Genomic DNA, 112,801 nt, shown 5'->3' with positions numbered 1-112,801 from the left:
GTGACAAATGAGACACCCGCACGGGAACACTTGCGGGTCGCCAAACGTCTGGAAGAGTGGAAGCACGAACACGGCGGGGCCGGGAACGAACGTTGCCGGCATCAGTGCCGAAGTGGTCGTAGCTGGATCGATGGCACCGGGCCACCGGTGCCGGGACGGAGGGAGACTCCAATGACTTCACCGACGCTCACCCGCCCCGAACTGACCGCTGCCGACCGATGCGACCGGTGTGGAGCTGCAGCCCAGGTTCGAGCCATTCTCAGCACCGGTGGCGAGTTGCTCTTCTGTGGTCACCACGCCCGCGCACACGAAACGAAGCTCAAGGAAATGTCCGCGGACATTCAGCGGTAGCCCACCAGTCCACGACCACCGGCGGCCGGCTACTCCTCAGGGAGAGAGCCGACCGCCCTTTTTTACGCTTCAAAAACATACAGACAGAATGTATGTTTATTGCCATGACGACCAGCGACCTTCTCGGCGAGGTGCACGAGGCAGACCTCGGCGGCGCCCGCATCCGCTACCGCGACCGCGGCGAAGGCCCTCCCGTGGTCTTCGTGCACGGACTGCTGACCAACGGCCTGCTCTGGCGCAAGGTGGCCCCGGCGGTCGCCGACGCCGGCTTCCGCTGCCTCACGCCGGACTGGCCGCTGGGGTCGCACGAGATCCCGGTCCCGAACGCCGATCTGAGCCCGCCCGGGGTCGCCGCGCTCATCGCGCGGTTCCTCGAAGTGCTCGACCTGGCCGACGTCACCGTGGTCGCGAACGACACCGGCGGCGCGCTCACGCAACTGCTCATGACCACGGACCCGGAACGGGTGGGCCGGGTCGTGCTGACCCCGTCGGACTCCTACGAGCGCTTCCTGCCGCCGCTGTTCGCGGGGCTGAGCCCGCTGGCCCGGATTCCCGGCGGCGTCGGGCTGATGATCCTGGCGCTGCGCTCGCGGTGGCTGCTGAAGACGACGGACTTCCTCTGGCTGGCCAAACACCCGGTCCCGGACCATATCCTCGACGCGTACCTCCTGCCCAGCCGCCGGAGCGCGGAGATCCGCGACGATCTGCGCCGGTTCACCGCGAGCGTCGACAACCGGTACACGCTGACCGCCGCCGAGCGGCTGCCCGCGTTCACCAAGCCGGTGCTGCTGGCCTGGGCGCCCGAAGACCGGCATTTCCCGCTGTGGCTGGGCCGCAAACTCGCCGGGGTCCTGCCGAACGCCGAACTGAAGACGATCGAGGACTCCTACGCCTTCGTGCCGGAGGACCAGCCGGAGCGGCTGAGCGGCATGATGGTGGAATTCCTGCGTGCCCACGCCACGACGTAGCCAGACCGAACGATCGCACTCGACGCGGGCCGCGTTGATCGCGGCGGCGCGGACGCTGTTCGCCGAACAGGGTTACGCCGCCGTGCCCGCCGACGAGATCGTCCAGGCGGCGGGCGTCACCCGCGGCGCGCTGTACCACCACTTCGGGGACAAACAGGGCCTGTTCCGTGCCGTGATCGAGCAGATCGAAACGGAGATCACCGAGGAACTGAAGACCGTCCTGCGCGCCACGGACGACCCGTGGGCGGGGGCGCTCGGCGTGCTGAGCCGGTTCCTGGACCTGTGCCTGCGGCCCGAAGTGGTGCGGATCGCGCTCACGGACGCCGTCTCCGTCCTCGGCTGGCAGGAATGGCGGGAGCTGGAGAGCCGGTACGGGCTGGGCCTGATCACGGAGATCCTGGAGGCCGCCGCGACGGACGGGCTGCTGATCGACGCGCCGATCCCGGAACTGGCGCAGCTGGCGCTGAGCGCCTGCGCGGAGGCGGCGCTGATGATCGCGCACGCCGAAGACCCCGCCGCCGCCAAGGAGAAGTCCCTCGCTGCCCTGGTGGCCCTGCTGTCCGGCCTCGCGCAAGAACGCATTTAGTCCTCTGGATGCGGTCCTTGCGTGTGCAACTACCGCATCCAGAGGACTAAATGCGAGCTAGACGGTGTCCAGGATCATCTCGAAGGCGGCTTCGGCGGCACCCAGCAGCTTCACGTCCGCCCCGAGCGCGGAGCTCACGATCTGCGTCCCGCCCACGGCCCGGCTGACGAGGCTCCGCCGCCGGACCTCGGCCGCCACCGACTTCACGACCGAGTCGGGCAGCACGGTGAGCAGGTCGCCGAGCACGACCAACTGCGGGCCGAGCAGGTTGACCACGTTCACCAGGCCCAGCGTCAGCCATTCCGCGAACTCCGACAGCCGCTCCTCGGCCGCGTGCGGATCCCGGCCCAGTTCGCGCAGTTCGAACAGGATCGCCCCGCGCGGGGTGTCCTCCGGCAGGTCGAGCGCGCGGCACAACGCCGCCTCGCCGACCTCGGTCTCCCAGCAGCCGCTGGATCCGCAGTAGCAGGGACGGCCGCCCGGCCGGATCGCCATGTGCCCGATCTCGCCGACGTAGCCCGCGCCGCCGCGCAGCGACGAACCGTCCGCGATGATCCCTCCCCCGACACCGACGTCGGCGGAGACGTACACGGCGTCGGAAGAGCCCCGCGCGGCGCCGCGCAGGTGTTCGGCGATGGCGCCGAGTTCGGCGTCATTGCCGACCAGGACGGGGATGCGCAGCACACCGCCGAGCCGTTCCCCCAGCGCCACATCCGTCCAGCGCAGGTTGGGCGCTTCGTGGACGTGCCCGTCGGCCCGGCGGACGACGCCGGGCACGGACACCCCCGCGGCGATCGGCTGCACACCGAGGTCGCCCGCCAGCACGGTGGTCGACTCGATCACGTGCGTGATCACCTCGTCGGCTTCCCGCGTCCGGCCGTGGAGGTTCCAGCTGTTGCGCCCGAGGATCTGGCCGCCGAACCCGACCAGCGCGATCGCCACGTGTTCGACCTGGAGGTCGACCGCGAGCACCACCGCCGCGTGCGGCTGCGGCAGGACCAGGAGCGAGGGGCGGCCCGCCCCTCGACCCGGCCTCGGGACCCGCTCCTCGACGACACCCGCTTCCGCGAGGCCGTCGACGAGGGTCTTGATGGTGCTGCGGTTGAGCCCCAGCTCGGTGGCGAGGGTCGCCCTGGTGCTCGGGCCGCTGACGTGCAGCAACCGGAGCAAGGTCGTGCGGTTGTGCCTGCGCACCTCGTCTGGTCGTGCAACGGGTGTGCTGGTCACGGGCTTCATCATTCCATGCGGACTCAGCGCGGCGACGCAGCCGCGCGGCGCCGGGACAGCGCGTCGACCGTGGCCGCGAGAAGCAGCACCAGACCGGTGACGATGTTGACCACCGCCGCCGACTGCTTCAGCAGGCCGAGCGCGTTCTCCACGACCGCCAGCACGAGGCCACCGATCACCGCGTCGACGACCCGGCCCTTGCCGCCGAACAGCGACGTGCCACCGATGACGGCGGCGCCGACCGCGAACAGCAGCGTGTTGAGGCCACCGGCCTGCGGGTCGACCGAACCGACCTTCGACGAGTAGACGATCGCGCCGACCGCCGCCACCGCCGAGCAGATGACGAACACCGAAGCGCGGATCTTCTCGACGTTGATACCGGCGCGGCGAGCCGCCTCGCGGTTGCCGCCGACGGCGTAGATGTGACGGCCGTACTGGGTGCGGTTGAGCACGTACGTGCCGAGCACCAGCAGGCCGAGCACGATCGGCACGACGTACGGGACACCGGAGATGACGATGTTCGGGTTCGGCGCGCGGTTCAGCGTCAGCAGATAGGTCGCGATCGCGGCGACCACGGCGATAGCGCCGACCTTGAACAGCACCATCGGCGTCGGCTGCGTGACCAGGCCGCGTTTGAGCCGCGAGAAGTGCTGTCCCAGTGTCACCGCGGCGAACCCGCCCGCGGCGATCAGGAAGAGGACCCAGCTGCCCACAGTGGACAGATTGCCGTTGGCGACCTTGAACAGCACGTCCGAGGTGCTGATGCCGAGCGTGCCGCCCTCACCGATGAACTGGAGGATGACCCCTTGCCAGGCCAGGAAGAGCGCCAGCGTCACCACGAACGAGGGCATCCCGATCTTGGAGACGAGGAAACCGGTGAGGACACCGATCGCGCCACCGACGCTGATCGCGAGCAGCATCTCGATCCACGGGTTCGCCGCGGTTCCCGAGAGCACGAGCGCGATGGCGAGCACGGCGAATCCGACACCCGCCCAGATCCGCAGGACCACACCGAGCAACGCGGCGATCGCGAGTACCACGAGGAACGCGATGAACACGCCGTTCCCCATGCCGCCCAACAGGTTTCCGTTGCGCACGTAGTGCATCGCCAGCACCGCGGCGGTGACCCCGGACGCGGTGCCCGCGGACAGGTCGATCTCGCCGAGCAGCAGCACGAACACGATGCCCATCGCGATGATCGCCTTGCCTGCGCCTTGGGCCATCAGGTTCGCGATGTTGTTCATCGTCAGGAAGGTGTCCGACAGCGAGGCGAACACGATCACCAGCACGAGCAGGCCGAGCAGCGCCGGGAGCGACCCCAGCTGTCCCGCCTTGAGCCGGGAGAAGTAGTCGCCGACGGCCTCGCGTGTCGACATCGATGTCGTGTCGATGCCGAAGTCCGTGATGGCCGCCGACGGGTTGAGCGCGGCGGCCGTCGGCTTGCCCCCCTCCGGCGAGGCGGGCTTTGCAGGTGTCTCAGTCATTTCCGGTTCTTTCTCGCCTCGGATCAGAGGACGGCGGCTTCGGGGCGGGCAAGGCCGAGGTCGCCGGAGCGACCGGCGGTGATCAGTTCCACGACCTGGCCGTGGGTGACGTCCTTGGTGTGCACCTCGGCGACGAGACGGCCGAGGTAGAGCACCGCGATACGGTCGGCGACCTCGAAGACGTCGGCCATGTTGTGGCTGATCAGCACGACGCCGAGACCTTGTTCGGCGAGGCGGCGGACGAGGTCGAGCACCTGGCGGGTCTGCGCGACACCGAGCGCGGCGGTCGGCTCGTCGAGGAGGACGACCTTCGAGTCCCACAGGACGGATTTGGCGATCGCGACGGTCTGCCGCTGCCCGCCGGAGAGGGCCGAAACGGGCGTACGGACCGATTTCACGGTGCGGACCGACAGCGACGCGAGCGTCTCGCGGGCGGCCTTCTCCATGCTGGCCTCGTCGAGCAGCCATTTGCTGCCGCGTTCGCGGCCGAGGAACATGTTCTGCACGATGTCGAGGTTCTCGGCCAGCGCGAGGTCCTGGTAGACGACCTCGATCCCCAGATCCGCGGCGTCACGCGGGCCGTGGATGTTCACCTGCTTGCCCTGGAACGTCACCGTTCCCGAGTCGTAGCCGTGGATCCCGGCGATCGACTTGACCAAAGTGGACTTGCCGGCACCGTTGTCGCCGACCAGCGCGGTGACCTCGCCGGCGCGCACGTTGAAGTCCACGTCGTGGAGGACGTGGACCGGCCCGAAGCTCTTGTTCAGCTGCTTCAGTTCGAGGATGGGTTCACTCATGGGGGTTCTCCCGGCTGGGTACCGGGCCGGTGCGCGCTGTCGGGAGAACGCACCGGCCCGGTCGTCTGGATTGAACGGGTCAGGAGATACCGAGCTGCGTGCACGCCGCGGCCAGGTCGCCGCCGCAGATCTCGGCCGCCTTGACGTAGCCCTGCGTCACGACCTCCTTGACACCGTCCTTGGTGGTCATCTTCGGCTCGAGGAGCACGGACTTGACCTCGCGGTTGCCCTTCGGGTCCTTCGCCTTGCCGGTGGCCAGCGCGTCGGCACCCGCCTTGTCGCCCTTGGCCAGCAGCACGGCGAGCTTCGCCGCGGCTTCGGCCTCTTCCTTGATCGGCTTGAAGACGGTCATGTACTGGTCACCGCGCAGGATCGCCATGAGGCCGTCCGCGGTGGCGTCCTGGCCGGTGACCGGGACCTTGCCGTTGAGGCCGTTCTTCTTCAGCACGGTGATGACCGCGCCGGCGAGACCGTCGTTCGCGGCGACGACGCCGTCGACCCTGCCCTTGTTGTCGGTCAGGATCTGCTCGAAGGTCTGGCCGCCCTTCTGGTTGTCCCAGTTGTCGATGGCCTGTTCCCGCACGAGCTTCAGGTCGCCGCTGGCGAACTTCGGCTGCAGCACGGACTTCTGGCCGTTGGCGAACAGCGTCGCGTTGTTGTCGGTCGGGGCGCCCTCGATCATGACGACCTCGGCGCCCTTCTTGTCCTTCAGCGCGTCGGCGAGGCCCTGGCCCTGCAGCTGGCCGACCTTCTCGTTGTCGAACGAGACGTAGTAGTCGGAGCTGCCGCCGAGGTTGAGGCGGTCGTAGTCGATCGTCGGGATGCCCGCGGCCTGCGCCTTGCGGGCGACCGCCGCGCCGACCTCGCCGTTGATGGCGGCGATGATCAGGACCTTGACGTTCTGCGCGATCATGCCGTCGGCCAGCGTGGTGAACTTCTGGACGTCGCCCTGGGCGTTCTGGACGTCGGCGTCGAAGCCCGCGTCCTTGAGCGCCTTGGTCAGGAACGGCTTGTCGAAGGACTCCCAGCGCGCCGAAGTGGCGGTCTCCGGCAGGATGACGCCGACCTTGCCGCCGGCGGCGGCGCCGCCCGGGGCGGGGGCGGACTGCGAGGAGTTGCTGCTGCCCGAGTCTGCGGTGTTGGCACCACAGGCGGAGAGCACCAGGCCGGCGCCCACCGTCGCGGCGAGGAGGGTAAGGGTTCTGCTGCGCATCCTCGTTCCTTCCGGATCTTGCTCGCGGGCGGCGATCCTGAGGGACCGGTCGCACCATCGCGCATATGTTGTGGGCGACAACATATGCCGCCGAACGGGTTTCGCGGAAGACGGCTGAATCGATTAAGCCTCATCAAATGGACACGGTTTGGCAACGTGGCCGTAGCAAGACGTACGAAGTCTAGGTGCGCTGACGGTGTGACCGCCACCACTCACTCAGCGTGATCGAGCCTGGCTGTTCGTCGGTCACTACACGCAATGAAGGGGCCTTTCATAGCAAATTCTGCTATGAAAGGCCCCTTCATTGCACGGGGCGGGGCGGTCACCAGGAACGCAGCGTGACGATCCGCTCTTCCAGCTGCTCCACCGAAGCCATCGCGGTCGGCGGCCCGCCGCAGACCCGGCGCAGTTCGTTGTGGATCGCGCCGTGCGGCTTCTTCGTCCGGTGGTGGTGCACGCCCACCAGGGCGTTCAGCTCCTTGCGCAGGCTGCCGAGCCGCTCGCTGACCGACTGCGGCCGCGCGATCGGCGCGGCCTCCTCGGCCTTGGGCTTGCGCCGCTTCTCGTCGGAGAGCTGCTCCTCCTGCCGCTTCCGCAGCAGGGCGCGGACCTGGTCCGGTTCGAGCAGCCCCGGCAGGCCGAGGTACTCCTGCTCCTCGTCGGAACCGGAGAACACCGCGGTGCCGAAGGAGTTGCCGTCGTAGATGACCTGGTCGAGCTCGGCGGAGGCGCCCAGCGAGGTGAACGCCTTCTCCTCCTCGCCCGGCTCGTCCTCGGTGCGGTTGGCCTGGGCCAGGAGCTCGTCGTCCCAGCCCTCCTTCTCACGGTGCGGCTTGCCGAGGACGTGGTCGCGCTGCGCCTCCAGTTCACTGGCCAGTTCCAGCAGCACCGGCACACTCGGCAGGAACACCGAAGCCGTCTCGCCGGGCTTGCGCGAACGCACGTACCGGCCGATGGCCTGCGCGAAGAACAGCGGGGTCGACGCGCTCGTGGCGTAGACGCCGACCGCCAGCCGCGGCACGTCGACGCCTTCGGACACCATCCGGACCGCGACCAGCCAGCGGTCGGTCGAATCGGAGAACTCCTTGATCCGGCCGGACGCCTTGGGGTCGTCGGAGAGGACGACCGTCGGGTTCTGGCCGGAGATGCGCTGCAGGATCTTGGCGTAGGCGCGCGCGGAGTCCTGGTCGGTGGCGATCACCAGACCGCCCGCGTCCGGGATGCCGTTGGCGCGAAGCTGCGTGAGGCGTGTGTCGGCGGCCTGCAGCACCGACGGGATCCACTCGCCCGCCGGGTCGAGCGCCGTGCGCCAGGCCCGCGCGTTCTGCTCCGCGGTCAGCGGCTCGCCGAGCCGCGCGGTGAACTCCTCCCCCGCGCTCGTGCGCCAGGAGGCCTCGCCGGAGTAGGCGAGGAAGACGACCGGCCGCACCACGCCGTCGGCGAGCGCGTCGGCGTAACCGTAGGAGTGGTCGGCCTTGCTGCGCTGGAAACCCGAGCCGTCGGGTTCGTAGGTGACGAACGGGATCGGCGAGTCGTCGCTGCGGAACGGCGTCCCGGTCAGCGCGAGACGGCGGACGGCGGGCGTGAACGCCTCCCGGACCGCGTCACCCCAGGACTTCGCGTCACCACCGTGGTGGATCTCGTCCAGGATGACCAGGGTCTTGCGGTTCTCGGTGCGCACACGGTGCAGCGTCGGATGCGCGGCGACCTGCGCGTAGGTCACCGCTACACCTTGGTAGTCACGCGAGGTGACGCCGGTGCCGTTGCGGAAGTTCGAGTCGATCGCGATACCGGCGGCCGCGGCCGAGGCGGCCCACTGGTGCTTCAGGTGTTCCGTCGGCGCGACGATGGTGATCCGCTCGACGGTCCGGTCGCTCAGCAGCTCGGCGGCGATCCGGAGACCGAACACCGTCTTGCCCGCGCCCGGCGTCGCGACGGCCAGGAAGTCCTGCGGTTTCTTCGTGAGGTACTTCGTCAGCGCACGCCGCTGCCAGGCACGCAGCGGCCGGGCGGTGCTGTCCTTCGCCGCGGGAGGCGCGCCCAGCTCGCCCCGATCGCGTTCAACCGTTTCCGACATGCAGGTTCCCCTCCTCCCTCACCCGAAACGCCTGGTCATCCACCCTGACACAAGCGAAAACCCCCACTTGGGTATCCGGCCGCGACGCCGGCGCCTGAGGTGAGGGCACTCGGGGGAGCCTACCTCGCGGGCCACTGGAACGCCGGAAGCGCCACCCCCGTTGTCGGGTTACTCACCCGAAAACCCAGGGGTGGCGAGCCGAATGGCGCGGCATGGACCATGCTGGACACCGTCAAGGGCGCTCGGCGCCGTCGGAGGAGCTGCATGAGCGAGGAGAACGGCCGTCCGGACACGGCCGCCGAGGTCGCGAAGGGCCGCAGGGGTCCGTTGCGCCTGCTCAGCCGCACGCTCAGCAAGGCGTGGGACGGCAACATCTTCTCCGAGGCCGCCGAAGCCGCGTTCTGGCAGACGCTCTCCCTGCCGCCACTGCTGCTGGGGCTCCTCGGTTGCCTCGGCTTCGTCGGCGACTGGTTCGGCCAGGAGGTCGTGACCGCGGTCCACGATCGGATCATCACCTTCAGCAAGACGATCTTCAGCGACAACGCCGTCCACGACATCATCGAGCCGACGGTCAACAGCATCCTGTTCGTCGGCAAGGGCGAAATCGTCTCCGTCGGCTTCCTGATCTCCCTGTGGGCGGGTTCGTCGGCGATGTCGTCGTTCGTCGACGCCATCACCGTGGCACACGACCAGTACGGCGTCCGCAACGACGTGTGGCAGCGGATCTTCGCGCTGCTGCTGTACCTGGCCGGGCTGGTCATCCTGGTGGTCGGGCTGCCGCTGCTGGCGATCGGGCCGGACCTGCTCCCCCAGTTCTTCCCCACCGACTGGCGCGACACGGTGTCGTACTGGGTCGGCACGCTGTACTACCCGGTGCTGGCCGTGATGATCGTGCTCGCGCTGACGACGCTGTACAAGCTCGCCCTGCCGCGCAGGCTGCCGTGGCACCGGGGGCTGCCGGGCGCGATGCTCGCCATGGTCGTGTTCCTGCTCTCCAGTATCGGGCTGCGGATCTACCTGAACTGGATCACCAAGACCGGCTACACCTACGGCGCGCTCGCCGCGCCGATCGCGTTCCTGTTGCTGATGTTCTTCATCGGGCTCGCGGTGGTCGGCGGCGCGTACTTCAACAGCGCGATCCAGGAACTGTGGCCCGCCAAGGCGACGAAACGGCAGCGCCGGAAATGGCGGCGGCTGGAAATGGAACGCGCGAACGAACGGATCCGCGCCGAAGAGGGCCGCAAACTGTGGGAACGGACGACGGTCCCGCTCCGCCGTCCCCGCCAGAACGGCGATTCCCCGGACAGTGACGCCGAACACGTGCGGGAACAATCGGTGAACGAAGAAACGCAGAGCGAAGCCGATCAGGTGACGGAACGGCGAAATTGAGCGGGACCTCATCCCGAAGTCGTACTCCGATTCCACCCGTGGTGTGAATCCACTCCACCCCCAGCCATGAAAGGCTCGCGGTAACCCGCCCGTCCCGAGCCATTTCCTGGGGGATACCGCCATGTCCACGCTGGCCAGACTCAGCCTGCGCAACCGAAGTCTCATCGGGCTGCTCGCCCTGGTGGTGATCGGCTTCGGCGCCTTCGCCCTGCCACAGCTGAAGCAGCAGCTGTTCCCGTCACTGCAGTTCCCGCAGGCGCAGATCATCACGCCGTACGCGGGCGCGTCACCGGACGCGGTGGACCGTCAGGTCACCGAGCCGCTCGAAGGCGGGCTGCAGGGGTTGAAGGGACTCGAAGAGCTGAGCTCGACGTCGTCGGAGGGGCTGTCGCGGATCACCGCGCAGTTCGAGTTCGGCACGGACATCGACGCGGCGGTCGGGCAGATCCAGCGCGTCGTCGACGGGCTGAAGGCACGGCTGCCGCAGAACAGCGAGCCATCGGTGTCGGCGGGATCCACCGACGATCTCCCGGTCGTGCTGCTCGCCGCCGGGACCACCGGTGACCCGCAGGCGCTCGCGCCCGCGCTGACCGGGGAGGTCGCGCCGGAACTGCGGAAGATCGACGGTGTCCGCGAGGTCGAGGTGACCGGTGCGCGGCAGCCGCGGGTCACCATCGCGCTGGACTACGCGAAACTGGCCGCCGCGGGGGTGGACCCGTCGTCGATCGCCACCACGCTGCAGACCGCCGGTGCGGCCGTCCCGGCCGGGACGCTGACCGAAGGCGACAAGACGCTCACCGTCCAGGTCGGCGGCGGACCGACCACAGTGGACACGATCAAGAACCTTTACCTGACGCCGTCGCAGCCGTCGCGTCCCGGGGCGCCGGCGGGCAAGCCGGTGAAGCTCGGTGATGTCGCGGACGTCCAGGCCGGCTTCGCGCCGCCGACCTCGATCACGCGCACCAACGGCAAGCCGAGCCTCGGGCTCTCGATCACGATGGTGGAGAACGGGAACGCGGTCGCGATCTCGGAATCGGTGCGGGACAGGCTGCCCGAGCTGTCGAAGAAGATCGGCGCCGAGATGAGCGTCGTGTTCGACCAGGGCACCCCGGTCAAGGACGCGATCAGCGGCCTGACCACCGAAGGGCTGCTCGGGCTGGCGTTCGCGGTCGTGGTCATCCTGCTGTTCCTGATGTCGGTGCGCTCCACCCTGGTGACGGCGGTGTCGATCCCGCTTTCGGTGGTCGTGGCGCTGCTGGCGTTGTGGACCGGCGATCTCTCGCTGAACCTGCTCACCCTCGGCGCGCTCACCATCGCCATCGGACGGGTGGTCGACGACTCGATCGTGGTGCTGGAGAACATCAAACGACATCTGGCGTACGGCGAGGAGAAGCAGCGCGCGGTCCTCGACGGCGTGCGCGAGGTCGCGGGCGCGGTGACGTCGTCCACCCTCACCACGGTCGCGGTGTTCCTGCCGATCGCCTTCGTGGGAGGGTTCGTCGGCGAGCTGTTCTCGCCGTTCGCGATCACGGTCACCGTGGCGCTGCTGGCGTCCCTCCTGGTGTCGCTGACGATCGTGCCGGTGCTCGCGTACTGGTTCCTCAAGCCGCCCAAGGCGCCGGCGGACGAACGCGAGGCCGAGCTCACGCGCCAGGCCGCCGAGGACAAGGAACGCCGCGGGCTGCTGCAGCGCGGGTACGTTCCGGTGATCCGGTTCGCCACCAGGCGCCGCGTCACCGTGGTCCTGCTGGCACTGATCATCTTCGGGGGCACGGTCGGGCTGGCCTCGCAGCTGAACACCAACTTCCTCGACCAGTCCGGTTCGACGACGCTGAGCCTTTCGCAGAAGCTCCCGCCCGGCACCAGTTCCGAGGCCAAGGAGAAGGCCGCCGGCGCGGTGGAGCAGGCGCTCGCCGCCGAACCCGCCGTCGAGACCTACCAGGTGAGCATCGGCGGAGGCGGCTTCTTCGGTGGCGGCGGGACGGCGACCAGCATCCAGGTCACCGTCGCCAAGGACACCGACCTCGACGCGCTCTCCGAGCGGTTGCGAGGCAAGCTCGACAAGCCGGAGCTCGGCGAGGTCAAGATCGGTGCGGAGGCGAGCGGGTTCAACTCGGACCAGGTCTCGATCACCGTCACCGCTCCCGACGAGGCCGCCTTGAAACCGGCCGCCGAGCAGGTCCGCCAGGCGCTGTCCGGCGTTCCGGACCTGACCGAGGTGACCAGTGACCTCGCGCAGGGTTCGCCGCGCGTGCAGGTCGAGGTCGACGCCGCCAAGGCCGCCGCGAGCGGGCTTTCGGCGACCACGATCGGCCAGATCGCGAACCAGGCCATCGCCGGCCGCACGGTGACCCAGCTGCCGGTCGACGGTCAGCGCACGGACATCGTGCTGCGAGCGGGCACGGCCCCGGTGTCGGTCGACGCGGTCAAGGCGCTGCCCATCCCGAGCGCGACCGGCGTGGTGCGGCTGGACTCCGTCGCCACCGTGTCCACAGTGGACGGGCCGGCCGCGGTGCACCGCACCTCGGGCGAGCTGAGCACCACGGTCACCGCCAAGAACACCGGCGCGGACCTGGCCGCCACCACGCGGGCCATCCAGTCCGAATTGGACGGACTGACCTTCACCGGCGGCGCGGCGTACAAGCTCGGCGGGGTCAGCGAAGACCAGCAGGAGGCCTTCGGGAACCTGTTCCTCGCGCTGCTGGCCGCGGTCGCGATCGTCTATCTGATCATGGTGGCGACGTTCCGCAGCCTGATCCAGCCGCTGATCCTGCTGGTGTCGATCCCGTTCGCGGCGACCGGCGCGATCGGGCTGCTGCTGGCCACCGGGACCGCGCTGGGGCTGCCCGCGCTGATCGGGATGCTGATGCTCGTCGGCATCGTGGTGACCAACGCGATCGTGCTGATCGACCTGATCAACCAGTACCGGGCTTCGGGGATGAGCGTCGCCGACGCCGTCGTCGAAGGCGGCAGGCGACGGCTGCGGCCGATCCTGATGACCGCGGCGGCGACCATCTTCGCGCTGGTCCCGATGGCGCTCGGGCTGACCGGACAGGGCGGGTTCATCGGGCAGCCGCTGGCGATCGTGGTCATCGGCGGGCTGGTCAGCTCGACCCTGCTGACGCTGATCCTGGTGCCGACGCTGTACACGATGGTCGAGACACGGAAAGAGAAGCGCCGCGCGAAGAAGGACGCCCGGCGGTCCTCGGCACCGGCCACCGAGACGCTGACCCCGGAGCCGGCTTCGTAGACCTGGGGGGTGGGGGGAGGAAGGCACGCCGGGGCCTGGGTGGGCGCCCGGCGTGCCTTTCGCCGCTTCGCACTTAGCCGGCTAAATGCCACCGGTCACGTGCTTGGAGCCGGAACTCGCGTGCTTGGGGACGTGACTCGCGTGCTTGGAGCCGGTACGCGTCCAAGCACGCGAGTTCCGCCTTCAAGCACGCGAGTTCCGGCTCCAAGCACGGGTGTCACGCCTTCCGGAACCGCCACGTCTTGCTGTCGAAGGCCACACACCACGAGGGCGAAAGCATGACGACCCGCAGGGTGCCGTCGGCGGCGACGTCGATGCCCTCGGTCTCGAAGTTCCCGCTGCACATGCTCTTCAGCGGGAGCTGCCCCAGCGACGTGACCCGCCCGGTCACATCCGAACCGGACAGCGCGCCGGAAAGGTCGACCTGCAGCAGCGGCTTCGTGGTCCCGAACAGTGCGCCCTCGGGGTCGTCGGACGCACACAGCAGCCGGGTCGCGGTGACGAAGTCGCAGCCCTGGATGTCCCGCACCGGCTTGTCGAGCCGGATCGCGGACGCGTACGGCAGGTTCGCCGACGGGTTCGTATGCGCGACGCCGGGCATCGGGTGCACGAGGAGCCGGTCCATCGTGCCCCACTCACCGGCCACCATCCAGCGGGCGTCAGGGGTCACGGCGGCGAACGAGTTGTTGTTCGCCTCCCACGACTCCAGCGTGTGCGTGTAGTTCGCCCAGGTCCCGTCGGGCGACTCGACGCGGAAGAGTTTCGCTCCCCTGTCGTCGCGCTGGTACGGCTCGACGTACCAGCCCCGCGCGGAGCCAGGGTCTCCGACGTGGTTCCAGCCCTGGGACGACAGGTTCACGGGAACGGTCGCGATCCCGGTGTAGCGGTAGATCGTCCCGGACGGCCGTTCGATGGTGGCCAGGCCCTGGCCCTCGTCGAGCGGGCGGGCGTTGTCCGAGCCGACAGTGGTCCAGCCTGTGACGGCTTGGGCGGCGGCGGGTGAGAACACCGCGACCAACGCGGCGATGGCGAGCACGATCCCGGTTCTACGCATGAAGGCTCCGTCCCGGCGGGTTTTCGCTGGCGCGTACTGATTACCAGCGAATTCCGGGACGGGCAGCCACCATGTGAAGGATTTTCAGATTTTGTCCGGTTTCGGACACCGGACGGACACTCAGTCGCCCGGCTTGAGACCGTCGTAGATCTTCTTGCAGTCCGGGCAGACCGGCGAACCGGGCTTCGCCGACTTCGTCACCGGGAAGACCTCACCGCACAGCGCCACCACGTGCGTGCCCATGACCGCGCTTTCGGCGATCTTGTTCTTGCGCACGTAGTGGAACATCTTCGGCGAATCGTCGTCGGTGCCGTCGGTGCCCTCGGGACGGGTATCCGGCTTCGGAAGGGTCTGTGTACTCACCCCTCCATAATGCCCCAAATCCTCCTGCGCACACCGACGACCTGGCAGGATCTCGCCCATGTTCCAGAAGGTGCTCGCGACGTTCGGCTCGGGCGGGGCGAAGATCGACGCCCGGTTGCTCGACCGCACGGTCTCCCCCGGCCGCCCGTTGCGCGGCGAGGTCCTGCTGCTCGGCGGCGAAGTCGATCAAGAGATCAACGGCCTCTCAGTGAAGCTGCTCGCCAGGGTCACCCTCCCGGACGAACGCCGCCCCGGCGTCGAGGACCTCGAGTTCGGCACCCAGCAGCTGGCGGGCAACGAGCGGATCGGGCCTGGGCAGCAGGTCCGCATCCCGTTCGAGGTGGCCCTGCCCTGGGAGACACCGATCTCCAGCGTCTTCGGCAAGCCACTGAACGGGATGGCCGTCGGCCTCCAAACCTGCCTCGACATCGCCAACTCCGTGACCGACCCGGTCGACGTCGACGGCGCCGCGATCGAGCCGCTGCCCGCGCAGAAACGGATCTTGGACGCCTTCAGCCGGATCGGCTTCCTCTTCCGCGAGGCCGTGCTGGAACGCGGCCGGATCAACGGCGCCGTCCAGCAGCTCCCGTTCTTCCAGGAGATCCGCTTCACCCCTTCGCCGCGGTTCGCGCCCGTCTTCACCTCGGTGGCGGTGACCTTCCTGTCCTCGCCGTCGGAGACGCAGGTCGTGCTGGAGGTGACCAAACGGGTCCGGGTGTCCAAGAGCGGCGGGTTCGGCGGACGCGGCCAGGAGTTCCTCGGCCTGTTCAAGGTCGACCACGCGGCGCTCGACCGGGTCAACTGGGAGCCACAGCTCGAAGGATGGCTGCACGAGGTGGCCAAGGCGCGCGGGATCTTCGACTGATGGACTGGCCCACCGCGATCACGAGGCTCGGCGGCGATCACCGGATCGCCGCCGTCGCGTGGAACGACCTCGAAACCCGCTACTCCGAACCACATCGCCGATACCACGATCTCCGGCACGTCACGGCCGTCGCCCACGACAGCGGCGACCTCGCCGTCGCCTTCGGCCTGGGCGCCCGCGAACGCGCCCTCGTCGCCATCGCCGCCTGGACGCACGATGTCGTGTACGACGCCCGTCCCGGCGAGGACGAACGGGCGAGCGCGGCCTGGACGCGGGACGAACTCACCAACGCCGGCGTCCCCGAAGCGGATGTCGAGCGCGCCGGAGAGCTGGTCCTGAGCACAATCCATCACGCCGCCCCGGACGACGACCTCCTCGCCACGGCGCTGCTCGACGCCGACCTCGCGATCCTCGGCGCCACACCGGAGCGTTACGAGGAGTACGCGAGCGGTGTCCGAGAGGAGTACTCGATCTACTCCGACGAGGACTGGCGGGCGGGACGCGCGACCGTGCTGGAGAACCTGCTGGCCAGGCCGCGGCTGTATCGCAGCGACATCGCGCGGGCACGCTGGGAGAGCAAGGCGCGCGAGAACCTCGCGAACGAACTGACCCGATGGCGTGACGCGGACCCACATCACCGATGATGTTCGTTCGTGACTCCGCAACTGTCCCTTCACGAAGAGGTCGCCTCCGCCCTCGCCGCCGGTGACCCCGTCGTCGCGCTGGAGAGCACCATCCTCTCCCACGGTCTCCCGCCCGGCCGCAACCTCGACGTCGCCCGGCGGCTGGAGAACATCGTGCGCGACGGCGGCGCCGTCCCCGCGACCATCGCCGTCCTCGACGGCGTCCCGCTGATCGGCCTCACCGGCGAGCAGCTGGAACGCGTCTGCGCGCCCGGCGCGGACCTGGACAAGCTCTCCCTGCGCGACATCGGCCCGGCCGTCGGCCTCGGGCGCTCCGGGGCCACGACGGTCGCGAGCACCGCGGCGCTGGCCGCCGCGGCCGGGATCGGCATGTTCGCCACCGGCGGGCTGGGCGGCGTGCACCAGGGCGCGGCGCAGAGCTGGGACGTCTCGGCGGATCTCGGCGTCCTCGCGAAGGTGCCGACCACGGTCGTCTGCTCCGGGGTGAAGTCGGTGCTCGACATCGCCGCGACACTCGAAGTGCTGGAGACCAACTCCGTACCGGTGCTGGGCTACCGCACCGGCGAGTTCCCCGCGTTCTACCTCCGCTCGTCCGGCTTCGAGGTGCCGTGGCGGGTCGACGACACCGCGCAGGCCGCCTCGGTCATCGCCGCCCACCGGGCGCACGCGGATTCCGGTGTCCTGCTGGCGAACCCGATCCCGGAAGCGTCCGAAATGGACAAGGAACTGCACGACCGGCTGCTCGCCGAAGGGTTGGAACTCCTCAAGTCACGAGGCGTGCACGGCAAGGACGTCACGCCCGTGCTGCTGGAGCACTTCCACACCGCCAGCGAGGGCGTGAGCCTCGACGCGAACGAGGCGCTGGTGCTGTCCAACGCGGAACTGGCCACCGAAGTGGCCGTCGCGCTCGCCGGGAACGCCGCGTGAGCGGCATCGTCGTCGTCGGCGACGTCGGCCTCGACGTGGTCGCGCGGCACGAAGGCCCCATCCCGCACGGCGGCGACATCCGTGCGAAGGTCCACTTCACCAGTGGCGGCGCGGGCGCGAACACCGCGCTGTGGCTGCGGGCCGAGGGCACGGAGACCACGCTGGTCGCGCGGATCGGGGACGATTCCGGCGGCCGCATGGTGAAGAGCGAACTGGAAGCGGCGGGCGTCCGCTGCGAGTTCGCGGTGGACCCCGAGGAACCGACGTTCTGCGTCGTGGTGCTCGTCGACGGCGCCGGTGAGCGGAGCATGCTCGCCGACCGCGCCGCCAACGCGAAGTTCAGCCCCTCAGACATCACCGAGGCGGCCCTGAGCGGGGCGAGCCACCTGCACCTCTCGGGTTACGTCCTGCTGTACCCGTCGTCACGGCCGGCCGCGCTCGCCTCCCTGGCGGCGGCGAAGAAGGCCGGGCTGACGACGTCGGTCGACCCGCAGGCGGCGACGCTGATCACCGATCCCGCGGCCTTCCTCGACGACGTGCGCGGCGTCGACCTGCTGATGCCGAACACCAGCGAACTGGTCGCGCTGACCGGGGCGAGCGATCCCGAGGCGGCGAAGGAACTGCTGGACTACGTCGGCGAGGTCGTGGTCACCGCCGGTCTCGACGGCGCCAGCTGGGTGGACGCGAGCGGCACCATCACCTCGGTGCCGTCCCAGCCCGCGGAGTGCGTCGACTCCACCGGCGCCGGCGACGCGTTCGACGCCGGTGTGCTCGCGGCGTGGCTGCGCGGCGAGTCCACCGTGGAGGTGCTCCGGGCGGGGACGCGGCTGGGTGCCCGCGCGGTCGCGAAGGTCGGGCCGCAGCCGTAGCGAAAAACTGACATGAAAGGCCCCTTCATTGCGAAATTTGCAATGAAGGGGCCTTTCATGTCACGCGGCTGGGAGCGCGAAACGGGTCAGCCGCCGTCGATGACGCGATGGCCGCCGCTTTCGATGCGGGTCGGTTCGGCCTGGTAGCGGTTGACCTTCTCGCTCTTGCGCGGCGGCCGGTCGTTGGCGATCAGGACGGCGACCCAGGGCAGCGGGATCGAGATCGCGATCAGTGCCAGCGCGAGCCACCAGGTCTGGTAGAAGATCCCGGCCAGGATCAGGCACGGGATGCGGAACGACATCATGATGATGTACTTCCGCTTCCGCTTGGCCAGCTGGTCTTCGTAGGACGGGGCGGCTTCGGTGATCAGCACCGGAGCGGGTTCCCTCGGCTCGGGACCGTGGGCGGGCGCGTTCACAGCACCACCTCCGGCTTCCATGCTCCCACTCGCCCGGCTCATCCGACAGCCGGGTGGGTGAGCCGGTGCAGAGCCGCGACCACGAGCGTCTCGACGCCGGCCGAAAGCGTCGGATGCGGGATCGGCGCGAAGAGCGGCGAATGGTTCGACGGGACGTCCTGTTCGAAGCGCCCGGCGGTCATCGCGGCGATCACCTTGCCCTCGTCCAGGCCGCCGACCAGCCAGAACACCGACGGGACGCCGGCCGCGCGGCCGAACTCGCTGAAGTCCTCACTGCCGGTGACCAGCGGCGCGGGCATCACCCGGCTCTCGCCGAAGTGGTCACGGAAGGCGGCGGTGAGCCCCTCGGTGGCCGCGTCGTCGTTCTCGGTGACCGGGAACGCGCCGATCCGCTCGATCTCCGGCGGTTTCGGCGCACCCGCGGTGGCCGCCTCACCTTGGACGATCCGCTCGACCGCCGCGACGACCTTCTCCCGCACGGCCTGGTCGAACGACCGGATGTTGACCTCGAGGACGGCGTGGTCGGCGATGATGTTGTGCGCCGTGCCGACGTGCAGCGACCCGACGGTCACCACCGCCGACTCGGTCGCCGAGATCTCCCGCGACACGATGGTCTGGAGCTTGAGCACCACGGACGCGGCGAGTACCGCGGGGTCCACCGTGGTCTCGGGGCGCGAGCCGTGCCCGCCGCGGCCGTGCAGGGTGATCCGGAGCGCGTCGGTGGCCGCCATGATCACGCCCGGCCTGGTCAGCACCCAGCCCGCCGGACCGGGCACGACGTGCTGGCCGAACACGACGTCGGGTTTGCCGGCGGGCCCGAAGACCCCGTCGCGGACCATGCCGACGGCGCCATCCCCGGCCTCCTCCCCCGGCTGGAACACGACCATCAACGTGCCGGACCAGTGCTCGCGTCCGGCCGCGAGCAGCGAAGCGGCACCGGAGAGCCAGGTGGCGTGCATGTCGTGGCCGCAAGCGTGCATCACCGGGACTTCGCGGCCGTCGGCGTCGACACCGCGCGCGGTGCTCGCGTACGGCAGGCCGGTCTTCTCCTCGACCGGCAGCGCGTCGATGTCGGCGCGCAACATCACCTTCGGGCCGGGGCCGTTGCGCAGCACGCCCAGGACACCGGTGCGCCCGATCCCGGTGTGCACCTCGTAACCGTCGGCCTCCAGGCGCTTCGCCAGTTCGGCGGCGGTGCGGGTTTCGGCGAACGACAGCTCCGGATGCCGGTGGAGGTCGGTGTACAGGTCTTCCAATCCGGGCAGCGCCGCCTGCAGCGGCGCCAGGACACGTTCGAGGCTCACCACGCCATCCTGGCAGTATTACCGAACGTGAGCACACGAGCGGCCCTCCCCGACCTGTCCGACGACGCCTGCGCGAGGCTGCGGGACGCCTTCCGCCGGACGGGGTACGACACCGACGGCGTGGTCGGCGCCCTCGGCTCCGCGCACGCCGCCCTCGGCCGCGGCGAACCGGAACTCGCCTACCGCGCGACCCGCGACGCGGGTGAGCTCGGCACGCTGATCCGCCTTTTCCTGCTGGGGTCGACCGAACCGGCGAAGGACGTCGAGGCCGCTTTCGCGCCACTGTCTCTCGATGACGCGGTCGCCGCCACGCTGCTCGTGCCCGCCTCCGACGGCTACCGGGCCGGACTCGACGTCCGCCCGCACGGCGACGACGAGGGCTCGTGGTGGGTCGTCTCCGACCTCGACGCCGACGTCCTGGGCACGACCGTGCCCGAAGACCACGTGCTCGGCGTCGGGCACGCCTCGCTCAGCCTGATCCGGGCCACCAGCCGCCGCGAGGTCGGCAGCCTGCTCGACGTCGGCACCGGCAACGGTGTCCAGGCGCTGCACGCCACCCGGCACGCGAAGAAGGTCACCGCGACCGACGTCTCGGCCCGCGCGCTGGCACTGGCGGCGGCGACGTTCCGGCTCAACGAACTGGACGTCGAACTCGTCCGTGGCGAATGGTTCGCGCCGGTCGCGCGGCGCCGGTTCGACCAGATCGTGTGCAATCCGCCGTTCGTGGTCGGCCCGCCGCGGGTCGACTACACCTACCGCGACTCCGGGCTCGCGGGTGACGACGCCAGCGCGCTCGTGGTGCGCCAGCTGCCCGGGTTCCTCAACGACGGCGGCACGGGTCAGCTCCTGGCGTCCTGGCTGCACGTGAAGGGTGAGGACTGGGGCGATCGGGTGACCCGCTGGCTGCCCGCCGAGACCGACGCGTGGTTCGTCCAGCGGGACATCGCGGACCCGGGCCTGTACGTCGGCACGTGGCTGCGGGACGCGGGCATCGATCCCCGTTCCCCCGAAGGCCGCGCGAAATCCGGAGCGTGGCTCGACTGGTTCGACGAAAACGACGTCCAGGGGATCGGGTTCGGCTTCGTCACCCTCCGGCGGGCGGACGGCGCGACTCCGACGATCGTGTGCGAAGACCTGCGCCAGGCTTACGACGATCCGCTGGGCGCCGAGGCCGCGAACTGGCTGGATCGGGTGGAATGGCTTCGCGCCAATGGTGATTCGCTCCTCGATGTCCGGTTCCGGGTGCCGGAAACGGTGCTTCTGGAGAGCGTCGCCGAGCCGGGCGAGGAGGGCTGGGCCACGACCGTCCAGCGGCTGCACCGCACCGACGGGCCCGGGTGGTCGCACGAAGTGGACGAACTCGCGACACGGCTGCTCGCGGGCTGCCAGGGCGCGCTTCCCCTGGAGGACCTGATCGTGCTCCTGGCGGCCGCTCAGGGTCTCGAACCGGAGGAGCTGGCCGAAGCCGCGCTGCCCGTCGTCCGGGAACTGGTCCGGCACGGCATGCTCCTCCCCGCCGTCTGATGCGGGCGGTGGTGGCGAGGGTCACGGAAGCGAGCGTGACCGTCGGCGACGAGGTGACCGGCGCCATCGACGAGCCGGGTTTGCTGGTGCTGCTGGGAATCCACGTCGACGACGACGTGTCCAAGGTGGCGACGATGGCCCGCAAACTGCACGAAGCTCGCATACTTCGCGACGAGGAATCCTGCGCCACCACCGGCGCTCCCCTGCTCGTCGTAAGCCAGTTCACTCTTTACGGCGACACCCGCAAAGGCCGCCGTCCGTCCTGGACGGCGGCCGCCCGGCCCGAGGTCGCCGAGCCCCTCGTGACAGCCGTCGTCGACGCGCTGCGCGAACGCGGCGCGCGGGTCGAAACCGGCCGCTTCGGGGCCATGATGGCCGTCCGGAGCGTGAACGACGGTCCGTTCACCGTCCTCCTAGAGGTCTAGACCACGATTCTTTCTCCTCGGCACGAGCATTCTCAGGAAAAGCTCAGGGTTGGTGGAGCAACGCCCCAGGTCAGCCGCCCGTCTCCTCTGTAGCCGCCGGGAACGTTTTCGGACCTCCCGGCGTTGAGCCAAGTGTCCAGCCAAGCTGGGCCGACGAGGAGTAGCCGGTTTTCCACAGGGCCTGCTACGCCGAGACGGACCGGCGGACAACCGCAGCACGTTCAGCCCGTGACCGGGGAGGCAGAATGTCAGTCCAGACTCTCGAACGCGAAGCGCGCGGGATTCGCGAGCGCCGTATCCCGGCGCAATCCACCCAGGAGCCGGTGAGCACGGGGGCGCTCACCGACGCCGACCTCGACGCCCAGAGCCCGGCCGCGGACCTCGTTCGCGTGTACCTCAACGGAATCGGCAAGACGGCACTGCTGTCCGCCGCCGACGAGGTCGAGCTGGCCAAGCGCATCGAAGCGGGCGTGTTCGCCCAGCACATGCTCGACACGGCCGAGGGGCTCACGCCGAAGCGGCGTTCGGAGATGTCCGCTCTCGTGCGTGACGGCCACGTCGCGAAGAACCACCTGCTGGAGGCCAACCTCCGCCTCGTGGTCTCGCTCGCGAAGCGTTACACCGGCCGGGGGATGCCGCTGCTCGACCTGATCCAGGAGGGGAACCTGGGTCTGATCCGCGCGGTGGAGAAGTTCGACTACTCCAAGGGGTTCAAGTTCTCGACCTACGCCACCTGGTGGATCCGCCAGGCCATCACCAGGGGGATGGCCGACCAGGGACGCACCATCCGGCTGCCGGTCCACCTGGTGGAACAGGTGAACAAGCTGGCGCGCATCAAGCGTGACCTGCACCAGCAGCTCGGCCGGGACGCCACCCACGAGGAGCTGGCCGCCGAGTCGGGTATCCCGGCGCACAAGATCTCCGACCTGCTCGACCACTCGCGTGACCCGGTGAGCCTCGACATGCCGGTCGGCACCGAGGAGGACGCCCCGCTCGGTGACTTCATCGAGGACTCGGAGGCGACCGACGCCGAGAGCGCCGTGATCTCCGGTCTGCTCCAGGACGACCTGCGCCGCGTGCTCGCGACGCTGGACGACCGCGAGTCCCAGGTGATCCGCCTGCGCTACGGCCTCGACGACGGCCAGCCGCGCACGCTCGACCAGATCGGCAAGCACTTCGGGCTCTCCCGTGAGCGCGTTCGGCAGATCGAGCGAGAGGTCATGTCGAAGCTGCGTCAGGGTGAGCGGGCGGACCGCCTGCGCGCCTACGCTTCGTAATGCCACAACACCTTTCGGCGCGGAAAAAGCAACACCCGTTCGGCAGCGTTGACTTATGACCTGCGTCACGAGACCGTCGAGCAGGCAATAAGTCTTCGCGGTCGGGCGTTCGCGCCCGGATCGCTTTCCCCGGGAGGTCGGGTCCGTCGGGGTGGGCCCGGCCTCCCGAACTAATTTGTGGGGCCCGGCGACAAAATGCGGAGTGCGAATTGCAGCCGGCCCGGTGGGTCGTGAGTGGGATTTCGTGTTCTCACCGTCCTTGCCACTCACGAGGTCCAGCACCGGCGATGTCACGTGACCGACCGGACGACACGCGTGACTGGATGAACGACACGACCGCGGCCGGGTTCCGCCGAGAGTCGTCCGCCCGAACACGCGTGTCGTCCCTCTAAGCACGCGTGTCGTCCGTCCAGTCACGCGAAACCGCCATCCACGCACCGGCAGTACGTACCTAAGACACCCTCGGCTCGCCGGCGTCGGCGCCCACCGGCAGTGGCCTCGGTTACGTCAGCCGTGGCCTCGCGGACGCCTTGGCCGGGCTTGGGTACCGTGAGCGGGTTCCCGATGCCGGCAAAGGAGCCCGCGCAGTGGCGCCCACCACGTTCCAGTACACCGAAGTCCTTCCGCTCGCCAAGGACACCCACACCGAGTACCGGCTGATCGGCACCGAAGGTGTCGAGGTCGTCGAAGCCGCGGGCCGGAAGTTCCTCAAGGTCGAGCCCGAGGCGCTGACCAAACTCGCCAAGACCGCGATCACCGACATCCAGCATCTGTTGCGCTCGTCACACCTGGCGCAGCTGCGCGCGATCGTCGACGACCCCGAGGCCAGCGGCAACGACCGCTTCGTCGCGATGGACCTGCTGCGCAACGCGGCGATCTCCGCCGGCGGCGTCCTCCCGATGTGCCAGGACACCGGCACCGCGATCGTGATCGGCAAACGCGGCGAGGGCGTGCTCACCGGCGCCGACGACGAGCGTGCGCTGTCGCGCGGTATTTTCGACGCCTATCAGGAGTTGAATCTGCGCTATTCACAGATGGCGCCGGTGAATTTCTGGGATGAGCGCAATACGGGCACCAACTTGCCCGCACAGATCGAGCTCTATCACAAAGATGGCCAAGGCGACCCGAGCTATGAATTCCTGTTCATGGCCAAGGGCGGCGGCAGCGCGAACAAGACGTTCCTCTATCAGGAAACGAAAGCCGTCCTGAACCCGAAGCGGCTCGCGAAGTTCCTCGACGAGAAGCTGCGCAGCCTCGGCACCGCGGCCTGCCCGCCGTACCACCTCGCGATCGTCGTCGGCGGCACGTCGGCGGAGTTCAACCTGAAGGTCGCGAAGCTCGCTTCCGCCCGCTATCTCGACGACCTGCCCACTGAGGGTTCCGAGCTGGGCCACGGTTTCCGCGACGTCGACCTCGAACAGCAGGTGCTGGAGATGACGCGCCAGTTCGGGATCGGCGCGCAGTTCGGCGGAAAGTACTTCTGCCACGACGTCCGGGTGATCCGCCTGCCGCGTCACGGCGCGTCCTGCCCGGTCGGTGTCGCTGTCTCGTGCTCGGCCGACCGTCAGGCGAAGGCGAAGATCACCGCCGACGGCGTGTTCCTGGAGCAGCTGGAGCGCGACCCGGCGCAGTTCCTGCCGGACGTCACCGAGGACGATCTGTCCGACGAGGTGGTGACCGTCGACCTGAACCGGCCGATGGCCGAGATCCGCGCGCAGCTCTCGCAGCTGCCGGTGAAGACCCGCCTGTCGCTGACCGGTCCGCTCGTCGTCGCCCGCGACATCGCGCACGCGAAGATCGCCGAGCGGCTCGACGCGGGTGAAGAGATGCCTCAGTACCTTCGCGACCACCCCGTGTACTACGCGGGCCCGGCGAAGACGCCCGAGGGTTACGCGTCGGGCTCGTTCGGGCCGACCACCGCGGGCCGCATGGACTCCTACGTCGAGCAGTTCCAGGCCGCCGGCGGCTCGCTGGTGATGCTGGCGAAGGGCAACCGGTCCAAGAAGGTGACCGCCGCGTGCAACGAGCACGGCGGGTTCTACCTCGGCTCGATCGGCGGCCCGGCCGCGCGGCTCGCGCAGGACTGCATCAAGAAGGTCGACGTCCTCGAGTACGCCGAGCTGGGGATGGAAGCGGTCTGGAAGATCGAGGTCGAGGACTTCCCCGCGTTCATCGTCATCGACGACAAGGGCAACGACTTCTTCGAGGCCACCTCGGAACCGGTGCTGCAGATCAGCTTCCGCTGACGTCCGTGAAGGCCTCCTTGCCTACCCTGAAGGTAGGGAAGGAGGCCTTCACGGACCTCATGGCACGTCCTGGCGTTATCGCATCTGCTTCAGGACCACGGTCCGCTCCCCCAGCGGCGCCGACAGCGCCACCGAGATCACCGGATGCCGGATGTCCATCGTGCACATCTGGCCGGTCTGGCCCTTCAGTTCGGTCAGGTTGACGGTGACCCTGGTCCCGTCCTGCTGCGCGGCCTCCGCCGTCGCGTGCCCGCAGCCGCCTTCCTGGCCGCGGATGTTCAGGATCGTCCCGCCGTTGCTGGTGTACACCTCGCGCGGGTAGTCCGCGGGCAGCGCCGACGCGTCGAGCTGCTTGTCCGGCAGCTTGGTGCTGCCTTCCGGAACCTCCTGGCGAGGCGCGCCCGGCACACCCGGCTGGCTCCCCGGCGCGGGCGTCGGGGACGAGGACGGCGGCGCGGTCGGCGACGGCGGCACGGTACTCAGGGTTCCGCTCCCGGGTCCGGCCGCGGGTTCCGCTGCCTGGTTCTGCGCCCCGCAAGCGGATACCGCAACGACGATCAGGCCAAGGCCGATGACATTCGTTAAGTACCTCATGTGGCTAGGACGGAACGAGGCCGCGGTGGGGTTGCACATGATCTCAACCCGCTTACAAGACGACGGTCCGGGCCCCGACCGGCTCGGCGAGTTTCACCGGCAGGACGGCGTAGCGGATCACCTGCGGGCACATCTGCCCCGGCTTCCCGTGGTCGATGGTCACGTGGACCACGACCCGCTGCGCGTTCTCTTCGGCGAGGTTCGCCCTCGCCTGGTCGCAGCCGCTCAGTTCGAGGTGCACGTTCAGGCCGCCGTTCTCGGCGCTGACCTGCGCGGGCAGTTCGGTGTCGACCTGGGACGGCGGCAGCATCTTGTCCGAGGGCGGCGGGCCGACGGTCGGCCGTGACATCGGCGGTTTCGCCGCCGGCGGGCTCGCCGGGAGCGAGGTGGGCAGATCCGAAGATGTGGTGACGACCGGAGGGGTGCTCGTGTTCGCCGGCGCTCCGGGGCCGCCCGCGCCGCAGGCCGCCGTCGTCGCGGCGAGCACAAGCCCCGCGCCCAGCGTCTTCGCTGCGTTCATCATGGTGTCAAGACGGAACGAACCTCGCGAACGGTTGCATCACCGCTGGGCCGCGCGGCCCCGGGCCAGCCCGAGCAGCACCACCCCGGCGAGCGTGACGGCCAGCAGCAGCACGGTGCTCGCCGACGCGAGGAACACCTGGCCCCGGTCGGTGAGCGCGAAGATGCTCGCGGGCAGCGTGCGCCAGTCCGGCGGGTACAGCATCATCGTCGCGCCCAGTTCGCCCATCGACATCGCCAGCGCGAGGCTCGCGGACGCCGAGATCGACGGCAGCAGCACCGGCAGCCGCACCCGCAGCAGCACCCGGACCGGCGAGGCGCCGAGGCTCGCGGCGGCCTGTGCCAGCAGCGGATCCATCCGCGCGATCGCGGCGGAGACCGTGCTGTAGGAGAACGGCAGCAGGATCATCACGTGCCCCAGCAGCACGATCCAGCGCGTGCCGTTGAAGGCGAGCGGCGGACGGCTGAACGCGACGAGCAGCGCCAGCCCCAGCACCACCGACGGCACCGCGATCGGCAGGTGGAACAGGGTGTCGACGGCCTTCCGCAGCTTCGGCGGCACCGACTGCGACGCGAGCGCGGCCCACGTGCCGAGCAGTACCGACACCAGCGACGCGATGACACCGGTCTGGATGCTCACGGAGAGGCTCGCGAACGTCTCCCCGGACAGCGCCTGCGCGAAATGCGAGCCGGTGAGCGCCCCCGGCAGCAGTCCTGTCCAGTTCCCGGCGACCGACGCCAGCGCGATCATCAACAGCGGCGCCAGCACGATCGCGGTGAACAACACCGCGAACACCGCCCACAGCAGGACACGGCTACGCCTGGTCCACAGCAGCACGACGGCCTCCCTTCGTCAGTCGCCGGTAGGTTCCGTACAGGGCGAGGGAGAAGACCACGTTGACCACCGCGATGACACAGGCCTGTGGGAAGTCGAAGGTGACGATCCCCTTGCCGTAGACCAGCATCGGCAGCGTCGTGACGTCCTTCGCGCCGAGGAAGAGCACGATGCCGAACTCGTTCATCGCCAGCAGCATGGTCAGGCAGGCGCCGGATGCCAGTGACGGCAAGGCTTCCGGGAGAATGACCTGGCGCAGCACGCGGCCGGGTTTGGCGCCGAGGCTGGCCGCGACCTCCATCTGCGCCGACGAGACCTGGCCGAACGCGGCGAGCGCCGGCCGCATCACGAACGGCGTGTAGAAGGTGATCTCCGCCAGCAGGATCCCGAACGGCGAGTACAGGAACCCGCCCGCGCCCAGGATGCCCGCGCTGCCGTAGATGAAGGTGAACGCGAGCGCGATGAGAAACGACGGGAACGCGAGCACGGTGTCCACCAGCCGCGAAAGCGTTCGCGCGCCGGGGAACGGCACGAAAGCGATCACCAGCGCGAGGAACGTCCCCAGCACCACACAGCCCGCGGTGGCGGCGAGCGCGAGCGCGACGGTCTTCCAGGCGGCGTCCCGGAATTCCGCCGAGCCCAGCACGTCCAGCCAGACCGACAGCCCGACCTCGCCGGTCTTCGACTCCAGTGATTGGAGAACGACCAGTACGAGCGGATAGCCGAAGAACCCGAGCAGGACGAGCACCGGCGGCAGCAGGAGCCAGCCGCGTCCGGGCTGTTTCTCCCGCCGCCGCGCCGGTGCGGCCGTCGCGGCCAGTGCGAGGCCGGTCATCCGACGCCCACCAGCGGGCAACCGTCCGGAATGGACACTCCGACCCGCTCCCCCACACTCGGAAGTCCGTCGATGTCCGGCACTTCGGCGCGGACCTCGTCCCCGTTGTGCGCGAGCTCGAGGTCGAGCCGGAAGCCCGTGCCGCGCCATTGGACACCGCGCAGCACCGCGGGCAGCGCGCCGGGGGCGTCCACCGCGGTGATCCCGATCCGGTGCGGCCGCACGCCGAGCGCGACGGACTGCCCCGTCCGGATCGTGCCTGCCGGATCCGCGGCCAGCTCGCGGTCGCCGAGCCGGACCCTGGTGCCGTCGGGGTGGATCAGCTCGACCGGGATGAGATTGGAAGCGCCGAGGAAGCTCGCGGTGAATTCCGTCGAGGGACGCTGGTAGAGCTCGCGGCTCCGGCCGAGTTCGACCAGCTTCGAGTCGCGCATGACGGCGATCCGGTCGGCCAGCGCCAGTGCCTCGCCCTGGTCGTGGGTGACGTAGATCAGCGTGGTGTCGGGGAGCTCGGCCCGCAGCCGCAGGAGTTCCGCGACCATGTCCTCGCGCAGGGCGGCGTCCAAAGCGGACAGTGGTTCGTCGAGCAGCAGCACACGGGGCCGGATCGCCAGCGCCCGCGCGAGCGCGACCCGCTGCTGCTGCCCGCCCGAAAGCTCACGCGGGTAGCGACGGGCGTACTCGCCCATCCCGACCAGCTCCAGCGCTTCGGCGACCCGGCTCGCCGTCTCGGCGCGAGGCGTTTTCCTCGCCTTGAGGCCGAAAGCGACGTTGGCCTCGACCCGCATGTGCGGGAACAGCGCGTAACTCTGGACGACGACGCCGAGGCCGCGCCTGTGCGGCGGCAGATCGGTGACGTCCTCGCCATCGAGCAGGACCCGGCCGGTGCTCGGCACGACGAAACCCGCGAGTGCCTTCAGGGCCGTCGACTTGCCGGAGCCCGACGGGCCGAGCATCGCCAGCGTCTCCCCTCTAGCCACGGTGAGATCCAGTGGTGAGAGGGCCGTCGTCTGGCCGAAGCGGACGGAAACGCCGCGGAATTCGACCGCCGGGGTCATCGGCCCACGGCCTTCTTGTACGCGGCCAGGTCGGCGTCGAGCTTCGCGAGGACGGCGTCCCAATCCGGCTGCCAGATCTCGACGCCGTCGAGAGCGGCCTTCACCTTGTCCGCCCGCGGGCCGGACGGCGTGACGTCGGTCCGCGACGGGGCACCGAAGGCGTCGACGACCTTGCCCTGCACCTCGGCTGAGAGCAGGAAGTCCAGGAACTTCCTGGCGTTTTCGGCGTGCGGCGCGTTGTTGACCAGGCCCGCGTAGTACGGGAGGGCGAAGGTGGAGCGCTTGCCTTGCGCGTCGGCCGGGAAGAAGACCTCGAAGCCGCCGCTCTTCTCGATCGCGGCCAGGTTCATTTGGACGTCGCCGTTGGCCACCAGGATCTCGGCCTTCGCCACCTTTGGCTGCAGCTTGCCGGTGGAGGACGACGGGCCGACGTTGTTGGCTTCGAGCTTCGCGAGGTAGTCGAGTGCGCCCTGGTCACCGAGTACGTGCTGGAGTTGCAGCAGGACCGCGGTGCCGTCGCCCGCCTCGCCGGGGGTCGAGTACTGGAGCTTGCCTTTGAGCGACGGGGACAGGAGGTCGTCCCAGGTCTTGGGGGAGACCTGCGGGTTGCGGATGAAGCTGAGGTAGTTGTTCATGATCGCGAAGTAGCGGCCCTGGCCGTCCTTCTGCCCGGCGGCGACCTGGTCGATACCGGCGGGGGCCGTGGTGGCGAGCAAGCCCTGTGACGCGGCCCGCTGGATGAACGGCGGGAGCGTGACCAGGATGTCGGCCTGGGTGTTGGCCTTCTCCTTCTCCACCCGCGAGGCGACCTCGCCCGATCCGGCGGTCACCGCCTGGACGGTGATCCCGGTCTTGGCCTTGAACTCCTCGAAGCGCTGGGCGTACCAGTCTTCCAGACCGTCCACTGTGTACAGCGTGACGGTCTGGTCGCCGGAAGCGCCACCGGCGGTTCCGCCACAGGCGCCCAGGGTGAGGGCGAGCAGCCCGGCGAGGGCGGTGGCCGCGAGTTTCTTCATGTCGTCAAAGCTCCTTTTAGGACAGCAGGGCGGGGAGGTCGCGGACGGATTCGAGGACGTGGGTAGCGCCGGCGGCTTCGAGCTCCGGCTTCTTCGCCGATCCGGTGAGCACGCCGGCGACGATCGAGGCGCCGGACCGCAGCCCGGTCTGGACGTCCGAAGCGGTGTCACCGGCGACGGCGATCCTGCGGACGTCGGTGATTTCGAGCCGCAACGCGGCCGCGAGGACCAGGTCGGGGTACGGGCGGCCTCGGACACCCTCGCCCGGGGCCAGCACGGCGTCGGCGAGGCCGTGCCAGCCCAGCGCGTCCAGGATCGCGTTCTGCGTGGCCGGTGCGAAGCCGGTGGTGAGCGCGACCTTCACCCCTTGGGCGCGCAGTTCCTGGATCGTCTGCTCGGCGCCGGGAATCGGCTCGCAGCGGCCGTCGGCGACGAGTTTCTCGTAGGCGTCCTGGAAGGCGATGTTCGCGCGCCGGGCGAGTTCTTCGTCTCCGTCGAGCAGTGCGCGGAAGACGACGATCTTGGACTGCCCCATCGTTTCGACGACGTAGTCGAGCATTCCGGGAAAGAGACTGTCCTCTTCGGACACTCCGGCGGCGGCGATCGCCGCGGTGAAGGCGCGGATCACGAGGCCGTCGTCGACGACGGTGGTCCCGGCCATGTCCAGGACGACGAGTTCGGTGTTCACCAGGACAGCTCCTCTGCGGTGTCTTCGGCGATGGCGGGGGAACAGGTCATCCCCCGGCCGCCCGGTCCGGTGACGAGCCACGCGTTGTCCGCGACGCGGGCGCGATGCACGATCCGGGTGGTGTCGGTGGTCTGGGCGTAGACGCCGGCCCAACGGCGGGCGATGCGCGGGAGCGGCCGTCCGAGCAGCTCGCCGGCGACCTCGGCCAGGTGGTCGTACGGGTCTTCGGTGGTGTCGAACGAGAACGGCTCGTCGTATTCGTGGGTGTCGCCGATGGTCAGCGACCCGTCGAGGCGCTGGACCATGAGCAGCTGCATGGCGTTGGCCGCGGCGATCTCTCCCTGGGGCTGGCTCGCGTTGAGACCGTCGAGGGCCTCGCCGCGGTACGCCGGGTAGTACCGGAAGCTGTCCGCGTCGGCGACCGTGGTGGTGAGGGTTTCCCCGAGCGGCTCGGTCTGCGCCATCTGCAACCGCACCCGGCGGACCGGGGGCTGCCCGGCGAGTTCCTTGACCAGGCCACCGGTCCAGGCGCCGGTGCACAGCACCACGACGTCGCCTTCGTGGGTTTCGCCCGCGTCGTCGACGACGCCGCGATCGGCCAGGTCGCGGATCTCACGGCCGGGCATCCAGGTGTATCGGCCGGATTTCGCCAGCTCGGCGCGCAGGGCGGGCTGGGCGACGCGCGGTTCGACGGCGGCGTCGCGGTCACACCAGAGCGCGCCGAGGAAGTCACCGCGCAGGGCCGGGTTCAGCTCCCTGGTCTCGGCTGCGTCGAGCAGCTTGAAGCCGCGGTCCTCCGTGCTCGCGGCCGAGGCCTCGGCGACGGCGAGTTCGGCCTCCGTGCGGACGACGGTGAGTGAGCCGTTCGGCCGGAAGCCGATCCCTTCGACCCGTTCCCCGATGCGCTCCCACAGCACTCGCGCCCGCGCGGCCGTCTCCAGTTCGGGGCCACTGGCGCGGCCGCCGACCCAGACCAGGCCGAAGTTGCGCACGGACGCGCCCCTGGCCTCGGGTTCCCGTTCGATCTGGACGACGTCGTGGCCGCGTTCGACGGCCTGCCAGGCGTGCTGGGTGCCGAGCACTCCGCCGCCGATGATGAGGATTCGCACACCGCAGACGCTCGCCTGCGCGCACCAACGCTCCGTGACCCCCGCCCTAACCGCAGGTGAAGTGCCTCCGAAATGTGGACCAGACCTGTTATCCTCGCGTTACATTACCTCGCGTTTCGTCCTCTCGATGCGGTCGTTGAATCCGCAAATACCGCGTTCAGAGGACCAAATGCGGCAGGTGGCTACTCCACGCGGCCCAGTCGGGTCTCGAAGGAGAGCCGGTCGCCTCGGAACAGCGACCGGACGCGCTCGAACGGGATCCCGTCGGGCCCCCACGACGTCCGGTGCATCAGCAGCATCGGCAGCGCCGGGTTCGTCCCGATCAGCAGGGCCTCCCGGGGCGTGGCGAGCACGGTCTCGACCCGCTCCTCGGCGCCATCGAAGACGACCCCGAGCCGCTCCCGCAAACAGGCGTAGAGCGACTGTGTGGGATCGAACACATCCATCAGCGTCGGGAATCGCGCGGCGGTGAGATAGGTCGATTCCAGCCCGACCCGCTCGTCGTCGGCGAGCAGCACCCGTTCGATGTGGATGACGTCGTCTTCGGGGTCGATTTCCAGTTCCGAAGCCAGCGACGGGCCCGCTTCCCGGCGTTCCAAAGAGATCAGATTCCGCCCTGGTTGAATGCCCTGCCTCCTGAGTCCTTCGGTGTAACTCACCAAGGCGAGCGGCTGGACGAGCTTGGGGCCCGCGACGTACGTGCCGCTCCCCTGCCGCCTGCTCAGCCGCCCTTCGAGCACGAGTTCACCGACGGCCTGGCGGACCGTCGCGCGGGAAACCTCGAATCGTTCGGACAGTTCCCTTTCGGTGGGAAGTACCGCTCCTTGCCCTAATTCGGAGATCACGTCGAGCAGATCGACTTTGACCGCGTAATAGCGGGGAATGCGGCCGTGCTCGGGAATTCCGTCCCGAACCGGGCCGTCGGCGGGTGGATGAAGTCTTGGCGAACGCGCTTTCACGATCCAGATCCTAGGCCCGTTTCCCCATGCCTGTACTGACCCGAACGAAGTGTTCATGCCACGCTCACACTCGTGGACGAAACGGGCACCTCGTTCGGCGGATCGGGCAGGTGTGACGGAGCGTTCAGCCTTCCGGCGGTTCCGGCGCTCGCCGGTCCAGGAGTAGAGGCGTTGGGCGCTCCGGACCACGCCATTCGTCGGCAGTCAGGCCCGGACGTCCGTTAATCACCACCATCGGCCGAAAGATCCGAAGAAAGTTGGTTGTCCCGGCGTATGCCCACCTGCTGTAGTCAGTTGGCCGCAGTCAGTCTCCCTGCCTCCACTGTGGACAGCCGGAAGGAATGAACCCTTGAACATCAAGCGTCGGTTCAGCCTGCTCAAAAAGACCCTGATCGCCGTCGCGGCGGCCGGAACCCTGGCGGGTCTCGCCACGGCTCCGCAAGCCGCGGCCGCGCAGCCGCCGTCCACCGACGTGGTCGGTGGCACCCGCGCCGCTCAGGGCGAATTTCCTTGGATGGTAAGGCTTTCCATGGGCTGCGGTGGTGCGCTCTACACCCCGCAGATCGTGCTGACGGCCGCGCACTGCGTGTCGCGGACCGGGGCCAACACGGGGATCACCGCCACCCTCGGCGTCGTGGACCTGCAGAGCACGGCGGCCAAGAAGGTCAAGTCGACCTACGTGTACCGGTCGCCGACCTATCCCACCTCCACCGGCGGTGACTGGGCGCTGATCAAGCTCGCCAGCCCGGTCAGCGGCATCCCGACGCTGCCGATCGCCACCACGACCGCCAACAACAGCGGCACGTTCACCGTCGCCGGCTGGGGCGCCGCGACCGAGGGCGGGGCGCAGCAGCGTTACCTCCTCAAGGCCAACGTTCCGTTCGTCTCCGACTCGACCTGCAAGGCGCAGGGCGGCAGCTACGCCGACCTGATCGACAGCGCCGAGATCTGCGCGGGCAACGTCAACTCCGGCGGCGTCGACACCTGCCAGGGTGACTCGGGCGGCCCGATGTTCCGTCGCGACAGCGCCGGTGCCTGGATCCAGGTCGGCATCACCAGCTGGGGCGAGGGTTGCGCGCGGGCGCACGCTCCCGGCGTCTACACCGAGGTGAGCACCTTCGCGACCGCGATCAAGAACGCGGCCGCCGGTCTCTAGTCTCTCGCACGGCATGCCCTGAAGGTCCCCTTCACCACAGCGACGAGGTGAAGGGGACCTTCTCGTTTCAAGGGGCTGCCGTGTCGCGGCGAGGGCAGTTCTCGGCCGCCCTGCCACCGTGTCGCGAAAGCCACTGTGACCCAGCCTCACCTCACCGGCGAAGTCCGTGAAGGCCTCCTTCCCTACCCTGAAGGTAGGCAAGGAGGCCTTCACGGACTTCGCGGCAACCTCAGCGGGTCTTGTCCAAACGCGACAGTGTCTCTTCGTACCCCGACACCAGCTCCGAGATCACGTCGGCGACCGGGCGCACCCGGTCCATCCGCCCGACGATCTGCCCCACCGGCATCGAGACCACGCTCGGATCGGCCGCGTGGTGGATCCGGTTGTGCGCGTGGGAAACGAGCAGGTTCTGCAGCGGCATCGGCAGCGGTTCGGGCGCGTCCGGCGCGGCCCACGCCTCGGTCCACCGCGTCTTGAGCAGCCGCGCCGGTTTACCGGTGTAGATCCGCGTCCGGACGGTGTCGGACGAACCCGCCGCGACCAGCGCGCGCTGCATCGCCTCGGACTCCCCCATGGTCTGGAGGTATTCCTCGGTGGCGAGCCAGAAGGAACCCATCCACACCCCGGACGCGCCCAGCGCGAGCGCCGCCGCGACCTGCCTGCCCGAGCCGATCCCGCCGGCGGCGAGCACCGGGACGCGGTCGCCGACGGCGTCCACCACCTCGGGCAGCAGGACCATCGACGCGATCTCGCCGGTGTGCCCGCCCGCCTCATAGCCTTGCGCCACAACGATGTCGACGCCGTTGTCGACATGCCGCACGGCATGTTCGGCCTTGCCCGCCAAGGCCGCGACCGGCACGCCCTTCGCGTGACACTGCTCGATGACGTCCACCGGCGGCGACCCCAGCGCGTTGGCGATCAGCCGGATGGGGTGTTTCAGCGCGACCTCGACATGGGACCGGGCGACCGAATGCAGCCAGCCCAGCACTCCCGCGCGTTCGTCGGTGTCGTCGGGCAGCGGCGGCACCGCGAGATCGCGCAGCGTCCGCTCCACGAAGTCGCGATGCCCCTGCGGGATGTGTTTCGCGAGATCGATCGACGTCCCTTCGGCCGGGATCTTCGCGGGCATCACGATGTCGACGCCGTAGGGCTTTCCGCCGGTGTTCTCGTCCATCCAGGACAGGACGGCGTCGAGCTCGGCGGCGTCGTTGAACCGCACGCAGCCCAGCACGCCGAGACCACCCGCCCGGCTGATCGCCGCGGCGACGTGCTCGGACGGGGTGAACCCGACGATCGGCAGTTCGATCCCGAGCCGGTCGCACAGAGACGTCCGCATGAAACTCCTTACGCCGGTTGAATGGTGATGGGCTCGTGCTCGGCGGCGTAGCGCTGCGCCCAGGGATAGTCCGGTTTCCCGCTGGGTGACCGCCCGATCTCCTCGGCGAGCCAGAGACTGCGCGGCACCTTGTAGCCGGCGATCTCGGTCCGTACGTGCGCTTCGAGCGCGGCGACGTCGAGATCCTTGCCGGAGCGCGGCTGGATGACCGCGGCCACCCGCTGGCCGAGCCGGTCGTCGGGGATGCCGATGACGAGCGCGTCGAAGACGTCCGGATGCGACTTGAGCGCGCCCTCCACTTCCTCCGGGTACACCTTCTCGCCGCCGGTGTTCACGCACTGCGACCCCCGTCCGAGCAGGGTCACCGTGAGGTCTTCCTCGTAACGCGCGTAGTCACCCGGGACGACGTACCGCTTGCCGTCGACCTCGACGAAGATCTTCTCGGTCTTCGCGGGGTCCTTGTAGTACCCGAGCGGGACGTGCCCGCGCCGGGCGATCAGGCCGATCGCGCCCGGTTTCGGTTCGACGAGCGCGCCGTCGTCGTCCACCAGGATCGCGTCCTTGCCGAAGTTGACCCGAGGACCGGCGGAATGATCGCTGTCCTTGCTGACCATGCCGATGCCGGTGAACCCGCTTTCGGACGAACCGATCGCGTCGGTGATCACCACATGCGGGAGCAGTGACAGGAATTCCTGCTTCACCGACTGGGAGAACAAGGCGGCGTGACTCGACACCGCCACGATCGACGACGCGTCGTAGTCGCCCTCGCGATAGGCGTCGATCAGCGGCCTCGCCATCGCGTCACCGACGATGGTGAGCACCTGGACCTTGTTGTCCTGCACGGCTTTCCAGACCTCGTGCGCGTCGAACCGCGGGACGAACACGACCGGGCTGCCGGTGAACAGCGCGCCGAACGCGGCCCACTGCGCGGCGCCGTGGATCAGCGGCGCGGCCGGGAGCCGGACCAGGCTGCCCGACTTGCCCTGCTCAGCGAGCGTCCACTCGTCCGGGACGTACTCGCCGGTGACAAAGTTGATGCCGCCACCGAGCGCCCGCCAGATGTCCTCGTGGCGCCACAGGACGCCCTTGGGATAGCCGGTGGTGCCGCCGGTGTAGAGGATGTAGATGTCGTCGGCGCTGCGCTCGGCGAAGTCCCGCTCGGGGGAGCCTTCGGCGAGCGCGGCTTCGTAATCCACGCCTCCATAGGACGAGTAGTCGCCGTCGCTTCCGTCGTCGACAACGACAACGTGTTTCAGTTTCGGCGTCTCCGGCAGGACGGCCGCCACCTTGTCCGAATACTGGCGCTCGTGGACCAGCGCCACGAGGTCGGCGTTGTCGAACAGGTACCGCAGTTCGCCGTGGACGTAGCGGTAGTTGACGTTGACCGCGATCGCGCGCAGCTTGTACGCGGCGATCATCGATTCCAGGGCCTCGATCGAGTTCCGGGAATAGACACCGATGTGGGATCCGGGTCCCACGCCGTGTGCGGCGAGATGGTGCGCCAGCCGGTTGGCGCGCTCTTCCAATTCGGCGAAGGTGACCCGCCGATCGCCGCAGACGACCGCGATGCGCTCCGGCACGGCGTCGACGGCGTGCTCGAGTAGATCCGCGATGTTGAGTGCCACTCCCTCAAAGTAGAACATGTTATCGTTCTGGGCAATGGCCGCTCTTTCAGTGAAGTCAGTGGAGGTCCCGGTGGGCGAACCGCACGCGCTGGTGGAAAAGATCGAACACACCCTCGTGGTCACGATGAACCGGCCGGAGGCCCGCAACGCGCTCAGCGGCGAGATGCTCGGGATCATGGTCGAGGCGTGGAACAGGGTCGACGAGGACGACGACATCCGGTGCTGCGTGCTCACCGGCGCGGGTGGCGCGTTCTGCGCGGGCGCGGATCTGAAGTCGATGTCGAAGAACTCGCCGTCGGACTCGTTCGAGAAGGGCACGTTCGATCCCAGCCGGATCGAGGGCCTGCTCAAGGGCCGCCGGCTGACGAAGCCGTTGATCGCCGCCGTCGAAGGCGCCGCGATCGCCGGCGGCACGGAGATCCTGCAAGGTACGGACATCCGCGTCGCGGGTGAGAGCGCGAAGTTCGGTGTGTCCGAGGCGCGGTGGAGCCTGTTCCCGATGGGCGGTTCGGCCGTGCGGCTCCCCCGCCAGATCCCGTACACCGTCGCCGCCGACCTCCTGCTGACCGGACGGCATATCACCGCGGCCGAGGCGCTGGGGATCGGCCTGATCGGCCACGTCGTCCCGGACGGGAAGGCGTTGGACAAGGCACTCGAACTCGCGGGCCTCATCTCCGCGAACGGTCCCTTGGCGGTCCGCGCGATCCTCAAGACCATGCGGGACACCGAAGGCACGCACGAGGAAGAGGCCTTCAAGCTCGACGCCCAGTACGGCATCGAGGTCTTCGCGAGCGAAGACGCGAAGGAAGGCCCCCGCGCCTTCGCCGAGAAGCGCAAGCCCGTCTTTCGGGGCCGCTGACCCCTGCGTTTCGTCCTCTGAATGCGGTAGTTCGTCGGCGAACTACCGCATTCAGAGGACGAAATGCGTCAGGGGACGCGGTGACCGGCCCAGTAGGGGTCGCGGAGCTTGCGCTTGTAGAGCTTTCCGTTCGGGTCGCGCGGGAGTTCGGGCAAGTAGTCGACGGAACGCGGGAGTTTGAACTTCGCGAGACGCGACGCCGCGTACTCGAGGATCTCCGCGGTCAACTCCTCGGAGGGCTCGACACCGTCCGCGGGCTGGACGACGGCCTTGATCGCCTCACCCCAGTCCTCGTGCGGGACGCCGAACACCGCGACGTCGGCAATCTTCGGGTGCATCACCAGTTCGCCCTCGATCTCCGCCGGGTAGATGTTGACCCCGCCCGAGATGATCAGGTCCGCCTTGCGGTCGTGCAGGAAGAGGTAGCCGTCCTCGTCGAGATGCCCGACGTCGCCGAGGGTGAACAGGTCCCCGACCCGCGCCTTGTCCGTCTTGGCCCGGTCCTTGTGGTACTCGAACTTCGAGTCGCCCATCTTCATGTACACCGTGCCGGTCTCGCCGGCGGGCAGTTCCGTGCCCTCGTCGTCGAGGATCTTGATCGTCGAACCCGGCCACGGCAGCCCGACCGAACCCGGCTTCTTGAGCCATTCCTCCCCCGAGATCGCCGTCCCGCCGCCTTCGGTGGCCGCGTAGTACTCGGTGACGACCGGGCCCCACCAGTCGAGCATCCGGCGTTTGACCTCAAGCGGACAGGGCGCGGCGCCGTGGATCATCACGCGCAGCGAACCCAGGTCGTAGGCCGCGCGGACGTCGTCCGGCAGCGCGAGCAGACGGCGGAACTGCGTCGGGACCATGTGGCTGTGCGTGACGCGATGCCGCTCGATCAGCCGCAGCATGTCCTCGGCGTCCCAGCGGTCCATCAGCACCGCGGTATGCCCCAGCTGCAGGGAAATCGCGACGAAGTTCAGTACCGCCGTGTGATAGAGCGGCGACCCGCACAGGTGCACGTGGTCGTCGTGCGGCGCGAGCCCGAAGATACCGAAGAACCACGTCGACGCGCCCGGGACGGAGTCGGGGTCGGCGCCGGTCAGTGGCCGCCGGACACCCTTGGGCCGCCCCGTGGTTCCCGACGTGTAGAGCATCGGCGAGCCCGCCGTGCGCCGCTCCGGACGTCCGTCGCCCTCGCCGGAGCCGAGTTCCTCGATCCGGCGGAAGCCCTCGACGTCGCCGACGGCGAACCGCCCGCGCTCCGGGATGCCCGCCTCGTCCGCGGCCGCGATCGCGACGTCGGCGAAGCGTTCGTGCGCGAGGAAAGCCTTGGCACCGCTGTCAGAGAGGATGTAGGCGACCTCCGGCCCGACAAGATGCCAGTTGACCACCACGATGTACAGGCCGGACTGGATGGCGGCGAAATAGGCCGCGACGAGTTCGTCGCCGTTGGGCTGCAGGACGACGACCACGTCACCGGCTTCGAGCCCGAGGGCTTGCAGCCCCCGCGCGTAAGCGTTCGCTTTCGCGGCGAGCTCTCCGTATCCGATCGAGCGGCCGTCCGGATCGACGAGTGCGACCCGCTCCGGCTCCTGCGCGGCGATGTTCCAGACCCCTAGTGTCCCGGTGGCAGTCGGCATACTCGCAAATCTAGAACGCGTTCCACTCAAGAGCAACCGTCAGCGAGGCCCAGATGAGCCGTCTTGCCGGAAAATCGAGAACGTGTTTCACTCAGAATGTGAGCGCACCTGAACTCCCGCTGTCGGCCCCGCTCAACGTGGGTTTCGACTACACGCGTTCGGTCGGCCCGGTGCTCGGCCGGTTCGTCAACGCCCTGCGCGAGCGCCGAGTCGAAGGCGTCCGGGGCAGCGACGGCCGCGTCCACGTGCCGCCGCTGGAATACGATCCCGTGACCGCCGAGGCGCTGTCCGAATTCGTGCCGGTGGCTTCCGAGGGCGTGATCGTCTCCTGGTCCTGGATCGCCGAACCCGTCGACGGCCAGCCGTTGTCGCGGCCGTTCGCGTGGGCGCTGATCCGGCTCGACGGCGCCGACAGCTCGATCCTGCACGCGGTCGACGCCGGCTCTCCCGCGAGTGTCCACACCGGACAACGGGTCCGGATCCGCTGGGCGGACGAGACCGTCGGCCACATCCGCGACATCGCCTACTTCGTCCCCGCCGACGGCCCCGGCACAGAAGCCACCGAGGCGCCTCCGCCGGTCGCGAAACGCGAAGAGGGCGCGCCGGTCAGCGTGGTGATCACACCGATCCACCTGCGCTACGAACATTCCGCGTCACCGGAGGAAAGCCGGTACCTGCGCGGGCTCGCCGAGGGAAAACTGATCGGCCAGCGCTGCCCGTCCTGCGAGAAGGTCTACATCCCGCCGCGTGGCGCCTGCCCGACCGACGGCATCCCGACCACCGATGAGGTCGAACTGCCCGACACCGGCATCGTCACGACGTTCTGCATCGTGAACGTGCCGTTCCTCGGCCAGAAGATCAAACCGCCCTACGTGGCCGCGTACATCCTGCTCGACGGCGCGGACATCGCGTTCCTGCATCTGGTCCTCGGCTGCGACGCCGCCGACGTCCGGATGGGCATGCGGGTCCGGGCCGCCTGGAAACCGCGGGACGAATGGTGGACGTCGCTGGAGAACATCGGCCATTTCGAGCCGACCGGCGAGCCCGACGCACCGTACGAATCCTTCGCCCACCATCTGTGAGGACCACAGTGCCAGATGTAGCAGTCGTGGGCTTCGCGCAGGCCCCCAACGTCCGCAGCACCCCGGGCACCACCAACGGCGTGGAAATGCTGGTGCCGATCTTCGCCGAGGTCTTCGAGCGGACCGGTCTGTCCAAAGAGGACATCGGGTTCTGGTGCTCGGGTTCGTCGGACTACCTCGCCGGCCGCGCGTTCTCGTTCATCGCCGCGGTCGACGCCATCGGCGCCTTCCCGCCGATCCACGAATCGCACGTCGAGATGGACGCCGCCTGGGCGTTGTACGAGGCTTGGCTGAAGATCCGGATGGGCGAGGTCGACACGGCGCTCGTCTACGGCTTCGGCAAGTCTTCCGCCGGGCAACTGCGCCGGGTGCTGGCCCTGCAAATGGACCCGTACGTCGTCGCGCCGCTCTGGCCGGACTCGGTGAGCGTCGCCGGGATCCAGGCGAGGCTGGGGCTCGAATCCGGCCTTTGGTCCGAAAAGGATCTCGCCGAGGTCGCCGCGCGCAGCCGCGCGGACGCCGCCGGGAACCCGGCCGCGCAGCTCTCCGGAACGGTCGAGGTCGCCGAGCTCCTGGACGCCCCTTACTTCGCGGATCCCTTGCGGGCCCACGACATCGCTCCCATCACCGACGGCGCCGCCGTGCTCGTGCTCGCGTCGGCCGAGCGGGCCGCGGACCTCGTCGACAGCCCGGCGGTGATCACCGGGATCGAACACCGCGTCGACTCCCCCGCGCTCGGCGTCCGAGACCTCACCAAGTCGCCTTCGACGGCGGCCGCCGGGCGGGCGCTCGACCTCGACGGCGTCGAAGTCGCGGAACTGCACGCGCCGTTCACGCATCAGGAACTGATCCTGCGCGACGCGCTGGGCCTCGGCGACCAGGTGCGGATCAACCCCTCCGGCGGCGTCCTGACCGGCAATCCGATGTTCTCGGCGGGGCTGGCGCGGATCGGCGAGGCGGCGAACCGCATCCTCGACGGCAGCGCGCGCAAGACCCTCGCCCACGCGACCAGCGGCCCCGTCCTCCAGCAGAACCTGGTCGCGACCTTGGAGGTCCTTTCGTGAAGCACCTCGCCGCCGTACTGGGAACCGGCCAGACCCACCACAAGGCCAAACGCACCGACGTGTCCATGCCCGGTCTGCTCCGGGAGGCCATCGACCGGGCGATGCTCGACGCCCGGACCGGCTGGGACGACATCGACGCCGTCGTCCTCGGCAAGGCGCCGGATCTGTTCGAGGGCGTGATGATGCCCGAACTGTTCCTCGCCGACGCGCTCGGCGCGACCGGGAAACCGTTGCTGCGCGTGCACACCGCCGGTTCGGTCGGCGGCTCGACCGCGCTCGTCGCGGCGTCGCTCGTGCAGGCAGGCGTGCACAAGCGGGTGCTGACCGTGGCCTTCGAGAAGCAGTCCGAATCGAACGCCATGTGGGGCCTGTCGATCCTGCCGCCGTTCCAGATGCCGGTGGGCGCCGGGGCGGGCGGCTACTTCGCACCGCACGTGCGCTCGTACATCCGGCGGTCCGGCGCGCCCGACCACGTCGGCGCGATCGTCGCGGCCAAGGATCGCCGCAACGGCGCCCTCAATCCGTACGCCCATCTGCGGCAGTCCGACATCACGGTGGAGTCGGTGCAGGCGTCGCAGATGCTGTGGGACCCGATCCGCTACGACGAGACCTGCCCGTCTTCGGACGGCGCCTGCGCGATGGTGATCGGAGACGAAGCCTCGGGCGACGCAGTTCCCGGTGGCGCGGCGTGGATCCACGCGACCGCGATGCGCACCGAGCCGACCACGTTCGCCGGACGGGACCAGGTGAACCCTCAGGCGGGCCGGGACGCCGCCGCCGCGTTGTGGCGGGACGCGGGCATCACCGACCCGCTGTCCGAAGTGGACGCCGCGGAGATCTATGTGCCGTTCTCGTGGTTCGAGCCGATGTGGCTGGAGAACCTGGGGTTCACCGACGAGGGCCAGGGCTGGAAGCTCACCGAAGCCGGCGAAACCGCGCTCGGCGGACGCCTGCCGGTCAACCCTTCGGGCGGCGTGCTCTCGTCGAACCCGATCGGGGCTTCCGGGATGCTCCGGTTCTCCGAAGCGGCCAAGCAGGTGATGGGCCGGGCCGGGGACTACCAGGTCGACGGCGCGCGGATCGCGCTCGGGCACGCGTACGGCGGCGGATCGCAGTTCTTCTCGATGTGGGTGGTGGGATCGGCCAAGCCGAGCTGAGCGGGCTTCAGCCGACCTTGGCTTTCTCGACCTTTCCGCGCTTGGCATACAGGCGGATTCTGTTCGGCCGGTGGTCCAGTGTCACGGCTCCGTGTCCTTCCAGATCCACGACCTGGATCTGGAAGCCGTCGGCCTCGCATTTCGCCCGTGCCTCGTCCACCCGCGTACCCACGAGTTCGGACAGCGCGAACGCCGGTACTCGTTCATCGAACATCCGGAATTCTCCTTCGGTCAGGGGCGCCGGCGCGGCCGGAGGCGCTGCGCGGCCAGGGTCGCGACCACCCCGGTCACCGCGCCCACCAGCACCGGCTTGAGCCCGTGCCGGTCAGGCGCCGCCACCACGGGCCGGACCACGACGGGCGGGGGCGGCCGCACGGGGTCCGGCGGAGCGTCGCGCGCGGTCGCCGTCCAGGCTGTCACGAACACCAGCATCCGGGCCACCAGCGAGATGAAGAAGATCAGACCGATGATGGAGCCGAACGCGACCCCGGTCGGCGAGTTCCCGATCAAGCGCAGGTAGATCCCACCGGCCTGCTTCAGCAGTTCGAAACCCAGTGCCAGCGCGACGGCACCGCGCATCGCGCTACGGACCCCGACCGGTTTCCGCGGCAGCCGGGTGAGCACCCAGAGGAAGACGAGCCAGTTGGCCAGCAGCGCCAACGGAATCGAGATCGCCGACAGCACGTTGTGCCCCCAGGCGGTGTCGTCCACCCCAGCCAGCCCCAGCAGATACCGGCCGAGCGCCGACCCGGAAATGGTGATGGCGAACGAGACCAGCAGCGCGCTGGCGAGGCCGAGCAGCGCGAGCAGGTCCGCGGCGATCGTGCGCAGCAGCGGGAGATCCGACCGGTTCTGACCCCACATCGCGGTCAGCGCGTCGCGTAGCGAGTTCATCCAGTTCCAGCCGGAGTACAACCCGATGATCAGACCGATGACCCCGACGCTGGTGCGCTGCTCCACGAACCCGGTGAGCAGCTCCCCGGCCTTGTCACCGAGTCCCCCGGGCAGGGTGCCGGTGATCGCGCCCAGCATCGACTCGAGCAGCTGCGGCTGGCTCGCCAGCACGAAACCGGCCACCGACACCGCGACCATGAGGATGGGCACCAGCGAGAACAGGCTGAAGTAGGTGATCGACGCGACGTAGTGGTAACCGGCGTACTCGATGTAGCGGTTCACCGCCCGGGCCACGTGGTCCAGCCAGCGGTAGCGGGCACGCAGCCGCTGCCATTTCGTCGGTGCTTGTTTCTCCCTCACACGCCCATGTCTACCTCAGAGCCTGTTGGCGGAGCTGAAGGCTCACCTCAAAAGCGGCCGAACGCGTGAACCCGCCCCGGCCGAAGGCCCCGCTATCGCGGTGGCAGGGCACCCGTTCACCCATCGTGACGTGACCACCCAGCCGTGCCCTGCCGACGTCGATCGCGGACGCGGGTTCACCACCAGACACTCAGCGAGGTCACGGCTCGTGGTCAACACGCGATCAAGCGAGCGCGATCAGCTCCGAGCCGTCGTCCTCCGGCAGCGACGGGCCCGCGGTCGCCAGCACGGTGTTGCCGAGAAAGTCCAGCTCACAGCCGAGGGTGGAGAGGAACGCGGTGTCGGCGGCGTCCCGCCCGGTCGCGATCCGGCACAGGCTCTGCCTCGGCGCGAGGCCGGTGGCGTCGAACACGTACCAGCGGCCGTCGATCGCGGCCTCGAACACTGCGTGGAAGTCCATTGGGGACAGTCCGGGCGCGTAGACCGCCGCGAACCGGGCGGGGATGTCGAGCACGCGGCACAGCGAGATGCAGACGTGCGCGTAGTCGCGGCAAACCCCTTCCCCGGCGAGGTAGGTGTCGACGGCGTCATCGGTCGGCGAGCCAGAACCGACCACATAGGACAGGTGCTCGCGCACATGCCGGACGATCGCCTCCACCTTGGCGCGCGCGCCGGGCAAACCACCGAAGCGGGACAACGCGAGCCCGCCCATCCGGTCCGAGGGGCAGTACCGGCTGGGCCTGGTGTAGCGGATCAGATCGTCTTGGCCGACCGGCTCGGCGTCGGCCGGATCGAGTGCGCGTTCGGCCCGGTATCGCACGACGTGCTCCCCGGACGGCAGGTCGACGACCTGAGCACGGGTCCGGTGTTCGAACGCCACCTGGCGCGGCGGCGCGGGGTAGGCGAACTCCTCCTGAGCGGCCCCGCCCGCGAGCGCGACCACGAACGCGGCGGGGCCGGATTTCGTGACCCGGAAGGACATTTCGACATCGACCTGAACGTGGGGACCCATGGCCCCATGGTGCCCCACGGGGTCGCGTCCGGCCGATCAGGTCAGGCGTAGCGGACCTGGTAGTGCTTGATCCCGTTGAGCCAGCTCGACCGGAGCCGGTCCGGCGGGGAGACTTCGGCGATGTCCGGCATGACATCGGCGATGGCGTTGAAGATCAGGTCGATCTCCAGCCGCGCGAGGTTGGCGCCGATGCAGTAGTGCGAACCCGTGCCGCCGAAGCCGACGTGCGGGTTGTCCTCGCGGAGGATGTCGAACTTCTCCGGCTCGTCGAAATGGTCCGGGTCGAAGTTCGCGGAACTGTAGAACATCCCGACCCGGTCGCCCTTGCGGATGTGCTGCCCGCCGAGTTCGGTGTCCCGGGTCGCGGTGCGCTGGAAGGCGACCACCGGAGTGGCCCAGCGGACGATCTCGTCCGGGGCGGTCTTCGGCCGCTCCTTCTTGTACAGCTCCCATTGATCGGGGTGATCGAGGAACGCCTTCATCCCGTGGGTGATCGCGTTGCGCGTGGTCTCGTTGCCCGCGACGGCGAGCAGGATGACGAAGAACCCGAACTCGTCAGAGGCCAGCGACTCGCCGTCGACGTCGGCCTGTACCAGCTTCGTGACGATGTCGTCCATCGGGCACTTGCGCCGTTCTTCGGCCATGTTCCAGGCGTAACCGACGATCTCCGCGGACGCGGCCAGCGGTTCGACTTCGTACTCGGGGTCGTCGTAGGCGACCATCTGGTTGGACCAGTCGAAGACCTTGAGCCGGTCTTCCTGCGGGATGCCGATCAGTTCGGCGATGGCCTGCAAGGGAAGTTCGCACGCGACGTCGACGACGAAATCGCCGGAGCCCTTCTTCTTTGCCTCGCTGACGATGCGCTCCGCGCGATCACGCAGGGTGTCCTCGAGCTTCGCGATCGACCTCGGCGTGAAGCCCTTCGACACGATCCGCCGCAGCTTCGTGTGCTGCGGGGCGTCCATGTTGAGCAGGACCAGACGGTTGGCTTCGAGACTGTCGTCGGTCATGTTCTCGTCGAACCGGATGATCGCGGTCTTCTCCCGGGAGGAGAACAGCTCGCTGTCCCTCGACACCGCCTTGACGTCTTCGAGCCGGCTGACCACCCAATAGCCGTCGTCGCGGAAGCCCGCGGTGTTGTGCGGCTGCGGGTTCCACCAGACCGGTGCCGTGCGGCGGAGTTCGGCGAACTCCTCCAGAGGCAGCCTGGTGGCGTAAAGATCCGGATCGGTGAAATCGAAACCGGCGGGGATCAGGGGAGCGGCCACGGGCTACCTCCTACGCGGTTCGCCAATGAAACACGTTCTAGAGCCGATTGAAGCATACGGTGTTTACCAAGTGAAGAGTTTCAGTGAAACCTGTTAACTCGGCTGCCGCGGATCGCGCGACCGCAGCATGGAGCAGGAACGGCGACCAGTGATCAAAATCGAGACGATCCTGCGGCGACTTGCCCAAATCAAGAACGTGTTCTACTTTTTGAGGTAGTGAACAGTGTTTCCCAGGAGGCGAACGTGGGTAGTCCGGTGATCGTCGAGGCGGTCCGCACCCCTATCGGCAAGCGCAGGGGTCACCTCGCGGGGCTGCACGCCGCCGAGATCCTCGGCGCGGCACAGCGCGCCCTGCTCGAACGCGCGGGACTGGATCCCGCGCTGGTCGAGCAGGCCATCGGCGGCGCCGTGACCCAGGCCGGCGAGCAGGCGGGCAACGTCACGCGCACCGCGTGGCTGCACGCCGGGCTTCCCGAGACCACGGGCGCGACCACCATCGACGCCCAGTGCGGCTCGGCGCAGCAGGCGACGCACCTGATCGCCGGGCTCATCGCGGCCGGTGCCATCGACGCCGGCGTCTCCTGCGGAGTCGAGGCGATGAGCCGCGTCCCGCTGGGTGCGAACCGCGGCGAGGGCATCGGCACACCCCGTCCGGAGTCGTGGTCGATCGACATGCCCAACCAGTACGACGCGGCCGAGCGGATCGCGGAACGCCGCGGGATCACCCGCCACGACGTCGACCGGTTCGGCACCGAGTCCCAGGCCAAGGCCGCCGCCGCGTGGGCCGCGGGCCATTTCGACCGCGAGGTCGTCGCGGTGAAGGCCCCCGTGCTCGGCGAAGACGGCGCGCCGACCGGCGAGACACGGCTGGTGTCCCGCGACCAAGGACTCCGTGAGACGACCGTCGAAGGCCTCGCCAGGCTCAAGCCCGTCCTCGAAGGCGGCGTGCACACGGCCGGGACTTCGTCGCAGATCTCCGACGGCGCGGCCGCGCTCCTCCTGATGGACTCGGACCGGGCCAAGGCACTGGGCCTCAAGCCGCGAGCGCGGATCGTCTCGCAGGCGTTGGTCGGCGCGGAACCGTACTACCATCTCGACGGCCCTGTGCAGGCGACCGAACGTGTCCTGGCCAAGGCGGGGATGTCGATCGGCGACCTCGACCTCTTCGAAGTCAACGAGGCGTTCGCTTCGGTTGTGTTGTCGTGGCAGCGGGTGCACCGGCCCGACGAGGACAAGGTCAACGTGAACGGTGGCGCGATCGCGCTCGGGCATCCCGTCGGCAGCACCGGCGCCCGCCTGCTGACCACGGCGTTGCACGAACTGGAACGCCGGGACGCGAGCACCGCGCTGGTGACGATGTGCGCCGGCGGCGCGCTTTCCACCGGCACGATCATCGAACGGATCTAGCCCAAGCCGACCTCGACCACCGGACCGTTGTCCGGCCTCGCGAGCCGTTTGCTCCCCTGACCCTCCTTCCAGAAGTCGAAATAGATGGTGTCGCCCTCGACCCAGGTCAGCACCGCCTCGGTGAGGTCGAGCCGGAAGACGTGCGCCTCCCCGTCATCGCCCTGCAGGCGGGCGACCTCCGCCGGATCGGTGATCTCGACGGCCTTTCCCGACACCTTCGCGTCCGCGCCGCCCTCGTCGATCGCCGAGGCGGCGTGGATCGCGAACCTGCCGTCGCGCCGCAGGTCTTTCGCCTTCATCGCGCCGATCAACGAACCGATCAGCAGGTCCCGCTCACGGAAATCGACCTCACTGCCGCTGACCCGGGGCGAGCCGTCCCGCCGGACCGTCGCCAGCACATGCGACTTCGCCGCGGTGAACCGCTCTTTGATCTTCCCCGCCAGCGCGGGTGCCTCTTCACTGAACTGCTGCCACGTCGCCATGCGGAACAGCGTCCCACCGGGGTCCGACACTTTCGAGCGATCAGGGCCGCGGCGCCCCCATCGGGTTCGGCAGCGGAATCGCCCCGGCGTCGAAGATGCGGCGGCTCAGCGGGACGGCGATCCGCACGGTTCCGGCGACCCCGTCCTCGCCGAGTGCTTCGAGCGGGCCGGCGGCGAGACGGTCGGTCTCGTCCTCGATCCGTTGGCGCAGCGCGATTCCCAGGCCGGTGAGCCTCAGATCGCTGTCGAGGATGCCCCGTTCGGACAACCGCGCGACGCTCTCGTCCCACTCGTCGTCGGACCAGCCGCGGTTGATCTGGACGACCTCGCGGGTCACCGCTCCGCTGCCGATATGGGTCAGCGTGGTGTCGAGCCCGCGCAGCCCGGCGGCGACGGCGGAGAGCACATGACCGTCCCCGCGATGCTCGCGCAACACCGTCGCCGCGAGCCACACCCGGCCGGCCGCCGTGGCGGGCCTGGTGACCGAGGACCAGGCGGCGGCAAGCGGCCTGGCCGCGTAGTCGGCACCGGCGACGGCCTTTTCCAGGAGGTCGGCGAGCTCAGCGAAAGGCGCGTCGGCGGGCAAGATCCGGTTCAGGGCTTCCTCGACGGCGTCCATCCGGCTCCGGAGCACGGCCGCGGGCTCCGCGTATTTCCACGCGTCGGGCAAGGACCGCGCGACCATTCTCGGGGCGAACCCGAAGAGCATCGCGGTCGCGGGCGGTTCCGGCAGCGGCCCGAGCGGCGCGACCCGGCCGGCGAAGTAGCCCATCCACCAGCTCGGCAGGCCCACCGCTTTGGCCGCGGCCGCCGTTTCCGGGGCGAAGTAGACGACGGCGTGCAGCGGCTCGACCGCTTCCCAGAGACGGCGCTGAAGTGACTTCACGGCTCCATCTTGCCGTGGCGAAAACCGGATGCGGCCGAGCGCGGCGTGGTGTGTGATCACGGCATGGCGATCACCGTGGAGAAGCCGGGACCCGACGGACTGCCCGAGGCCGTGGACGCGCTGCGGGAGTGGCAAGCCGAGGGCGTGGCCTGGCAGCTGCATCCCGGTGACCTCGGCTGGTTCTGGCGCTCGGGGGCGGAGGCGACGGCCGCGGCGGTCCGGATCTGGCGCCGGGACGGGCGGATTCTCGCCGTCGGGCTCCTGGACGGGGCCGATCTGCTGCGCCTGACGACCGCACCCGGCGTCCGCCGGGACGAAGACCTGGCGCGGCGGATGACCGAAGACATCGTCGCGCCGGAACGCGGTGTGCTGCCGGTGGGGAAGGTGGCCGTCGAGGCCCCGATGGACGCGCTGCTCCAGGACGTCCTGCCCGAGCACGGCTGGCGCGCCGACGAACCGTGGACCCCGCTGCGCCGCGATCTCACCGAACCGGTGAAGGCCCCGGACCTGCGGATCGAGACCATCGGGCCGGACGAGTGCCACGTATGGGCCGACGTGATGCGAGGGGCGTTCGACGGTTCGAAGTTCACCCCCGAGAAGTGGCGCACGATGGCGGCGAGTGCGCCGTACGCCGATGGCCGGTGCCTGGTCGGGTACGACGAGCGGGGCGACGCCGTCGCGGCGGTCGCGGTGTGGTCGGCAGGTCCGGGTAAGCCCGGGATACTCGAGCCGATGGGCGTGCACCGGGACCATCGCGGGCATGGTCATGGCAGGGCGATCACCGTCGCCGCGGCGGCCGCGCTCCGGGAGTTCGGCTCGTCGAGCGCGGGCGTGAACACGCCGAGTTCCAACGTCGCCGCCGTCGCGACGTACGAATCGGGTGGGTTCCAGCGGCTTCCCGAGGTCCGGGACCTGGCACGGGACGCCTCGTGAGTGGCAAGGACGGTTGAGACTGTCCGTGAAGGCCTCCTTGCCTACCCTCAGGGTTGGTAAGGAGGCCTTCACTAACTGCCGACCGGGTCTTAGGCACCAGCGGCGGTTAGAACGGTCTTTACCACTCACGAGACAGGACCGAAACCCTAAGCCCCGTAAACGGGTTCAGGCACCGGAGCCTCCGCCAGCAGCTCCGCCACCACCGGGCCGAGTTCACCCGGCGACCACCGGGAACCCTTGTCCCGTACCGCGCCGTGCCGCCAGCCCTGCGCGATCGAGACGCGTCCGCCGTCGACCTCGAACACCCGGCCGGTGACCCCGGACGATTCCTCGCTGCCGAGCCACACCACCAGCGGCGACACGTTTTCCGGTGCCATGGCGTCGAAACCGTCCTCCGGCGCGGCCATGTCGTCGGCGAAGGCGACTTCGGTCATCCGGGTGCGGGCGGCCGGGGCGATCGCGTTCACGGTGACGCCGTAGCGCGCGAATTCGGTGGCGGCGACCAGCGTGAGCCCCAGGATCCCGGACTTCGCGGCCGCGTAGTTCCCCTGTCCGACGCTGCCGAGCAGACCCGCGCCCGAACTGGTGTTGATCACCCGTGCGGCCCGCGTCCGGCCTGCCTTCGCCTCGGCTCGCCAGTACTCGGCGGCGTGCCGCGTCGGCGCGAAATGCCCTTTCAGGTGGACGCGGATGACCGCGTCCCATTCGTCCTCGCCGAGGTTCACCAGCATCCGGTCGCGCAGGAAACCCGCGTTGTTGACCAGGACGTCCAGCCCGCCGAAGGTTTCGACGGCCGTCCGCACCAGCGCCGCGGCGCCGTCCCACGAGGCGATGTCGTCGGTGTTCGCGACCGCTTTGCCGCCGAGCGCCTCGATCTCGTCGACGACGTCCTGCGCCGGCCCGGCCGATCCTCCGCTTCCGTCGATCCCGGCGCCGAGGTCGTTCACCACCACCCGCGCGCCCTCGGCGGCGAACGCGAGCGCGTGCGCCCGCCCGATGCCACGACCGGCTCCGGTCACCACCACGATCCGGCCGTCGGCGATCCCGCTCACACCGGCTCCTTTCGTTCTTTCACCAGGGAATTGGAAGCGGCGAGGAAGGCAGGCACCTCTCCCCCGCCGTGTACGGTCAGGCAGGCGCCGCTGACGTAGGAAGCCAGCGAAGAAGCAAGGAACACCGCGCAGGAACCGATCTCGTCCGGGTCGGCCAACCGTCCTAACGGGACAGTCGCGCCCACCGCGGCGAGACCCGCCTCGTCGCCGTAGTGCAGATACGAGTGCTCCGTCCGCACCATGCCGACGTCGAGCCCGTTGACCCGCACCTTCGGCGCCCACTCGACGGCGAGCGACGCGGTCAGGTTGTCGAGTCCCGCTTTCGCCGCGCCGTAGGACGCCGTGCCCGGCGACGGTCTCGTCGCGCTGACGCTGCTGATGTTCACGATGACGCCGCCGCTTTCCTGCTGCTGCATGATCGCGTTCGCCGCACGGGCGACATTCAACGGTGCCAGCAGGTTCAGCGCGACGATCTTTTCGTGGAACCGCGGCGACGCGTTCGCCGCCTCGGCGTACGGCGCGCCGCCCGCGTTGTTGACCACGACGTCGAGCCCGCCGTGCCGCCGGACGACCTCTTCGACGAGCGCGTCGACCTCTTTCGGGTCGCGGACGTCGCAGGAGATGAACGTCGACGCCCTGTCCCCGGCGCGGACGGGCCGCTCGGGTTCGGTGCGCGCACAGGTGACCACTTCGGCTCCGGCGCGCAGAAAAGTCCTGGTGACACCGGCGCCGACGCCGCGTACCCCGCCGGTCACCAGCACCACGGCGCCGTCGAGCCGGAGTTCGAGTGCCATGCCGGGCCTCCTTCACGTCGCTGTACCCAGGCCGGACGTCCTGCTAACGTACCAAGCAAGTGCTAGGTTTGGTAGCGGCGAAGGGTGCACGATGGCCATTTCCACCCACTCACCGGAGCCCGGCATCGCCGTGGTCACGGTCGACGCGCCCCCGGTGAACGCGCTGAGCGTGAAGGGATGGTTCGCCCTCGCCTCCGCCGTCACCGACGCCGGACGCGATCCGGCGACCCACGTGGTGGTGCTGCGCGCGGAGGGCCGCGGGTTCAACGCCGGGGTCGACATCAAGGAGATCCAGCGCGACCCGGGGTACGGCGCGCTGATCGGCGCGAACGAGGGCTGCGCGGCGGCGTTCTCCGCCGTGTACGACTGCGCCGTCCCGGTGATCGCCGCGGTGCAGGGCTTCTGCCTCGGCGGCGGGGTCGGCCTGGTCGGCAACGCGGACGTGGTGATCGCCAGTGAGGACGCGACCTTCGGGCTCCCGGAGGTCGATCGCGGCGCGCTGGGCGCGGCGACCCATCTCGCGCGTCTGGTCCCCCAGCATCTGATGCGGGCCTTGTACTACACGGCTTCGACGATCACCGCGGCTCAGTTGCACCACCACGGTTCGGTCTACGCCGTCGTCCCGCGAGAGGAACTCGACGAAACCGCGCTCGGCGTCGCGCGGCAGATCGCGGCGAAGGACACCCGCGTGATCCGCGCCGCGAAACAGGCCATCAACGGCATCGACGTCCAGCCCGTGCACCGCAGCTACCGCTTCGAGCAGGGATTCACCTTCGAACTCAACCTGGCGGGCGTGTCGGACGGCGCGCGCCAGGAGTTCTTGGACGGTAAGGGGAAGTGATGGCCGACAAGCGGATGACGCCGGACGAGATCGCCGCCGAGCTGAAGGACGGCATGACGATCGGGATCGGCGGCTGGGGTTCGCGGCGCAAGCCCATGGCGCTGGTGCGCGCGATCCTGCGTTCTCCGGTCAAGGATCTCACCGTGGTCTCCTACGGCGGCCCGGACGTCGGCCTGCTGGCGTCGGCGGGCAAGATCAAGCATCTCGTCTTCGGCTTCGTCACGCTGGACTCGATCCCCTACGACCCGTGGTTCTCCCGGGCGCGGGAATCCGGGTCGATCACCGTCACGGAATACGACGAAGGCGTTTTCGGCACCGGGCTTTCCGCTGCCGCGCAACGGCTTCCATTCCTTCCGACGCGGGCGGGCCTCGGCTCCGGCGTGATGGATCTGAACCCGTCGTTGCGCACCGTCCGCTCGCCGTACGACGATGCCGAAGAGCTGCTGGCCGTGCCCGCGTTGAGGCTCGATGCGGCCTTCGTCCACCTCAACCGCGCCGACGCCCGGGGCAACGCGCAGTACCTCGGGCCCGATCCGTACTTCGACGAAATGTTCGCCCTCGCCGCCGAAAAATGTTACGTGTCCACGGAAAAGATCGTGGAGACGGCCGAACTCACCGAAGCCGGGCCGGTGCAGAGCCTGCTGCTGAGCCGGATGCTCGTCACCGGGGTGGCCGAGACGCCGAACGGCGCGCATTTCACCACCGCCGTCCCGGACTACGGGCGCGACGAACGTTTCCAGCGTCACTACGCCGAAGCGGCCAAGGATCTCGACACGTGGCCCGAATTCGTCGACAGGTTCCTGTCCGGCGACGAGGCGCACTACCAGAAGGCCGTCGCCGAATTCGGGGAGTCCGCATGAGTGACATCAGTCGTGCCGAAGTGGCCGTCGTGGCCTGTGCTGAACTGTTCCGCAGCGACGGCGAAATCGTGGTGAGCCCCATGGGTTTCATCCCGTCGCTGGGCGCCCGGCTCGCCAGGCTGACGTTCGAGCCGGACATCCTGCTGTCCGACGGCGAGGCGTACCTGATGACCCCGGACGCCGTCGTCGAAGGCTGGCAACCGTTCCGCAAGGTCCTCGACACCGTGGTACCGCGCGGAAAACGGCATGTGGTGATGGGTGCCAACCAGATCGACGGCGAGGGCAACCAGAACATCTCGGTGATCGGCGACCATTCCCAGCCCAAGAAACAACTTCTCGGCGTGCGCGGCGGACCGGGAAACACGGCCAACCACCGGACGAGTTACTGGGTCCCGCGGCACAGCAAGCGGGTCTTCGTCGATCAGGTCGACGTCGTGTCCGGCGTCGGCTACGCCAGGGCACGCGAGGCAGGGCTGCGGCACCACGACGTCCACCGCGTCGTCACCAACCTCGGCGTCCTCGATTTCGGCGGCGAAGACCACGCGCCAAGGCTGCTTTCCGTGCATCCGGGCGTTTCGGTGGACGAGGTCGTCGAGGCGACGTCGTTCCCGCTGATCACCGACGGAGTCACCAAGTCCCGGCTGCCGACCGAGACCGAACTGCTCCTGATCCGCACCAGCCTGGATCCGAAGTCTCTGCGAGACAAGGAAGTTCCGTCATGAAGACGGCACTGACCGAACTGGCCGGGATCCGGCACCCGATCGTGCAGACCGGGATGGGCTGGGTCGCCGGGCCGCGGCTGGTGTCCGCGACGGCGGAAGCGGGCGGCCTCGGCATCCTCGCGTCCGCGACGATGACCTACGACGAACTGGCGGCGGCGATCAAGGAGGTCAAGAGCCGCACGTCCGAACCGTTCGGGGTCAACCTCCGCGCGGACGCCGACGATGCCGCGCGCCGGGTCGAACTGCTCATCAGCGAAGAGGTTCGCGTCGCGTCCTTCGCGCTCGCGCCGAAGAAGGACATGATCGCGCGGCTCAAGGACAACGGCGTCCTCGTCGTGCCTTCGGTCGGCGCGGCCAGGCACGCGGAGAAGGTCGCGGGCTGGGGTGCCGACGCCGTCATCGTGCAGGGTGGTGAGGGCGGCGGGCACACCGGCGGGGTCGCGACGACGCTGCTGCTGCCGTCGGTGCTGGACGCGGTCGATATCCCAGTGGTCGCGGCCGGCGGCTTCTTCGACGGCCGGGGGCTGGCCGCCGCGCTCGCCTACGGGGCGGCTGGGGTCGCCATGGGCACCCGGTTCCTCCTGACGAGGGAAAGCACCGTCCCGGAGGAGATCAAGCAGGCGTACCTCGCCCATGATCTCAACGGCACCGTCGTCACCCGGAAGGTGGACGGGATGCCGCATCGCGTGCTCCGGACGGAACTGGTCGACGCGCTCGAGTCCGCCGGTCCGGTGAGCGGCCTCGCCCGCGCCGCCCGCAACGCCGCGAAGTTCCGGAAGCTGACCGGGCTGTCGTGGCGCTCGCTGGCCACCGAGGGGCTGCGGATGAAACGCGGCGGCGACCGGACCTGGTCGCAGGTCCTGATGGCCGCCAACACGCCGATGCTGTTGCGAGCCGGGCTCGTCGAGGGCGATCGGAGCGCCGGGGTACTGGCGTCCGGGCAGGTCGTCGGCCTGCTCGGCGACCTGCCCGCGGTCGGCGACCTGATCGAGACGATCGTCGCCGACGCAACCGGCATCCTGCGGCGGCTGGCCTCGGAGTGAAGGTCCGGGCACGCTGTGCTTGACTTCGGCCATGATCTCGGAGAGTCGTTGTCCGGTCGAGGACGGTGAGCTGTACGTCCGCAGCACCGGCGAAGGGCCGCTTCTGCTCCTGATCGCGGGCGGGCTGGGCTCGGCGGACACCTTCCGGGCGATGACGAAGCTGCTCGCGGACGACTACACCGTCGTCACCTACGACCGGCGCGGTCACTTCCGCAGCACGGACACCAGCACCGGCCCGGTCAGCGTGCCGAAGCAGGCCGACGACGCCCACGCGGTGCTCCAGCACGTCGGGGGTGCCCCCGCGAGCGTGTTCGGCACCAGCGCGGGCGCCATGATCGGTCTCGACCTCGTGGCCCGTTACCCGGACGCGGCGACCGTGCTGGTCGCGCACGAACCGCCGGCCATCCAGCTGCTGCCCGACGCGCTCGGCTGGCTCGACGAAGCCAACGCGCAGGTCCGGCTCGCGCAAGCGGGCGACCTGATGGGGGCGTTCAAGCGGTTCACCGACGGTATCGCCGGCGCCGCGCTGCCCGAACTGCGCGCGATCCGGCTGCCGAACGAGGAGGACTGGAAGCGGCTGTTCGGCCGCGAACTGGCCGAAATCCTCGACTACCTTCCCGATCTGCGGGCACTGCGGCGGAGCAGGACCGAGATCGTCCCCGTCGCCGGTGTCGGCAGCCGAGGGCACTACCACTACCAGCCCGCGAAGATCCTCGCGCTCGAACTGGGGTTGCCGTTCACGGAGGTGCCCGGCGCGCATCTTGCGCCCCAGCGGAATCCCGCCCAGTTCACCGAAGCGCTGCGCGATCTGCTCGAGGCCTGAAGCGGCGGGGTCGGGGTGGTCGTGAGTGGCGATTCGGGTTCTGCACTGGCTGGGACAACCGACTACAGTCGGCAGAGCGTCTACCAGCGAGGATACGGCCATGAGCGCACCAGCACCGAGGAAGCGTCGGAGGTTCAAGAAGCAGACCAGTGAGCGGCCGCCCGTCGTCCCGTTCGACCCCGTGGACGACGCGGCGGTCTGCTACTCCCGTGAGTCGCACTACACGGACGAGAGCACGTCCAGCGTGGTCCAGCGCGACACCACGCACCGGTGGACGTCGGCCTACGGGATTCCGGTGGTGGAGACGGTCGAGGACTTGCACGTGTCGGGTGACCTGGAGCCGCACAAGCGGGCGGGGCTCAAGCAGTGGCTGTCCGACGCACCGCCGCAACCGTGGAAGACGCTGGTGGTGTCGAAGCTTGACCGGCTGGTCCGCAATGTCATGGACGCCTTAACCTGCTGGAGTGGCTGCGGGCACGCGGTAAGCGCCTGATCGCCATCGCGGAAGGGATCGACTCCAGCAACTCCATGGCCGAATTCATGATCACGCTGATTGCGGCGTTCGCCCGCATGGAGCGTGAACGGATGCGTGAGCGGTTCCGCTCCGCCAAGGCATCCCTGAAGGAACAGGGCCGTTGGAGTGGCGAGAGTCACCTGTACGGCACGATGCCGGTGGAATTGCCAGGCGGCGGTGGCTGGATTCTCGGGCTGGACCCGTACGCGGTCAAGATCCTGCACTCCCTCTCCACGCTGGTGCGGGCGGAAAAGAAGGGGCTCACCGACCTGTGCAAGTGGCTGACGGCTAACAAGGTCGTCACTCCGCGAGACAGGCAAGCGCAGTTGACGGCGGAACGACGGGGTGAAGACCCGGCCACGGTGGAACTCAAGGGCTATCAATGGCAGGGCGGCACGCTCGCCGCTTTGCTGGTGAATCCGGAGCTTGTCGAACTCGGTATTTTCGAGCCCGCCGAACAGGCGGAGATAGCCGCCGTGCTGGACGGGAAGTCGCGCCGGAAGGAACGCGGCAGCAACCGGCCGTACCCGTTCTCGGGTGTCCTGGTGTGCCCGGAGTGCTGGGAGCCCTTGTGGCACCGTATCGCAGGCGACACGCGGACCCGTGCGAACGGGACCAAGGTCAGCTATGAGTACCGGTACTGGAAGTGCCCGACGGCTAAGCATGGCCCGTCCATCCGTGCGGAAGACGTCGAACCGTTTGCCGAGAGGTCTTTCTACGTACTCTTTTCTATGGTCCCGGTCCGCGAACGGATCGTGTTGCCGCCGACGAATCACGCTAACGAAATCGCGAAGCTGGAACGGGAACACGCGCGGCTCATGGCGAAGGTGGCGCGGGCAGTGTCGACGAGTGACCGCCAACGGATCATGGACGACGGGAACAAGATCCTGAAGGATATCGACACACTTCGGGCGTTGCCGATTGATCCCGGGGGTGTGCAGTGGGTGCCGACGGACCGGACGTGGCGGGAAGAACTGGAAACACTGACACCGGAAGAACGGCGTCTCCGGTGGCTTGACTTGGGTTTTGGATTCGCGGCACAGAAACGACCTGATGGAAAACTGGTGATGGGATGGCTCCTGCCGGACGGATGGGAAGAATCCATGCCAGAACTAGCCAAGTTCAAAAACAAGTTCGTCACTGAAACCGGGATGATCGAAATCACGGATCAACTCGACCCGGAGAAGTAGGTTCGGCCTTCAGGATGCTCCCCGTCTCATTCACAACATGAACCGTGAGTCCCCTCGGCCATAAGGGTCGAGGGGGCTCACGGTTGAGGCGGATCGTGTCCTCCGTCGCGTTGACAGCCAGCGCCGGATGACGACCGACCCGAGGCATGAAAGGCGGGAAACGCCATGAGCCCGCTGCGCAGAGGGACTGTTGCTGCCCTGGCGGCCCCGTGTGCAACACGTCCCCGCCCCACGGGGCCAACTTGGTCCCACGGGTAGTCGTGCGAACCGAAGCTTGCCTGTAGTCTGTTCTTCGGGCATAACGCACTCTGACGTAGGGATTCATATGACGACAAAGAAGACTATCTTTCTGGTAATTGTTCTAGTTGCACTCGCCGTCATAGTAGGCCTGCTTTGGTATTATGTTTGGCGCGAACCGCCACCTAGAAGGGTCTTCGTGTGATGCCGCTTGATTAGGCTCACTAGTCAAGCGGCATCGTTAGAGATGACTCATCTCAATCAGGGCTTTACCAGCACCTCAGCGCGGGAATAGTCGTAGCCTGCCCTACTGAGCAATCGTGACGAATATAGCCCGGATTGCTCCTTATTGCAGTCAACCTCACAAAGTATCCAAGAGGAGACGCCCGCCACAATTCCACTCCGGCTGCTCGGCGAGTAGTTTAGCAGCCATGGGCCACCGCTCGCACCGGCGCCCATTCGACACTCGTCCACGTAATGGAATCGGTCGATATCTTTCACCGGCACAGTGGCGGCAGGTGCCGTGCAACGCCACTGGTATTTACCGTTAAATCGGGGACTGGGTTGAAACGGGTAGCCCACTACGTCGATTTGCCCACTGAGGGATTCATGGCCGAAGCTGATGCCATTCGAACCCGTATGGTCCTGAATTCCGCTACCGTCAGAGAGTAATGGTATCAGCACAAACGCCCAGTCGCATGCCGCTGATTCATCATTGTAGCACTGCGACATGTAAATACCCCATGCCGACCAAGCGCCGTACGGGTACCTCCCATTGTCTTCCTGGGGGACATAAACTACGCCGGTAATACCTGGATCCGTGAGACAATGGTTGGCGGTGAGCACCGTTCCACGATTGCTTGCCGTCACAAGAGCGCCACTGCAGTTGTAGGCCATTGTGTCGCCCTTGAACATGTAGAGCTTGCCAGCAGTTGGTGACGGATAGACGGCATCCCAGGTTGCCTGGGTTGTAGCTCCGCCGCCAGTAATTGGCACGGGTGGAGCAATGGACGGCTTCATGGGTGGAACGTTTAAGTTCAGAGGAGAGTCATTTGCAGAACTCTTCCCGCTAGGTTCGGTCGAGCGGATAAACCCAGGCTCTGGGATGATTTTGACAGATTCTAGGTATGCCTTCTTGTCGTCAGTCGACCACTCGTTGAATTTATTGAAATCCTTTGACTTCCCGTTGACTTGCACGTCCTTGGGTGTCGACGATTCGAAGGTTCTCAGGTTTGGTCCGGATCCCTTTCTGGAATCATCGATCGATGTTCCGGAAACTTCGGAAGACTTGACTTGCTGACCGCTCATCGCAGAAGCGGATGTTGTCGAAATGGCCAGTAATGCAATTGCTGCAAGCAATGCAGGCAAGAGTGCACGACGTTCGTAATGTCTTCGCAATTTTCCTCCCGTTAGCCAGTTGGCACGATAGCGGGGGCAAATTGATGGACCAATCAAACATTATATCCCCCTCGCGCCGATCATGGGCGCTTCGATCAGGACGTTAGTAGTGCATCCCGGTGTCGACCTAGATCCAATCGGGTGAATTGAGGTGACTTCCGAACCGCCTGAGAACATCAGTTGCCAACAATTTCGTAGTTTGTTGCGATATCTCCCACTGAATCAGCAAACGCGGGCTGCCCGAAATTCACATTTAAGCTTGCGCCTTACCAGTTCGCGAAGTCAGCACGTCGTATACCACGTTGATCCTGTCGGCCAGCTCCGCGAAGTCGGAGCCCTCGACCAGTACCCACGCCGCGCCCTCTGGCGTGATCTTGAGCATCACCCGCCCAAGGTCGGGACGACCCGCCAGCGGCAACGCGGGGGCGTCCACGGCCCTGTCAGCGCCCTGTGCGGAGGTGCCCTGTCCGTCGTGCCGGGGTGAGTCGGTGTCCGGCTGGTCACCGTCCTGCGGGCCATCGGCGGGGTCACGGTCCGGAGTGTCTGGTCGGTGGCCTCCGCCGTTGCGGCCGTCCTCGATTTCGTGGCGGTGGTCATGGCTGCTGCCTTTCAGGCGATGGTCTGCGGTGCGCGGCCGTGGGGAGGCTTCGGGAGTGGTGCCGATTCGATCACCAGTGGGGCCGCAACGGACCGGATCCGCTGATGTGGCAGGAGATCGTTCAGGCGACGTGCGAGGACGAGGACGTGCCGGTCGCGTTCATCACCATCCCGCGCCGAGACCTGACGGTGGTAGTGAATCCGCGCATGCAGCCGTCGTTCGATCAGGTGCGCGAGTCGGTGGACGCGATGCTGCGGCACCGGTTCACCGGCCGCCCGATCCCGTCGGAGATGGTCGCCAAAACCGGCTCGGAGAACCCGTTGGCCGCCGACCGCGCCCGGCACCGGCTCCGCCCCTGATGACCTACCAGCACGACCGAGAGACCGAGGGATGACCGACCGTCAACCGACCATGGCCGAACGCCAGGCGGCCGCCGCAGCACTAGACGCCCTGAACAACGGAGACATGAAGCGTGCGGCGATGTTCGACAAGCTTCTAGAGATGACGATCGAGGACAACGACAAGGCCGCCGAGAACACGCAGGAGTAGCCGTTTCCACGTTCATGCTGCCGTTAAAGTCACCGCGCCCGTTGTGGTCACGCGCGGGAACTAGCGGAATCCAAGGTGGGGAGCGGCCACTAACGATCCTGCTGCGATGAAGCACCTGCGGCGAGCATGAGCACCAGAGTCGAGCCGCCCACCCCTAGAGGCGCGCAAGAGGTGGGCGGCTCCTCGTACGTGGGCGCTGCCGGGGCTAGGCGGTACACTGTTGTTGGTTGACTCAGACGGTGGCTAACCCGAATCGCCACTCACGACCACCTGTACCGAAGGGCCACCCGGTCACGGCATCAGCGGCAGTTTCCCGACCAGCTTGTCGATCCGGTTGCGCGGGCCGACGATGCCGATGGCGCAGAAGTCCATCTCCTCGGTCGGGATCTCCTTCATCGTCGCGAGGAAATCGGTGTAGACGCGGATCTGCTGGGCGACGGCGGGCATGTCGGCGACGTGGCAGCCCGGCGAGGCCGCGGCCTTGGTCCGGATGGCCCGGAGTTGCGCGGCGTCGGCCGCCAGCACCGAGCAGCCGGTCCACGGCAGGCCCGAGTAGTGCTCGCCGTTCGCGTCGACCGCTTCGTCCCCCAGCAGCCCGGTCACCGACTTCGCCGTGGCGACGGCGGTGCAGACGGCCGCGTTCGCCGCCCGGCCCGGCGGCAGCTCGCTGTTGACCACGATGACCCACTTCAACCGGGCCGACCGGGTGGACGCGGTCAGGTCGATTTCGTCGGGGGTGAATCCGATGGCCGTACCGTGCTCGGACATTCAGCTGATCTCCTGCTCACTTCAACGGATGAACAAGGTCAAGCTAAGAGGACATACGAGTACAGTCCACCATGTTCGTACTTAATACGGCGAGAGGCGCGAGATGGCGCGATTGGACGAACTTGATAAGGCGATCCTGGCGCAATTGCAGTCGGACGCACGGAAGACCAACCGCGAAGTGGCCGCCGCGGTGGGCGTTTCGCCGACCACCGCGCTGGATCGCACCCGCGGGCTGCGGGAACGCGGCGTGATCCGCGGCGCGCTGCTGGACGTGGATCTGCCGTCGATCGGCCGCGGGGTGCAGGCGCTCATCGCGGTGCGCGTGCGCCCGCCCTCGCGGCGCAACATCGAAGGGTTCCGGAACTGGGTCAACGCGCTGCCCGACCTCGTCGGGCTCTACGTGACCACCGGGACCGAGGACTTCATCCTGCATGTCGCGGTGCCCGACAACGACAGCCTCTACGCCTTCGTGATCGACAAGCTGACCGAACGCCCCGAGGTGGCCGACGTGCGCACCTCCATGGTGTTCGAGCACAGCCGCCGCACCAGGATCACGCCGGTGGACCGGTGAGCCTCAGAGTTCGCGGATGACGCGGGCCGGGTTGCCCGCCGCGAACACCTTCGACGGCAGGTCACGCGTCCCCGAACAGTCGTAACGTCGAAGAGGTCAGCAAGACCCGCCCGGCTTCCCGTCGGGCGATCTGAAGGGACCTCCTCATGACTGCCACCTTCCGGCCCGTGTCCGCCGCTCCTGGCTACGACGGCACCGCCTCCACGCTTCTCGCGATCCTGGAAGACCTGGCGGGCAAGGGCCGCCAACTCCGGGAGGGCCCCTCCTACCGCCTCAAGACGGGTGCTGTCTTCGCCGTGGCTGAGTACGTCGCGGGAGAGTTCACCCGCGCTGGGGTCGAGGTTGAAGCTAACGGGGCCCTGAACGCCCTGACGGCGGCGGGACTGCTCGCGGTCCAACCCGAGGGTCGGAACACCGTCTACACGGTTACCGCCCGATGAACGCCTGTGAGAAGCCGGGCAAGGTCTGGTCGTCGTGCCTGGAGTACATGGCCGACGGCTGGATCACCCCCACCGACCTCTGTCCCGCGTGCACTCGGGCGTTCATGGCTGCCTTGGACGCCATCTCCGGCCCGCTGCCCTGGCACCGGGACTATCGGAAGCGGGGCGGCGAGTGATGGCGAAGACCACGAACCCCTTCCGCAACCCGTGGCGCGTCGTGTGGTCCCTGGTTGTCACCCCCGTGGCCGCCGGAGTCGCCGCGCTAGCCCTGGCCGTCCTCGGTGACAATGAATACGTCGTCAAGGGCTTCGCCGGCGTCGACCCGGCCACCGATCGAGTAATCGTTCAGGTGACCACCCGCTAACCGGCATTCCGCGTCATTGAGCGCAACGGCGACCCGTGGTTCGTGGCCAAGGACGTCGCACACGTCCTTGGCATCCGGACGGACACCCTGCGTACGGTCCTCGATGCGGACGAGATTGCAGAGACCAACCCCGACAGTATTGGGGTTGCCCCTGGCGGCCGGAATCCGCTGGTGATCAACGAGCCCGGCCTGTACTCCCTCATCCTCCGCTCCCGTAAGGAGCGGGCGCGGGAATTCAAGCGCTGGATCACCCACGAGGTGCTCCCGGCCATCCGCAAGACTGAGGGCGTCTACGTAGCCCCCTGAAGCTCGCTACGAGGATGCCGATTCCCGGGGCTGAGCACCCTCTGTGGACGTCGTAGACCCCTGAGAGGGCAGGATACCGGTGGGGGATTACAACGCCTCTGGGAGCTTCCGCCCGGAGATGTTCCCTCCGGGCACTCATAGGGGTTACCCTCAATGTCGACACGGGGTTTCCCGCGGCGATGGGCTGTACCAATTTTGCAGACCAATCGTGCACGGCTGGGAATCTCCGTCGCTCTCACCTGCGCACATCACGCTCCGTCGATAGACCATAAAAGCAACTGTAATCGGGATTGGTCTAAAAAGGGCCTTCTAGTCCACTTGACACACTGTTAACCAGCGGTTATGAGGCGACACGCCCGGGATTCGGAGGTGACGCGACACGCCGTTGGAGTCGATCACCCGGAGGGCAGCGTCACCCCCTCTGACCTGCGAAAACACGGAGGGCCCCTATAGTTAGCTTTTAGCTGACTAGGGACAGCCCTCATCTACAGGATGTCTATACGGCCTGGAGGGCGTCAGCCCGTGAAGGCCGGATCGGGACATCTGACGAGAGCATCGCTGTACGGGACTAACCCATACGGGTGAACTTTCAGGGGTCGCTGTTGCGGGTTTCCGCGATGCAGCCTCATAGATACCTATAGATAGCTAACTAAAGTTGACTCAAGATAACTTGAGGTCATCCGGAGGTCATCCGCAGGATGATCCTCCGTAGTTAGCTAGAGCTAACTCAGGCTGACGAATACGTCTGTAGATACCCATGGGTTGAGCTACCCGGATGTTGTTCCGGGATGCTCCCGGGCTGACGCCCTCCGCATCCGGTCGACTGAGACAGCTCGGAGACGACCTAGATACCCCAAAACGGGTGACGTACACCACGGCTGTGTGCCGGATGTCAACAATGCAACTACATAGTAAGAATGTACGGGGTCAGAAAAGGCTGACCCCCTGAAAACTCCCGTCGGTCTGAGCCGACCCGATGCAACGGTGCCTCTCCTCGCCGTGGTCCGGGTATGGATCCCGACGGGGTTTAAACCTGAAGCCTAGCGACGTACAGCGGCTCAGCCCGGACGACATGACTGCCCACCGGGAACCAAACGGGCAGCTCTTATTCGACCTCCCCGCGATGGGTTGAGGTAGCTCGGAAGCGCTTCCGAGTGCTAGCAGGGACGGTCATCCCGTGGCTAGCTCCACTTCTCCCGATCGCTGACCGGTGATTCGGGCTATTCGCGCTGACCGTGCGCTGAACTAAGGAATTCTCAATGACCAAGAACCCTAACGACACTGTCATGCTCTCCGGCAACCGTATCGGCATTGTCATGGACTCGCCCACACATGGCCGACACGTCGCCGTCATCGACGCTGAGGATTACCCGCGGGTGGCGGGTTACCGGTGGTGGGTGGAGAAGAGCCGTCGGACCTTCTACGCCATGGCTAACTCTCGTCGTGAGGACGGCGCCCGGGGAAACGTCCGTTTGCACCGTCTCGTCCTGCCGGGTGCTGTCGAGATTGACCACATTGACCGGGATGGCCTTAATAACGTCCGCTCGAACCTTCGTGAGACGACCTCCCGAGACAACCTAATCAACCGTGCCACTTGGGGTACGTCCCCGTACCGGGGTGTTACCCGGCAACGGGGTTGTTGGAAAGCTCAGATCGCCTTCAACGGTACGGTTCGCTACCTCGGCCAGTTCGAGAAACCCGAGCATGCTGCCTACGCCTTCAATCAGGCCGCGTTCGTCCTGGGCTACCCCGAGTCGTCCATGAATGCCGACCTTCCGCCGTTGACGTACGACGAGGCCTTGGCTGTTGACCTCCGTCAGCTAGAAGCGCGTATCGACAAGCTTGCTGCCGACCTTGATCGGGCCTTCGAGTTGGCGGCCTGACCCCTCTGAGAGGCCCCCATGAGCAAGGCATGGCGTGAGGGCCATCGGCGGATGTCCGATTGGCGACGTACCCGGCTCATGGTCCTGGATAGGGACGGCTGGGTGTGCCGCAACTGTGGCAAGCAGATGACCCCGGGTACGCCTAAGAACGACCCTGACGCCCCTCAGGTCCATCACCTGAGGGGGTCTGAACATGGGGACGACCCTGCCTACTTGGTGGCCTGCTGTCGAGCGTGCAACCTGGCCATCGGTAGCCCGAAGTCCCAAGATCCCCAACCCCGACCTAGGACGAAGTGGTGACCGTGGATATCGAAAGGCTCGAAGCTCTCAAGCTGGAACTGTGTGAAGCCCTTGGATGTGACCCTCGGCGCATGGCGTCCGTTCACATCACAGGGGACGACATCACTGTCAAGTTGCATACCCGGCCAACGCCGGTGAGCAACGCAGACCAAAGGGGCAGTGTGCCCGAAGGCCCGTAGCAGGCCCTGAGGTGGCCTGTGCCGCGTCCTTGGCCATCGCAGGTAGTCAGGACCCCCCGGGGGTTTTCTGGGGCCAGTCGACTCCTGACATCCATGTCCCTGTGAACTCTCTCCCCGGAAGCCCTAGACCCGCGATCTCCGACCTCGAAAGGCGGCTTGAGCCGTGCTGTATCTGCCTGCTGACGGGCTGCTGTCTAAGTGGGGCTTCTACGATGGAGATGAGCCAGACAGCTATCTCGACTGGCTTGACGAGCGGCGTCTACCGTATCCCGCCGACTGGCACGCGGTTCTCCGCCACCTGGTACGTACTCGGCTGCTACCGATGATCGCCGACGACGTTGAGGTCTACGACATCGAGACGATCCACAACCCGATCCGGGCCAGCGAGGTCAACGGCGTCGAGATCGACGACTACGCCGACAACGACGGTGTTCTGCCCGACGTGGGCGTGACGGTTTCGTTTGAAGACGTCTACGGGGTGCAGCAGTCGATGACCCCCGAATCCGATAACCCACGATCAACGGAGGTGGCCCGTCGTGGCCTCTGAGCTGTACACCGAGGACCCGCGTACGGGTTGCTGGACACCCGCTGAGGGTGTCTCTGTCCAGGCCGTCTACGAGCGTTTCAGGGGCTTACTGCCCGCCGACGTCGTCCCCGAGGTCATCTGCGGGCGCGAGTGCGTCAACCCGGGGCACGTCCGCCCTGTTCGCCACATCAGCGTTAAGGACATCGCACGGGCCTTTGAGGTCCCGGTGGAAATGCTGACCCCGGCTGTCGAGTCGACACCTAAGCCCACGCCGGCCGCGCCTGTGAAGCGCGGGCCGGGTCGTCCTCGGAAAACCCGATGAGCCTGCACGACGCCGTCTGCGCGTCCATCGAAGAACTTGACCTCTCGCCGCGCGACCAAGGCGCGGCGGAGCTAGCCCGTGTCCTCGCCCGGGAAATCGACATCGAGAAATCCGGCCGTACGAAGGCCGAGCTAGCCGCCAAACTCCAGATTGCCCTAACGGCCCTGGGGCTGACCCCAGAGAGCCGGAAGGGAGACCCTGTTGCACCCACCGCTGGCAAGCTCTCCAAACTCCGGGCCCTCCCGACTCCTCGGGAAGCGTGAACCCAGATTATCCACTGAGCCGCTACGACCGCTAACCCCCGACACCAGTCGGGGGTTTTTGTTTATCGATTTCTGCCGAGAATTGGGCCGACCCCTGCTTCCGTGGCAGGAAGAGCTAGCCATTCGGGCGCTCGAACTCAAGCCCGACGGAGATTATCGGTTCCGCACGGTCATCGTTCAGGTGGCCCGGCAGAACGGCAAGTCCGAATTCTCGAAGCTGATCGCCCTGTTCAAGCTCTTCGTCGATGACGCCGGGTTGGTGTTGGGTGTCGCCCAGGACCTCTCGATTGCTAAAGAGGTCTGGGAAGGCGCTCTTGCGATCGCCTCAGGGTCCGAGGAGTTCAGCCAATATCTCACGAAACCCCGGTTCGCCAACGGTGACCTGTTCTTCGGCCTGACGGGTGGCGGTCGATACAAGATCTCCGCGGCCACCCGATCCGCCGGCCGCGGTCTCTCCGTTGACCATCTGACGCTAGACGAGATCCGCGAACACCGGGATTTCCTCGCCTGGTCTGCCCTATCGAAGACGACTACGGCCCGCCCGAATGCCCAAGTCTGGGCTATCTCGAACGCGGGTGACCGGTTCTCCGTCGTCCTTAACCAGCTCCGTGACGCCGCCCTGAGCGGCGCCGATCCGACCATCGGGTTGTTCGAGTGGTCAGCCCCGGAAAGCTGCGAGCTGGACGACCGCGAAGGCTGGGCACAAGCCAACCCGGCGCTCGGGTATCTCATCTCCGAGGAAACCATCCGGTCAGCTCTGGCCACCGACCCGCCGGACGTATTCCGCACCGAGGTCCTGTGTCAGCGCGTAGACGTCCTGAATGCCGCTGTCGACCCGGCAGCCTGGGAAGCAGCGAAGGACCCGCTAGGGGACCTCTCAGCGGCTCGTGATGCGGGCAAGGTGGCTCTCGGTGTGGACATCTCGCCCGACAACCTGCACGCCACCCTCGTGGCGGCTGGCGAGTCGGCTACCGGTAAGCCCCGGCTTGAGGTCATCGCAGCGTGGTCGTCGACTGAAGATCTCCGGAAGGAACTTCCGGGCTGGATCGATCGAATCAAGCCCCGTGCTATCGCGTGGTTGCCCGCTGGTCCTGCCGCCGCCGTGGCCTCGGGTCTTCGGGCGTTGCCCAATAACGTCGAAATCAAGGGGGCGGCCGTCGGTGAGGCTTGCCAGCAATTCGCCGACCTTGTGGCGACCCGAGGGCTTATCCACCCGGGTGACCCGCTGTTGGATGCCCACGTTCTGAATACGCAGCGATTCCATTCCGGCGACTCCTGGCGATTCGTTCGCAAGGGCGTTGGCCACGTCGATGCTGCCTACGCCGCCGCTGCTGCTTTGTACGCACTTCTCACCGAGCCTGAGCCTACCCCCGTGCCGCGCTCGCAAATCTTCTAAGGGAGCTTCAATGGCATGGTGGAATCCCCGGAGTTGGGGTAAAGACCCCAACCCGGAAGTTCAGACCCGAAGGATTACGTCGTTCGCGGGCTTCGAGTTGGCCGTAAATGGCGGGTATGCCGCTCAGCCGTCGGCCCTGGGGGCGTACCGCGGGGCCCTATCGACCCCGGGTGTATGGCGGGCGGCCACGCTGATTTCCGACACAGTGGCCGCGCTACCCCAGAAAGCCTACAAGGACGTCGGGGGCGGCCGGACCGAGGTCGTTCCTTCGATGTTGCTGGACCAGCCCTCGTACCCGCACACCCGGATTGAGACGTGGTCGAGCCTGATTCTCGACCTGGTCATGAACGGCAACGCGGTAGCCCTCATTGCAGCCCGCGACGAAGCGGGTACCCCGACGGCCATCGTCCCAATTCCGGCGTGCAGCGTCGGTGTCCGGCGTAAGAAGGATGGCACCCTCGAATACTCCTACCTGGGTCAGACCTACACCACTAACGAAATCCTTCATATTCGTGGACTCCACCAACCCGGAGACCTCCGCGGGTATGGCGTCCTTGAGACCCACTTCCGGACCCTGGCTCTCGCGGAGAACCTGACCAACCAGGCTCAGGACGTCGGTAAGGGTGTGCCTTCGGGTGTCCTTGAGTCCGACAACCCGGACCTAACCGCCGATGAGGCGGCCGACCTGAAGAGCAAGTGGCTCGAAAGTCAGGCCACGCGAACGGTGGCGGTTCTCAATTCGAGCACTAAGTTTACCCCGCTGGCCTGGAACCCGACGGATGCCCAGCTTCTGGAAACCCGGAAGTTCAACCTCGTCGAAATCGCTCTGATCTTCGGTGTTCCCCCGCACTTCCTCGCGGCTGAGAACGGCTCGGGGACTTATTCCAACGTCCAGCAAGAAGCGTTGAATCTGGTCAAGTACCACCTTCAGGGCTTCATTGCCCGCATTGAGCAGGCCCTAACCCAGCTTATGCCTAATGGAACCCGGGTCAAGCTCACTCTTGATGCCCTCCTTCGGGCCGACACGCTGACCCGCTATCAGGCCCACAACCTCGCGCTCACCTCCGGGTGGATGACGCCTAATGAGGTCCGGGCCCTTGAGGATCTGCCGCCGATTCCTGGCGGCGACGAACCCTATCGAAAGACGACCCCCGAAACCCCGGGAGAAGAGGTGAACCAGAATGACGACGAGTAACCTCTATCGGGTTTCCCAGGACGATTTTCAGATCCTCACCCGGGCTAGGGGTGGCGACGGTCGAACTGTGGCCGGTCGAGCCGTCCCGTACAACGTCGATCAGGTTATCAACCGGTCGCTGACCGAGCGATTCCAGAAAGGCGCCTTTGCTGCTCAGATTGTCGCGGGCCACCGTATCCCGTTTGCCCGTGGCCACATGGTCCAGGGCGGCACACTGATCGGTAAGACGATCCGGCTCGAAGAGCGGGAAGACGGCCTCTACGGTGAATGGCGGGTGTCTAACACTCCGGCCGGCGAAGAGACACTAGAACTCCTGAAAGACGGCGTTCTCGATCAACTGTCGATCGGTTTCCGTGAACTCCCGGGCGGCACCCGTCATCTGGGTGGCGTGGCTATCCGGACGAAGGCCCACCTCACTGAGGTCTCTGTGGTCATGAACGGCGCCTACGGCGAAAACGCCGTCGTCGAATCTGTTCGGGCCGAAGCGCCCGAAACCCCAAACCTGACTGCCGCGAGGAATGTCCTCGGCAGTCTCCCGGTGCTCCCTTCTTTCTGAGCCCGGCCAGAGGACACCCCGCACGCGGCACCCCTGATTAGCAGGCACCCCGCATTTAGGCGGCACCTCCTCGCGCGCATTTCCAAATTCCCCTTCTCTCTTTGGAGACATCTTGAGTAACGCCTACCTGGCTTCGCTGCGCGCTAAGTTCGACGAAGCCAAGACCAGCATTGAAGCTCTTCAGAATCGCGCGGTTGAAGAGAGCCGCGACCTGACGACCCACGAGCTTCGTTCGGTGACCGAGCTGGGCGAGACCGCTCAGAAGCTCGCCGACCAGATCAAGCCCCTCGCCGAGATCGAGACCCGCAACGCTCAGGTCACCGCGATGACCTCGAACATCCTCCCGGCAACCGAGGTTCGTACGTCGAGCACCACCACCCAGAACCGCGACCCCGGTCACTACCGCTCCGAGGCCGACGGCGGCCAGCGTTCTTTCTTCGCTGACCAGTTCCGCGCGAACGTCCTGCACGACGCGGACGCCGGTCGTCGGCTGGAAGAGCACTCCCGGGCCGTCACTCAGGCTTCGGGTGGTACGGGCATCGTGCCCCCGAAGTGGCTGATCGACGAGTACCAGACCATCGGCCGTCAGAACCGCGTCGTGGCCGACCTGGTTCGTCAGGTGCCGCTTGGTAGCGACCCCCGCCCGCTGATCCTGCCGAAGCAGACCGTGGGCACTGACGCCAACATCCTTTCGCAGTCGGCGGAAGGTGCCAACACCGCGGGCTGGGGTACCGACCGATACGAGACCGACAAGGACACCCTGACCCCGGTCACGAAGTCCGCGTACCAGGATGTTTCGCGTCAGCTCCTGGACAGCTCCTCGCCTGCCGTCGATGCCCTGATCTTTGGTGACCTGCGTGCCGCGTGGGATTCGGTCATTGAGAGCCTGGTGTGTGCGGCTATTCTCGCGGGCGGCACGGCAACCGGGACCACCTACGCCACCGAGGCGGCGTGGCTCGCGGGCGACCCGATCAACGGCGTCATCGACGCTCAGACGGCCGTTGCCGGTGACCTCCGTGGTACCGCCGACCTGGTCGTTATGAACTTCCGCCGCTTTGGTTCCTTCCGGAAGCTGGAAGACACGACCGGTCGCAAGCTGATGCCGGTCTCCCGCTACGGCCCGCAGAACGCTTCGGGTGCCCTCGGAAACCGCCTGATGGGCGACATTGAGGGTGTGGACGCTGTTGCGACCGCGGGTGTCCCGACCGCCTACGCGGAGAAGTACGCCGTCCTCCGCCGTAACGCCGTGATCCTGGGCGAGTCTGACCTTCTCCAGTTCACCTACGAGCAGGTCGTTGGTCCGTCGGCTGTCCGTATGGGCATCTGGGGCTACGTCGGCACCCTGGTTCGTAACCCGAAGTCGGTTTCGGTCCAGACGGTTACCGCTGCTGCCTGATCCATCCTCCTCCGGGGCACGGGCATTCAGCCCGTGCCCTTGGGGGCAACCCCTGGAGTACCAATGGATTGGCCGCCTACGCTCGCTGACCTTAAAGCCGACCTCAAGATCCCCGATACAGCAGATGATGACGTCCTCCAGACCAATCTAGACGCTGCTATCGACTTCGTCGTCCGCACCCGGTCCGACATCGACTACAGCGAATTCCCGTTGCCCGGTGCGAAAACTCCGACATCGGACCTCACCTTGGGTACGGTTCGCTTGGCAGGCCGATGGTTCACGCGTCGCCGTTCGCCGGAAGCCCTGATCGACGCGGGGGAAATGGGCTCGGCCCGGGTCCCCTCATTTGACCCAGACATCGATCGCTTGCTTCGCATCGGTCGCTTCCGTGGGCCGGTGATCGGGTGACCAACGTTCGTGAAGCCGTTGACGCCCTTGAGACCGCCCTGAAGACAGTTCCGGGTCTCCGGGTGTACCAGGACCCCGGGGCGACCGTTCAGGGCACCACGGGTGCCGTGATCACCCCGCCGTCTGTTGTGTGGGGTGCGTTCCGCGGTGAGCCGACCGAAGCGACCTTCGTTGTCCACCTGGTCGTCCCGTTTGACCAGTACGCCACGGCTCGTCTTTACGACCTGGTTGAGCCCGCCGTTGCGGCTATCGAAAACGACCCGGCTTTTGCCGTTACGTCGGCCTCTCCCGGCCTGCTTCAGCAAGGCGGGTCTCAGCTTCCTACCTACGCCCTCACCGTTGAAGTGGGGCTCTGACCCCTGGAGGGTTTATGCCTATGCAGGTTCGCCGTCTGAAGCTCTTGGAGCTGACGATTGGCACCGTTTCCGTTGAGTGCCAGTTGAACAGCTGGACGCTTGACCCCGGCACCCAGGACGGTGACCGGCTCTACACCTACTGCCCCGATGGCGTTGCGATCGCTGAGACCGACAACGAGCCCACCCTTCAGGTGAAGATCTTCGCCGATTGGCGAGCTACTGGGTTCAGCGACTTCGTGTGGTCCAACCCGAACACCGTCGTCAGCTTCACTCTCGACCATCACCCCGACGTTGCAGCGGAGCACGTCCGCTGGACCGGTCAGCTTCTGATCAAGCCTGCCCCCGTGGGTGGCGATGTCCGCGAGAACGAAGAGACCGAAATGACCTTCCAGGTTCTCGGTGACCCGGTCTACACGCGGGTTGGTGCGTAATGGCTCGTCAGTCTGTCACCACCCAGACCGTTACCCGGGCGGGCACCGTGCCCACTGCGGGTTCCCCGAACGTCGACGGAGACATCGTCGACACGGGCGCCTCGGTGTTCCTGATCCTGTCCAACACGGGCGCTAGCCCGGCCACGGTGGTCGTGCAGTCGCAGGCGACCTTTGACGGCCTTGCCGTTGAGGATCTGTCGGTGTCTCTTGCCGCGGGTGCTACCAAGGTCGTCGGCCCTATCTCGCCGACGACTTTCGGATTCCCGAAGGGCGACACCAACGCCGGCCGTGCGTTCGTCGACTACACGGGCACCGTTGCCGACCTCAAGCGCTCTGTCCTGAGTTTCTGACTCAACCCCTAATCAGCCCTTCCCGTGTCCCGGAGTCGTAGCCGGGGCACGGGTCGGGTGTCTACGACTGAAAGGCAATCCCTTGATTGAGTTCATCCTGACCCACGACGACGGCACCGAACACAAGGTCACCGCTAAGCCCCGCGACATTTTGCACTGGGAGCGTACGACCAAGGGCGCGAAGTTCAGCGACCTTGAGAAAGGCCTGACCCTCGAAACGCTGTACTCGATCGCCTACCTCGCGGCCAAGCGTAGCAATCTGAACATCGTTGATGGGCTCTCGAAGGACGAGTTTGAGAACACCTTCGATGTCCTCCCGACGGGTGGCGATGAAACGGACCCTACCCCCGAGGGAGTCTGACCCGAACGGTAATCGCGCTAGCGGTTGCTACGGGTGTAGCTCCCTCTCATTGGGCCGAGCTTGACGAGCGCGGTATTGCCACCGCCGTGCAAATCCTCGAAGAGCAGGAGAAGAAAGCTAGTGGCAAGTCCCCGGAGCCGGGATATGGCTCGGCCTCGAACGGCCAACCACAGTATTCCGGCTGATATTCGGGGAAGGACTCCATGGCGAAGACAGCGCTAACGGTCAAGATGCACATCGAGGGGGCCCGGGAAGTTCTCCGGGCTCTCTCGGTGCTGCCGAAGGATGCCCAAAAGGCTATCCGTGATCACTCAATGACGCTTGCTCGCAAGCTTGCCATCAAGGCCACCGTCGACATGGCGGCCCACGGCGGGCCACAAGGCCCCTTGCTGGCGACGACGGTCAAGCCCATAAGGGACCGTGTTCCGGCTATCCAGGTGGGCGGTACCCGGAAGCTCGGTCGAAATCGTGCACCCGCCTACGGGATGCTGTTCGGCTCCGTCTTCGGAATGAACGCTAGCTCTGGGTGGTACAACGCCACCCGGTATCGCAGTTCGACCGGTGACCAGTACCGCCCTCACCGTGGTCAGAACGCCTACGCCTTTTTCCCGCTAGTCGAACGTGAGGCCCCGACCATTTCCCGCGAGTGGAATGCCGCCGCGGACGACATCGTCAACAATTTCTCTAAAGGTGGTGAGTGATGGCCGCCGAACGCACAATCCGTATCAAGTTCGATGGGTCATCCGCCGGTCTAGTCGCGGCTGCCGCCGCGGCGAAAGCTCAGATCAAGGCGCTTGCCGACGACTCCAAGAAGCGCAGCCGTCAGCTGAATGACTTCGCTGCCACCATCGGTAGGGGCGCTAAAGCCTTCCTCGGCCTCGCAACCAACATGGCGAAGACAGCCAGTGTCGCTAACGCCCTGCCCGCTCTGGCCGCAGGCGTCGCCACCCTCGCGGGTGTCCTTCCGCTAGCCGTCGCTGGCGGGTTCGCCATGGCTGGCGTCATGGCGACCATGAAGCTAGGGGCAGACGGCGCCAAGCGAGCATTCGAGAAGCTAACGCCAACGCTGAACACAATGAAGTCCAGCGTCTCGGCAAGCTTTGAGAAGGCCCTCAACCCTGCTGTAGCAAACCTCGGAGTCCTTCTTCCGAAGCTGACGGGGGGATTCCAGCAGATCGCCGTAGCCATTGGCGGTATCGCCACCAAGGTCACGGGGATGCTCAAGACGTCGGCAGCGACGTCGCATCTTCAAGAGATCCTCTCCGGTACCTCTCGCGTTGTGCAGAATGTCGGCGCGGCCTTCGCCCCGCTGATTGCCGCGTTTATCCGTATCGGCGCGGTGGCAATGCCCATCCTGGCCCAGCTAACGGGTGGCCTGGGGTCTGCCGCCGAACGGTTCAACGCCTTCGTTCAACAGGCGGCCGACGACGGCAGTCTTGAAGAGTGGATTCGTGGCGCCGTTGAGGCCATCGGTCAGATCCTCGATGTGTTCAAGGATCTGGGCGGCATCGTCTCCAGTGTATTCGGTGCCATCGAGGACGCGGGCGGCGGATCGCTGGGCTTCATTGGCCCGCTCCTCAAGACGATTCGGGAATTCCTCGACTCTGCACAGGGTCATGACACCCTGGTTAGTTTCTTCGAGTCGCTGAACAGGGTCGCCGGCGTGGTGTCTCAGGTAGTCGGCTCGCTGTTGCGGGCTATCGCTCCTGCTATCCCGCCGTTGGCCTCCGCCTTCGCAGACCTGGCGACGACTGTCGGGTCAATGGTCATCCCGGTTATCGAGTTCCTGGCACCCGTGCTTCAGAACATCGCTAACTTCATCTCGCAGAATATGTCCTGGATTACCCCGCTGATCGTCGCTCTCGGCCTCTGGGCCGCGGCTCAGTGGCTAGTCAACTTCGCGATGTACGCGAACCCCATCGGGTTGGTCATCCTGGCTATCGTCGCACTGATCGCCATCGTCGCCACGATCATTACCTACTGGGAACCCATCGCGGGTTTCTTCGTGTGGCTCTGGAACGTCGTCAAGGACGCCGTTACCGTCGCCGCTCAATGGATCTGGCAGCGCCTCGTTGATGCCTGGAACTGGATTAAGAGCGTCTGGAGCGGGGTCACCGGGTTCTTCTCCGGCCTCTGGGACAGCGTCACGTCTGGTGTGACGAGAGCCAACCAGTGGATTCGAGACCGCTTCGCGGACGCCTGGAACTTCATTAGGGGTGTCTGGTCGGGCGTCGGAAGCTTCTTCTCCGGCATCTGGTCCAGCATCGGCAACGGCTTGAAGTCCGCTCTCAACGGAGCTATCAGGCTCCTCAACGGGGCTATCAACGGAATCAACAACATCACGGGTGCCGTCGGCATCCCGGGGATTCCGAACATCCCGTATCTGGCCAAGGGCGGCACGGCCCGCGCAGGCCGTCCGTACATCGTCGGCGAGAAGGGGCCCGAACTCTTCACTCCGGGTCAGACCGGTCGGGTTACCTCGAACGCTCAGACCTTCGGAGGCCCGAGGGAAATCACGATCAACCTTGACCTCGGCGCGGGAATCCAGCAACGCATTCAGATCGAACTAGACGAGAACGGCCGACAGATCGGCCGTGGAGTCGTGGCAGGAATTGGAGGTGTCCGGTGACCGTAAGCGCGTCGTATCTTGGCGATCTCTCCCGTGTCCGGGTGGGCTTCACGGGGCTGGACACTGCCGCCGATTACGCCATCGTGGAGCGGTCAACGGATGGCATCACTTGGACCACCGTTCGAGGCGGCGACACCGTTGCCGTCTCAGCGGGTGCCGGACACGTAGACGACTATGAATTCGTAGCCGGCGTCCTGAACACCTACCGCGTTACCGCCGTCGATGCCTCGGGCATTCAGGCCACAACCGCCGGTGTCTACACGACTGCGAATAACGCGCCCGTGATCCCGCCGTTGCCCTCCGGGCTCTACACCGGGATCATGATGATCCTGACGGCGACACACCAGAACACCGCGGCGACCGTGAACACCCCCACCGGGTGGACGTTATTGGCCGGAGGCGCTAGCCATTTCGCCACGTTCTACCGTGCATATCAGCCGGGGGACACGGCTCCAACGGTGACGTTCTCCGGCGGGTCAGCGGGTCAGTCGTGCTCGGCTGTCATCCGCGGGTTTACGAATGCTCAGCCCCCGGTACACGTAACGACGCAGACGAACGCATCCGCGCAGAACGTCAACTACCCGGGCAGCACCCAGCTGCATGACGGAATTGTCTTTCTGCTACACGAGTGGAAGCAGTCCAGCGGTACAGGCGTGTCATTACCGTTGGAGATGAACCCCGACCCTTGGGGCGGCTTCAACACAGCGGGTGCTAGCGCGGAATCTCAGGTCATCTGGCGAACGGTTCAGGACGCCTGGGAAACCATCATGGCGGGCACGTCCGCCTGGTCGGGTGGGTCAGCCGCGGTATCCAAGGCGCGGCTGATGTACATGCTTCCGAAGGCGTTCACCAACCAAGAGACAACGACCATCACGCCCACGCTCACGTCGGCATGGTTCAAGAACCCGTCTCGCCCAGCGTTGAATACCGCCGTCACCGTGACCAATATTAGCGACATCACCCGGCGGGCACGCTCGGGAACGTTCGATGTCATCGGCCGGACAATGCCTGTCGTTGTCTCGGATGTCATGTCCTCCCGCGCTCTGTCGCTAACGCTCATGGTGTCGGGACTCGAAGAGGCTGCCGAACTTGACGGCCGGCTAGCTGCCGGTGACCCCATCTTCATCCAAGCACCGACGGCTAATGCCGCGGTGCCCACGCTCTACGCCTCCGTAACCGGGTACACCGTGCGGAAGACGTCGATGCGTGGTGTACGTCGGTTCTTCGATCTCGACCTAGTCGAGGTCGCTGCCCCGGCATCAACGGTCTACGGCGACACCTACGTGTATGCCGACGTGGTCAACGACTTCGCTTCCTATAACGACGTCTTGGCCAACGTGACGGACTACTTCCAGCTCATAGACCGAGTTTCTACCTCGTCCATCATCGTGCCCTAAACCTGGAGGTCTAGTGAGGCCAGTTTCTGACACCTTCCTGGCCACCCTCCGGGGGGCTCACCAGATGGTTGCACGTGTAACCCTGGTGAGCCCCGGGCAGACGGGCGTTGAGCCCGTCGGAATTCCCATCCCGGGGGTGAGCAACGAAGGCCGTCTTCCCATCCTCGGCGGAGACGTTACCGTCGACACCACCGCCGATATTCAGACGACGCTAGATCTCACCACGAATTACCCGTGGCCTGCCGACTCGACCGCCCCCGGTACACCGTACGGTCAAGAGCTTTACGTTGAACGTGGTGTCAAGTACGGCAATGGTACTACGGAATGGGTCGGCCTAGGATACTTCCGGATCGACACTGTCGAGCAGACGGGTCGCCCTGACGCCAATATTCGTATTTCCGGGTCTGACCGCATGGCGTCGGTCAAGGACGCCCGTGCACCCGCGCCCGAACAGTTCTCCTCGACGGCGTCGGTGGGTGCGTTAATTGACTACGTTGTTCAATCAGCTATGCCCGAGGGGCATGTGCTGATATCGGTCTACGACTGGGACGCGTATACCGACTTGATTGGCACCGTCCAGATCTTGGACGAAGACCGCTTGAGGTTTGTTCAAGACATCGTAGCTAGCCGCGGCAAGGTAATGTATTTTGACTACGCCGGACGCCTTCAGGTGAAGGATGCCCCGTCGGTCAACTCAGCCCCGGTATGGACCGTAGACAAGGGCCGTAATGGGGTCCTGGTTGCGATGAACCGCAAGCTCTCCCGAGACCAGGTCTACAACAAGGTGGTCGCCCGAGGCGATGCTACGGGCGAATTGCCCCCTGTTCAGGGGGTCGCATTCGACAACGACCCAAGCTCCCCCACCTACTGGAATGGACCCTTCGGGAGGGTTACCCGGTTCTATACGTCGTCTTTCATTAAGACTACGAGTCAGGCCAACTCCGCCGCCGCCTCGATGCTCGCCCGGGTTACCGGGTTGCCCTACGTCGTCTCTTTCCAGTCTGTTCCCAATCCGGCTCTTGAGGGCTTCGACGTCATTGCGCTGAAATTCGACGACGTCGAAGGCGTGGAGAACCACATTCTAGACCGCATCACGTACGCTCTCACCCCTGACGGGGCGATGGCCGCTGACACAAGAAAGCAGACCCTGTAATGGACGCCCAAGGAATAGCCCGACTGATGACAGCAGGGAACCAGCGTCCTACCGGGGGCGACCAGTACACGGGCGTTATTCTGACGTGGGATGAGGCATCCGGCGTCAACTCGGTAAACGTCAGCGGTGTCCCCATGAGCAACCTTCGGGTTATCCAATCCGGTATCGGCGTTGCCTACCAGCCGGGTGACACGGTTCTGGTTCAGTGCAAGGGCTCCCAGTATTACATCCTTGGACGAATCGGAGCCCCCGGAGCCGGCGCGGCTAACCAGATCCAATCCAGCCGGGTGGCTGCCCAGCGGACCTTGCCGAATAACGGGGCCTTCGCTGATGCCCCAACATCACCCGGACCATCAGTGACTATCTGGATCGGCTCCTCAAGGCGCTGCCTTGTTATTCACTCGGTAGAAGTCGTCATCTCGGGCGCTGTCTCCATAACCGAGGATGCCACAGCACACCAGGCCGTTCAGGTCACCGGTGCGTCAACGTTGGCCGTGGAAACCGCGGTTACCAATGCTTTCCTAGGCGGCATGTCCGGACTAAACGGTAGCGCCACCGCATCAACGCTAGTGACTGCGGCTAACGGACTTAACGAAGGCTTCAACACCTTCACGTGCAAATATAAGGCCACCGCGGCGGGCGCCCAACTGGTGTTGGTCAACAACCGAGTTCTTACCGTCATCCCCTTCTAACCCTTCGGGTTCACTTTCTTAGAGAAAAGGTGCCACCGTGCCCTCAACTCCCACATGGGGACTTCCGTACCCCACCGGCACCGATATCCCCGACGTCCCCGCGGATATCGCCGCCCTCGCGAACGCTACAGAGAATGCCTTCGACACGGTTGATGCCACCGCGCGCACCCATGGGTGGGTTGGTGGTGTTGCCGGAAACACGGACACGGGGATCACTACTACTGAAGCCGTGTTCATCTCGGCCCCGTTCACAGCGGTCAGCGGACGCCGGTACAAGCTCACGGCCGATTTCGTGTACTACCAGAACGCGGGTACAGCGGGTAACAACCTGTATTCCCGCGTGCGGGTAATCGCCGGAGGAACACCCACTGCCACGGGCGGGACTATGGTCCGTGGTAAGTTGCTCAACACCCCCCCAACCACCTTGTACATGGGTATCCCCGCAACCCTCGTAGGGACGTGGGTCGCTCCGAGTTCTGGAACGTTTACAGCATCCCTGACGTTCAAGACGTCGGCTAGCACGATGCGCGTATCGGGTGGGGCTGACTCCAGCTATGAACTCATCATCGAAACCGCTGGAATCTGATATGCCGGACACCGAAGAACCGGGTTTCCTTTTGCGGATGATCCTGGACAAGCTAGACAGCCTGGGAGACCAGCTCAGCGAGCACATTACCGATACGGGGACCCGGGTGGCGGTGCTGGAGCACCGCCTCACTGAGGCAACTATCGAGATCGAGGAATTGAAGACGGCCCGGAAGGACGACAAGAAGACTTCGGCCTCCACGCGGCTGTCCATCGCCCTGGCCGTATTCGCAATCCTGGGCTCCCCTCTCGCTGCCATCCTGATCAAGTAAGGAAACTAATGGCTTACTGGCTCGATTATTCGGCGGGCACCCTGCCCGCCTCGACCATTAAGGCGGCCGGGTATGAGGGTGTGATCCGGTATACGACCGCCCCGCACCTGATGAATCCTCCGGGACGAAACCCCAAGCACACGACCAAGGCCGAGTTCGACGATCACCGCCGGAACGGCCTCAAGATCCTGCTCGTATTCCAGGGCGGCACCACGGATGCGGATACCGGTTGGGGCGGCGGCGTGGCTAACGCCAAGCTCGCCTTGGCCGGGGCCAACTACCTCGGGTACACGGGCCCAATCTTTTTCTGCAACGACCGAACCACGGTTCCGAATCCCGCCGCTTGGCGTTCGTATCTGGACGGGGCCGCCTCGGTCCTCGGTAGATCCCGGGTCGGCGCCTACGGCTTCGGCAACGCCATGGACTTCGCCGTTGGTCATGCCTCCTGCTTCTGGCAGGCCGGACGACGGTCGGACGTTCGCGCGCACGTGAACTTTTGGCAGGACAACAACACTCAAGTCAAGGTCGGCGGGATCACCTGCGACCGAAACCTTCCGCTCGTGCCGATGGGCGGGGAAACGGATGACGACATGCCCAGCGCTAAGGAAATCGTGGACGAGCTGATGTCCCGCGGCATCGGCGTCGGCGAGCCGGAGAAGGGCACGCTGCCCTTCAGTACTCACGTCCGGTACACCCAGTTTGACGCGGCCAAGGCCGCGGCCGGCGTCAAGGTCCTTGAGACGAAGCTCGCCGCCCTTGAGGCGAAGGTCTCGACCGGTGGCGTCGACCTGGACGCCCTGGCGGCCAAGGTGGCCGCTCTGGCTCCGGCCGTTGACTACGCCGCCCTCGCGAAGGCCGTAGCCGACGAGGACCACCGCCGGTCGGCCGAGTGATGGCCTTCGTCCGCAAGTACGCCAAGGCCGTCCTCGCGGCGGCCTTCGGGCTGTCGCCCGCGGCCGTCGTCGGCCTTCTGGCAGCCTTCGGTGTCCACCTCGACGTCAACACCGTGGCCGCTGTCCTGGGCGGCCTGAGCCCGCTCCTGGCATCCCTCGGTGTCGCTGTCGGCCCCGCCAACCAGCAGTAAGCACAGAAGCCCCCTACCTAGCCATCGCGGCCGGGTAGGGGGCTTTTCGTCGTTTCAGGGCTAGGTGGTGGTCTGACCGTCGGTCGCCTTGCGAGCCCGCCGTTTGTACATGCGGTCTCCAAGGGAGCCTTCGGGGTATGGGCTGACCACGAGGCCCTGAGCCTCCGCTTGCCGACGCTGGATCTCAGTCTGCTTGGCGATGTTGCGACGTTTCTTCCGGCCGAACACGGTACCTCCATAGCCCGATGGTTGTCCCTGTAGTCGCTCGGCTGTCGGCGGGTGTTACGGGTCAAGCCGAGCAAGCTTCCGCCGACGCTGAGCCCACTCCGCACGGCGCCAGTCCTCCGGAAGTTCGTCTATCGCCTCTCGGGCGATCCTGGAGGCTGCTTCGTGGTCCCCCAGTGCGTGGAGAACGAACGCCCGTTGACCGTGGAAGAATGACGGGACATACCAATAGCCCGATGAGGGCAGATCCTCGGGGTCCTCGGGTAGTTCGCCGACCAAGCCGTCCGCCGTCCGGAGTGTTCTCAGTGCGTCCGCTTTCTGGCCGTCCTTTGCCAGCACTTCGGCCCGCTGAAACTCGGTGTACGTCCGAAGGCCGACGTTCACCCGGGCATCACGGCTGGCTGCTTCGTTCAACGCTTCGGCCGACCGTAGGTCTCCTCGACGAAGGTTGCGGTACGCCCCGAAGGACAAGGCCAGGGCTAGCCTCTCCGGGTCGTTAGCCTCGATGGCAAGCACGCTAGCCCGGTCTAGATGCTTACGGGAATCCTCCCAGTGCGCCAACGGGATGGCCAACCACCCGAGGTACTGTTCTAGCTCGGACACCAGGCCGACCGCCTCACGGCGGACAGGACCGCGGGCGTTGTCGGCTAGCCTCGTAGCCACCGCGCGCTGAGCCCGGACCATGGGTAGCACATCCGCCACCCCGGTGGCGTCTTCCAGCCGGCGAACGCTGGCAAGGACGTCAGCCACAGCCTGAATCGACTGCAAGTCGGTGGGTACGCGGCCTGAGAGGGCCGCAGAGAGGCGGTCGTCTTCCGGCGGGGGGCCAAACCCTAGTTCCGACTCGGACGCACCCAAAACGGCACACAGGGCAGCCCGAACGATGGCCCCGGGGCGCCGCACTACACCCCGTTCCAACTTGCCGAGGTGGTTCCCGTCAAAGGCGGATGCCCTGCCCTTCGGGTCGTTCCGGGTTATCCAGTCGCGGACGAGTCCGGCCATCTCGTCCCGCCCCATGGGGACACCAGGATAGGCCCGCGAGGACGTCATCTCGCGGGCCGTCCGGAGTCGGTCATTGGGTGTCAGGGCCACAAGGTCAGTCTACGGCTTCCCGGGTCTTCCCTGTGATCTTCCCTGGGCGGAGAGTCACCCACCCGCAACGCTCGGAACATGGCTAAGAAGCGCATATCCTGGGAACGATTCCCGGCGGACCGGGCGGGGGATCTTGCCGGACGTCGAGTGACCCTGATCCGTCAGGGCCGTCGGGAAGAGGGCACGGTCATGGCTTATCAACACTATGTCGCCGCCTACACGGTGCCCGTGCGGCTGGATAATGGGAAATGGACAGCGGCCCCCGTATCGGAGGTACTATTCATCCCCGGATAACTCTTTGATTTCGACAATAAGAGGTTTCCTCTGACGCATGATGACACCGAAACGCACCTCACGGCGCCGAAGCTCTTCCGAGAAATCCTCTAGTGACAGTTTATCCACCCGTTCTTGCCATGTCTCACCGGTGGGTATTCGCTCAATTCGGCCTTCCTGGGGCGGCAGGGCCTCCAATTCGTCCAGGCGGTTTTCTAGTTCGCTACGCCGCGCCCGAAGGGCGGCGCGGTTGGCATCAGGGCTAACCAGTTCGTTCGCTATCTGCGTGAGTTCGACTCGGCACAACGCGATATCCTGGGCCGTCGTATCTGGGTGAACAACAACGTCATAAACGGGCTCAGCCCCATGAATACGAACGAATTCAATTACAGCAAGCTCTAAAAGTATATCCTCTCTGATTTTCAGTCCATGACCCTCCCGGCAATACATGTAGGCGTTGCCGCGATCACGGCGAACCCAGAGGGATCGCAAGCATTCGGCGCAGAATACGATGCTGGAAAGTGGGCCACTGCGAGCCCGTTGCACGGGTGGGCGATCCAATATCAATTGCACCCGGGCGAACAGCTCCGGGTCCACCAGTGCGGGCGCCGGCGGCTGCCCAAGGCCGATATAAAGCGGGTTGCTGAGAATAGCCCTCACCACCTGACGACGCCAAGGACCCCCATTGGGTGCCGAGACCCCCTCCTCTGTCAGGCGCCTGGCAATCACGGTCGGGGCTACTCTGTCGGCGGCCATCGCGAACATTCGCCGGATCACCGGAGATGTAGTCGGGTCCTCCTCGTATTTCTTCTCCGAATTCAACCGGTAGCCATGACCGACCGTGCCGCCGACCGACCGACCTTCCGCCCTTAGCTTGGCCCGTGCATCGGCGGACATCTCGATACTGGCCGTCCGGGCCATCTCGGCGAAGACAGCCGCTAGCGCAATGAACGCCTTGGCGTACGGCCCCGCACTGTCCAGACCGTCAGCCACCGTAACCAGGCGCTTACCGCGGGCTTCAAGCCACTGTAGGAGCATCAGGGTATCTAGGGCATTCCTGCCCACCCGGTCGAGTCTCCAGGCAACCATGGTGTCCCAGGTCCTCGGCGGGTGGTCGGTCAGCCACAAGCTGAGTTGGGGTCGCTCGAACGGCGACATAGACCCGCTCACGCCAAGGTCAACGGCCTGCCCGACCACTTCCCCTTGATGGACTTTGGCCCACCGGTCGACATGGTCACGCTGACGCTCTGGCGACGTCGTCACATCACTGAGCTGGGACAACCGGACCACGGACAATATTCGTAACGTCATGGTCACGATACTAGCAGATTCGACGTTTCGGCTTGTCGGTGGTGACGACACTGCCCGCGCCCACCACCACGTCATCCCCGATGGTCACTCCGGCACAGACGATGACGCCACCGCCGAACCAGACGTTGTCCCCGATGGTGATCGGCGCGGCCGACTCCCAGCGCTGCCGCCGCAGTTCGTGGTCCTCCATGGGATGCAGCGCGGTCAAAAGCTGGCAGCGCGGGCCGATCGAGCAGTCAGAACCGATCTTGATCGGCGCGCAGTCGAGCAGGATGGCGTCGTAGTTGAGGAAACTGTTGGCGCCGATCTCGATCAGATAGCCGTAGTCGCACTGGAACCGCGGCATGATCCAGGAGCCCTCGCCGAGCTTTCCCAGCAGTTCGCGCAGAATCGTGTCCCGCTCACCGGTCTCCTCGGCGCCCGTGCCGTTGAACCGGTCGACGAGTGCTTGCGCGCGCCTGCGGTCCGCGACCAGTTCGGGGTCGTTGTCCCGGTACAGCTCGCCGCGCAACATGCGGTCCTTTTGCTCACCCGTGCCGCCAACCTACCGAAAAGCGTCCTGCCGGCGAGCCTCCCGAGGAAAGCCACCGACAGGACGGGTGAATGCTTGCGGAGCGTTCTTCAGTTGTGTCGATCGGTTTCCGGGTAGGGCCGGCCCGGCGGATGGGTGAGGTGTAGGGGGGACCCGCCGGGCCGGAGTATCTTCCTTTCTCTTCGCAGGTTCCTGCTTCCGCTTCAGGGCGTCATTCGCGGCACTGACGGCCTTCGTTGACGCAGTCGACGAGACGATCCATGATCCGGTCCGGCATCACGTTCGCGAAATCGTCGTGATCGGAGAAGGGGTTGTGGTCCTCTTCGGGGAACGAGTCCACTTTGTACTGTCCGGCGAGCTGAACTCCTCGCGGGATCTGGTAGGTCAGCGAGATGGTGAGCTCCGGGACGGCGGTGAGACCGTTCGCGCATTCGCCGTTCTCGTCGGGGTACTTGATGTGATCCCGGTGATTTTCGCTGTCGATGTTGTCGCCGTCGAGACAGCTCGGGAACGTGTGCACCCGCTTGACGTCACTGCCCTCGGGGCAGATCGGGTACTGCTTGATGAGCCTGTTCTCGAAGCCCGTGCAGGTCCAGCTCTCCCGCGCGTTGGCGGGACCGTTCGTGGAGACCTTCGCGTCGCCGTAAAGGATCCGGAGGAACTTCGGCATCTCCTTCACCTTCTCCCTGGCGTTGCCCTTGAAGGTGATGTCGACGACCGCGGGGCGCTGGATCTCGCCGTCGTTGCCGGCGAGTTCGTTGTCCGCGTTCGGCTCGTCCAACTGCACCTGTTCCCGCTGGTCGTTCCGGTCCCGGCGATTCCGTTCGCCATCGCGACCCTGCTGTCGTCCGGCTTCTTCGTCGGTATCGATCCGCACCACCGGCCAGAAGTACGTCGACTCGTCGCCGTTGCGACAGGTGGTGCCGGCGCCCAGCAGGCTGTCGTTGTCCGAATCCGCGTTCGTGGAAAGGTTTCCGACGTAATCGTGCAGATGCTGGGCACCATTGCGGACACCCGGCTGCGCGATGAAGTTGTCGGGATTGAAATGCCCGTTCTCGTTCCGGCCGCAGTCGACGGTGAACGAGCCGGTGGAGGCGTTCCGGCCCGGCTCCGGCTTGTCGACGTTCGGCCTGACCTCGGTGATGTCCACGAACTGCGACTTGTCCACCTCGTCCGCGGCGGCGCGTTCGGGGTCGCCGGTCGTGGTGGACACCACCAGACCACCGACCGCGATCGACAAGCCCAGCAACGCGGTCGCGATCTTGGTCCTGCGGGCGATCCGATGGCGCCCTTGATTTCGTGCCATTAGCTGCTCACCTCATTCTTTTCCGGGCGCGCCGATCACTCGAACCCGGGCATGAGCCACGCATTTGTCGAATACGCCGATTACCGCATTCGTGGCGAACCCTTCTGTTCGCCCGCCGATTCAGATCCGGCTACTGGGGAATACGGCGCCCGCCGAGGATCGGTTCAAAACGCGATCCGGCCGTTATCTTTCCGTTATAAGACTACCGGCGCACGATGGCGAGCACGGTGCCGTCCCACTTGTGGACCTCGAAGCGTTCGATGTCGGCCTTCCGCAACGCCGTCGAACCGCTGATGACGAGGGGAGCAGGCGAACCGGGGACGCCGTACCCCTTGGCCGGCACGCTCCAGTTGTTGACGGCGTAGGCCTCTCCGCCGTGGGAGTAGGCGACAAGCTGGCAGGTCATCGGGCCGACGAGGCCGCGCAGTTCGAGTTCGACGGCGCTGCCCCACTCCTTCTCCTGCACCGTGACCTCGGCGGCGACCGCGTTGCCCGCCTCGGACCAGCCGAACGGGGCGGCGCCGCCGTCCGGACCCGTCTCACGTTCCCGCGACGACGACGGAGGCGGTGGCACCACCGACGTGACGACGGTGGGCGCGGCCTGTGTCACGACCGGTTCACGGTCGGTGAGCGAAAGGACGGCGAGCGGTCCGCCGACGACGAGCACGAGTACGGCGGCGGCCGTGGCGAGCCGGATGACCTTACGGCGACGGCCCGCCTTGGCCGCGTCCGCGAGCAGCATCCGCAGCACCCGCGGGCCCGGACCCTTCACGGGCGGATCCGGCCAGCTCTTCTTGACCATGTCGAGAATGTCGGGCAGGTGGTACATCTCCACCAGCTCGACCTGACACTCGGGACACTCCAGCAGATGCGCTTCGAACCTGGCGTGGTCCTCCTCGCCCAGGACGCCGAGCACGTAGGCGGCGATGTCCGTATGGACAGCTCCGGACACCTCGCTCACCCCCGCTCCTGCAACGCCCTGCGCAACGCGCGCACAGCGTGGTGGATCCGCGATTTCACCGTACCCGGCGGAACCCCGAGCGTCGCCGCGACCTCGTTCACGGTGCGGTCACGAAGATAGGTCTGCTGAACGGCCTCGCGTTGTTCCGGGGAAAGATTGCGCAGGGCCTCGTAAACGATCATGGCCGCGAGCGTCTTCTCCGATTCGTCCGGCACTCCGATCGAATCCGACTCCAGTTCCTCCACCTCTTGAGGGCGGGCGCTCCGGCTCCGCCAGCCGTCGATGACGATGCGCCTGGCCACGGTGAACAGCCAGGCGCGCAGCATTTCCGGCTGCCGGTCGAGTTTGCCGGCGTTGCGCCACGCCTTGATGAGCGTCTCCTGGACCACGTCCTCGGCCCACTGGCGATCGTGGCCGGTCAGCTTCAGCACGAACGCCATCAGGCTGGATCCGAACTCCTGGTACAACGCCCTGATGAGGTCGTCATGCCCGTTCGACGCGGGTTCATGATCGACGATTGGCTGCAGTATCCGAGAGTGGCGTCCCACGCGGCACATCTTTGTGGGCTCAGGGGCGATAAGTCCAGCACCAAAACCGTTCCGGCCAGGTTCTCCGAGCGTGGGAAAGTTTTTTGAACCGTTTCCCGCTCGTGACCGTATCCCCTACCGAAGACCCCGACCCGGCGCTGTCCCCCGCATCGCCGAATCCACTGTGGATCATGATTGTCCATAGTGGACTTAAACCTGCCTGCACACCATCTCCCCGCGGTGATGGCGTACTCCTCTGGCCCCGACAGGAGGATTTCCGTGAACCCCGTGTCACGCTCGGTCATACCTCTGACTCTCACCTTGGCCGCGGTCGCGCTGGCCTCGGCCTGTACCACCGGTACCGCGGGACCGAACGGCTCTCCCGGCGCGGCCTCGACCGCCGGTACCGGGCAGATCCCGGGAATGCCCGACCCCGCGGCCGAACCCGCCCCCGGTGTCACGGCGGCGATCCTGTTCGACCTCGGGCCGATCGTCACCGACACCAACGGTTTCACGCTTTACCGCTACGACAAGGACACGGTGAATCCGCCCAAGTCGAATTGCACCGAAACCTGTTCTCGGACCTGGATTCCCGCCAAGACCGGCGGCGACCTCGAGGTCACCGGGATCGATCGCGCCCTGGTCGGCAGCGTGACCAGGGAAGACGGCACCGAGCAGGTCACGCTCGCCGGCTGGCCGCTCTACCGCAACGCCAACGACGCGATGCCCGGCAACACCGGCGGGCAAGGTGTCGACGACGCGTGGTTCCCCGCCAAGCCGGACGGCACGAAAGTGCTGCTCACCGCGGACACCTGGCAGGCCGATGACCTCGGCATCTGACCTCCCCAGACCCGTCCGCCCGCTGCTCGTCCTGCTGATCGCGGCCGTGGTGAGCCTGTTCGGCCCGGTCGGCGACGCGCACGCACAGGACCTGTCCGCGGCGGACAAGAACCTGATCGTCAACGTCAAACTGGCCGGGTTGTGGGAAATGCCCGCCGGGATGTGGGCGCAGGAACGCGGGAAGAGCAAGCGGACCCGCGAAGTCGGCCGGACGTTGATGATCGACCATGGCAGGCTCGACACCGCGACGCACGCCATCGCCGACCGGTTCGGCATCGCCCTGCCGTCCGAGCCGTCGGATCAGCAGTCCGCGTGGCTCGGCGAGATGAAGGCCGCCCGCGACGACAGCGAGTTCGACCGTATCTTCGCCAACCGGCTCCGGTACGCGCACGGTGTGCTGTTCCCCGTCATCGCGCAGGTCAGGGCCGGTACCCGCAACGACGTCGTCCGTGACTACGCCACCACGGCCAACCAGGCGGTGCTGCGGCATATGACCCTGCTGGAGAGCACCGGCGTCGTCGACCAGTCGCTGATGCCGGAAGCCCCGGTGCCGCAGTCGAATTCGGCCAACGCCGCGATGGACGTCGGCTTCGGCGACCTCGCGCTCGGCCTGCTGCTCGCGGTGGTGCTCGGCGGCGGACTGTTCTTCGCCGTCCGGACCCTGCGCAGCAAGAACACCCGGACCCGCGACCGCGCGGCCACCACCGAACCCGATCCGGTTCCCAGTGCCCCAGGAGAGAACAATGTATGACCAGTGGTCCGAGGTGGTGATCGTGCTGACCCAGAAATCGGACACCGACCCCGGCATCAAGGGCATGGCGCAGACCTCCGCCCGGATCTCGTACGGCTTCATGTGCCTCACCCTGTGCTGGGGCGTGCTCACCGCGACCGGCTGGATCAAGTCGCTGACCGGGCGGAAGGCACTGCGCAACTCGCATATGGTGCTCGGCATCCTGACGTTGTCGTTCGGCGTCGTGCACGCGATGTCGTTCCTGTTCCTGCCCGACGGATTCACCCTGGCGCAAGTCACGATCCCGCTCCTGCCGGGCACCCTCGCGCGGCACGAACTCGGCGTCATCGGGCTCGAGGTCATGCTCGCCGTCGCGCTCACCGGCGGCATCAGCCGCTTCAGTTCCTACCGGCGCTTTCTGTGGATCCACCGGCTCGCCTATCCGGCGGTCGCGATCACCGCGTTGCACGCGTTCTTCGGGGCCATGGCCAACGGGCATCTGGGCCTGCTGTGGTTCGGCGGGATCACGCTGCTGGTCCCCGCGGTGCTGCTGACCGCGCTGCGGTTCACGCCGACCCGGTACCTGGAACGGCTGGGCCTGGTCGAAGAACTGGTCTGACGACTTGGAGAACGAACAATGATCTTCGGAAGCATCCGGCGCGGCACTCGCGTCAGCGTCGACAACGAGCGGTGCGAGATCTTCGGCTTCTGCGAGATGGAGGCGCCGTCCACGTTCAAGATCGGACCGGACGGCAAGCTCCGCATCCGCCGGATGGTCGACCGGGACGGGTTGGACCAGGCCATCTCCGCCGCCCGGCTCTGCCCGAAACAAGCCATCAGAGTCAAGGGAGAAGGAGCGTACGACGATGAGTGACGGAGATCGGATCGTCATCGTCGGGGCGGGCGTCGCCGGCCTCCGCTCGGCGGAACGGTTGCGGGAACTCGGTTTCGACGGCGAGATCGTGCTGGTCGGCGACGAGCCGCGGAAGCCGTACCACCGGCCGATGGTGTCGAAGGAGCTCATCACCGGCGGAGTGAAACCGGTGGCCGCGAGCCTGGAGCCCTACGTCGACCTGGACGTCCACTGGCGGCTCGGCACCCGCGCGACCTGGCTCGACAGCAAGGAGCGCACCGTCCATCTGCCGGGTGGTGAATCCCTGTGGTACGACGGGTTGATCATCGCGACCGGCGTCCACCCCCGGCATCTTCCCGGCTCGCCGCGCCACGACCCCCGGGTCCGTGTGCTGCGGACCGTGGAGGATTCACTGGCCGTCCGGCGGGCCTTGGGGAACAGCAACAAATCCGTCGTGGTGATCGGCAGCGGCCTGATCGGGAACGAGTTCGCCGCGTCGATGCGGTACATGGGCCGGGACGTCACACTCATCGGCCACGCGAAGGCGCCTTTGCACCGCTTCGGGGAGCGGATCGCGTCGGCGCTCACCAAGGAACACCAGCACCATCGCGCCAAGCTGGCGATGAACACCGAGGTGCGGAACTGGATCAGCACCAAGGAGACGGTAGGGCTGCACCTGACCAACAACCAGTTCCTGGTGGCCAGCTGCGTGGTGCTCTCGATCGGGAGCGTGCCCGCCGTGGACTGGCTGCGCGGCTCGGAGCTGACCATCGACGACGGTGTGCTGTGCGAATCGACCCTCTTCGCCGTCGGGGCGGAAGACGTCGTGGTCGCCGGCGACGTCGCGAAATGGCCGAACCTGCGGATAGACGAGACCCCACGACGGGTCGAGCACTGGATGAACGGCGTCGAATCCGGGCGCGCGGCGGCGGAAAGCCTGATGCTGGGCCGGGACAACGCGCGGCCGTACACGCCACTCCCCCGCGCCTGGTCGTCCCTGTACGACGCGCGGTTGCAGACCGCCGGGATGCCGTCGCTGGGCAAGGACACGATCGAACTCTCCGACGGGGTCACCGGTTTCGTCCGCGACGGCAGGCTGATCGGCGCGGCGGGCTGGGACCGGCCGAAGGCGATGATCCACTGGACCGCCGAACTCGACCGGCGGCTGCCGGTGCCCGAGCCGGTGTTCCCCGCCCCCGCCGCTCCTTCGTTCGCGGCGACGCCGATCGGGGAGGACATCCTGGCCCCGTTCGAGCGGGACTTCCTGTCCGAGACGCCGACCGAGGCCGTTCCCGCGCCGGAAAGGATGCCCTGGGCTCGCGTTCCCGCCGGGTGACCCGGGATCGCGAACGGACCGGGGCCGCGCGCGGCGGCCGCGGTCCCTCAGGTGGCGGTGGGCAGCTACGCCTCCGCACCCACCGCCACCCCCTGGGGACGCCAGGAGGTAACCGGGACCGACGGTGATTCGGGCTCCGCCGGGTACCGCACTCCGGGCTCCCCGCTTCCGGTCGGGGCCCTTCCAGGCTTGACTCACCTGGAAGGGCCCCGATCCATGGCGGCTGAAGGGGACTTTCCCCTCGTTACACGCGGCGAAGGGCGCTTTCACCGCATCGCATGCGGGGCCCCGGCAAAGTCGCATTACCGCTGATCAGTTGGGCGCGAGTGGCGATTCGGGTTCTCTTGAGAGGTAAGGCGAACGCGACGTGATGGAGCTGGCGGCGCGCTCGCCGAAGAAGCCTGGCTCGTTCTTGACTGTCCACAGAGGACACAAGGAGAGAGCACGGTGCCCGATTTGGGTGCTTTGCGCGGCTTCGTGACCGGGTCGTGAGTGGCAATGAGAGTTAGAACCCTCATTGCCACTCACGACCGAATCGGGCATGCAGCCGCCAAGGAGTGTCCTTATGGACACTCAGGGGGCCGCCTGCCCCCTCCGGACAGTCGGCGATACCCGGTTCGAAGCGCCAAGAGCCAAACTGACCAGCGGTAATCGACTTGCCGGGGCCCTGGCATCGCATGCGGGGGAAGCGTCCTTCAGCTCACGGCGCCTTCACCACCACGGTGTCCTCCGGCCCGACGACACGCCCATCCGCAGCCCGGATCTCCAGCTCCCGCAACGGAAGCCCGCCGTCGCGGTCCACCAGTTCCGAACGCGGCTCCCCCTTGCCGAAGAAGTGCGCCTCCCCCCATTGCCGCAGAGCGACGATCACCGGGAACAGGTCCCGCCCCTTCGGTGTCAGGACGTACTCGCTGTACGTGCTCCCGTCCGAAGCCGGGACCAGGTCGAGCACGCCGTGTCCCACGAGCGCCCGCAGCCGCGCGGACAGGATGTTCTTCGCGACGCCGAGGCTGCGCTGGAACTCCCCGAAGCGGCGGACGCCGTCGAAGGCGTCGCGCACGATCAGGAGTGACCACCAGTCGCCGATCGTGTCGACCGAGCGCGCCACCGGGCACGGGGCTTCGTCGAACGTCGTCCGCTTCACCATGGTTGCATCTTACAACCGTAGTGCTCTACCGTCCCAGTGGTAGCAACTTGAAACCATCTGGAGGGTTCGTGCACCGCGGTGTCGTCCTGTTGTTCGCCGTGGCCGCCGGGACGGCCGTCGCCACGATCTACTTCGCGCAGCCATTGCTCGTCACGATGGGCGCCGACCTCGGCATCGCCGCGTCGACCGTCGGCGGCATCGTCACGCTCACCCAGCTCGGTTACGGACTCGGCCTGTTCCTGCTGGTCCCGCTCGGCGACCTGCTCGACCGGCGGCGGCTCGTCACCGGCCAGCTGGCCCTGCTCGCGATCGCCGAACTCGTCGCCGCGACCGCCGCGAACGGTGTGGTGCTGTTCGCCGGCATGGCGGCGATCGGTGTGCTCGCGGTCGTCACGCAACTCCTGGTCGCGTTCGCCGCGTCGCTGGCGGAGCCTGCCGAACGCGGGCGTGTGGTCGGCCTCGTGACGACCGGCGTCGTCCTCGGGATCCTGCTCGCGCGCACGGTGTCCGGCACGCTGGCCGACCTCGCCGGCTGGCGCGCGGTGTACGTCGTGTCCGCGGCCGTGACCGTGCTGATCGCGATCGTGTTGTATCGCGTCCTTCCCGCCACACCTGGGGGAAAGGCCATGAACTACGGGCGGCTGCTGCGTTCGACGTGGTCGCTTTTCGTCGAGGAGCCCGTCTTCCGGACGCGCGGCACGCTCGCACTGCTGATCTTCGCCGCTTTCGGCACCTTGTGGAGTTCGGTCGCCCTGCCGCTCAGTGAAGACGGCTTGTCGCATACCGCTATCGGCGCGTTCGGGCTGGCCGGGGCCGCGGGCGCGCTGGCGGCGGCTCCCGCGGGGCGGCTCGCCGATCGCGGCCGCGCGCGCTTGACGACCGGCCTGGCGCTGGGCCTGCTCGTCCTTTCCTGGATACCGCTGGGTTTCACCCGCTCCTCGTTGTGGGCGCTGGCGGCGGGCGCGATCCTGCTCGACCTCGCCGTCCAGGCCGTGCACGTCACGAGCCAGACCCTGATCTACCCGCTCCGTCCGGACGCCGGGAGCAGGCTGATCGGCGGGTACATGATCTTCTACTCGGTCGGCAGCGGCCTGGGCGCCATCGGCTCGACCGCCGTCTACGCCGTCGCGGGCTGGACCGGCGTCTGCCTGCTGGGCGCGGCGTTCAGCGCATCGGCGCTCGGCGTGTGGAGTGTCAAAGCCGCTCGATGATCGTGACGTTCGCCGTTCCGCCACCCTCGCACATCGTCTGCAATCCGTAGCGCCCACCTCGCCGCTCGAGTTCGTGCAGCAGCGTCGCGAACAGCTTCGTGCCGGTCGCCCCGATGGGGTGGCCGAGCGCGATCCCGCCGCCGTTCACGTTGACGCGGTCCGGATCTGCGCCCGTCTCCTCGATCCACGCCAGGACGACACTCGCGAACGCTTCGTTGACCTCGAACAGGTCGATGTCGTCGATGCTCAGCCCGGTCTTCCGCAGCGCGTGCGCGGTCGCCGGGATGGGCCCGGTCAGCATCCACACCGGATCGGCCGCCCGCACGGAAAGGTGATGGATCCTGGCGCGCGGGGTGAGACCGTGTTCCTCGACGAACTTCTCCGACGCGATGAGCGTCGCGCTGGCACCGTCCGAGATCTGGCTGGCCACGGCCGCGGTGATCCGAGAACCCTCGCTCAGCGGTTTCAGCCCCGCCATCCGCGCCAAGCTGGTGTCGCGCCTGGGCCCCTCGTCCAGGGCGGCACCGGCGAACGGTGCGGTCTCGGCGGCGAACCGGCCTTCGTCGATGGCCGCGATCGCCCGCTGATGACTGCGGAAGGCGAACTCCTCCATCGCCTCACGGGTCAGGTCCCAGTGTTCGGCGATCATGTCGGCACTGCGGAACTGCGAGACCTCGACGCTGCCGTACCGCTCCTGCCAGCCCTTCGAGCCGGAGAACGGGTCTTCGAAGCCGTACTCGCGTCCGGCCAGCATCGCCGCGCTGATCGGAATGGCGCTCATGTTCTGCACGCCGCCGGCGAGGACGAGATCCATCGTCCCGGACAGCACCGCCTGCGCGGCGAAGTGCACGGCCTGCTGGCTCGAACCGCACTGCCGGTCGATCGTCACACCCGGCACGTGGTGCCCGAAACCCGCCGCGAGCCACGCCGTGCGCGCGATGTTCCCGGACTGCGGCCCGAGCGTGTCGCAACAGCCGAGAATGACGTCGTCGACCAGGTCGGCCTCGACGCCCGCGCGTTCGACGACGGCCTGGATGACGTGGGCGCCGAGGTCGGCGGAGTGGACACCGCTGAGCGCTCCCCCGCGTTTGCCGACGGGGGTCCGGACCGCGTCCAGGACATAAGCTTCAGCCACGCCGCCTCCTCTTGGTCGCGATTCCGTCCAGCAGGATCCCGAGGTATTGCTGCGCGACGTCGTCCGCGCTCAGCGTGCCGCCGGGGTTGTACCAGCGCACCGCCACCCAGACGGTGTCGCGGATGAACCGGTAGGTCAGTTCGACGTCGAGGTCCTCGCGGAACACGCCCGCCGCGATGCCGTCGGTGAGGATCCCGTTCCACAGCTTGCGGAATTCGGTGTTGCGGTCGTTGAGGTAGACGAACCGCGGCAACTGCATCAGATGCTTCGCCTCGGACTGGTAGATCGCCACCTCGGCGGGCCGCCGGTGAATGGATTCGAACGACGCCACGACGACGGCTTCGAGTGTTTCCCTCGGCCCCTTCCCTTCCGCGACGATCTCGGCGTAGGCGCCGAAGAGTTCGTCGAGGAATCCGGTCAGGATCTCGTCGGCCATCGACTCCTTCGAGTCGAAATGGTGGTACAGGCTGCCGGACAGGATGCCCGCCGCGTCCGCGATGTCCCGCACGGTGGTGGAGACGTAACCGCGCTCGGCGAACAGCTTCGCCGCCAGGGCGAGCAGTTCGGCGCGGCGGGACCCTGGACTGGCTTTCATCGGTACCTCATCGTGTGGTGGTGAACCCGCGACCGCGATCGACGTCGGCAGGGCGCTAGATGGTAAGTCATGTCACGTCGAGCCGAGAAGGCGCCCTGCCACCGCGATCGCGGGCCTTCGGCCGGGCAGGTTCACACATAGGATCACTTTCCCGAGTTTCACCTCTGCTCCGCCAACAGGTCTCACGCATGCTGGGAACTCACGGACACGACCTCGCCGGTGAGGTACGACGAGTACTCACTGGCGAGGAACACCATCACATTCGCCACTTCCCAGGGTTCCGCCGCCCTCCCCGAGACCTCGCGCGCGGTGAGTTCGGTGAGCAGTTCCTCGCTGGTCACCTTGGCCAGGAACGGATGCATCGCCAGGCTCGGCGCGACGGCGTTGACCCGGATGCCGTGTTCGGCGACGTCGACGGCCGAACACCGGGTGAGTGCCATGACCCCCGCCTTCGCGGCCGCGTAGTGGGCCTGCCCGGCCTGCGCGCGCCACCCGATCACCGACGCGTTGTTGACGATCGCCCCGCCGCCGCCTTGGGCGACGAACCGGTTCACCGCGGCCCTCGTCGCGCGGAACGTGCCGTTGAGGGTCACGTCGATGACCCGCGCCCATTCCTCGTCGGCCATGTCCACAATAGACTTTGTGCCGCCGAGCCCGGCGTTGTTGACGAGCACGTCGATCCGGCCGTAGTGCGCGGCGGCTCCGTCGATGAGCGCTTGCACTTGATCCTCTTGTGTGACGTCACAGGGGATCGCGTGGACGTCGCCCAGTTCGGCCGCCTTTTCGCCGAGGCGCCGCTCGTGCCAGTCACTGATCACGACGCGGGCGCCTTCCTCCAGCGCGCGTTTCGCCACCGCGGAACCGATCCCGGTGCCGGCCGCCGCCGTCACCACGACCACCTTGTCCCGCAGGAGGTTCGCCCCCTCGGGGTACTTCGGCACCGGGATCACGGTCGCACCTCCCTTGGCAGGCCGAGCACTCGCTCGGCGATGACGTTGCGCTGGATTTCGTTGGAGCCGCCGTAGATCGTGTCGGCGCGAGTGAAGAGGAAGAGCCGTTGCCAGGCGTCGAGACCGTCTTCCGCGAGCACGCCCCGCGCGCCGCGGACGAGCATCGCCAGCTCCCCCAGATCGCGATGCCAGTTCGCCCAGACCAGTTTGGACACTTCGGCCACACCGGGCGACGAGTCGCCGAGGGTGCGGATCGCCTGCGCCCGCATGACCTCCAAGCCGACCCAGGCGCGGTCGATCCGTTCGGCGATCACCGGGTCGTCCGGCGCGATCCTGGTGAGTTCCTCGAGTTCCCGGCGGAAGCCGACCTGTTGCCCGAGCGTCGCGACGCCGCGCTCGAACGCGAGCGTGCCCATGGCCACCCGCCAGCCGTCGCCGGATTCGCCGACGACGAGATCCTTCGCCGTGCGGGCACCGTCGAAGAAGACTTCGTTGAACTCCGAGGTCCCGGTGAGCTGCCGGATCGGCCGGACCTCGACTCCGGGCTGCCGCATCGGGACGAGCAAATAGGACAGTCCTTTGTGGCGTTTCGAACCGGGTTCGGTGCGGGCCAGCACGAAACACCAGTCGGCCACATGCGCGAGCGACGTCCACACCTTCTGGCCGTTCAGCACCCACTCGTCGCCTTCGAGGGTCGCCGTGGTCGACACGGCGGCGAGGTCGGATCCGGCGGCGGGTTCGGAATAGCCCTGGCACCACAGTTCTTCGACGGCCACGATCGGCGGCAGGAACCGCTTCCGCTGCTCCGGCGTGCCGAACGCGATCAGGGTCGGGCCGAGGAGTTCCTGCGCCAGGTGACTGACTCGCGCCGGCGCACCCGCTCGCGCGTACTCCTCGTGGAAGACGACCTGCTGTTCGAGGGTCGCGCCCTGACCGCCGTGTTCGACCGGCCAGCCGACGCAGGTCCAGCCCGCCGCGGCGAGCCGCCGCTCCCATTCCACGCGTTCGTCGAAGGCCTCGTGCTCCCGGCCGGGACCGCCCGAACCGCGCAGTTCCGCCGGCAGGTTGTCCTCCAGCCAGGTGCGCACACGGTCACGGAAACCGTTTTGGGCCACGCCTGCCTCCTCTAGCCAAACCAGAGCCTGCTGCGTAGGCTACCCTACCAAGCACTTGCTAGGGAGACTTCGATGACTGAAGGAACCATCCCGGCGGCGCTCGACAGGGCCGCGGAACGCTTCACCGCGCGAGAAGCGCTGGTCGACGGCGAAGTCCGGCTCACCTATGCCGAGCTCGCCCGGCGGGTGCGCCAGGCGGCGCGGTTCTTCGAGGGCCACGAACGGGTTGCCATCTGCTCCCCCAACACCTGGCACTGGGTCGTCGCGGGGCTCGGCGCGCTGTACGCCGGAGCGACACTGATCCCGGTCAACACCCGCTTCACCGCGCGCGAGACCATCGACGTCCTCGAGCGCGCGAAGGTGTCCGCACTGGCGATCACCGGCACGTTCCTCGGCACGGACCGGCTGGCGGATCTCGGTTCCGCTCGCCCGGGCACCGTGGTGCGCATCCCTGTCGAAGGCGCGGAGAAACCGGTCGACGGCGTGACGGAATGGGACACCCTCGCCGGTCTCGACAGCGATTTCGCCAGTCCTGCGAAACCGGACGACGTCAGCGACATCCTGTTCACCTCCGGGACCACCGGGCGCAGCAAGGGCGCGATGAGCAGCCACCAGCAGGCACTGAGCGTCGCCGAAGCCTGGGGCGATTGCGGTGGCCTGACCGAGGAAGACCGCTACCTCGTCATCAACCCGTTCTTCCATAGCTTCGGGTACAAGGCGGGGATCCTCGCGACCGTCCTGCGTGGCGCGACCCTGCTGCCGCAGCGCACCTTCGACGTCCGGGAAACCCTGCGCCTCATCGAAAGCGAGCGGATCACCGTGCTCCCCGGCGCGCCGACGATCTACCAAGTGCTGCTGGACGCGCCGGAACGCGCGAACCACGATCTCTCCAGTCTCCGGCTCGCCGTCACCGGCGCCGCCACCGTGCCGGTCACGCTCGTCGAGCGGATGCGGACGGATCTGGACTTCGACACCGTGCTCACCGCGTACGGCCTCACCGAAGCCGTGGTGGCCACGATGTCCCGCCCCGAGGACGACGCCGAACTGGTCGCGAACTTCTCGGGCCGTGCGACGGCGGGCTTCGAGGTGAAACTCGGCGAACACGACGAAGTCCTCCTACGCGGCCCCAACGTCATGCTCGGCTATCTCGACGATCCGGACGCCACCGCGAAGGCCGTCGACGCCGACGGCTGGTTGCACACCGGCGATGTCGGGGTGCTGAACGAACGCGGGTATCTGAAGATCGTCGACCGGATCAAGGACATGTACGTCTGCGGCGGGTTCAACGTCTACCCGGCGGAGGTCGAGCAGGTGCTGACCCGCTTGGCCGGTGTCGCCGAAGCCGCCGTCGTCGGCGTGCCGGACGGGCGGCTCGGCGAGGTCGGCAAGGCCTTCGTCCGGCTCGGCCCGGGGGCCGAACTGACCACAGAGGACGTTCTGACGTACTGCGAAGGACAGTTGGCCAATTACAAGACTCCTCGATTTGTCGACTTCGTGGCGGAGCTTCCGCGAAACCTGTCGGGGAAGGTGCTGAAACGCGTGTTGCGGGAGGAGAACGGATGACCGTCGAGTACGAGCGGCGCGGGCCGGTGGCCGTCGTCACGATGAACCGGCCGGAGTACCGGAACGCGCAGAACTCGGCGATGACCTACGCGCTCGACGCCGCGTTCACCCGCGCCGTCGACGATCCCGAGGTCAAGGTGATCGTGCTGGCCGGCGCCGGGAAGCACTTCTCCGCCGGGCACGACATCGGGACGCCGGAGCGCGACGTGGACGTCTCGTTCGAGCGCAAGGCGGTCCTGTGGTGGGACCATGTCGGCGCCGAGGGCGGCGATCAGCGGTTCGCCCGCGAGTCCGAGGTCTACCTCGGCATGTGCCGAAGGTGGCGCGAGATCCCGAAGCCGACCATCGCGAGCGTGCAAGGCGCGTGCATCGCGGGAGCACTGATGCTGGCGTGGGTGTGCGACATGATCGTCGCCTCCGACGACGCGTTCTTCGCCGATCCCGTGGTGCGCATGGGGATTCCCGGTGTCGAGTACTTCGCGCACCCCTGGGTCCTCGGCCCGCGCGCGGCCAAGGAAGTGTTGTTCACCGGTGAGCGCTTCACGGCGCGGCAGGCCAAGGAATGGGGCATGCTGAACCGCGTCGTCCCGCGCGCCGACCTCGAAACCGAGACGATGGCGCTGGCGGAGAAGGTCGCGGTGATGCCGCGGATGGGGCTCGCGCTCGCCAAGAAGGCCGTGAACCAGGCCGAAGACCTGATGGGTCTCCGGTCCGGAATGGACTCCGTGTTCGGGCTGCACCACTTCGCGCACGCGCACAACGCCGAGGTTTCCGGCGGTGACTCGCTGGGCGGGCAGGACGCGCGCTCGATGCGTGACGCGAACAGGACCTCCTGATGGACCTCGATCTCGACGAGCGCACGCTCGCCTTCCGTGACGAAGCCCGCGCCTGGCTCGCCGCGAACGTTCCCGCCGAGCCGCTGAAGTCGTTCGACACCGCCGAAGGATTCGCGCAGCACCGCGAGTGGGAAGCGCAGCTGGCCGACGCCCGGTGGTCCGTCGTCTCGTGGCCGCGCGAGTTCGGCGGGCGGGACGCGAGCCTGCTGGAGTGGGTGCTGTTCGAGGAGGAGTACTACGCCGCGGGAGCACCGTCGCGGGTCAACCAGAACGGCATCTTCATGCTGGCGCCGACGCTGTTCTCCCATGGCACGGAAGAGCAGCAGCGCCGCATCCTGCCGAAGATGGCGCGTTCCGAGGAGGTCTGGGCGCAGGCGTGGTCGGAACCCGAGGCGGGCAGTGACATCGCGGCTCTGCGGAGCACCGCGACTCGCTGCGACGGCGGCTGGCGGGTCAGCGGGCAGAAGACGTGGAGCTCGCGGGCGACGTTCGCCGACCGCGCGTTCGGTCTGTTCCGCAGCGACCCGGATTCGTTGCGGCACAAGGGACTCACCTATCTGATGGTGGACCTGCGAGCCGAGGGCGTCACCGTCCGGCCGATCCCCCAGCTGGACGGCGAACCGGGGTTCGCCGAGATCTTCTTCGACAGCGTCTTCGTCCCCGACGAGGATGTGATCGGCGCGCCGGGCGAGGGCTGGCGGGTCGCGATGACGACGGCGAACAACGAACGCGGCCTGTCCTTGCGCAGCCCCGGCCGGTTCCTCGCCGCGGCCGACCGGCTGGTCTCGCTCTGGCACGACGCCGGACGTCCGGCGCACACCGCGGACCGGGTCGCCGACGCGTGGATCGGCGCGCGGGCCTATCAGCTGTACACCTTGGGCACGGTCACCCGGCTGTCGGACGGTGCCGAGCTCGGCCCGGAATCGAGTGTCAACAAGCTGTTCTGGTCGCACCTCGACGTCGCCCTGCACGAAACCGCGCTCGACATCCTCGGCCCGGACGCCGAACTGCGGGGCGGCTGGAGCGACGGCTGGCTGTTCTCCCTGGCGGGGCCGATCTACGGCGGGACCGACCAGATCCAGCGGTCCATCGTCGCCGAACGGCTGCTCGGCCTGCCGAAGGGGGCTCGATGAGGTTCGCACTCTCCGGCGAGCAGGAGCAGTTCTCCCGCAGCCTGCACGATCTTCTGTCCGGTGTGGACACGGATTCGGCGAACCGGTCCTGGGCGGCTGGTGATCACGGCCCCGGTCTCAAGATCTGGCGGCGGCTGGCGGAACTCGGCGTGACCGCGCTGGCGGTCCCCGAGAAGTACGACGGTTTCGGCGCCACGCCGGTGGATCTGGCCGTCGGCTTCGAACGGCTCGGCTATCACTGCGTTCCCGGGCCGTGGACCGACACCGTGGCCGTCCTGCCGTCCTTGCTGGACGACGAACTGCTGACGTCGGTCGCGTCCGGCGAGACGCTGGCGTCGGTGGCTTACTCTCCGCATGTGCCGTATGCCTTGGATTCCGACGTCGCGGACGCGCGGCTCGCCGTCGAGAACGGCAGGCTGCGCGCGTTCACTCCCGGCTCCCTTTTGTCCTCTGTGGACAGTTCACGACGGTTGTTCCCGCCCGTGGCCGGGGACGACCTCGGCACTGCGCTCGACGCTGCCCGCGCGTTCGAACTGGGTGTGCTCGCCACCGCGGCGCAACTCCTCGGCGCGGGACGGTGGCTGCTCGGCACGTCCGTCGCGTATGCCGCACAACGCAAGCAGTACGGCCGTGAGATCGGCGGCTACCAGGCGGTCAAGCACCTGCTCGCGGATGTCGCGACCGGGCTCGCGCTGGCCGAACCGCTGCTGTTCGGCGCGGCCGTAACGCTGGACCGGCGCGACGTCTCCGCGGCCAAGGTGGCGTGCGGCGACGCCGCGCACCTCGCCGCCCGGACCGGGCTGCAGGTGCACGGTGCGATCGGCTACACCGCGGAACACGCGCTCGGCCTGCGGCTGACCAGGGTCCGGGCGCTGGTCGGCGCCTGGGGCACGCCGAAGTTCCACCGGGAGCGGGTGCTGTCATGACGTTCACCGCCGAGCAGGACGCGCTGCGCGACAGCGTGCGGAAACTGCTGGACCGGGAAGCGGATCCCTGGCCCGAGCTGTGCGAGCAGATCGGTGTGGCGGCGTTGGCCGTTCCCGAGCGGTTCGGCGGGCTCGGCGCCGGGACGGCGGAACTGCAGGTGGTCGCCGAAGAACTGGGCAGGGTCCTCACCGACGTCCCGTTCCTCGGGTCGGCCGTGCTCGCCGTGCACGCCGTCCTGGCCACGGGCGACGACGAGGCTTGCGAACGTCTTCTCCCCCGCCTCGCCGAAGGTGTCGTCGGCGCGGTGGCCTGGACCGATGCCGAAGGTCGCTGGGATGCTCCTGCCTGCCGCGTCGCCGACTCCGCGGTGGAGGGTGAGGCGCACTACGTCCTTCACGGTGACGAGGCCGAGATCCTCCTGGTCGTGGCTGACGGCTCGCTGTACGAAGTCACCGATGCGCGGCGAGAGCGGACTGCGGCGATGGACGAAACCCGGCGGTTGGCCAGGGTTCGTTTCGACAGTGTCCCTGCCCGGCTGATCGGCCCCGTCGACCTCGGCGCGCTGCGGGACGTCGCCTGCGCCGTCCTGGCCGCCGAACAGGCCGGGGCCGCGGCACGGGCCCTCGAACTGACGGTGGAGTACAGCAAGCAGCGGCACCAGTTCGGCAGGCCGATCGGCGGATTCCAGGCGTTGAAGCATCGGATGGCGGATCTCCACGTCCTGGTGGAGACCGCGCGCTCGGCGGCCTACGCGGCTCCGGAGTCGAGCAGGCTGGCCGCGGCGGCGAAGGTGCATTGCTCGGAGGCGCTGGCGACGGTGGCGGGTGAAATGATCCAGCTGCACGGCGGGATCGCGATCACCTGGGAGCATCCGGCGCATCGGTATTTCAAGCGGGCACATGGCGCGGCGCACCTGTTCGGCTCGCCTGCGGACCACCTCGCGCGGGTGCGACCGCCGTTATCGTGAGCCGGTGGAGTGCGCGATCTGTGCCAAGCACCGTGGCGAAGGCCCGCTGGTGGGGCCGGTGGTCTGGGCCGGGGACGCGGTCGTCGTGTCGCACCGGCCCGGCGGCTTCCCCGGGTATCTGTCCGTCGAAACCCGGCGGCACGTGGCGGCGCTGGACGAGCTGACCTCGGACGAGGTCTCGGCGGTTTCGCGAGCGGCCTGGTGCGCGGCCAGGGGCCTGCGCGCGGAACTGGCTCCGGAGCACGTGTTCTCCGCCATCGCCGGGCGGAGTGTCGCACATTTCCACCAGCACGTTTTCGTACGGCATCAGGGAACGCCCGAAGAGATCGGGCGGATGGACGGCCCTTCGTGGACGGGCGCGCCGGTCATCGACATCGCCAGGCTCTGCCGCCGCCTGGCGGGCTACTTCTGATCCAGGAACCGGGTGATGGCGCGGACGCGATCACCGTCGAGGGTGAGGACCATCAGTCCGGCCGGTGTCTCACCGTGACGACAGACGAAGGCGGGCTGGTTGTTGGCCCGTGCCGGGGTCATGGTGAAACCCTCCACGGGAATGGCCATGGTGACGCGGAGGAAGCCCGCGATCGCTTCGAGACCGTGGTACTCGCGCGGTGCCGGCGGCATGGCGAGCCAGGCGTCGTCGGTGAGCAGGCTCAGGACGCCGTCGAGGTCGCCCGCGGTGAACGCGTCGGCGAATCGCCTGGTCAGCGCGCGTTCGTCGGGTGACGGCCGGTGCCCGGCGCTCTCGCGATGCTTGTCGAGGGAGGCACGGGCGCGCTGAAGGATGCCTTTGACCGCCGTCTCGGTGGTGCCGAGCATGCTCGCGACCTCACCGGCGGGGAAGCACAGGACGTCACGCAAGACGAGCGCGGCTGCTTGTCTCGGCGGGAGGAGCTGGAGTCCGGTGATGAAGGCGAGCTCTATCGCCTCCTTGGTGCTGTAGCGCGCTTCGGGGCCGGGCTCACTGTCGGCGAGTTCGTCCGGATACGGCTGTAACCAGGTCACCTCGCCGCGGCGGCTCGGCTCCGGCGGGTCGAACGGCGGCACCGGCTCGGGCGGGCGACGGCGGCCCGCGTCCCTCAGAGCGTTGAGGCAGCGGTTGGTGGCGATGCGGTACAGCCACGTGCGAAGCGATGAGCGCCCCTCGAAGCCGTCGATGCCCTTCCAAGCGGCGAGGAGCGTCTCCTGGACGGCGTCCTCGGCGTCGGTGAGGGAGCCGAGGATCCGGTAACAGTGCAGGTGGAGCTCGTGCCGATAGGTGTCGGTGAGCTCGCGAAAGTCCTGGTCTCCCATCGCCCTCATGAGCCGATCGTGTCACTTTCGCGGTGCACCGTTCCGTTCGGGGCGGGGGTGGTGTCTGACGGGGTGAAGACCGACGAAAGGAACCATCATGACCAGTCCCGCCTTGGATGTCGCGCTCTCCTACCACCGCGCGTGGACGGGCAAGGACTTCGAGAAGGCGATGACCTACGTCGCCGACGACATCGCCTGCCACACGCCCGGCGGACCCCTTTCCGGCGCGGAGGCGTTTCGCGGGTTCATGGGCCCGTTCACCGAGATCCTGACCGGCTCGACCCTGCTTTCGGCGTTCGGGGACGAGACGACCGCGTTGCTGATGTACGACACGGCGACCCTGCCGGTAGCGAGCGCGCCCGGGGCCGAGCTGCTGACGGTGCGGGAGGGGAAGATCGTGGAGCTGCGGATCGTGTTCGACCGGGCTCCGTTCGATGCGGCGCGGGAGGCTGCCGCGGGGTCGTAGGGCTAAGCGGCCAGGACATGCGGGCGCGGACGGGCTTCCGCGGAGCGGAACGCCGCCCGCAGCTCGGCGACCACCTTGTCGGGTTCGGTGCGCAGCCGGGACGGCAGCGTTTGAAGCACGACGATTCCCGCGGCGACGTATCGGGCGTTGCGGGCGACGGTGGCACGGTGGTCGCCGAGGCTCGTGTGGTGAAGGTACGAGTCGATCTCCCAGGCCAAGGCGATGTCGTCACACCAGAAATCCGGGGTGGCGATGTAGCCGCCCTGTGCGTCGTAGAGCGGAACGTTCCACCGGCCCGGCGGGAGACCGGATCTCCGCCAGAGATGCCACGCGTCGGCTTCCGCGACCGATCTCGCTCCCGCCAACAGCGGGGCCAGCGCGCGTCTCGGCATCGCGGTTCCCGCGGTACGGCCTCGGTCGAGCTCGTCGGCGAGCATCTCCGGAGTGCAGAAGCGGCGCTGGACTGCCTCGGCCATCACCGCCTGGGCCTCGTCCTCGTTGGTGAGCCGTCGGACGGTGTCGACGACGGCGCGGGGAACAGGGGCCACCGGCAGACCTCCCCTCAGATGAGGTCGTGGCAGGCGAATGGTGCGCTCCACACGGACGAAGCCCACATCGGCCACGTCGCGGCTCGCGGGAATGAGGACATGCACGCCGTCCTTCCTGGGAAGCCGTTCCAGCCCATGGCGACGAAGTGCGTACGTCCCGGTGAGCACCGCGCCCTCGCGGCCGTGGAGCAGAGCGGCGCGACCGCGATGCTCATCGGTGGGATCTCCGTTGCTCAACAGCACGATCCCGGGCAGCAGCGACTGCCAGGGGCCATCCGCGGCGCACCTCCGGGAGATGGTCCGGCGCGGAACACCGATCGCTTCGAGCTCGGCCGCGCGGACCACCTCCGGGTGATCCGGAGCAGTGAGCAGGGGGTGTGACGTCCAAGTTCCTCTTCGCACCCGACCACCATGCGTGAGGCCACCGACAAGATCGGCCGTTCGACCGCGCGAAAGGTCCTGTCACGCGGGAAAGGTCTCGTTCATGAAGGAATTGGGACGTTGAGTGTCCCAATTCCTTCATGAACGGGCCGCTCGCATCCCAAGGTAGGGCCAACCCCCGCACCAACCCACCGGCGCACCGCATTCACCCCACCCCCACCCCCGACGAGACTCACAACGGTGACCGCAAACCTCCGCACAGGCAGCGATTTCGCCCGTCTGTCCCGCCGCGTCAGCGAAGCGGGCCTACTCGACCGCCGTCCCGGCTACTACGCCTTCCGCATCGGCCTGGTCGCCACCCTCTTCGTCTCCGGCTGGATCGCCTTCTTCGCGATCGGGGATTCCTGGTGGCAGCTGGGGATCGCCGTCTTCCAGGCGGTGATGTTCGGCCAGATCGCGTTGCTGTCGCACGATCTCGCGCACCGGCAGGTGTTCCGCACCCGTCGTCCGAGCGAGATCGCCGGCCGGATCGCGGGGAACCTCGGCGTCGGCATGAGTTACGGCTGGTGGATGGACAAGCACACCCGTCACCACGCGAACCCGAACCACGAGGACCTCGACCCCGACGTCGATCCGGACATCCTCGTGTGGTCGAAGGACCAGGCGCGGGCCAGCAAGGGCCTCCCCCGGTTCATCGGCCGTTACCAGGCGTTCCTGTTCTTCCCGTTGCTCACCCTCGAAGGCCTGAACCTGCACTTCTCCGGTATCCGCTCGGTCGCGAAGCCGGGTCTCCGGCGGCGCGGGCTCGAAGCGGCCTTGCTGCTGGCACATTTCGCGCTTTACTTCAGCGCGCTGCTCGTGGTCCTCTCCCCCGGCAAGGCGCTCGTCTTCTTCATCGTCCACAAAGCACTGTGGGGCGTCTACATGGGATCGATCTTCGCACCCAACCACAAGGGGATGCCGATCCTGTCCGGCGACACCGAACTCGACTTCCTCCGCAAGCAGGTGCTCACGTCGCGCAACGTCCGCGGCGGCAGGATCGTCGACGTCGCGCTCGGCGGGCTCAACTACCAGATCGAGCACCACTTGTTCCCGAGCATGCCATCGCCGCATCTTCGCCGCGCCCGGCCCATCGTTCAAGGATACTGCGCGGAGATCGGCGTCCCGTACCACGAGACCGGGCTCATCGAGTCGTACTCGCTCGCGTTGCGCAGTCTGCACGAAGCCGGTGAGCCGATCAGAGCCAATCGTCGGGACGCGGCCAGGGCATGAGCGCGGCGAGCGCGTCCGTCACCGGCTCGGTCACCGTGTACCGCCCGCGATGGAACAGCAGCGGCCGAGCGTCGGACGGTCCCCCGAGCGCGGTGACCCTGCCGACGACGACGTAATGGTCACCCGCCTCGTGCACCGCTTCGAGCGTGCAGTCGATCCACGTCAGAGCCCCTGCCAGCAAAGGGGATCCGGACGGGGCGGGGGTCCAGTCGACCGACGCGAACTTGTCCGCGCCCCGCGCGCCGAACACCGCGCTGACCTCTTGCTGGTCCTCGGCGAGCACGTTGACGGCGAACCGGCCGGACTCGGCGAGCACCGCCCAGGTCCGGGAAGTCTTGGCAGGGCAGAAAAGCACCAGCGGCGGATCGAGGGAAAGCGCCGCGAACGACTGGCACGCGAAGCCCACCGGCGCCGTGCCGTCGTGTCCGGTCACCACCGCGACGCCGGTGCAGAAGTGCCCGAGCACCGTGCGGAACCGCGCCGGATCGATCTCCGCGCCGAGGTCCGTCACCGGGGTCACGACTGCCCTGATACTCGACGTGCGCCGACTGAAAAGTCGTGTCCCCACAAGGAAACCGCCGTACTCTCTCGGGCGATCCAGCTCTCGTCGTCCACTTGACGCCCCTCGCAGCCGTATTCGACGTCGAAGCCGCCGGGGGTCTTCATGTAGAACGAGAGCATCAGATCGTTGACGTGCCGCCCCAGGGTGGCCGACATCGGCACCTTCCGGCGGATGGCCCGGTCGAGGCAGAGGCCGACGTCGTCGGTGTTCTCCACTTCGACCATGAGGTGCACGATGCCGCTGGGTGTCGGCATCGGGAGGAACGCGAGACTGTGGTGACGCGGGTTGCAGCCGAAGAACCGCAGCCACGCCGGAGCGCCGTCGGCGGGCCTGCCGACCATCTGCGGCGGCAGTTTCATCGAGTCCCGCAGCCGGAACCCGAGTACGTCACGGTAGAACCGCAGAGAAGCGTCATCGTCGTGTGTGGACAGTACGACGTGTCCGAGTCCTTGCTCACCGGTCACGAACTTGTGCCCATAAGGACTGACGACGCGCCGGTGCTGCAGCGCGACGCCGTGGAACACCTCGAGCGTGTTACCCGACGGGTCCTCAAAGGACACTAAGCCGTCGACCCGGCGATCGGCCAGCTGATCCGGCGTGCCTTCCTTGTACGGCAACGAGTGCGCGTCGAGCGAAGCCCGGATCTCGTCGAGTTCGCCGGCGTTGGCGACCTCCCAGCCGGCCACGGCGAGCCGGTCGTGCTCACCGGGGAAGATCACGAGCCGCGCCGGGAAATCGTCCATGCGCAGGTAGAGCGCTTCCGGATTGGTGCCGGAGCCCTCGACCATGCCGAGGACCTTCAGCCCGTATTCACGCCACGCGGCCATGTCGGTGGCTTCGATGCGGAGGTAGGCGAGCGAACGGATACCCATCAGGAGGCTCCCAGGAAGTCGAGTGCCAGCCGGTTGAACTCGTCGAACTTCTCCAGCTGCGCCCAGTGGCCGCAGCCGCCGAACACGTGCAGCTGGGCACGCGGGATCGTCTTGAGCGCGAGCAGGGCGCCGTCGAGCGGGTTGACGCGGTCTTCCCTGCCCCAGATGAGCAGCACACGCTGACGCAGTCGATGCGCCTCACGCCACAGCATGCCCTCTTCGTAGGTGTCGGGCTGGGCGAACGACTTGCCCATCGCCTTCATCGCCGCCAGGGACTCCGGCGCGCTCGCTGCGGCGAATCGCTCGTCGATCAGCTCGTCGGTGATCAGCGACTGGTCGTGCACCATGATCCGCAGGAAGGCTTCGAGTTTCTCGCGGCTCGGGCCCGGCGGGGCGCTGAACCGGCCGAGGTTCTTGATGCCCTCGGTGGGATCGGGCGCGAACAGGTTCACGCTCAGGCCGCCCGGTCCCATCAGGACGAGACGGCCGGCGCGTTTCGGATGGTTGAGCGCGAGCCGCACGGAAGTCCCGCCGCCGAGCGAGTTCCCGACGAAATGCGCCCGCTCGATGCCGAGTTCGTCCATGAGCGCGACCACGGCGTCCGCGCTGTGGCGGAAGTACTGCGGATGCTCGGTCGGCTTGTCCGACCGGCCGAACCCGGGCTGGTCGATCGCCAGCGTCCGGTAGTTCTTGCCGAACACCGGCAGGTTACGGCCGAAGTTGCTCCACGCCGACGCGCCGGGGCCGCCGCCGTGCAGCAGGATCGCCGTCTCCTGGTGCTCCGCGCCCGCCTCGTGGTAGTGCAGCTTGAGTCCACCTTGGACGGTGACGTACTTGCCTTCGGTCATCAGACCATCGCATTCTCGACGGGCAGCCCGAAGGCGCCGGTTCCGAACATGACGTAGGCGCGCTCGGCGTCGTTCGCCGCGTGCACCCGGCCGGCGTGGGCATCGCGCCAGAACCGCTGGATCGGGGTTCCGGCCCGCAAGGCGCGGCCACCGGAGTTCTCGAAAAGCCTGTCGATCGCGAAGATCGCGCGCTCGGTACCGCGGACCTGATCGCGGCGGACCCGCAACCGCGTGGGGAACGGCAGCTTCTCCCCCTTGCACGCCAGCTGGTACAGCTCGTCGATGTTGTGCGTCAGCTGGAGCCAGGCCGCGTCGATCTCGCTCGCCGCCTCGGCGATCCGCACCTTGGCGAACGGGTCCTCTTTGGACTGTTCTCCCGCGTACGCCGCGCGGACCCGCTTGCCCTGGTACTCGACGTGCGCATCGTACGCGCCTTGCGCCATCCCGATGATCGGCGCGGTGATCGTGCTCGGATGCACCGAACCATAAGGAAGTTTGTACAGGGGCCCGGGGTTGATCTCCTGCCCGGGCGTCTTGCACTTCGACGTCGCGATGAAGCTCAGCGCGCGATGCTTCGGCACGAAGACATCGTTCACGATGATGTCGTTGGACCCGGTGCCGCGCAGGCCCACGGTGTCCCAGACGTCTTCGATCGTGTAGTCGGAGATCGGCACCAGGTAGGTGCAGAAGTCGACCGGTTTGCCGTCCTTGAACACCGGGCCGCCCAGCAGCACCCAGGTCGCGTGGTCGCAGCCGGAGGAGAAGCTCCAGCGCCCGCTGAGCCGGTACCCGCCGTCGACGACGTCCGCCTTGCCCATCGGCGCGTACGACGAAGAGATCCGGACGTCGCTGTCGTCACCCCAGACGTCCTGCTGCGCCTGCGCCTCGAACAGGCCGAGGTGCCACGGGTGGACGCCGAGGATGGAGGCGACCCAGCCGGTGGAGCCGCACGCGCTCGCGACGAGTTTGACGGCGGTGTAGAAGCTCACCGGGTCGGCCTCGAGGCCACCGAACGTCTTCGGCTGCAGCAGTTTGAAGAACCCGGTCTCCTGCAGGGCTTTGACGGACTCCTCGGGAACGCGCCTGGCGTCCTCCGCCTCCTGCGCCCGCTCCCGCAGGACCGGCAGCAGCTCCCGGATCCCCGCGATCACGTCCTGCGCGGCGTGCTCGCTCATATGCGTTCCCTCTCTCGCCGTACTCGGTGAACCGGGTCCAAGACTAGAACACGTTCTCGTTTTTGTCGACCGATCCCCGGTCGAGCGCACTGTGCAGTCCGGCACGCCGCCCGGAAAACACGCAGTCGGCCAGCGACAGACCACTCACGTAGGACTTAGAACAGATTCCCACCGCGGTGCGGCCGGCCGCGTACAGCCCGCGAATCGGGGCGCCGGCGGCGGAGCGAACCGCCCCGGTCTCCTCGTCGACGACCAGGCCACCCAGCGTCAGCATCGGGCACGGATAGCCCAGGTTCGGCTTGATCGACACATCGATCAGCGAGTACGGCCCCTGATCCAGCGGCCGCGCGAACTCCGCGGGTTTACCCGTCGGATCCGCGCCGGACCTCGCCGCCTCGACACTGGCGGCCAGCCCGCCGGGATCGACGCCGGCCTTGCGCGCGACCTCGTCGAGCGAACCGGCGACGACGCGCCGGCGCAGCAGGTACCGCACCTGAAGTCCTTGGAACCATTGACTTTGCCCGCGCGCGTCCCGCCGGACCTCCCGGATGATGGCGTCGTCGACCAGGAGCCAGCCACGCCCTTCGTGTCCGGCGATCATGCGTTCGCCGACGGCCGCGCCGTACCGGGACTCGTCGATGATCCGGCCGCCCGTCTCGTCCACGAGCAGGCCGCCGAGGAACGCCGACGGCGGGGTGATGAACCGCCAGGCGGAGATCCGCCCGAGCTCCGCGGTGGCCCCGCCCGCCTCGACCCCCATCCGGATGCCGGATCCGTCGTCGGCCGACGTCCCGAGTGCCAGTCCACCGCGATACGCGGGCGCGTGCTCGCGCACCATCTCGCGGTTCGCGATGAACCCGCCCGCCGCGAGAACGACCCCACGCGAGGCGGAAATCCTCAGCTCACGGCCGTAGCGACGCTCGATGCGCTCCGCTCGCCGGTGCAGCGACTTCCGCAGCGAGGGCACGTAGATCCCCGGTTTGGCGGCATACGCCGACAGCCTCCGGTGCGCGGCCCGCACGCGAGCGGGAGCGTCCCGCAAAGACGAGACGACGACACCGGTCACGGTCCCGTCCTCGTCGATGATGAGGTTCCGCGCGGCGGTCTGCGGCAGCACCTGGATCCCGCGGCTCCGGACCGCCTCCATGAGCCGTTTCATCAGCAGTTTTCCCGAAGTGCCCGGCCCCTTGACGCGATGTCCGCGCGGCGCGGGCTTGGCGGCGTCACGGAAACCGCCCGCCGCCTCGCTGCCCGAGTAGTACAGATAGTGCTCGTCGCTCGGGTACGACGTCTTGTACGGGCACAGACTGCCCTCGAAAGGCACGCCGTTGCCTTCCAGCCAGGAGATCATCTCCGTGCTGCCCGCACAGAAACGCCGCAGGGTCTCCTCCGAGACGACGTCGCCGGCCTCGAGCCGCAGGTAGTCGTACATCGCGTCGACGCTGTCGTCGACGCCCGCGTCCCGCTGCTGCGCCGTCCCGCCCCCGGCGTAGACGACACCACCACTGACCGCGCTCGCGCCACCGCCGGAGAACCGGTCCAGCACGAGCACCCGGGCACCGGCGTCGGCGGCCTCGATCGCCGCACAGGCGCCGGCCGCACCGAAACCCACGATCACCACATCCGCGACGAGGGAGTCCATGCCCCCACCCTAGAACTAGAACACGTTCTCGTCTATGGTGACTGGAGCAGCGCGGATGCTGCTACATGCTTCCTACAACGTGTTTCAGGTGAGGGGCGTATGGAGTACGACGTGATCGTGGTCGGCAGTGGTGCCGCCGGGATGACCGCCGCACTGTCCGCAGCCCACCGGGGACTCGAGGTCCTGGTCGTGGAGAAGGCCGCCCACTTCGGCGGTTCGACGGCGCGCTCCGGCGGCGGCGTCTGGATTCCCGGCAACCACGCGCTGCGGGCGGCCGGGATCGAGGAGCCCCCGGAACGGGCGCGCGAATACCTCGAAGCGATCGTCGGTGACGTGGTCCCCGCCGAACTCCGGTCGGCCTTCCTCGACCGCGGCCCCGAGGTCCTGTCCTTCGTCTGCGACAAGACACCGTTGCGCTTCCGCTGGGTCCGCGGCTACTCGGACTACCACCCGGAAGCCCCCGGCGGGCGGGCCGGCGGACGGTCGGTCGAACCGGCCGCGCTCGACGGCAACCTGCTCGGACCGGAGCTGGCGAACCTGGAGCCGCCGTACAGCGCGCCCCCGCTCGGCGCCCCGATCACCCAGGCGGACTATCGGTGGCTGAGCCTGCTCGCCCGGCATCCGCGCGGCATCCTCCGCGTGCTGAGTCTCGGCGGCCGCTGGCTGACCGGCCGGATCCGGCGGCAGCGGCTTCTTTCCATGGGGCAAGCGCTTGCGGCCGGTCTGCGTGAAGGTCTGCGCCGGGCGGATGTCCCCGTCTGGCTGAACACGCCTCTGGTGGATCTGGAGAGCGAAGGCGACCGGGTGACCGGCGTCGTCGTGCGCCATGAGGGCGAGGACAAGCCGATCCGCGCGCGGCTCGGCGTCGTCCTCGGCGCCGGCGGGTTCGAGCGCAACGAAGAGATGCGGGTCAAGTACCAGCGGGCGCCCATCGGTACGGAGTGGACCGTCGGCGCCGAGGCCAACACCGGCGACGCCATCGACGCCGGGCTCAAACTCGGCGCGGCCGTCGACCTGATGGACGACGCGTGGTGGGGCCCGTCCATCCCGCTGACCGGTGGCCCGTGGTTCGCGCTCGCCGAACGGTCGCGGCCGGGCTGCCTCATGGTCAACGCGCGAGGCGAACGCTTCGTCAACGAGTCGGCGCCGTACGTCGAGGCCGTGCACGCGATGTACGGCGAGGGTGACGGGCCCGGCGCGAACATCCCGACCTGGCTGGTGTTCGACCAGCGCAACCGCAACCGGTACATGTTCACCGGCCTCGGCCCTCGCCAGCCCCTGCCCGGCCGCTGGTTCAAAGCGGGCATCGCGGTCAAAGCGAGCACGATCGCGAAACTCGCCGAGCGGATCGA

At 67.3% G+C, this 112,801-nt stretch carries 117 protein-coding genes and 1 pseudogene (1 of these 118 only partly in view); 69 read left to right on the top strand and 49 right to left on the bottom strand.

All coding sequences use genetic code 11. The features are described from left to right. The first annotated feature begins 171 nt into the window (after window positions 1-171). The 3 genes from AC069H_RS22670 (at window position 172) to AC069H_RS22660 (ending at window position 1,905) form a co-directional block, all read left to right on the top strand. Window positions 172-351 (top strand): DUF7455 domain-containing protein, encoded by a 180-nt coding sequence (locus AC069H_RS22670; RefSeq protein ID WP_016332937.1) that lies wholly within the window; start codon window positions 172-174, stop codon window positions 349-351. Between the two features lie 104 nt (window positions 352-455). After that, the gene (locus AC069H_RS22665) at window positions 456-1,319 is read left to right on the top strand and encodes an alpha/beta fold hydrolase (protein ID WP_478233734.1); all 864 of its coding nucleotides are present in this window, start codon (window positions 456-458) and stop codon (window positions 1,317-1,319) included. Next, complete coding sequence (locus AC069H_RS22660; RefSeq protein ID WP_478233733.1) at window positions 1,300-1,905, top strand: TetR/AcrR family transcriptional regulator; 606 nt, start codon at window positions 1,300-1,302, stop codon at window positions 1,903-1,905. The genes AC069H_RS22665 and AC069H_RS22660 overlap by 20 nt, the downstream gene beginning before the upstream one ends. A 57-nt stretch (window positions 1,906-1,962) precedes the next feature. Here the strand turns inward: AC069H_RS22660 and AC069H_RS22655 are convergent, their stop codons facing one another. The 5 genes from AC069H_RS22655 to AC069H_RS22635 form a co-directional block, all read right to left on the bottom strand. Next, complete coding sequence (locus AC069H_RS22655) at window positions 1,963-3,144, bottom strand: ROK family transcriptional regulator (RefSeq protein ID WP_051972592.1); 1,182 nt, start codon at window positions 3,142-3,144, stop codon at window positions 1,963-1,965. Window positions 3,145-3,155: 11 nt separating this feature from the next. After that, complete coding sequence (locus tag AC069H_RS22650) at window positions 3,156-4,616, bottom strand: sugar ABC transporter permease (RefSeq protein WP_478233732.1); 1,461 nt, start codon at window positions 4,614-4,616, stop codon at window positions 3,156-3,158. Window positions 4,617-4,639: 23 nt separating this feature from the next. Further along, window positions 4,640-5,413, bottom strand: coding sequence for an ATP-binding cassette domain-containing protein (locus AC069H_RS22645; protein WP_005164482.1), 774 nt, complete (start codon window positions 5,411-5,413; stop codon window positions 4,640-4,642). Between the two features lie 79 nt (window positions 5,414-5,492). After that, window positions 5,493-6,626 (bottom strand): sugar ABC transporter substrate-binding protein, encoded by a 1,134-nt coding sequence (locus AC069H_RS22640; protein WP_478233731.1) that lies wholly within the window; start codon window positions 6,624-6,626, stop codon window positions 5,493-5,495. A 322-nt stretch (window positions 6,627-6,948) separates the two neighbouring features. Continuing rightward, complete coding sequence (locus AC069H_RS22635; protein WP_478233730.1) at window positions 6,949-8,703, bottom strand: DEAD/DEAH box helicase; 1,755 nt, start codon at window positions 8,701-8,703, stop codon at window positions 6,949-6,951. A gap of 264 nt (window positions 8,704-8,967) precedes the next feature. Between AC069H_RS22635 and AC069H_RS22630 the strand changes: the two genes are divergently transcribed. Further along, window positions 8,968-10,092 (top strand): YihY/virulence factor BrkB family protein, encoded by a 1,125-nt coding sequence (locus tag AC069H_RS22630; RefSeq protein WP_478227803.1) that lies wholly within the window; start codon window positions 8,968-8,970, stop codon window positions 10,090-10,092. 121 nt (window positions 10,093-10,213) lie between these two features. Continuing rightward, complete coding sequence (locus AC069H_RS22625) at window positions 10,214-13,342, top strand: efflux RND transporter permease subunit (protein WP_478233729.1); 3,129 nt, start codon at window positions 10,214-10,216, stop codon at window positions 13,340-13,342. A gap of 217 nt (window positions 13,343-13,559) precedes the next feature. Here the strand turns inward: AC069H_RS22625 and AC069H_RS22620 are convergent, their stop codons facing one another. After that, window positions 13,560-14,396, bottom strand: coding sequence for a hypothetical protein (locus AC069H_RS22620; protein WP_478227801.1), 837 nt, complete (start codon window positions 14,394-14,396; stop codon window positions 13,560-13,562). 120 nt (window positions 14,397-14,516) lie between these two features. Then, on the bottom strand, window positions 14,517-14,759 hold the full coding sequence (locus AC069H_RS22615; protein WP_007033595.1) for a DUF3039 domain-containing protein: 243 nt from the start codon (window positions 14,757-14,759) through the stop codon (window positions 14,517-14,519). Window positions 14,760-14,817: 58 nt separating this feature from the next. Here AC069H_RS22615 and AC069H_RS22610 point away from each other — a divergent pair, with 58 nt between their 5' ends. The 4 genes from AC069H_RS22610 to AC069H_RS22595 are packed head-to-tail and all read left to right on the top strand — an operon-like array spanning window position 14,818 to window position 18,064. Further along, complete coding sequence (locus tag AC069H_RS22610; protein ID WP_478233728.1) at window positions 14,818-15,624, top strand: sporulation protein; 807 nt, start codon at window positions 14,818-14,820, stop codon at window positions 15,622-15,624. Continuing rightward, complete coding sequence (locus AC069H_RS22605; RefSeq protein WP_478233727.1) at window positions 15,624-16,268, top strand: HD domain-containing protein; 645 nt, start codon at window positions 15,624-15,626, stop codon at window positions 16,266-16,268. Before AC069H_RS22610 ends, AC069H_RS22605 begins: the two co-directional genes overlap by 1 nt. Window positions 16,269-16,277: 9 nt before the next feature. Next, the gene (locus AC069H_RS22600; RefSeq protein ID WP_478233726.1) at window positions 16,278-17,195 is read left to right on the top strand and encodes a pseudouridine-5'-phosphate glycosidase; all 918 of its coding nucleotides are present in this window, start codon (window positions 16,278-16,280) and stop codon (window positions 17,193-17,195) included. Next, window positions 17,192-18,064, top strand: coding sequence for a carbohydrate kinase family protein (locus tag AC069H_RS22595; RefSeq protein ID WP_478233725.1), 873 nt, complete (start codon window positions 17,192-17,194; stop codon window positions 18,062-18,064). The genes AC069H_RS22600 and AC069H_RS22595 overlap by 4 nt, the downstream gene beginning before the upstream one ends. Before the next feature lie 86 nt (window positions 18,065-18,150). Here AC069H_RS22595 and AC069H_RS22590 read toward each other — a convergent pair whose 3' ends face one another. Both AC069H_RS22590 and AC069H_RS22585 read right to left on the bottom strand, forming a co-directional pair. Then, window positions 18,151-18,504, bottom strand: coding sequence for a DUF3099 domain-containing protein (locus tag AC069H_RS22590; RefSeq protein ID WP_340688462.1), 354 nt, complete (start codon window positions 18,502-18,504; stop codon window positions 18,151-18,153). 17 nt (window positions 18,505-18,521) lie between these two features. Then, entirely contained in the window at window positions 18,522-19,787 is a 1,266-nt protein-coding gene (locus tag AC069H_RS22585; protein WP_478233724.1) for an amidohydrolase, read from the bottom strand. A gap of 27 nt (window positions 19,788-19,814) precedes the next feature. Between AC069H_RS22585 and AC069H_RS22580 the strand changes: the two genes are divergently transcribed. The 4 genes from AC069H_RS22580 (at window position 19,815) to AC069H_RS22565 (ending at window position 25,259) form a co-directional block, all read left to right on the top strand. After that, window positions 19,815-21,311, top strand: a complete 1,497-nt coding sequence (locus AC069H_RS22580; RefSeq protein WP_478233723.1) for a DUF7782 domain-containing protein — start codon at window positions 19,815-19,817, stop codon at window positions 21,309-21,311. After that, window positions 21,311-21,736 (top strand): D-aminoacyl-tRNA deacylase, encoded by a 426-nt coding sequence (dtd, locus tag AC069H_RS22575; RefSeq protein ID WP_340685184.1) that lies wholly within the window; start codon window positions 21,311-21,313, stop codon window positions 21,734-21,736. Before AC069H_RS22580 ends, dtd begins: the two co-directional genes overlap by 1 nt. Window positions 21,737-21,981: 245 nt before the next feature. After that, on the top strand, window positions 21,982-23,013 hold the full coding sequence (locus AC069H_RS22570) for a sigma-70 family RNA polymerase sigma factor (RefSeq protein ID WP_255632714.1): 1,032 nt from the start codon (window positions 21,982-21,984) through the stop codon (window positions 23,011-23,013). Window positions 23,014-23,600: 587 nt separating this feature from the next. Beyond that, complete coding sequence (locus tag AC069H_RS22565; RefSeq protein WP_125675324.1) at window positions 23,601-25,259, top strand: fumarate hydratase; 1,659 nt, start codon at window positions 23,601-23,603, stop codon at window positions 25,257-25,259. A 75-nt stretch (window positions 25,260-25,334) separates the two neighbouring features. On the opposite strand, the gene AC069H_RS22560 is transcribed toward AC069H_RS22565, so the two are convergent. From AC069H_RS22560 to AC069H_RS22520, 9 genes are all read right to left on the bottom strand, one after another. Then, window positions 25,335-25,733: a hypothetical protein gene (locus tag AC069H_RS22560; protein ID WP_478233722.1), complete on the bottom strand. Its 399-nt coding sequence runs from the start codon at window positions 25,731-25,733 to the stop codon at window positions 25,335-25,337. 172 nt (window positions 25,734-25,905) lie between these two features. After that, a complete protein-coding gene (locus AC069H_RS22555) occupies window positions 25,906-26,376 on the bottom strand; it encodes a hypothetical protein (RefSeq protein WP_478227793.1) in 471 nt (156 codons plus the stop codon). A gap of 36 nt (window positions 26,377-26,412) precedes the next feature. After that, window positions 26,413-27,210 carry an ABC transporter permease gene (locus AC069H_RS22550; RefSeq protein WP_478233721.1) on the bottom strand — a complete coding sequence of 266 codons (798 nt, stop codon included), beginning with the start codon at window positions 27,208-27,210 and terminating at the stop codon, window positions 26,413-26,415. Then, window positions 27,188-28,042: a 2-aminoethylphosphonate ABC transporter permease subunit gene (locus AC069H_RS22545; protein WP_478233720.1), complete on the bottom strand. Its 855-nt coding sequence runs from the start codon at window positions 28,040-28,042 to the stop codon at window positions 27,188-27,190. Before AC069H_RS22545 ends, AC069H_RS22550 begins: the two co-directional genes overlap by 23 nt. Next, window positions 28,039-29,100, bottom strand: coding sequence for an ABC transporter ATP-binding protein (locus AC069H_RS22540; RefSeq protein WP_478233719.1), 1,062 nt, complete (start codon window positions 29,098-29,100; stop codon window positions 28,039-28,041). Before AC069H_RS22540 ends, AC069H_RS22545 begins: the two co-directional genes overlap by 4 nt. Continuing rightward, complete coding sequence (locus tag AC069H_RS22535) at window positions 29,097-30,116, bottom strand: 2-aminoethylphosphonate ABC transporter substrate-binding protein (RefSeq protein WP_478233718.1); 1,020 nt, start codon at window positions 30,114-30,116, stop codon at window positions 29,097-29,099. The genes AC069H_RS22540 and AC069H_RS22535 overlap by 4 nt, the downstream gene beginning before the upstream one ends. Window positions 30,117-30,132: 16 nt before the next feature. Beyond that, entirely contained in the window at window positions 30,133-30,807 is a 675-nt protein-coding gene (locus tag AC069H_RS22530) for a phosphonatase-like hydrolase (RefSeq protein WP_478233860.1), read from the bottom strand. Then, window positions 30,801-31,913, bottom strand: coding sequence for a TIGR03364 family FAD-dependent oxidoreductase (locus AC069H_RS22525; protein ID WP_478233717.1), 1,113 nt, complete (start codon window positions 31,911-31,913; stop codon window positions 30,801-30,803). Before AC069H_RS22525 ends, AC069H_RS22530 begins: the two co-directional genes overlap by 7 nt. A gap of 182 nt (window positions 31,914-32,095) precedes the next feature. Further along, window positions 32,096-32,872 carry a GntR family transcriptional regulator gene (locus AC069H_RS22520; protein ID WP_007033614.1) on the bottom strand — a complete coding sequence of 259 codons (777 nt, stop codon included), beginning with the start codon at window positions 32,870-32,872 and terminating at the stop codon, window positions 32,096-32,098. A 349-nt stretch (window positions 32,873-33,221) separates the two neighbouring features. On the opposite strand from AC069H_RS22520, the gene AC069H_RS22515 reads away from it, so the two are divergent. Continuing rightward, entirely contained in the window at window positions 33,222-34,028 is an 807-nt protein-coding gene (locus AC069H_RS22515; protein WP_465452166.1) for a S1 family peptidase, read from the top strand. 229 nt (window positions 34,029-34,257) lie between these two features. Here AC069H_RS22515 and AC069H_RS22510 read toward each other — a convergent pair whose 3' ends face one another. Further along, on the bottom strand, window positions 34,258-35,364 hold the full coding sequence (locus AC069H_RS22510; protein ID WP_340685176.1) for an NAD(P)H-dependent flavin oxidoreductase: 1,107 nt from the start codon (window positions 35,362-35,364) through the stop codon (window positions 34,258-34,260). 8 nt (window positions 35,365-35,372) lie between these two features. Continuing rightward, entirely contained in the window at window positions 35,373-36,989 is a 1,617-nt protein-coding gene (locus tag AC069H_RS22505) for an acyl-CoA synthetase (RefSeq protein WP_478233716.1), read from the bottom strand. A 70-nt stretch (window positions 36,990-37,059) separates the two neighbouring features. Here AC069H_RS22505 and AC069H_RS22500 point away from each other — a divergent pair, with 70 nt between their 5' ends. After that, window positions 37,060-37,848 carry a crotonase/enoyl-CoA hydratase family protein gene (locus AC069H_RS22500; protein WP_478233715.1) on the top strand — a complete coding sequence of 263 codons (789 nt, stop codon included), beginning with the start codon at window positions 37,060-37,062 and terminating at the stop codon, window positions 37,846-37,848. A gap of 68 nt (window positions 37,849-37,916) precedes the next feature. Here the strand turns inward: AC069H_RS22500 and AC069H_RS22495 are convergent, their stop codons facing one another. Beyond that, a complete protein-coding gene (locus tag AC069H_RS22495) occupies window positions 37,917-39,476 on the bottom strand; it encodes an acyl-CoA synthetase (RefSeq protein WP_478233714.1) in 1,560 nt (519 codons plus the stop codon). Window positions 39,477-39,529: 53 nt separating this feature from the next. On the opposite strand from AC069H_RS22495, the gene AC069H_RS22490 reads away from it, so the two are divergent. From AC069H_RS22490 to AC069H_RS22480, 3 genes are read left to right on the top strand one after another with little or no spacing between them, the layout of a single operon-like run. Further along, a complete protein-coding gene (locus tag AC069H_RS22490; RefSeq protein WP_478233713.1) occupies window positions 39,530-40,558 on the top strand; it encodes a Zn-ribbon domain-containing OB-fold protein in 1,029 nt (342 codons plus the stop codon). 8 nt (window positions 40,559-40,566) lie between these two features. After that, complete coding sequence (locus AC069H_RS22485; RefSeq protein ID WP_340685172.1) at window positions 40,567-41,622, top strand: thiolase domain-containing protein; 1,056 nt, start codon at window positions 40,567-40,569, stop codon at window positions 41,620-41,622. Next, window positions 41,619-42,779: a thiolase domain-containing protein gene (locus AC069H_RS22480; RefSeq protein ID WP_478227783.1), complete on the top strand. Its 1,161-nt coding sequence runs from the start codon at window positions 41,619-41,621 to the stop codon at window positions 42,777-42,779. The genes AC069H_RS22485 and AC069H_RS22480 overlap by 4 nt, the downstream gene beginning before the upstream one ends. Before the next feature lie 7 nt (window positions 42,780-42,786). On the opposite strand, the gene AC069H_RS22475 is transcribed toward AC069H_RS22480, so the two are convergent. The 4 genes from AC069H_RS22475 to AC069H_RS22460 form a co-directional block, all read right to left on the bottom strand. Further along, window positions 42,787-42,993 carry a hypothetical protein gene (locus AC069H_RS22475; protein WP_478233712.1) on the bottom strand — a complete coding sequence of 69 codons (207 nt, stop codon included), beginning with the start codon at window positions 42,991-42,993 and terminating at the stop codon, window positions 42,787-42,789. Between the two features lie 17 nt (window positions 42,994-43,010). Further along, complete coding sequence (locus tag AC069H_RS22470; protein ID WP_478233711.1) at window positions 43,011-44,033, bottom strand: YhjD/YihY/BrkB family envelope integrity protein; 1,023 nt, start codon at window positions 44,031-44,033, stop codon at window positions 43,011-43,013. A 223-nt stretch (window positions 44,034-44,256) separates the two neighbouring features. After that, window positions 44,257-45,045, bottom strand: a complete 789-nt coding sequence (locus AC069H_RS22465) for a transglutaminase-like domain-containing protein (protein WP_478233710.1) — start codon at window positions 45,043-45,045, stop codon at window positions 44,257-44,259. A 41-nt stretch (window positions 45,046-45,086) separates the two neighbouring features. Beyond that, on the bottom strand, window positions 45,087-46,313 hold the full coding sequence (locus tag AC069H_RS22460) for a cytochrome P450 (protein ID WP_340685168.1): 1,227 nt from the start codon (window positions 46,311-46,313) through the stop codon (window positions 45,087-45,089). Window positions 46,314-46,556: 243 nt separating this feature from the next. On the opposite strand from AC069H_RS22460, the gene AC069H_RS22455 reads away from it, so the two are divergent. Continuing rightward, window positions 46,557-47,720 carry a steroid 3-ketoacyl-CoA thiolase gene (locus tag AC069H_RS22455; protein ID WP_478233709.1) on the top strand — a complete coding sequence of 388 codons (1,164 nt, stop codon included), beginning with the start codon at window positions 46,557-46,559 and terminating at the stop codon, window positions 47,718-47,720. Here AC069H_RS22455 and AC069H_RS22450 read toward each other — a convergent pair. Beyond that, the gene (locus tag AC069H_RS22450) at window positions 47,717-48,202 is read right to left on the bottom strand and encodes a pyridoxamine 5'-phosphate oxidase family protein (RefSeq protein ID WP_478233708.1); all 486 of its coding nucleotides are present in this window, start codon (window positions 48,200-48,202) and stop codon (window positions 47,717-47,719) included. The two genes, AC069H_RS22455 and AC069H_RS22450, sit on opposite strands and share 4 nt — an antisense overlap. 40 nt (window positions 48,203-48,242) lie before the next feature. Further along, a complete protein-coding gene (locus tag AC069H_RS22445) occupies window positions 48,243-49,088 on the bottom strand; it encodes an SCO6745 family protein (RefSeq protein WP_478233707.1) in 846 nt (281 codons plus the stop codon). A gap of 63 nt (window positions 49,089-49,151) precedes the next feature. Between AC069H_RS22445 and AC069H_RS22440 the strand changes: the two genes are divergently transcribed. Then, window positions 49,152-50,021 (top strand): GNAT family N-acetyltransferase, encoded by an 870-nt coding sequence (locus AC069H_RS22440; protein WP_478233706.1) that lies wholly within the window; start codon window positions 49,152-49,154, stop codon window positions 50,019-50,021. A 146-nt stretch (window positions 50,022-50,167) separates the two neighbouring features. On the opposite strand, the gene AC069H_RS22435 is transcribed toward AC069H_RS22440, so the two are convergent. Continuing rightward, window positions 50,168-51,073 (bottom strand): SDR family oxidoreductase, encoded by a 906-nt coding sequence (locus tag AC069H_RS22435; RefSeq protein ID WP_478233705.1) that lies wholly within the window; start codon window positions 51,071-51,073, stop codon window positions 50,168-50,170. Then, window positions 51,070-51,867: an SDR family oxidoreductase gene (locus AC069H_RS22430; RefSeq protein ID WP_478227773.1), complete on the bottom strand. Its 798-nt coding sequence runs from the start codon at window positions 51,865-51,867 to the stop codon at window positions 51,070-51,072. The genes AC069H_RS22435 and AC069H_RS22430 overlap by 4 nt, the downstream gene beginning before the upstream one ends. A 91-nt stretch (window positions 51,868-51,958) precedes the next feature. Here AC069H_RS22430 and AC069H_RS22425 point away from each other — a divergent pair, with 91 nt between their 5' ends. The 6 genes and pseudogenes from AC069H_RS22425 to AC069H_RS22400 all read left to right on the top strand — a co-directional run bounded on the left by AC069H_RS22425 (window position 51,959) and on the right by AC069H_RS22400 (window position 57,860). Continuing rightward, complete coding sequence (locus tag AC069H_RS22425; protein ID WP_478233704.1) at window positions 51,959-52,708, top strand: enoyl-CoA hydratase family protein; 750 nt, start codon at window positions 51,959-51,961, stop codon at window positions 52,706-52,708. Beyond that, complete coding sequence (locus AC069H_RS22420) at window positions 52,708-53,568, top strand: CoA transferase subunit A (RefSeq protein ID WP_478233703.1); 861 nt, start codon at window positions 52,708-52,710, stop codon at window positions 53,566-53,568. Before AC069H_RS22425 ends, AC069H_RS22420 begins: the two co-directional genes overlap by 1 nt. Then, window positions 53,565-54,290, top strand: coding sequence for a CoA-transferase subunit beta (locus AC069H_RS22415; RefSeq protein WP_478233702.1), 726 nt, complete (start codon window positions 53,565-53,567; stop codon window positions 54,288-54,290). Before AC069H_RS22420 ends, AC069H_RS22415 begins: the two co-directional genes overlap by 4 nt. After that, window positions 54,287-55,333, top strand: coding sequence for an NAD(P)H-dependent flavin oxidoreductase (locus AC069H_RS22410; protein ID WP_478233701.1), 1,047 nt, complete (start codon window positions 54,287-54,289; stop codon window positions 55,331-55,333). The genes AC069H_RS22415 and AC069H_RS22410 overlap by 4 nt, the downstream gene beginning before the upstream one ends. A 31-nt stretch (window positions 55,334-55,364) precedes the next feature. After that, a complete protein-coding gene (locus AC069H_RS22405; protein WP_478233700.1) occupies window positions 55,365-56,156 on the top strand; it encodes an alpha/beta fold hydrolase in 792 nt (263 codons plus the stop codon). Between the two features lie 100 nt (window positions 56,157-56,256). Continuing rightward, window positions 56,257-57,860, top strand: a pseudogene (locus AC069H_RS22400) (recombinase family protein). Window positions 57,861-58,358: 498 nt separating this feature from the next. Here AC069H_RS22400 and AC069H_RS22395 read toward each other — a convergent pair. Then, the gene (locus AC069H_RS22395; RefSeq protein WP_478233699.1) at window positions 58,359-59,465 is read right to left on the bottom strand and encodes a trypsin-like serine peptidase; all 1,107 of its coding nucleotides are present in this window, start codon (window positions 59,463-59,465) and stop codon (window positions 58,359-58,361) included. 666 nt (window positions 59,466-60,131) lie between these two features. Between AC069H_RS22395 and AC069H_RS22390 the strand changes: the two genes are divergently transcribed. Together AC069H_RS22390 and AC069H_RS22385 are read left to right on the top strand one after the other, a co-directional pair. Further along, window positions 60,132-60,452 (top strand): hypothetical protein, encoded by a 321-nt coding sequence (locus tag AC069H_RS22390; RefSeq protein ID WP_478233698.1) that lies wholly within the window; start codon window positions 60,132-60,134, stop codon window positions 60,450-60,452. Between the two features lie 31 nt (window positions 60,453-60,483). Further along, entirely contained in the window at window positions 60,484-60,642 is a 159-nt protein-coding gene (locus AC069H_RS22385; RefSeq protein WP_478233697.1) for a hypothetical protein, read from the top strand. A 291-nt stretch (window positions 60,643-60,933) separates the two neighbouring features. Here AC069H_RS22385 and AC069H_RS22380 read toward each other — a convergent pair whose 3' ends face one another. Next, window positions 60,934-61,410 carry a DUF2000 domain-containing protein gene (locus tag AC069H_RS22380; RefSeq protein ID WP_340685156.1) on the bottom strand — a complete coding sequence of 159 codons (477 nt, stop codon included), beginning with the start codon at window positions 61,408-61,410 and terminating at the stop codon, window positions 60,934-60,936. 103 nt (window positions 61,411-61,513) lie between these two features. Here AC069H_RS22380 and AC069H_RS22375 point away from each other — a divergent pair, with 103 nt between their 5' ends. From AC069H_RS22375 to AC069H_RS22250, 26 genes are all read left to right on the top strand, one after another. Beyond that, window positions 61,514-61,981 (top strand): Lrp/AsnC family transcriptional regulator, encoded by a 468-nt coding sequence (locus AC069H_RS22375; RefSeq protein ID WP_199745424.1) that lies wholly within the window; start codon window positions 61,514-61,516, stop codon window positions 61,979-61,981. 146 nt (window positions 61,982-62,127) lie between these two features. Next, window positions 62,128-62,421, top strand: coding sequence for a hypothetical protein (locus AC069H_RS22370; RefSeq protein WP_478233696.1), 294 nt, complete (start codon window positions 62,128-62,130; stop codon window positions 62,419-62,421). After that, window positions 62,418-62,597, top strand: a complete 180-nt coding sequence (locus AC069H_RS22365) for a hypothetical protein (RefSeq protein WP_478233695.1) — start codon at window positions 62,418-62,420, stop codon at window positions 62,595-62,597. Before AC069H_RS22370 ends, AC069H_RS22365 begins: the two co-directional genes overlap by 4 nt. Then, window positions 62,597-62,785: a hypothetical protein gene (locus AC069H_RS22360; RefSeq protein WP_478233694.1), complete on the top strand. Its 189-nt coding sequence runs from the start codon at window positions 62,597-62,599 to the stop codon at window positions 62,783-62,785. Before AC069H_RS22365 ends, AC069H_RS22360 begins: the two co-directional genes overlap by 1 nt. Window positions 62,786-62,800: 15 nt before the next feature. Then, window positions 62,801-63,091 (top strand): BRO-N domain-containing protein, encoded by a 291-nt coding sequence (locus tag AC069H_RS22355; RefSeq protein WP_478233859.1) that lies wholly within the window; start codon window positions 62,801-62,803, stop codon window positions 63,089-63,091. 1,259 nt (window positions 63,092-64,350) lie between these two features. Continuing rightward, on the top strand, window positions 64,351-64,974 hold the full coding sequence (locus tag AC069H_RS22350; RefSeq protein WP_478233693.1) for an HNH endonuclease: 624 nt from the start codon (window positions 64,351-64,353) through the stop codon (window positions 64,972-64,974). 642 nt (window positions 64,975-65,616) lie between these two features. After that, on the top strand, window positions 65,617-66,000 hold the full coding sequence (locus AC069H_RS22345) for a hypothetical protein (RefSeq protein ID WP_478233692.1): 384 nt from the start codon (window positions 65,617-65,619) through the stop codon (window positions 65,998-66,000). A 297-nt stretch (window positions 66,001-66,297) separates the two neighbouring features. Then, a complete protein-coding gene (locus AC069H_RS22340; RefSeq protein ID WP_478233691.1) occupies window positions 66,298-66,564 on the top strand; it encodes a terminase small subunit in 267 nt (88 codons plus the stop codon). A gap of 58 nt (window positions 66,565-66,622) precedes the next feature. After that, complete coding sequence (locus AC069H_RS22335) at window positions 66,623-67,960, top strand: terminase (protein ID WP_478233690.1); 1,338 nt, start codon at window positions 66,623-66,625, stop codon at window positions 67,958-67,960. A 10-nt stretch (window positions 67,961-67,970) separates the two neighbouring features. Next, window positions 67,971-69,155, top strand: a complete 1,185-nt coding sequence (locus AC069H_RS22330) for a phage portal protein (protein WP_478233689.1) — start codon at window positions 67,971-67,973, stop codon at window positions 69,153-69,155. Further along, on the top strand, window positions 69,142-69,711 hold the full coding sequence (locus AC069H_RS22325) for an HK97 family phage prohead protease (protein WP_478233688.1): 570 nt from the start codon (window positions 69,142-69,144) through the stop codon (window positions 69,709-69,711). The genes AC069H_RS22330 and AC069H_RS22325 overlap by 14 nt, the downstream gene beginning before the upstream one ends. Before the next feature lie 112 nt (window positions 69,712-69,823). Next, window positions 69,824-71,107 (top strand): phage major capsid protein, encoded by a 1,284-nt coding sequence (locus AC069H_RS22320; RefSeq protein ID WP_478233687.1) that lies wholly within the window; start codon window positions 69,824-69,826, stop codon window positions 71,105-71,107. Between the two features lie 63 nt (window positions 71,108-71,170). Continuing rightward, on the top strand, window positions 71,171-71,515 hold the full coding sequence (locus AC069H_RS22315) for a phage head-tail connector protein (protein WP_478233686.1): 345 nt from the start codon (window positions 71,171-71,173) through the stop codon (window positions 71,513-71,515). After that, complete coding sequence (locus AC069H_RS22310; protein WP_478233685.1) at window positions 71,512-71,871, top strand: hypothetical protein; 360 nt, start codon at window positions 71,512-71,514, stop codon at window positions 71,869-71,871. Before AC069H_RS22315 ends, AC069H_RS22310 begins: the two co-directional genes overlap by 4 nt. 20 nt (window positions 71,872-71,891) lie before the next feature. Further along, window positions 71,892-72,302, top strand: a complete 411-nt coding sequence (locus tag AC069H_RS22305; RefSeq protein WP_478233684.1) for a hypothetical protein — start codon at window positions 71,892-71,894, stop codon at window positions 72,300-72,302. Next, window positions 72,302-72,652, top strand: coding sequence for a hypothetical protein (locus AC069H_RS22300; RefSeq protein WP_478233683.1), 351 nt, complete (start codon window positions 72,302-72,304; stop codon window positions 72,650-72,652). The genes AC069H_RS22305 and AC069H_RS22300 overlap by 1 nt, the downstream gene beginning before the upstream one ends. A gap of 82 nt (window positions 72,653-72,734) precedes the next feature. Continuing rightward, on the top strand, window positions 72,735-73,013 hold the full coding sequence (locus AC069H_RS22295; RefSeq protein ID WP_478233682.1) for a hypothetical protein: 279 nt from the start codon (window positions 72,735-72,737) through the stop codon (window positions 73,011-73,013). 203 nt (window positions 73,014-73,216) lie between these two features. Then, window positions 73,217-73,714: a hypothetical protein gene (locus tag AC069H_RS22290; RefSeq protein WP_478233681.1), complete on the top strand. Its 498-nt coding sequence runs from the start codon at window positions 73,217-73,219 to the stop codon at window positions 73,712-73,714. After that, complete coding sequence (locus AC069H_RS22285) at window positions 73,714-75,642, top strand: phage tail protein (RefSeq protein WP_478233680.1); 1,929 nt, start codon at window positions 73,714-73,716, stop codon at window positions 75,640-75,642. Before AC069H_RS22290 ends, AC069H_RS22285 begins: the two co-directional genes overlap by 1 nt. Beyond that, a complete protein-coding gene (locus AC069H_RS22280; RefSeq protein ID WP_478233679.1) occupies window positions 75,639-77,039 on the top strand; it encodes a hypothetical protein in 1,401 nt (466 codons plus the stop codon). The genes AC069H_RS22285 and AC069H_RS22280 overlap by 4 nt, the downstream gene beginning before the upstream one ends. 136 nt (window positions 77,040-77,175) lie before the next feature. Continuing rightward, window positions 77,176-78,192, top strand: a complete 1,017-nt coding sequence (locus AC069H_RS22275; RefSeq protein ID WP_478233678.1) for a DUF5047 domain-containing protein — start codon at window positions 77,176-77,178, stop codon at window positions 78,190-78,192. 26 nt (window positions 78,193-78,218) lie between these two features. After that, a complete protein-coding gene (locus AC069H_RS22270) occupies window positions 78,219-78,884 on the top strand; it encodes a hypothetical protein (protein WP_478233677.1) in 666 nt (221 codons plus the stop codon). A gap of 37 nt (window positions 78,885-78,921) precedes the next feature. After that, window positions 78,922-79,470, top strand: coding sequence for a hypothetical protein (locus tag AC069H_RS22265; RefSeq protein ID WP_478233676.1), 549 nt, complete (start codon window positions 78,922-78,924; stop codon window positions 79,468-79,470). A gap of 1 nt (window position 79,471) precedes the next feature. Next, complete coding sequence (locus AC069H_RS22260) at window positions 79,472-79,741, top strand: hypothetical protein (RefSeq protein ID WP_478233675.1); 270 nt, start codon at window positions 79,472-79,474, stop codon at window positions 79,739-79,741. A gap of 8 nt (window positions 79,742-79,749) precedes the next feature. Then, complete coding sequence (locus AC069H_RS22255) at window positions 79,750-80,634, top strand: glycoside hydrolase domain-containing protein (protein ID WP_478233674.1); 885 nt, start codon at window positions 79,750-79,752, stop codon at window positions 80,632-80,634. Further along, a complete protein-coding gene (locus tag AC069H_RS22250; RefSeq protein ID WP_478233673.1) occupies window positions 80,631-80,825 on the top strand; it encodes a hypothetical protein in 195 nt (64 codons plus the stop codon). The genes AC069H_RS22255 and AC069H_RS22250 overlap by 4 nt, the downstream gene beginning before the upstream one ends. 282 nt (window positions 80,826-81,107) lie before the next feature. On the opposite strand, the gene AC069H_RS22245 is transcribed toward AC069H_RS22250, so the two are convergent. From AC069H_RS22245 to AC069H_RS22220, 6 genes are all read right to left on the bottom strand, one after another. Further along, window positions 81,108-82,142 (bottom strand): XRE family transcriptional regulator, encoded by a 1,035-nt coding sequence (locus AC069H_RS22245; protein ID WP_478233672.1) that lies wholly within the window; start codon window positions 82,140-82,142, stop codon window positions 81,108-81,110. A 276-nt stretch (window positions 82,143-82,418) separates the two neighbouring features. After that, a complete protein-coding gene (locus AC069H_RS22240) occupies window positions 82,419-83,726 on the bottom strand; it encodes a recombinase family protein (protein WP_478233671.1) in 1,308 nt (435 codons plus the stop codon). Between the two features lie 10 nt (window positions 83,727-83,736). Next, on the bottom strand, window positions 83,737-84,240 hold the full coding sequence (locus tag AC069H_RS22235) for a sugar O-acetyltransferase (protein ID WP_478233670.1): 504 nt from the start codon (window positions 84,238-84,240) through the stop codon (window positions 83,737-83,739). A gap of 229 nt (window positions 84,241-84,469) precedes the next feature. Then, a complete protein-coding gene (locus tag AC069H_RS22230) occupies window positions 84,470-85,564 on the bottom strand; it encodes a DUF1996 domain-containing protein (protein WP_478233669.1) in 1,095 nt (364 codons plus the stop codon). Window positions 85,565-85,766: 202 nt separating this feature from the next. After that, window positions 85,767-86,525, bottom strand: coding sequence for an anti-sigma factor family protein (locus AC069H_RS22225; RefSeq protein ID WP_478233668.1), 759 nt, complete (start codon window positions 86,523-86,525; stop codon window positions 85,767-85,769). After that, window positions 86,522-87,073 (bottom strand): sigma-70 family RNA polymerase sigma factor, encoded by a 552-nt coding sequence (locus AC069H_RS22220; protein WP_034317190.1) that lies wholly within the window; start codon window positions 87,071-87,073, stop codon window positions 86,522-86,524. Before AC069H_RS22220 ends, AC069H_RS22225 begins: the two co-directional genes overlap by 4 nt. 258 nt (window positions 87,074-87,331) lie before the next feature. Between AC069H_RS22220 and AC069H_RS22215 the strand changes: the two genes are divergently transcribed. From AC069H_RS22215 to AC069H_RS22195, 5 genes are read left to right on the top strand one after another with little or no spacing between them, the layout of a single operon-like run. Then, a complete protein-coding gene (locus AC069H_RS22215; RefSeq protein WP_478233667.1) occupies window positions 87,332-87,892 on the top strand; it encodes a hypothetical protein in 561 nt (186 codons plus the stop codon). Next, window positions 87,876-88,643, top strand: a complete 768-nt coding sequence (locus tag AC069H_RS22210) for a DUF4142 domain-containing protein (RefSeq protein WP_478233666.1) — start codon at window positions 87,876-87,878, stop codon at window positions 88,641-88,643. Before AC069H_RS22215 ends, AC069H_RS22210 begins: the two co-directional genes overlap by 17 nt. After that, window positions 88,636-89,241: a ferric reductase-like transmembrane domain-containing protein gene (locus AC069H_RS22205; RefSeq protein ID WP_378445258.1), complete on the top strand. Its 606-nt coding sequence runs from the start codon at window positions 88,636-88,638 to the stop codon at window positions 89,239-89,241. Before AC069H_RS22210 ends, AC069H_RS22205 begins: the two co-directional genes overlap by 8 nt. Window positions 89,242-89,259: 18 nt before the next feature. Beyond that, entirely contained in the window at window positions 89,260-89,496 is a 237-nt protein-coding gene (locus tag AC069H_RS22200) for a ferredoxin (RefSeq protein WP_007033644.1), read from the top strand. Continuing rightward, entirely contained in the window at window positions 89,489-90,811 is a 1,323-nt protein-coding gene (locus AC069H_RS22195; RefSeq protein WP_478233665.1) for an NAD(P)/FAD-dependent oxidoreductase, read from the top strand. The genes AC069H_RS22200 and AC069H_RS22195 overlap by 8 nt, the downstream gene beginning before the upstream one ends. A gap of 700 nt (window positions 90,812-91,511) precedes the next feature. Here the strand turns inward: AC069H_RS22195 and AC069H_RS22190 are convergent. Then, entirely contained in the window at window positions 91,512-91,958 is a 447-nt protein-coding gene (locus tag AC069H_RS22190) for a winged helix-turn-helix transcriptional regulator (protein ID WP_340685149.1), read from the bottom strand. A gap of 68 nt (window positions 91,959-92,026) precedes the next feature. On the opposite strand from AC069H_RS22190, the gene AC069H_RS22185 reads away from it, so the two are divergent. Beyond that, entirely contained in the window at window positions 92,027-93,169 is a 1,143-nt protein-coding gene (locus AC069H_RS22185; protein WP_478233858.1) for an MFS transporter, read from the top strand. On the opposite strand, the gene AC069H_RS22180 is transcribed toward AC069H_RS22185, so the two are convergent. The 4 genes from AC069H_RS22180 to AC069H_RS22165 form a co-directional block, all read right to left on the bottom strand. Next, window positions 93,153-94,304, bottom strand: coding sequence for an acetyl-CoA C-acetyltransferase (locus tag AC069H_RS22180; RefSeq protein WP_478233664.1), 1,152 nt, complete (start codon window positions 94,302-94,304; stop codon window positions 93,153-93,155). The two genes, AC069H_RS22185 and AC069H_RS22180, sit on opposite strands and share 17 nt — an antisense overlap. Beyond that, on the bottom strand, window positions 94,297-94,899 hold the full coding sequence (locus tag AC069H_RS22175; RefSeq protein ID WP_478233663.1) for a TetR/AcrR family transcriptional regulator: 603 nt from the start codon (window positions 94,897-94,899) through the stop codon (window positions 94,297-94,299). Before AC069H_RS22175 ends, AC069H_RS22180 begins: the two co-directional genes overlap by 8 nt. Window positions 94,900-95,081: 182 nt before the next feature. Further along, window positions 95,082-95,849 carry an SDR family oxidoreductase gene (locus AC069H_RS22170; protein WP_478233662.1) on the bottom strand — a complete coding sequence of 256 codons (768 nt, stop codon included), beginning with the start codon at window positions 95,847-95,849 and terminating at the stop codon, window positions 95,082-95,084. Beyond that, window positions 95,846-96,964, bottom strand: a complete 1,119-nt coding sequence (locus tag AC069H_RS22165) for an acyl-CoA dehydrogenase family protein (RefSeq protein WP_478233661.1) — start codon at window positions 96,962-96,964, stop codon at window positions 95,846-95,848. Before AC069H_RS22165 ends, AC069H_RS22170 begins: the two co-directional genes overlap by 4 nt. Window positions 96,965-97,036: 72 nt before the next feature. Here AC069H_RS22165 and AC069H_RS22160 point away from each other — a divergent pair, with 72 nt between their 5' ends. From AC069H_RS22160 to AC069H_RS22135, 6 genes are read left to right on the top strand one after another with little or no spacing between them, the layout of a single operon-like run. Further along, window positions 97,037-98,527, top strand: coding sequence for a FadD3 family acyl-CoA ligase (locus tag AC069H_RS22160; protein ID WP_478233660.1), 1,491 nt, complete (start codon window positions 97,037-97,039; stop codon window positions 98,525-98,527). Next, a complete protein-coding gene (locus tag AC069H_RS22155) occupies window positions 98,524-99,363 on the top strand; it encodes an enoyl-CoA hydratase (protein ID WP_478230569.1) in 840 nt (279 codons plus the stop codon). The genes AC069H_RS22160 and AC069H_RS22155 overlap by 4 nt, the downstream gene beginning before the upstream one ends. Further along, a complete protein-coding gene (locus AC069H_RS22150) occupies window positions 99,363-100,496 on the top strand; it encodes an acyl-CoA dehydrogenase family protein (protein WP_478233659.1) in 1,134 nt (377 codons plus the stop codon). Before AC069H_RS22155 ends, AC069H_RS22150 begins: the two co-directional genes overlap by 1 nt. Continuing rightward, window positions 100,493-101,422 carry an acyl-CoA dehydrogenase family protein gene (locus AC069H_RS22145; RefSeq protein ID WP_478233658.1) on the top strand — a complete coding sequence of 310 codons (930 nt, stop codon included), beginning with the start codon at window positions 100,493-100,495 and terminating at the stop codon, window positions 101,420-101,422. Before AC069H_RS22150 ends, AC069H_RS22145 begins: the two co-directional genes overlap by 4 nt. Continuing rightward, window positions 101,419-102,390: an acyl-CoA dehydrogenase family protein gene (locus AC069H_RS22140; RefSeq protein WP_478233657.1), complete on the top strand. Its 972-nt coding sequence runs from the start codon at window positions 101,419-101,421 to the stop codon at window positions 102,388-102,390. The genes AC069H_RS22145 and AC069H_RS22140 overlap by 4 nt, the downstream gene beginning before the upstream one ends. A gap of 4 nt (window positions 102,391-102,394) precedes the next feature. Next, window positions 102,395-102,802 (top strand): HIT family protein, encoded by a 408-nt coding sequence (locus tag AC069H_RS22135; protein WP_478233656.1) that lies wholly within the window; start codon window positions 102,395-102,397, stop codon window positions 102,800-102,802. On the opposite strand, the gene AC069H_RS22130 is transcribed toward AC069H_RS22135, so the two are convergent. Next, window positions 102,793-103,692 (bottom strand): RNA polymerase subunit sigma-70, encoded by a 900-nt coding sequence (locus tag AC069H_RS22130; RefSeq protein WP_478233655.1) that lies wholly within the window; start codon window positions 103,690-103,692, stop codon window positions 102,793-102,795. The two genes, AC069H_RS22135 and AC069H_RS22130, sit on opposite strands and share 10 nt — an antisense overlap. An 88-nt stretch (window positions 103,693-103,780) precedes the next feature. On the opposite strand from AC069H_RS22130, the gene AC069H_RS22125 reads away from it, so the two are divergent. Continuing rightward, window positions 103,781-104,149 carry a nuclear transport factor 2 family protein gene (locus AC069H_RS22125; RefSeq protein ID WP_340685137.1) on the top strand — a complete coding sequence of 123 codons (369 nt, stop codon included), beginning with the start codon at window positions 103,781-103,783 and terminating at the stop codon, window positions 104,147-104,149. A gap of 2 nt (window positions 104,150-104,151) precedes the next feature. Here AC069H_RS22125 and AC069H_RS22120 read toward each other — a convergent pair whose 3' ends face one another. Further along, entirely contained in the window at window positions 104,152-105,099 is a 948-nt protein-coding gene (locus AC069H_RS22120; protein ID WP_478233654.1) for a hypothetical protein, read from the bottom strand. Window positions 105,100-105,318: 219 nt separating this feature from the next. On the opposite strand from AC069H_RS22120, the gene AC069H_RS22115 reads away from it, so the two are divergent. Beyond that, complete coding sequence (locus tag AC069H_RS22115; protein WP_478233653.1) at window positions 105,319-106,350, top strand: fatty acid desaturase family protein; 1,032 nt, start codon at window positions 105,319-105,321, stop codon at window positions 106,348-106,350. On the opposite strand, the gene hsaB is transcribed toward AC069H_RS22115, so the two are convergent. The 5 genes from hsaB to AC069H_RS22090 are packed head-to-tail and all read right to left on the bottom strand — an operon-like array spanning window position 106,316 to window position 111,449. Next, the gene (hsaB, locus tag AC069H_RS22110) at window positions 106,316-106,870 is read right to left on the bottom strand and encodes a 3-hydroxy-9,10-secoandrosta-1,3,5(10)-triene-9,17-dione monooxygenase reductase subunit (RefSeq protein WP_478233652.1); all 555 of its coding nucleotides are present in this window, start codon (window positions 106,868-106,870) and stop codon (window positions 106,316-106,318) included. The two genes, AC069H_RS22115 and hsaB, sit on opposite strands and share 35 nt — an antisense overlap. After that, window positions 106,867-107,784 (bottom strand): iron-dependent extradiol dioxygenase HsaC, encoded by a 918-nt coding sequence (gene hsaC, locus AC069H_RS22105; protein ID WP_340685134.1) that lies wholly within the window; start codon window positions 107,782-107,784, stop codon window positions 106,867-106,869. The genes hsaB and hsaC overlap by 4 nt, the downstream gene beginning before the upstream one ends. After that, window positions 107,784-108,632 carry a 4,5:9,10-diseco-3-hydroxy-5,9,17-trioxoandrosta-1(10),2-diene-4-oate hydrolase gene (gene hsaD, locus AC069H_RS22100; protein ID WP_478233651.1) on the bottom strand — a complete coding sequence of 283 codons (849 nt, stop codon included), beginning with the start codon at window positions 108,630-108,632 and terminating at the stop codon, window positions 107,784-107,786. The genes hsaC and hsaD overlap by 1 nt, the downstream gene beginning before the upstream one ends. Beyond that, window positions 108,632-109,807, bottom strand: a complete 1,176-nt coding sequence (gene hsaA / locus AC069H_RS22095) for a 3-hydroxy-9,10-secoandrosta-1,3,5(10)-triene-9,17-dione monooxygenase oxygenase subunit (RefSeq protein ID WP_478233650.1) — start codon at window positions 109,805-109,807, stop codon at window positions 108,632-108,634. The genes hsaD and hsaA overlap by 1 nt, the downstream gene beginning before the upstream one ends. 43 nt (window positions 109,808-109,850) lie before the next feature. Continuing rightward, window positions 109,851-111,449, bottom strand: coding sequence for an FAD-binding protein (locus AC069H_RS22090; protein ID WP_478230580.1), 1,599 nt, complete (start codon window positions 111,447-111,449; stop codon window positions 109,851-109,853). A 99-nt stretch (window positions 111,450-111,548) separates the two neighbouring features. On the opposite strand from AC069H_RS22090, the gene kstD reads away from it, so the two are divergent. Next, window positions 111,549-112,801 carry the 5' portion of a 3-oxosteroid 1-dehydrogenase gene (gene kstD / locus AC069H_RS22085; RefSeq protein ID WP_478233649.1) on the top strand. Its footprint extends 418 nt past the window's final position, so 1,253 of the gene's 1,671 nt are visible here — the first part of the coding sequence; its start codon is at window positions 111,549-111,551; its stop codon lies off the right edge, out of view.

The organism is Amycolatopsis sp. NPDC043887 (assembly GCF_056435665.1).
Note: the sequence above shows the minus strand (reverse complement) of the source record. Positions and strands in the feature narration are given on the sequence as shown.

Coding starts and splice junctions, on each gene's coding strand:
- AC069H_RS22370 (WP_478233696.1), top strand. CDS start 62,128: ATGACTGCCACCTTCCGGCCCGTGTCCGCCGCTCCTGGCTACGACGGC.
- AC069H_RS22160 (WP_478233660.1), top strand. CDS start 97,037: ATGACTGAAGGAACCATCCCGGCGGCGCTCGACAGGGCCGCGGAACGC.
- AC069H_RS22325 (WP_478233688.1), top strand. CDS start 69,142: ATGACGACGAGTAACCTCTATCGGGTTTCCCAGGACGATTTTCAGATC.
- AC069H_RS22620 (WP_478227801.1), bottom strand. CDS start 14,396: ATGCGTAGAACCGGGATCGTGCTCGCCATCGCCGCGTTGGTCGCGGTG.
- AC069H_RS22195 (WP_478233665.1), top strand. CDS start 89,489: ATGAGTGACGGAGATCGGATCGTCATCGTCGGGGCGGGCGTCGCCGGC.
- AC069H_RS22430 (WP_478227773.1), bottom strand. CDS start 51,867: ATGGCACTCGAACTCCGGCTCGACGGCGCCGTGGTGCTGGTGACCGGC.
- AC069H_RS22385 (WP_478233697.1), top strand. CDS start 60,484: ATGACCGACCGTCAACCGACCATGGCCGAACGCCAGGCGGCCGCCGCA.
- AC069H_RS22415 (WP_478233702.1), top strand. CDS start 53,565: ATGAGTGACATCAGTCGTGCCGAAGTGGCCGTCGTGGCCTGTGCTGAA.
- AC069H_RS22410 (WP_478233701.1), top strand. CDS start 54,287: ATGAAGACGGCACTGACCGAACTGGCCGGGATCCGGCACCCGATCGTG.
- AC069H_RS22285 (WP_478233680.1), top strand. CDS start 73,714: ATGGCCGCCGAACGCACAATCCGTATCAAGTTCGATGGGTCATCCGCC.
- AC069H_RS22130 (WP_478233655.1), bottom strand. CDS start 103,692: ATGAGGGCGATGGGAGACCAGGACTTTCGCGAGCTCACCGACACCTAT.
- AC069H_RS22630 (WP_478227803.1), top strand. CDS start 8,968: ATGAGCGAGGAGAACGGCCGTCCGGACACGGCCGCCGAGGTCGCGAAG.
- AC069H_RS22260 (WP_478233675.1), top strand. CDS start 79,472: ATGCCGGACACCGAAGAACCGGGTTTCCTTTTGCGGATGATCCTGGAC.
- AC069H_RS22425 (WP_478233704.1), top strand. CDS start 51,959: ATGGCCATTTCCACCCACTCACCGGAGCCCGGCATCGCCGTGGTCACG.
- AC069H_RS22590 (WP_340688462.1), bottom strand. CDS start 18,504: ATGGAAGCCGGAGGTGGTGCTGTGAACGCGCCCGCCCACGGTCCCGAG.
- AC069H_RS22640 (WP_478233731.1), bottom strand. CDS start 6,626: ATGCGCAGCAGAACCCTTACCCTCCTCGCCGCGACGGTGGGCGCCGGC.
- AC069H_RS22315 (WP_478233686.1), top strand. CDS start 71,171: ATGGATTGGCCGCCTACGCTCGCTGACCTTAAAGCCGACCTCAAGATC.
- AC069H_RS22625 (WP_478233729.1), top strand. CDS start 10,214: ATGTCCACGCTGGCCAGACTCAGCCTGCGCAACCGAAGTCTCATCGGG.
- AC069H_RS22570 (WP_255632714.1), top strand. CDS start 21,982: ATGTCAGTCCAGACTCTCGAACGCGAAGCGCGCGGGATTCGCGAGCGC.
- AC069H_RS22495 (WP_478233714.1), bottom strand. CDS start 39,476: ATGCCGACTGCCACCGGGACACTAGGGGTCTGGAACATCGCCGCGCAG.
- AC069H_RS22450 (WP_478233708.1), bottom strand. CDS start 48,202: ATGGCGACGTGGCAGCAGTTCAGTGAAGAGGCACCCGCGCTGGCGGGG.
- AC069H_RS22190 (WP_340685149.1), bottom strand. CDS start 91,958: ATGGTGAAGCGGACGACGTTCGACGAAGCCCCGTGCCCGGTGGCGCGC.
- AC069H_RS22475 (WP_478233712.1), bottom strand. CDS start 42,993: ATGTTCGATGAACGAGTACCGGCGTTCGCGCTGTCCGAACTCGTGGGT.
- AC069H_RS22465 (WP_478233710.1), bottom strand. CDS start 45,045: ATGGGTCCCCACGTTCAGGTCGATGTCGAAATGTCCTTCCGGGTCACG.
- AC069H_RS22350 (WP_478233693.1), top strand. CDS start 64,351: ATGACCAAGAACCCTAACGACACTGTCATGCTCTCCGGCAACCGTATC.
- AC069H_RS22230 (WP_478233669.1), bottom strand. CDS start 85,564: ATGGCACGAAATCAAGGGCGCCATCGGATCGCCCGCAGGACCAAGATC.
- AC069H_RS22150 (WP_478233659.1), top strand. CDS start 99,363: ATGGACCTCGATCTCGACGAGCGCACGCTCGCCTTCCGTGACGAAGCC.
- AC069H_RS22655 (WP_051972592.1), bottom strand. CDS start 3,144: ATGATGAAGCCCGTGACCAGCACACCCGTTGCACGACCAGACGAGGTG.
- AC069H_RS22610 (WP_478233728.1), top strand. CDS start 14,818: ATGTTCCAGAAGGTGCTCGCGACGTTCGGCTCGGGCGGGGCGAAGATC.
- AC069H_RS22270 (WP_478233677.1), top strand. CDS start 78,219: ATGACAGCAGGGAACCAGCGTCCTACCGGGGGCGACCAGTACACGGGC.
- AC069H_RS22365 (WP_478233695.1), top strand. CDS start 62,418: ATGAACGCCTGTGAGAAGCCGGGCAAGGTCTGGTCGTCGTGCCTGGAG.
- AC069H_RS22645 (WP_005164482.1), bottom strand. CDS start 5,413: ATGAGTGAACCCATCCTCGAACTGAAGCAGCTGAACAAGAGCTTCGGG.
- AC069H_RS22605 (WP_478233727.1), top strand. CDS start 15,624: ATGGACTGGCCCACCGCGATCACGAGGCTCGGCGGCGATCACCGGATC.
- AC069H_RS22490 (WP_478233713.1), top strand. CDS start 39,530: ATGAGCCGTCTTGCCGGAAAATCGAGAACGTGTTTCACTCAGAATGTG.
- AC069H_RS22375 (WP_199745424.1), top strand. CDS start 61,514: ATGGCGCGATTGGACGAACTTGATAAGGCGATCCTGGCGCAATTGCAG.
- AC069H_RS22540 (WP_478233719.1), bottom strand. CDS start 29,100: ATGACCCCGGCGGTCGAATTCCGCGGCGTTTCCGTCCGCTTCGGCCAG.
- AC069H_RS22380 (WP_340685156.1), bottom strand. CDS start 61,410: ATGTCCGAGCACGGTACGGCCATCGGATTCACCCCCGACGAAATCGAC.
- AC069H_RS22650 (WP_478233732.1), bottom strand. CDS start 4,616: ATGACTGAGACACCTGCAAAGCCCGCCTCGCCGGAGGGGGGCAAGCCG.
- AC069H_RS22535 (WP_478233718.1), bottom strand. CDS start 30,116: ATGAAGAAACTCGCGGCCACCGCCCTCGCCGGGCTGCTCGCCCTCACC.
- AC069H_RS22510 (WP_340685176.1), bottom strand. CDS start 35,364: ATGCGGACGTCTCTGTGCGACCGGCTCGGGATCGAACTGCCGATCGTC.
- AC069H_RS22125 (WP_340685137.1), top strand. CDS start 103,781: ATGACCAGTCCCGCCTTGGATGTCGCGCTCTCCTACCACCGCGCGTGG.
- AC069H_RS22545 (WP_478233720.1), bottom strand. CDS start 28,042: ATGACCGGCCTCGCACTGGCCGCGACGGCCGCACCGGCGCGGCGGCGG.
- AC069H_RS22200 (WP_007033644.1), top strand. CDS start 89,260: ATGATCTTCGGAAGCATCCGGCGCGGCACTCGCGTCAGCGTCGACAAC.
- AC069H_RS22205 (WP_378445258.1), top strand. CDS start 88,636: ATGTATGACCAGTGGTCCGAGGTGGTGATCGTGCTGACCCAGAAATCG.
- AC069H_RS22155 (WP_478230569.1), top strand. CDS start 98,524: ATGACCGTCGAGTACGAGCGGCGCGGGCCGGTGGCCGTCGTCACGATG.
- AC069H_RS22420 (WP_478233703.1), top strand. CDS start 52,708: ATGGCCGACAAGCGGATGACGCCGGACGAGATCGCCGCCGAGCTGAAG.
- AC069H_RS22235 (WP_478233670.1), bottom strand. CDS start 84,240: ATGTTGCGCGGCGAGCTGTACCGGGACAACGACCCCGAACTGGTCGCG.
- AC069H_RS22290 (WP_478233681.1), top strand. CDS start 73,217: ATGGCGAAGACAGCGCTAACGGTCAAGATGCACATCGAGGGGGCCCGG.
- AC069H_RS22145 (WP_478233658.1), top strand. CDS start 100,493: ATGAGGTTCGCACTCTCCGGCGAGCAGGAGCAGTTCTCCCGCAGCCTG.
- AC069H_RS22210 (WP_478233666.1), top strand. CDS start 87,876: ATGACCTCGGCATCTGACCTCCCCAGACCCGTCCGCCCGCTGCTCGTC.
- AC069H_RS22665 (WP_478233734.1), top strand. CDS start 456: ATGACGACCAGCGACCTTCTCGGCGAGGTGCACGAGGCAGACCTCGGC.
- AC069H_RS22340 (WP_478233691.1), top strand. CDS start 66,298: ATGAGCCTGCACGACGCCGTCTGCGCGTCCATCGAAGAACTTGACCTC.
- AC069H_RS22440 (WP_478233706.1), top strand. CDS start 49,152: ATGGCGATCACCGTGGAGAAGCCGGGACCCGACGGACTGCCCGAGGCC.
- AC069H_RS22360 (WP_478233694.1), top strand. CDS start 62,597: ATGGCGAAGACCACGAACCCCTTCCGCAACCCGTGGCGCGTCGTGTGG.
- AC069H_RS22635 (WP_478233730.1), bottom strand. CDS start 8,703: ATGTCGGAAACGGTTGAACGCGATCGGGGCGAGCTGGGCGCGCCTCCC.
- AC069H_RS22140 (WP_478233657.1), top strand. CDS start 101,419: ATGACGTTCACCGCCGAGCAGGACGCGCTGCGCGACAGCGTGCGGAAA.
- hsaC (WP_340685134.1), bottom strand. CDS start 107,784: ATGGGTATCCGTTCGCTCGCCTACCTCCGCATCGAAGCCACCGACATG.
- AC069H_RS22555 (WP_478227793.1), bottom strand. CDS start 26,376: ATGATGAACGCAGCGAAGACGCTGGGCGCGGGGCTTGTGCTCGCCGCG.
- AC069H_RS22405 (WP_478233700.1), top strand. CDS start 55,365: ATGATCTCGGAGAGTCGTTGTCCGGTCGAGGACGGTGAGCTGTACGTC.
- AC069H_RS22300 (WP_478233683.1), top strand. CDS start 72,302: ATGGCTCGTCAGTCTGTCACCACCCAGACCGTTACCCGGGCGGGCACC.
- AC069H_RS22305 (WP_478233684.1), top strand. CDS start 71,892: ATGCAGGTTCGCCGTCTGAAGCTCTTGGAGCTGACGATTGGCACCGTT.
- AC069H_RS22255 (WP_478233674.1), top strand. CDS start 79,750: ATGGCTTACTGGCTCGATTATTCGGCGGGCACCCTGCCCGCCTCGACC.
- AC069H_RS22330 (WP_478233689.1), top strand. CDS start 67,971: ATGGCATGGTGGAATCCCCGGAGTTGGGGTAAAGACCCCAACCCGGAA.
- AC069H_RS22240 (WP_478233671.1), bottom strand. CDS start 83,726: ATGACGTTACGAATATTGTCCGTGGTCCGGTTGTCCCAGCTCAGTGAT.
- hsaA (WP_478233650.1), bottom strand. CDS start 109,807: ATGAGCGAGCACGCCGCGCAGGACGTGATCGCGGGGATCCGGGAGCTG.
- dtd (WP_340685184.1), top strand. CDS start 21,311: ATGCGGGCGGTGGTGGCGAGGGTCACGGAAGCGAGCGTGACCGTCGGC.
- AC069H_RS22670 (WP_016332937.1), top strand. CDS start 172: ATGACTTCACCGACGCTCACCCGCCCCGAACTGACCGCTGCCGACCGA.
- hsaD (WP_478233651.1), bottom strand. CDS start 108,632: ATGACCGAAGGCAAGTACGTCACCGTCCAAGGTGGACTCAAGCTGCAC.
- AC069H_RS22175 (WP_478233663.1), bottom strand. CDS start 94,899: ATGAAAGCCAGTCCAGGGTCCCGCCGCGCCGAACTGCTCGCCCTGGCG.
- AC069H_RS22090 (WP_478230580.1), bottom strand. CDS start 111,449: ATGGACTCCCTCGTCGCGGATGTGGTGATCGTGGGTTTCGGTGCGGCC.